Origin of the sequence: Qipengyuania sp. (genome assembly GCF_965277845.1) — a bacterium.
Classification (GTDB): Bacteria; Pseudomonadota; Alphaproteobacteria; order Sphingomonadales; family Sphingomonadaceae; genus Qipengyuania.
The window spans coordinates 2,694,386-2,807,014 of record NZ_OZ255844.1 but is presented as its reverse complement, the minus strand read 5'-3'; the positions used below and the strand labels follow the sequence as shown (position 1 = coordinate 2,807,014).

Below are 112,629 nucleotides of genomic sequence, written 5' to 3'. Positions count from 1 at the left end.
GGCGCGATCGACGCCTTCGAAGCCGCGCTGGCAGTCGACCCGGGCCATACGCCGATTTTCCTGCGACTTGCCGAAGCCGCGCGTGCCGACCGGCTGCAGGGCAAGGCGATCCGCTATTACCGCGAAGCGCTGACCCGCGATCCGCGCAACCTCGCCGCGATTGCGGGCGAGGGTGAGGCGCTGGTGGAAAAGGGCGCGGTCGAGAAGGCCAAGGGCAATCTCGCCAGGCTCGAATCGCTGTGCGGCGCGAGCTGCCCGGAAACGATGACCCTCTCGGCCCGCATTGCGGCTGGTCCGCCCGCGCGCGTGATGACCGCCGAAGCGGTGCTGCCCGATGCGCCGGTAGCGCAGACGAATTGAGCGGGCATCCCCGCGAAGGCGGGGACCTCGGTCGGCAAGCGGTTCCCTATACGCCTGAAAACCCTGCCGTCGCCGGGGCTCGCGATCAGACCAGCTCGCGGAACGCCTCGACCACCGCGCGGTAGACGCGTTTCTTGAACGGCACGATCAGCTCGGGAAGCTGGTCTGGCTCGACCCATTTCCAGTCGCAGAATTCGGGCGGGTCGTGCGCCTCGAGGTCGATGTCGGCATCCACGCCGGAAAAGCGCGCGAAATACCACACCTGTTCCTGCCCGCGATACTTGCCGCCCCACAGCTTGCCGATCAATTCCTCGGGCAGATCGTAGCGCACCGGTTCGTCCATCGCCTTGAGGATCGTGACATGTTCGGGCCTCGCGCCGGTTTCCTCGCCAAGCTCGCGCAGCGCGGCCTCCTTGAGATCCTCGCCGTCGTCGACACCGCCCTGCGGCATCTGCCACCAGTCGCCTTCCTTATTGTCGATCCGGCGCCCGACGAAGACCTTGCCGTCGCCGTTCACCAGCATCACGCCCACGCAGGGCCGGTATCCGAGCGGTTCGCTCACCTGTATCGCTCCACCATCAGTTTCGTCGCATCGAGGAAGGCCTCGAGATCGGTCTGGCCGCTCGGTATCGCTTTTCGCAGCGTCGTAAACCCGTGAATGATGCCGGGAAATTCCAGATAGACCACTTCCGTGCCGAGTTGCACCAGATGTGCGGCGTATTCCCGACCGGAATCACGCAAGGGATCGAGCCCGGCGGTGCATAGCACGGTGGGTGGCGTGTTCGTGCAATCCCCGACCATCGGCATGTTGCGCGGATCCGTGCTGTCGGCGCCGTATTGATCGGTGAACCATGCCATCGCCGCGCCGGTCAGCAGGAATCCTTCGGCGAACAGCGCGAGGCTGTGATGCTCGCTGACGTCCGAGGCGACCGGATAGATGGGCGCCTGGACGATTACCGGGACGCCCGCCGGATCGTTCATCAGCTGGTTGGTGGTGACGATGGTGAGGTTGCCGCCCGCGCTGTCGCCGGTGATGACGAGACCGGTAATCTCGCGCTCGAGCTCGCCCGGCGAGCTCGCGATCCAGCGTGCCGCCGCCTCGCAATCGTCGGGCGCGGCAGGGAAGGGGTGCTCGGGCGCCAGGCGATAGTCGACCGACACGACCGGCAGGTCGAGATGGTGCGAAATCTCGGTGCACAGCGCGTTGTAGACCTCCAGGTCGCCGATCACGAAGCCGCCGCCGTGGATGAACAGGACGCAGGGGCCCGGTTCGCGTTCGGCCTTCACGTCGTAGAAGCGCACCGGTATCGGACCCGCCGGTCCGGGGCAGGTGAGGTCTTTCTGCACGGCCATGGTGCGCGGTTCGGCTTCGGCGATGGCGCCCATCGCGCGCATTTGCTGGCGACCTTCCTTAGCGCCGACTTCTTCCACGCCCTTGCCACCCATGGCCTCCAGCATGTCGAGGAAGCCGCGCACATCGTCGCGGACATAGTGTTCGGTATCGGCCATTGCGCTCTCTCCCTTTACGTTTCTTTTCGGGACTTAGCCTGTTCGCAGCGCTTTTCCACGCCGCTTTTTTCCCCTAGCAGAGAAACTTCATTGCGAGAGGCGGGGGCCCATCCTAGGTGCGGTCCCCGGACTGAAAACGGCGCCGCAGCAGACGGTGCAGACAAGGAATTCACGGATGGCAACAGCCGCCACCCAACCGAAAGACGGCATTACCGCTGCCCCCGAAGCCATCGTCGTGCGATTTGCCGGCGATTCCGGCGACGGCATGCAGCTTACCGGCGGGCAGTTCACCCTGTCCACCGCGCTGGCCGGCAACGATCTCGCCACCTTCCCCGATTTCCCCGCCGAGATCCGCGCGCCGCAAGGCACGCTATTCGGCGTCTCGGCCTTCCAGATCAATTTCGGCAGCCGCGAGATCGACACCGCGGGCGATGCGCCCGACGTGCTGGTGGCGATGAACCCGGCCGCGCTCAAGGTGAACCTTTCGGCGGTAAAGCCGGGCGGGCTGATCGTCGCCGACACCGGTGCCTTCACGAAGCGCAATCTCGACAAAGCCAAATACGAGAGCAACCCGCTCGAGGATGGCAGCCTCGCCAAATACGACCTGCTCGCCTTCGACATCAGCGAAAAGACGATCGAGGCGGTCAAGCCGTTTGGTCTCGGTAACAAGGATGCGCTGCGGTCCAAGAACATGTGGACGCTCGGCCTTGCGCTGTGGATGTTCGGCCGGCCCCGCAAGCCGATCCACGACTGGCTGCGCCAGAAGTTCAAGTCCAAGCCCGAGATCGCCGATGCCAATATCGCCGCGCTCGATGCGGGCCATGCCTATGGCGAGACTGCCGAGCTTGCCGGGCCGCTGCGCCAGGTCCATCTCGATCCGGTGCCCAGCGCGCCGGGGCTCTATCGCACGATCACCGGCGCCGAAGCGGTCGCGCTGGGCCTCGTCGCGGGTGCGCGCCTGCTGCGCCTGCCGATCTTCTTCGGCGGCTATCCGATCACTCCGGCGAGCGCGGTCCTGCATCACCTCGCGCGGATGAAGGAATTCAACGTCACCACCTTCCAGGCGGAAGACGAGATCGCCGCGATCTGCGCCGCGATCGGCGCCTCCTATGCTGGGCAGCTGGGCGTGACCTCCTCCTCGGGCCCGGGCATCGCCTTGAAAACCGAGGCCATGGGCCTCGCGATCATGACCGAACTGCCGTTGGTGATCGTCAATTCGCAGCGCGGCGGGCCCAGTACCGGCCTGCCGACCAAGACCGAACAGAGCGACCTCTACCAGGCGATCTACGGCCGCAACGGCGATGCGCCCATGCCGGTGATTGCCGCGCGTAGCCCCGCCGACGTGTTCGAATGTGCGATCGAGGCATGCCGCATCGCGGTGCAATACATGACCCCGGTCATGCTGCTGACCGACGGCTACATCGCCAATGCCAGCGAGCCGTGGAAAGTGCCCGATCCGGAAAGTTTCGAGCGGATGCCGGCCGAATTCCTCACGGAGGCCAACGGGCCCGACGGCACGCTGCTGCCCTACGCCCGCGATGCACATGGCGCGCGCCCCTGGATCAAGCCCGGCACGCCCGGCCTGATGCACCGCATCGGCGGCATCGAGAAAGCGCAGGGCACCGGCAATATCGACTATTCGCCGGACAATCACCAGGCGATGACCGATTCCCGTCGCGACAAGGTTCTCGGTGTGCAAGTCAGCGACCAGAAGGTCGAGATCGGCGAAAAGACCGGCAGGCTTGCCGTGGTCGGCTGGGGCAGTACCTACGGCCCGATCCACCAGGCAGTCAGCCGCGCGCGCCGCAAGGGGTTCGACGTCAGCCACATCCATGTGCGCCACATCTGGCCGCTGCCGAAGAACCTCGGCGAGCTGCTGCGCGGCTTCGACAATGTGCTCGTGCCCGAAATGAACACCGGCCAGTTCAAGACCGTGCTGCGCGACCAGTTCCTCGTCGACGCGCAGCCGCTGACCAAGACCAGCGGCCAGCCGTTCCAGATCGCCGAACTCGAAGAGGCCATCGCGAAGTTCTTCGACGACATCCCCGGCAACGAAGGTGGGCAGGTCCCCGCCAACGACCAACAGCTTCCGAGCACGGAAGGAGGCGCGAAGTGAATGCACCTGTAAAAATCGAAACCACGCTCAAGGACTGGGAAACCGACCAGGAGGTCCGCTGGTGCCCGGGTTGCGGGGACTATGCGATCCTCAAGGCGGTGCAGCGCACGTTGCCGCAGCTCGGCTGCGATCCGGCCAACACCGTGTTCATCTCGGGCATCGGCTGTTCGAGCCGCTTTCCCTATTACGTCGAGAGCTACGGCTTCCACACCATTCACGGCCGCGCGCCGGCAGTGGCGACCGGCGTCAAGCTGGCCAATCCCGATCTCGATATCTGGCTGGTGACGGGCGACGGCGATGGATTGTCCATCGGTGGCAATCACTTGATGCACGTTCTTCGACGCAATGTGAACATGCAGATCCTGCTGTTCAACAATGAGATCTACGGCCTCACCAAGGGCCAGGCCTCGCCCACCAGCCGCATCGGCACCAAGAGTCCGTCGACCCCGACCGGTTCGGTCGACCGACCGACGCGTGTTGCCGCCTTCGCGCTGGGCGTGGGCGCGCGTTTCGTGGCGCGCGGCTTCGATGTGTCGAAGAAGCTGCCCGAGGTGCTCAAGGCCGCGCACAAGCACCAGGGTGCCGCGATCGTCGAGATTTACCAGAACTGCATCGTCTACAATAAGGACGTGTTCGACGGTTTCGCCGCGCCCAAGGGCGCCGAGGATTCTCAGCTCTGGCTGGAAGACGGCGAACCGATGCTGTTCGCGAACGGCACCAAGGGCATCGCGCTCGACAGCGAGAAGCTCGCGCTCAAGGTCGTCGACGTGGTCGATGGCGACTGGCAGGCCGCCGGCGTCATCCGCCACGACGTGACCAACCGCTCGATCGCGCATATGCTGGTCGAGCTGCCCTTCGGCCCGTTCCCCAAGGCGCTCGGCGTACTCTACGACGATCCCAAGCCGACCTTTGAGAGCCAGGTGATCGAGGAACGCGAGCGCGCGACCGAAGGCAAGGAAGCGAACCTCGCGAAACTGCTTGCGAAGGGGCAGACCTGGACCGTCGACGGGACCGCGCAGGATCCGGTCTAGACGCACCACCGTGCCACAATTCGGCCTTTTTCGGACCGATTGCCGCTCGGGCCCGTTGTTCGTCTGATACCCTCGCGATGCGCGGGGGGTGGATAGACAATGACGGAGAACACATGACTAAGCTCAAGACGACCGCTCTTGCTTCCGCTCTGACTCTCGCGATTGCCGCTTGCGGCGAGGCCGAAGAACCCGTGGTCGACAATGACCTTGCCGATGAGCAGGTGATCGACACTGCCGAATACGACCCGATGACGCGGGATTACCTGCTGTCCGACGACGCGGCAGAGCGTCGCGCCGAATTCAGCGAACCCGATTTCCGTAGCGAATATCGCACCTATCGCGACGAGATCGTAAGCGAGCAGGTGCGGTTGGTAAACGAAGCCGGCGATGACGCGGACATGTCGGAAATCGATCGCGAAGAGGCAGAGGCCGCTGCGCAACCGCGCGAGGCCAACACCAACATGCGCGCTCGCGAGAACATGACCTGGGGTTATCTCGACCGGAACGACGACGACCAGCTCTCGGTTGCCGAATATGCGATCTGGGCGATTCCGCTCAATCCGCAAAACGAGGCGCTCAACGACCAGGGCCAACCCGAGCTTAAGGCCGAGACGATCAACAAGGCCGCCGACAGTTTCTTCTATTATGACCTCGACGGCGATACCTATCTCGACCGCCGCGAGTTTACGGCTGCCCGCCGGGGCGAGAATTTCGACCTCTGATCGGATTGGCACCAGACCCTATCGGGCGACGGACCATTCTCCGTCGCCCTTTTCATTTGCGTGTGCGCCACTAAGGCTGCGCACCAATGGACAATTTGACACACAGCCTCGTCGGGGCGCTGATCGGACAGGCGGGGCTCAAGCGGAAGACCGGGCTTGCCATGCCCGCGCTGATTATCGGCGCGAACCTTCCCGATGTCGACGCCGCCTGCCTTTTCTGGTTGGAGGGGGTCGAGCATCTCGGCTTCCGCCGCGGGATCACACATGGGCCGATCGCCTGGGTGCTGCTTCCGCTGGTGCTGGCGGCGCTGCTCTACGGCTTCGACCGCTGGCAGGCGAAGCGCGGCACGCGGCCAGCTGGACGGCTGCCGGTGGACCTCAAGTGGCTCTACCTGCTGAGCTTCATCGCCTGCCTGACCCACCCGGCGCTCGACTGGCTCAACGTCTACGGCATTCGCCTGCTCGAACCGTTCTCAAGCCAATGGTTCTACGGCGACACGCTGTTCATCATCGACGTCTGGCTGTGGGCGCTGCTGGGCTTCACAACCTGGTTCTCGCTGCGGCGCGAGAAGCGGGGCGGGGAGTGGCTGCGACCGGCGCGTGCGGCGATAGCGGTGGCGCTGGTGTACATTGGGGTGAATGGGGTGATTTCGGCTAGCCACGGATGGCATTCCGCAAGCCCACTACCTGGTGCAACGACTTCCATTAGTAGTCCACTTCCTGTGGCTTCGGTTTGGCGTGAAGAAATCACAGGGTCGAAGAACGACTGGTACTACCTGCATGATTCCGCAGACGTGTGGGTACCATTTCTGGAGAGAGAAAAACGCTGTGCTTGGCCCTCCGCAAGTGAGTTGCACAATGTTGGCTCGCAGGCCGAAGCCTTCCTCTTCTGGTCCCGCGCACCCTTCGCCGAGCGTGCGCCCGATGGTTCGGTCGTTCTCCGCGATGCACGCTTTTACGATCCGCGCGCGCGGGATCGGTTCAGCGTCGCGCTGCCCAATGTGGAATGTGAGGAACTATCGGCGCAGTAGGCAGGTTCGGCATGAAAGCCCCCTCTTCTTCAGAGGAGGGGGTTGGGGGTGGTGGCGGCGCGCGAGCGCCGCGCGTGCCGCTCTCACCACCCCACTGCGACTAGGGTTTGCTGCGCAAAGCCAAGTCTCGTTGCCCCTCCTCTGAAGAAGAGGGGATGAGGAGCGTCATGACTTCACCCCAAATCCTCTGGCTGCGGCGCGATCTGCGCATGGCCGACCAGCCCGCGCTTCATGCCGCGGCCCAGGCCGGTCCCGTCATTCCGGTCTATGTGCTCGACGATGCGCGCGCGGGCGATCATGCCTATGGCGGGGCTTCGCGGGTGTGGCTGCATCATTCGCTCGACAGCCTCGGCAAGTCACTGGGCAGCCGCCGCTCGCAGATCGTGCTGCGCAAGGGCGATGCCCCGCAGATTCTCGCATCCATCGCCGACGAGGTAGGGGCCTCCTGCATCCACGCCATGCGGCATTACGAGCCGTGGTGGAAGGAGGCCGAGGACGAGCTGCGCGATGCACTTTCGAGTTTGGGGGGCGAGGACCGCAAGCTGTGCCTCTACGACGGCAATTACCTGCTCCCCCCGGGCAGCGTGACGACTGGATCGGGCGATCCCTATAAGATTTACACGCCGTTTTCGAAGGCGATGCTCGAGGTCATGCCCCCGCGCGATCCGCTGCCCGAACCCGGGACGATCCATTCGCCCGATAGATGGCCGGAGAGCGACGAGCTGGAAGATTGGGGCCTGCTCCCGACAAAACCCGATTGGGCAGGCGGCATCAGCGACTTCTGGGAATTCGGCGAGGCGGCGGCGCATGAGCGGCTGGATTGGTGGACCGGCCAGGTCGCCGAATACGACGAGGGCCGCAACCTGCCCTCGGACGACATCACCTCGCGCCTGTCGCCGCATCTGCACTGGGGCGAGATCAGCCCCGCGCAGGTCTGGCACAAGCTCAAGGACAAGCGCTCCGACGGGTGGAAGGCCTATGCCAAGGAAGTGATCTGGCGCGATTATGCGCAGAACGTGATCGACCAGTTTCCCGACTATCCGCGCGAGAGCTACCGCGACTATGACGAACGCAGGCTGTGGCGGAACCCCAATGCGGGGCACCTGATCCGCGAAGACCTCGAATGCTGGCAGCGTGGCATGACCGGCTACCCCATCGTCGATGCTGGGATGCGCCAGCTGTGGCAGACCGGCTGGATGCACAATCGCGTGCGGATGATCTGCGCGAGCTTCCTCGTGAAACATCTTCTGATCGACTGGCGCTTCGGCGAGCAATGGTACTGGGATTGTCTCGTCGATGCGGATTATGGCAATAACGGCGTCAACTGGCAGTGGATTTCGGGCACCGGCGTCGACAGCAATATGTTCAGCCGCATCATGGCCCCTCTCACGCAGAGCGAGAAGTTCGACGCGACAGGATACATCCGCGAATACATTCCCGAGCTTGCCGAACTGGACGACGGTGAAATCCACGATCCGCCCGACGAGAAGCGTGGCGACTATCCGGCCAAGATAATCGGCCACAAGGAAGCGCGCGAACGGGCGCTGGAGGCATACAGGGCCAGCAAACCGTAGCGGACTTGTCGCACCTTTCCCGGCGCGCCATAGGCAGCGGGATGGAGATGCGGACAAGCCAGCGCGGACGCGACCTTCTGGACGGAGCGAGAAGCTTCGCCCGCAGGCCGGGGCTGCTCGCGCGCCTGTTCGCACCCGGCTTCGGCAAGATCCTCGACCGGATCGACGAAGCGCTCGTTGCGGGTGCGATCCATGCGACTCTGCCCGATGGCAGCCGCCGGACCCTGGGGGGCCGCGCCCCGGGTTTCGTCTGCCAGGTCGAGCTGCGCAGCTGGAATGCGCTTGTGCGGCTCGCCACCAATGGGTCGATCGGCTGGTACCAAGCGTGGGAGGCGGGCGAGTGGGCCAGTCCCGACCCGGTGCCGCTGTTCGCGCTGTTCATGGCCAATGGCAGCGAACTCGGCAACACCGGCCGCGCCCATGGCCCGTTCCGCTGGGCCGCGCGGTTTGCGCATTGGCTCAACCGCAACACGCATGCGGGTGCGCAGAAGAATATCAGCGCGCATTACGATCTGGGCAATGATTTCTATGCCGCCTGGCTCGATCCGACGATGAGCTACTCCTCCGCCCTCGCTGTCGCCGAAGACGGTCTGGAGGCGGCGCAGCGGGGCAAGTGGGATGCGCTGGCACTGCGGCTCGGGAATCCCGCCAGCGTGCTCGAAATCGGTTGCGGTTGGGGCGGTCTGGCAGGGTTCCTGTCCTCGCGAGGCAGCGCGGTCACCGCGATCAGCCTTTCCGACGCGCAACTCGCCTGGGCGCGCGAATGCCATCCCGGGGTCGAATTCCGCAAGCAGGATTATCGAGACACGGCGGGGCGGTATGACGCCGTCGTCAGCGTCGAGATGGTCGAGGCGCTGGGGCGCGAATACTGGCCCGCCTTCATGGACTGCATCGCGCGCAACCTGAGACCGGGCGGGCGCGCCGCGATTCAGTATATTTCCATGCGCGACGACCTGTTCGAAGCCTATGCGAGAAGCGCGGATTTCATCCAGGCCTATATCTTCCCCGGCGGACTGCTGATCCGCACCAGCGAGTTTCGCCGTCTGGCCGAAGAGCGCGGGCTAATCTGGCAGGACCAGCGCGATTTCGGCCTCGACTATGCCGAGACGCTGAAGAGCTGGCGCGAGAATTTCGACGCGGCGGAGCGTGAAGGGCGCCTGCCGCAGGGTTTCGACAGGCGTTTCTGCGACTTGTGGCGCTATTATCTGATGTATTGCGAAGGCGGGTTCCGCGGGGGCGGGATCGACGTCCACCAGGTCACGCTGGTGAAACAGGGCGAGAGTGAATGAAGGGGTTTTGGATTTCGACTGCGGCGCTGGCGCTGGCAGGGTGTGCGACCGCTTACGATGCCGCGCCTGTTCCCGAGGTTGCGGCGGCGCCGCCTGCGGTCACGCAATCCATGCCCGAACAAATAGCGAGCATGGACCCGAGCGATTCGATCTTGTTCTGGGCCGATGAACGCCGCTCGGCTGCGTTTCGCGACATGGAGGGGCTGTTTCCCGGCCTCGAAGTGGCGCCCGCCAACCGGGTACGCCTATTGCCGCGCGCAGCCGGCGCACTGCCGGCGGATGTGCAGGCCGATATCCGCGCCTATATGGCGCAAACACAGGCAGCGGGCGTGATGGCGCTCAAGGACGGCGAAGTGGTGTTCGAGGAGTACGGGCTCGGATTCGGCGCCAATGACCGCTGGACCAGCTTCTCGGTCGCCAAGAGCTTCACTTCGACCCTGCTCGGCGCGGCGATAGCCGACGGGGCGATCGACAGCGTCGATACACCGGTGATCGAGATCATCCCCGCGCTCGCCGGGACGGCCTATGACGGGGTCAGTGTCGGCCAGATCGCCAGCATGACGTCGGGCGTCGCCTGGAACGAGGACTATACCGACCCGAACAGCGATGTCGCCCGAATGCTCGCCATCGCGCCGGTGGCGGGCGAATCGCAGGCGGTGACCTATGCCCGCACTCTGGAACGCGAGGCACCCGCGGGCGAGAAATGGGTCTACAAGACGCTCGAAACCAATCTGCTCGGCCTGATAGTTGAACAGGCGACCGGTCAGTCGCTGGCGGCCTATGCAGCGCAGAAGATCGTCGAGCCCGCGGGTTTCGAAGGCGGCATGTTCTGGATGCAGGACCTCACCGGCGGCAATATCGGCGGCTGCTGCCTATCGCTGCGCCTGGCCGATTATGCCCGCATGGGCCAGTTCGCGCTCGAAGGGGGCGAAGGCATTGTCCCTGCGGGCTGGTTTGCCACCGCCGGTTCGCCGCTGGTCGATTTCGGCGAGCGAGCCCCCGGTTTCGGCTATGGCTACCAGTGGTGGACCTATCCCCGCGATACCTATGGCGCGCAGGGCATTTTCGGCCAGGCAATCACTATCGTCCCGGAAGAGGAGCTGGTCGTCGCGATCGTCAGCAACTGGCCGACCGCGACCAGCAGCGATCATCGCGCCGGGTTCCGCACGCTGGTCGGGAAAATCGCCGAGGTGCTCGACGACTGAGCGGGCGGGGCTGCGGCCCCGTCAGTAGGAGCGGTAGGCGCCTTCGCCGCTGTAGCGGGCGAGGATGCTGTCGTGCACGATCGGGCTCAGCAGCTCGCTGAAGGCGCAGCCGACCATGCAGTTCTCCCACCATACGACCTGCGCCTGGAGCGACTCGAGCCCGGGCAGGGTCAGCCAGCACAGCTGACCTTCGTGCATCCGGTTGAGTGCTGCGGCGGAAAAACCCGAGATGGAAAGGTCGTGGACCACCGTTTGGAATGCGCGTCCGCCGCTGGCCCGCAGCTGTCCGGGAATGGTCAGCTTGGTCCGCGGGGCGCAGCGATCTTCCTGCGCTGCGAGTTTGTAGCGATCCTTCGATTGATGGATCATGACAGGCGGCCTTCCTCGATCGATGCGACTCAAAGCACCCCGCGACCGGTCGAGCCGCGATCGCTCGAGGTGATTTGAACACTCTGCCGGGATCAGGGTTGAAAAGCGCTGAACGCGCGTGGTTAACCTAGCCTTCGACGCGCTCGCGGTGGAAGCCCTCGAAATCGTTAACCAGAAGCTCGACAAGGCGATCGGCGACCGCCTCCGGCTCCTTTACTGTCGTCGGGTCTTCACCGGGATAGGCCTTGGCACGCATGGCAGTGCGGGTTGCCCCGGGATCGATCAGCGCGACGCGGACCTTGGAGACCTTTTCGACCTCTTGCGCATAGCTTTGCAGCAGGTTGTCGAAAGCTGCCTTGGTGGCGCCATAAGCCGACCAATAGGCGCGCGGTGTCGCGCCGACGCTGCTGGTCAGGCCGATAACGCGGCCCGCATCGGCACGCTTCAGCAGCGGATCGAAATTGGCCAACAGCGCCTGCGTGGCAAGGAAATTGACCGTCAACGCCTGGCTCAACTGCTTGCCGTCGATCTGCGTGACTGGGGTCAGGGCAGGCAGGTATGCCCCAGAAACCACCAGAAAATCGAGCTTGTCCCAACGCCCGCCGATGGCCGATGCGAGGCGCGCGATGCCATCGCTTTCAGCCAGGTCGACCGGCGCGATGGTCGATGCGCCGCCGGCGTCGTGAATGGCATCCTCGACCGTTTCGAGTGCACGCACGTCGCGCCCCGTCAGCACCACATGCGCGCCAGCCGCGGCCAGCGCCCGCGCGGTAGCGGCACCGATCCCCTTGCTCGCCCCGGTCACGAAAGCGAGGCGATTGTCGAGCGGTTTCGTCATCAGGCAACCTGTTCGGAAGGAAATGCGAGTTTGTGTTGCTTGTCTTCGCGCCGCGTCATGTCCGTCAGCGAGGTTGGATAATCCCCGGTGAAACAGGCGTCGCAGAATTGCGGGCAGCCGGAATTGCGCGGCTTTTCGCCAACTGCGCGATACAATCCGTCGATCGAGACGAAAGCGAGGCTGTCGGCCCTGATGAATTCGCGCATCGGTTCCACATCCATGCGCGCAGCGAGCAGCTTGGACCGCTCTGGCGTGTCGACGCCGTAGAAACAGCTATGCGCGGTAGGCGGGCTTGCCACCCGGAAATGAACTTCGGTAGCCCCGGCATCGCGCATCATCTCGACGATTTGCATGCTCGTGGTGCCGCGCACGATCGAATCGTCGATCAGCACGATCCGCTTACCTTCGACCAGGGCGCGATTGGCATTGTGCTTGCGCTTGACGCCTGCGTGGCGCGCGCCGTCCGATGGCTGGATGAAGGTGCGCCCGACATAGTGCGAGCGGATGATGCCGAGCTCGAAGGGAATGCCCGATTCCTGCGCATAGCCGATCGCCGCGGGTACACCGCTGTCCGGCACCGGAATGACGAGATCGGCTTCGACCGGCTTTTCGCGGGCCAGCTCGGCGCCGATGGCCTTGCGTGCCTCGTAGATGTTGCGCCCGTCGAATACCGAATCCGGACGGCTGAAATAGACGTGTTCGAAGATACAGGGACGCGGCGCATGGTCGCCAAAAGGATGAAGCGAATCGACATTGCCGTCGAAATCGACCTTGATGACTTCGCCCGGTTCGACCTGGCGGACGAACTGCGCCCCGACCACGTCGAAGGCCACGGTTTCCGACGCGAAGACGGTAGCATCGCCGATCCGGCCCATCTGCAAGGGCCGTATGCCCAGCGGATCGCGGCAGGCGATCATGCCCTCGGGCGTCATCACGATCAGCGCATAGGCCCCTTCGAGCAGGCGCAGCGCGTCGATCAGCCGGTCCATGATCGTGGGATAGCGGCTGGTCGCGACGAGGTGGATGATGACCTCGGTATCGCTGGTCGACTGGAAGATCGACCCGCGTCGGACGAGATCGTCGCGCAGCATACCCGCATTCGAGATATTGCCATTGTGGGCGACGGCGAATCCGCCGCTGGCCAGGTCGGCATAGAGCGGCTGGACATTGCGCAGGCCCGCACCGCCGGTGGTCGAGTAACGAACATGGCCCGCAGCCATCATTCCAGGCAGTTCGGCGATAGCCTCTTGCGAGGAGAAATTCTCCGCCACATGGCCGAGGCCGCGGCGGGTGTAGAATTCCGTACCGTCGAAGCTGGTGATGCCGGCGGCTTCCTGCCCGCGGTGCTGCAGCGCGTGAAGGCCGAGCGCGGTCGCGGCTGCCGCATCGGTCGCATTGACAGCGCCGAACACGCCGCACTCCTCGCGCAGCTTGTCGCCATCCTCGTCGAGAAACGGGTGGGTGAGGTTCATCGAATGGCCTGTCCGCGGCGACTGATCGGGATGGGCGCCCCAATGGCGATGTTACGCGCGGATTACAAGGGTAGAGCGACGGATGCCCCCGACTGGATGACACGATTTCATTGCACGGCAAGCTTCGGCTGCCTAAACGCCCTCGCAACGCACCGCCAGACACAAGGGCCGTATTGATCCTCTCTCCCTTCGAATGGACCATCGCCAAACGCTACTTGCTCCCGGGCAAGGGCGAGGCATTCATTGCGCTGGTCGCGAGCATTTCGATCGGCGTGGTCATGCTCTCGGTCGCGATGCTGGTCGTGGTGATGAGCGTGATGAACGGCTTTCGCGCGGAATTGCTCGACAAGATCGTCGGCCTCAACGGCCATGCGATCGTCCAGGCCTATGGCGGCCGGCTCGACGATTGGGAAAATGTCCTCGCACGGGTCGAGGAAACGCCGGGGGTGGTCAGCGCCTCGCCGCTGATTGAGCAGCCGCTGCTGACGAGCTTCAACGGCCGGGTCGAGGCGATCCTGGTGCGCGGGAATACGCCGCAAGACCTCCAGGACCTCTCGACCAAGGCGATCAGCGGCAATTTCGATGCGCTGCAGCCGGGCGCGAGCAAGGTCGCGATCGGCGTCCGCCTTGCCGAGAATATCGGCGCGCGGGTGGGCGACACGATCACCATCATCAACCCGCAGGGCCGCTCGACGCCGTTCGGCACGGTTCCCCGGCAGGTCGGCTACGAAGTCGCCGCGATCTTCGAGGTCGGCGTCTACGATTACGACGGGGCCTTCGTGGTCATGCCGATGCAGGATGCGCAGACGCTTCTGCTGATCGGGGATACGGTAGGCATGATCGAGGTCACGGTGGAAGATGCCGACGAGGTCGGCGAAATCCTCGATCCGGTGCAACGCGCGGTCCAGGGCAGGGCTGTCGTGTCCGACTGGAAAACCATCAATTCGACGCTGTTCGAGGCGCTTCAGGTCGAACGCGTTGCCATGGCTTTCGCGCTGAGTTTCATGGTCTTGGTGGCAGCTTTCAATATTCTTTCGAGCCTAGTCATGCTGGTGCGCGCCAAGACGCGCGATATCGCGATCATGCGCACCATGGGGGCGACCCGCGCAAGCCTGATGAAGATTTTCGTCACCACCGGCTTCACCGTCGGGGCCATCGGGACCGTGGCCGGCCTGGTGCTGGGCTTCCTGATCCTCGGCTTCCGCCAGCAGATCGTGACCGGCATCGGCTATCTGACGGGGGTCGAATTGTGGGACCCGCAGGTGCGCTTTCTCACCATGCTGCCGTCCAAGACCGATCCGGTCGAAGTGGCGCTGATCGTTCTGCTCGCGCTCGTGCTGAGTTTCCTCGCGACGCTGTATCCGGCGTGGAAGGCGGCGAGCACCGATCCGGTCCAGGTGCTGCGCTATGAGTGACACGGGCATCGAACCGGTGGTCGAGCTCAAGGGCCTCACCCGCAGCTTCGAGCAGGGCGGCGTGCGCATCGACGTGCTGCGCGGCGTCGATCTCGCGATCAAGCCGGGCGAAATCGTCGCGCTGCTGGGCCCATCGGGCTCGGGCAAATCCACCCTGCTGCAGGCGGTCGGCCTGCTCGAAGGCGGCTTTGGCGGCGAGATCGTGATCGCGGGCCATTCTGCAGAGAAGTCGGATTCGCGCGCCCGCACCGTGCTGCGGCGCGAGCATCTGGGCTTCGTTTACCAGTTCCACCATCTGCTGCCCGATTTCGACGCGCGCGAGAATGTGATCCTGCCGCAACTCGTCGCCGGCAGGCTACGCGCCGAGGCCGAGGCGCGCGCCGAACAGCTGCTCGTCGCGCTGGGCCTCGAACACCGGCTCGACCATAGGCCGAGCCAGCTTTCGGGCGGCGAGCAGCAGCGCGTGGCCGTGGCGCGCGGGCTCGCCAACAAGCCCGATCTCGTGCTGGCCGACGAACCCACCGGCAATCTCGACGAGGCGACGTCCGACAGGGTGCTCGCGGAGTTCCTCGCGCTGGTACGCGGGGAGGGCAGCGCGGCGCTGATCGCGACGCATAACGAGCGACTGGCCCGGAAAATGGACCGCGTGGTGCGGCTGCACGAAGGCCATCTCGAATAGCGGACCCGGATGCGCTCTCGCCCGTTGGTTGGTCGAAGGAGATTTGCATGACCGATCATCCGAGTACCTACCGAGGCGAAAACACGCACCAGGAGGGCATAGAGTGGGACGACCGTGCCAGCCTGCATCGAAAGGACGACGGCGATGGTGTGCTCGATTCCGCCAAGGGGCTGCGCTCCGGCACGTTCGCCGATCTCATCCGGCACATGATGCTGATGCCGGAGCATGAGCGTGCCGATTACTACATCGAAAAGGCCGGTGACCGAGAGTATCACGCCTACGAGGTGGCAAGCCTATCGCAGCGCGACGACTTCCCCCGCTCGTAGGATGGGGTCGTTTTTTCGTCGATAGCGGGTCGCCCGATCCGCTCTACCGACGCAAGGTGGCGGCATCAGGGGAGAACCGACCATGCTGACCGCCGCCTTCGCGCTTGCCGTTGCGCAGGCCACCGCGCCTGCCGCTGCGCCCGCGCCGCCACCAGCCTGTGAAGGCGTGAACCAAGAAGCCTTCGATTTCTGGGTCGGCGAATGGGACGTGTTTCCCAATGGCGGGGACCAGCAGGTTGCGAACAGCCGGATCGAAAAGGTCAGTGCGGGCTGCGCGATCCGTGAGACCTGGATGCCATTTCAAGGGCGTGGCGGCTCAAGTCTGACCACCTACGATCCGCAAACCGGCGGCTGGCATCAGCTATGGGTCGGCGGTTCGCCCGGCCGCGTCTTCTTCGATGGCGGTGCGGTCGATGGCGGCATGGTGCTGACCGGCTATTGGGGCAGGAATGCGCAGGGTGACCGGATGCTCGTGCGGATGACCTATACTCTTGAAGAGGATGGCAGCGTGCGACAATACGGGCAGGCAAGCGCGGATCACGGCCGGACGTGGTCCGACGCTTTCGATTATATCTACCGCCGCAAGGAATAGCGCGCCCATGACGACCATCGCCGATTTCACCGTCGACACCAACACGGGCGACCAGCTCGACCTGTCGGAAAAGCTCGGCAAGGTGCTGCTGGTGGTGAACACCGCAAGCAAGTGCGGTTTCACCCCGCAGTATGACGGACTGGAAGAGCTGTTTCAGGATTACAAGGACAAGGGCTTCGAGGTCCTCGCCTTCCCTTGCAACCAGTTCGGCAATCAGGAACCGGGCGATGCGGACGAGATCGCCGAATTCTGCAAGGTCAATTTCGGCCTCACATTTCCGCTGATGGCCAAGGTCGACGTCAATGGCGACGATGCCAGCCCGCTGTTCGACTGGATGAAGGCGGAAAAGCCGGGCCTGATGGGCTCGCGCGCGATCAAGTGGAACTTCACCAAATTCCTCATCGACCGCGAGGGCAATGTGGTGAAGCGCTACGGCCCCGCCGATGCACCCAAGACCATCGCCAGGGATATCGAAAAGCTCCTCTAATACCAGATTGCCCGGTGTCGCCCCTGCGCAGGCAGGGGCCCAGATAAGCTGTCGTTTCGCACTGCGGCAACGGTATCTGGATCCCTGCCTTCGCAGGGATGACGGAACGGAGGAAAGCCTCGGCTCGGCGGGTTGGCGAATCCGTTGGTCGGCCGCATATTACCAATCATGTCCTTCAAGCCCTTCGTCCCCTTCCGCATCCTGTCGGCCTATACGATGCTGGAGGGCGCGATCGATCCGAAGGCGATGGCCAAGCTGGCGAAGGAGCGCGGCTTTCCGGCGATCGCGATTGCCGACCGCAACGGCCTTTATGGCGCGGTGATGTTCGCAAGTGCGTGTAAGGCAGAAGGCATTCAGCCGATCATCGGGACCCTGCTTGGCGTGGCGCGCGACAAGGAAGGCAAGCAGGTCGACTACCTGCCGCTATATGCCCAGGACGAGGCGGGTTACGACAATCTCTGCCATCTCGTCTCAAAAGCGCATCTCGAGCGCCCGCTGGAATACGAGCCGCATGTCGCCATGGTGGATTTCGACGGCCATACCGACGGACTGATCGCCTTCACCGGGGCGAGCGAAGGGGCGCTGACCAAGCTGCTCGCCGAGGGTCAGCAGAGCCATGCCGAGGCGCTGCTCGACCGCCTGCAGGGCCTTTTCGCGGACCGACTCTATGTCGAACTGGCGCGCCGCGGAAACGATGTGGAGGAGCGCGCCGAAGCCGCGCTGGTCGAGCTGGCCTATGCGCGCGACCTGCCACTAGTGGCGACAAATCCGGCCAATTTTGCCGAGCCGCATATGCATAAGGCGCACGACGCCATGCTGTGCATCGCCGGCTCGACACATATCGATGCGGAGGAGCGTGCTCGGTCCAATCCCGAAAGCTACGTCAAGACCTACCACATGATGGAGGAGGCCTTCGACGACCTGCCCGAAGCAGTGGAGAACACGCTGGTGGTCGCACAACGCTGCGCTTACGCACCGCCCTATCGCGATCCCATTCTGCCAAGCCTCGCGGGCGATCTGAAAGGCGAGGCGCGCATGCTCGAGGAAGACGCGCGCAAGGGCCTCGAAGCGCGGCTCGAACCCTATGGCGAGATGAGCGACGAAGATCGCAAGGCCTATTTCGACCGGCTGAAATTCGAAGTCGACATCATCAACCAGATGGGCTTCCCCGGCTACTTCCTGATCGTTGCCGACTTTATCAAATGGGCCAAGGATCATGACATCCCTGTCGGCCCGGGCCGTGGTTCGGGTGCGGGCAGCCTGGTCGCCTGGGCGCTGACCATCACCGATCTCGACCCGATCCAGCTCGGCCTGCTGTTCGAACGCTTCCTCAACCCCGAACGCGTCTCGATGCCCGACTTCGATATCGACTTCTGCGAAACCCGGCGCGGCGAGGTGATCCGCTACGTCCAGCAGAAATACGGCCACGACCACGTCGCGCAGATCATCACCTTCGGAAAGCTGAAAGCGCGCGCGGTGCTGCGCGATACGGGCCGCATCCTGCAGATGAGCTACGGCCATGTCGATCGCCTCTGCAAGATGGTGCCCAACCATCCGACCGACCCGTGGACGCTGCCGCGGGCGCTCAACGGCGCGGCCGATTTCAAGCGCGAGTACGACAACGACAACGAGGTCAAGCGCCTCGTCGACCTCGCGATGCAGCTCGAAGGCTTCCCGCGCAACAGCTCGACCCACGCGGCGGGCGTCGTGATCGGCGATCGCCCGCTGGCGAAACTGGTCCCGCTATACCGCGATCCGCGTTCGGACATGCCGGTCACGCAATACGACATGAAGAATGTCGAGAGCAGCGGCCTCGTCAAATTCGACTTTCTCGGGCTGAAGACGCTGTCGGTGCTCAAGAAGGCGGTCGACCTCCTCAAGCGGCGCGAGATCGATATTGACCTGTCGCAACTGCCGCTCGACGATCCCAAGGTCTACGAGCTGATGAAGGCGGGTAACACGGTCGGCGTGTTCCAGCTCGAATCGGAAGGCATGCGGCGCACGCTGACGGCGGTGAAGCCGACCAATTTCGGCGACATCATCGCGCTCGTCTCGCTCTATCGCCCGGGGCCGATGGACAACATCCCGCTGTTCGGCAAGCGCAAGGCGGGCGAGGTCGAAATCGAGTATCCGCACGCCAAGCTCGAAGGCATCCTCGCCGAGACCTACGGCATTTTCGTCTATCAGGAACAGGTCATGCAGGCCGCGCAGATCCTCGCCGGATATTCACTCGGCGACGCCGACCTGCTGCGCCGCGCGATGGGCAAGAAGGTCCAGGCGGAAATGGATATCCAGCGGACCCGCTTCGTCGAGGGCTGCAAGGAAGTCAGCGGGATCGAGAAGGCAGAAGCCAACGCGCTGTTCGACTTGATCGACAAGTTCGCAGGTTACGGTTTCAACAAGTCGCACGCCGCGGCCTATGCGCTGCTCGCCTACCAGACCGCGTGGCTCAAGGCGCATTATCCGGAAGAATTCTATGCCGCTTCGATGTGCTTCGACATGCACCAGTCGGAAAAGCTGGCGATCTTCGTCGACGATGCCCGGCGCGGCGGGATCACGGTGCTGCCGCCTGCGCTGAACTACTCCGAGGCCGAATATACGGTCGAGCAGACCGACGACGGCTATGCGGTGCGCTATGCGCTGGCAGGCATCCGCAATGTCGGTGAACGCGCGATGGAAGCGATCGTCGAGGAGCGAGAAGCGGCGGGCAAGTTCGAAAGCCTGAAGGACTTGTTCGAGCGTCTGCCCAAAGGCTCGATGAACTCGCGGCAATTGGAAGCGCTGATCAGCGCGGGCGCATTGGATGAATTCGAGCCCAATCGCGCCAAGCTGATGGCGAATACCGACATGCTGCTGGCAGTCGCCGATGCGGCCGAGCGCGAGCGGTCGAGTGGACAGGCGGGGCTGTTCGGCGGAGAGGACGCCGCGGTCGAGGATACACTCCGCCTGAAAGATGCCGAAGACTGGTCGCTGAGCGAAGCGCGCAGCCGCGAGAAGGAGAGCATGGGGTTCTCCTTCAAGGAACACGCAACAGCCGCCTATCGCGAGATCGCCAGCGCGCAGGGCGCCCGTTCGCACGCCTCGCTGATGGCGGGCGGTGTGCCGGGCGGCGGGCGCATGGGCGCGGTGATGGCGGTGCAGGTCGAAGGCGCGAGCAAGGGCACGACCAAGCGCGGCAAACCCTTCATCCGCGCCGATTTTTCCGACGCTTCGGGCCAGTTCAGTGCCGCCTGTTTCGAAGAGGGTCTGGTCGACAGGTTCCTCGAATGGGCCGAAAACCAGACCTGCGTGAAGCTCGATGTCGAACTCGACAGCCCGAGCCCCGACGAACCGCCGCGGATCACCGTGCGTGGTGCGGTGCCGCTGGAGGCGGTGAAGGGCTCCATGGCCATGCTGCTCACGCTCGAGGTCGACAGCGTCGATGCGCTGACCCAGCTCGCGCTCGAGCTCGGCGAGGATGGGGTAGGGGGCGACGAGGCCATTGCCACGCTGCTTACCGGCGATGCGACCCCGCCTGTGATGCGGTTGGGGCGAAGCTTTTCTATCGACGGCGACCTCGCCGAACGCTTGGCAAGCGTGCCCGGCCTTGCCAAGGTGCAGCTGACCGCGCGACGGGGGAAGGCAAACTTGCGCCTCGTCGCCTGAGAGCACAGTCATTGCGAGCCGCAGGCGAAGCAATCCATCTCCCGCCGTCGCACCCATTTGCGACGTTTGAAGCTGGATTGCCGCGTCGCCTTCGGCTCCTCGCAATGACCAAAATGGAGAGGAGAGAGTATGTCGCTTGGCGCGATGCAGGACTGGACCATGCGCATTGGGCATGTGATCGACCACGCTGCCCGGGAAGCCCCCGACCGTGAAATCGTCACCCGCTGGGCCGATGGGAGCGAAACCCGCACCGACTGGGCGGGCATCCATCGCGATGCTCGTAAGATGAGCCAGGCGCTGCTCGCGCTTGGCCTCAAGAAGGGCGACAAGGTCGCCAGCCTCGCGATGAACCATGCGCGTCACCTCGTCAGCTGGTTCGGCGTGGCGGGGATGGGCGGCGTGCTGCACACCTGCAACCCGCGCCTTTTCGAGGACCAGCTCGAATACATCGTCAACCACGCCGAAGACAAAGTCATGCTCTACGATGCGGCGTTCCAGCCGATCATCGACAAGATGCGCGACAAGTGGCCGGGCGTGGAACATTACATCTGCTTCGATTCGGGCGAGCACACGACAAGCTTCGAAGAATGGATCGGCGGGCATGACGGCGACTACCAATGGGCCGAGGTCGACGAACGCGACCCGTGCATGATCTGCTATACCAGCGGCACCACGGGTAATCCGAAGGGCGTCCAGTACGAGCACCGCTCGACCATGCTGCACGCGATCGCCGGGTTGCAGCCCGCCGCGTTCAACTTCAGCGCGTCGAGCGTGATGCTCCCCGTCGTGCCGATGTTCCACGCGGCGAGCTGGGGCCTGCCCTATGCAGGCGCGATGGCCGGCATCAAATTCGTGTTCAGCGCGGTCAACGATCCCGCCGTGCTCGACGAGCTGATGAAAACCGAAGGCGTCACCGATTCCGCCGGTGTACCGACCGTGTGGCTGGCGCATTTCCAGTATTGCGATGCCAACGGTCTCGATCTGCCCAAGCTCAAGGCGGCGACGATCGGCGGCAGCGCCGCGCCGCGCTTCATGATCGAGCGGCTGATGAAGAACGGCACCCGCGTCCAGCACGCCTGGGGCATGACCGAGACGAGCCCGATAGGCACCGTCGGCGGACCCACCGGCGACTGGGACCAGCTCACCTTCGACCAGAGGGTCGAAAAGACCATGAAACAGGGGCGCCCGATTTTCGGCGTCGAACTGCGCACGGTCGATCTCGACGATCCGACCAAGGTGTTGCCGCGCGATGGCAAGACATCGGGCGCGCTGCACATTCGCGGACCATGGGTGGTGAAGCGCTATTTCAAGGCCGAGGAAGATGCGATCGACGCCGATGGCTGGTTCAACACCGGGGACGTGGCGATCCTTCACCCCGACGGCACCATGCAGATCACCGACCGGACCAAGGACGTGATAAAGTCGGGCGGCGAATGGATCAGCTCGGTCGAGCTGGAAAATGCCGCCGTCGGCCATCCCGCTGTCGCCGAGGCCGCGGCGATCGGCATGCCGCACCCCAAATGGGACGAGCGCCCCGTGCTCTTCGTGGTCCGCAAGGAAGGGCAGGACGTCGGCGCCGAGGATCTCACCAGCTTCCTTGCCGACAAGGTCGCCAAGTGGTGGTTGCCCGATGCGGTCGAATTCGTCGACGACATCCCGCACACAGCCACCGGCAAGATCAGCAAGAAGGACCTGCGCGAGCGGTTCAGCGACTATACGCTCGGCTGAGCCGCACCTTTCCGTGCAATTCGAAGAACCAGGGACTCCCACGACATGAAACGCCGTCCGCTTTCCATGCTGCTCGCCCCGCTCGCACTGCTCGCCTGTACGCAGGCCGCCGCTGCCACGGTGATCGACGTGACCAAGACGCCGTGGTGCGGGTGCTGCAGCGAATGGGTCGAGCGGATGGAAGCCGCCGGCTTCAACGTGACTGTACGCGATGTCGAGGATCTCAATCCGGTTGCGCGGGCTGCCGGAGTGCCCGACACTTTGCGCTCCTGCCATACGGCCAGGGTGGAGGGCTACACGATCGAGGGACACGTCCCTGCCGCCGACATCCGGCGGCTGCTCGCCAGCCGACCTGATGCGGACGGCCTCAGCGTTCCCGGCATGGTCGCGGGGTCGCCGGGGATGGAGGTTCCTGGACGGTCGGACCCCTATATGGTCGTGCTGATCGGTCGCGACGGCAAGCACCGCGTATGGGCGCGCTACGAAGGCGATGCCCCCGCGCACCGTCACTGAACGACAAAGGGGGAGACCCGATGAGCGAAACCTATATCGATCCGAGCCCGGCCAATTTCCAGGCTTTCAAGGACCTGCCGCGCGACGAGCCGATCCACATGCTCAACCTGCTGCTCTACCGCGACCTCGCGGAATATCCGGAAGGTCACGAGCATCACGGCAACGGCTGGAGCGGACGCCGCGCCTATGAGGAATACGGCAAAACCAGCGGCCCGATCTTCCGCCGCGTGGGCGGCGAGATCGTCTGGCGCGGGGCGTTCCAGACGATGGTGACCGGGCCCGACGACAAGCGCTGGCACGATGGCTTCGTGGCGCAATACCCCAATGCGGGCGCCTTCTTCGAGATGATCAAGGATCCGGACTACCAGCAGGCGGTCGTCAACCGCACCGCAGCGCTGGCGGACAGCAGGCTGATGCGGTTTGCGCAGGGCGAGGCGGGCGAGGGGTTTTAGCCTCCCCGGAACGGGGAGGGGGACCACGTAGTGGTGGAGGGGCACCCTCAGCACTTCAAAAGGTCGGCTGCGCGCGTGCTACAGATTTCGGTGAGCCGCGTAATCACGGCCTCGACATCAGTAAGCACGGCCCTCGCAGGAATTCGAGTTGTTGCGATGCCCTGCGATCGCAGGAAAGCCGACCGGTTCCTGTCGCGCGCAATCGTCTCGACGCTGTCATGCGCCCAGCCATCGACCTCGACGGCCAATCGCAGCCGTGCGCAATAGAAGTCGAGAACGTAAAGGCCCGCAGGGTGCTGGCGTCGAAACTTGAAACCGCCGGGGCGCGCGCGGAGATGCTGCCACAAGAGGCGCTCGGGCATGCTCATGTCGCTGCGTAGTTGGCGTGCTCGCTTGATCGTTTCTCTCGGCCCATTGATCATGGCATGTACCCCTCCACCGCCTTCGGCGGTCCCCCTCCCCGGAACGGGGAGGCATTCATAGCAACCGCAACTGCCCGCCCACCGCTGGCGGCCTGAACTGCGTGCAATCGAGCTCGAACTTCGCCTTGCCGAGCCCCGCACGCTTGCAGGCCACCCGAAAGCGGGCGCGGAAGAGGTCGGCCCAGACACCGCTCGGCTTCATGCGGGTGTGGAAGTCGGGATCGTTGTCGCGGCCGCCGCGGATCGAGCGGACGATGCTCATCACCTTGTCGCCGCGTTCGGGGAAATGGACCGAGAGCCATTCGCGGAACAGTGGGGCGACCTCATGCGGCAGGCGCAGCGGGATCCAGCCGACGCTGCCGACGCCGATGGCGGCAACGCGCTGGACGATCTCCTCCATGAACTCGTCGGTGATCGCGGGGATGATCGGTGAGGCCGAGCAATGCGTGGGGACATCCGCTTCGACCAGTTTCTGCAAGGCCCGCAGCCGCTTGGCGGGAGCAGCTGCGCGCGGTTCGAGCTTTCCCGACAGTTTCGGATCGAGCGTGGTCACCGATATTGCGACCGCCACCAATCGGCGCTCGGCGAGCTGCTCCAGAAGATCCAGATCGGCCAGCAAGCGGTCCGACTTGGTGGTGATCGTCACAGGATGGCGAGCGTCGAGGCACACTTCGAGCACCTTCCGCGTGATCCGATACCGCGCCTCGATCGGCTGGTAGGGATCCGTATTGGTCCCCATCGAAATCGGCTTGGGGCGATATTTCGGCTTGGCCAGCGTTGCCCGCAAGAGCTCCGCCGCGTTGGGCTTGGCGAAGAGCCTGGTCTCGAAATCCAGCCCGGGCGACAGGTCGTGATAGGCATGCGTGGGCCGCGCGAAGCAGTAAACGCAGCCGTGCTCGCACCCGCGATAGGCGTTGACCGACCGGTCGAAGGGCACGTCGGGCGACTGGTTGAAGCTGAGGATCGTCTTCGGATGCTCCTCGGTCACCTGCGTGCGCAGTTTCACCGGCGGGCCCCCTTCGAGATTGGCCAGCTGCTCTACATAGTCGCGCCAGTCGCCGTCCTCCTCGCGCGTGGCGAGGCCGAAGCGCGTGGGCACCTCGGCACCCTGCGCGCCGCGACCGGCGATGGCGGGGGCGAGTCGGCGTTCCATGTATGAGAACATACAAGGAACATGTGCGCTGGTCGAGACGCTATCCGAGCGTGACCTGGATCGCCGCCCCGCCGAGCCAAAGCCCGATCAGCAGCACCGATTCCCAGCCGATCCCGCCCGGGCCCTGCCGTTCGCGCCGCAGCAGGCCGAGGAGCAGCACGGCAGTCATCAGGATGGCCAGTGCCATCCAGAATACGGTACGCTCGGTGATGGCATTGTATATGCTGCCATCGCGATAGGCGACATCGCTCGCGGCGACGAACAGCGCGTCGAACATATTGCCGCCGATGATCCCGCCGACCGCAAGTTGGAGCGCGCCGCGACGCACGGCGGCGATGGTGGTGACGAGCTCGGGCAGCGAGGTGACCACCGCCGTGCCCAGCGCGCCGACGACGCCTTGCGAGATGCCGAGCCGCTGCGACAGTTCGAGTCCGGTGGCGCCGACGAGCCAGCCGCATAGGCCAACGACCCCGACCGTAGCCGCGAACAACGCTGCCAAGAGCCAGATCGGCCGGTCATCGTCGCACTCGTCCTCGTCTTCGTCGCGCGTATCGCTGGTGCTGCGCGGCAACCACATCGGCTCCTGCTTGATCCGGTGGGCGTTATGCAGGCCGACCAGATAGGTCGCGACCAGCACGGGGGTGAGCAGGTTGACGCTCCAGATCGCTATCGGCGGTGAGGCCCAGGCCATTATCGGCAGGATCAGGAGGATGATCAGCACGCTGGCCTGGCCCAGGTTGACCGGGCTGGCGGCGGCATGTTCGAGATTGACCCGGCGATAAGCGACATCGGCGATGGCCAAGAACATGGTCTGCGCCGCGATGCCTCCCACCGCGTTGGATATGGCCAGGTCGGGGGCGCCGCTGGCCGCCGTGCTGGTCGAAGTCACGATACCGGCGATGCTGGTCCCTGCACCGAGCAGGACCGAGCCGACCAGTGCCTCTCCGAAACCTGTGCGATCGGCAAGCGTATCCGCCAGCCCTGCCATCCTTGTGCCGACGAGCGCGATGACCAGCGCCGTCGCACCGAACAGTAGCAGGACCGTGCTTGTCGAAAGCAGGGCGATGTCGGGCAGGTGGCGCCCCCTTGGCAGCTTATCGTGAGGACGCGTGGGGCAATAGTGAGGTTCCTCAGCGCTCGCGCAGGCGCGGCATCAGCTCGACGAAATTGCAGGGACGAAAGCGGCTGTCGAGCTGGTGGACGAGGATCTTGTCCCACCCGTCCTTCACTGCGCCGTTCGAGCCGGGCAGCGCGAAGATGTAGGTCCCGCGCGCCAGCACCGCGCAGGCGCGGCTCTGGATCGTGCTGGTGCCGATGGTCTCGTAGCTGAGCCAGCGGAACAGTTCACCGAAGCCGGGGATGTCCTTGCTCTTGACCTTGTGGAGTGCTTCGGGCGTCACATCGCGCCCGGTAAGGCCGGTACCGCCGGTACAAATGATGCAATCGATGCTTTCGTCATCGATCCAGCGATGCAGGTGCGCGGTCAGCTCGTCGACATCGTCGCGGCTGATCTCGCGGGTCGCCAAATCGTGGCCGGCGTCCTCGATCCGCTGGGCGAGGATATCGCCCGAGCTATCGTCGGCCGGCGTGCGCGAATCCGAAACGGTCAGCAACGCGATGCGGACCGGCTTGAAGGCAAGGCTTTCGTCGATCGCCATGGGGACAGACTCCTATCGGACGCGGGGGAATAGCGGCCAGTCGTTTTCGGCAAGGTCGGTGCGGCTGGGGGTTAGGGCATTGGCCTGGCGCAGGTACATCCAGTAATTGCGCATCACGATCGCGACATAGCCGCGGGTTTCCCAATAGGGGATCGATTCCATCCACAACAGCGGATCATCCTGGTCGCGGATCTCGCTTTCCCAGCGCATCACCGGGCTGGGGCCGGCATTGTAGGCGGCCATCACCTTGGGCAGCTTGCCCTGCGTGTAATTCGCGCTGCCGAGCGCTTCGAGCGTGCGCTGACCGAATGCGAGGTTGACCGCCGGGTCCTTGAGGTCGGCGCCCGCGCTCATATTGATCGAGGCGGCATATTCGCGGCGCGTGATCGGCATGATCTGCATTAGGCCGATCGCTCCCGCCGGGCTGACCACGCGTTCGCGGAAATTCGATTCCTGCAAAGCGTGCGCAAAAGCGAGCGCCGGATCGACCCGCCAGCCGCCCACGGGTGCGCGGAAGGTAACCGGATAGCGCAAGCTCGGGTGCGTCGCCTCACCGCGCGGGGCGTTGTAGGCCATGTAATTCTGCGCGCCGGTCAGCCCGAGTGCGCGGGCAAGGCGGGCGAGCGCGCCGAAATCGTCCGGATCGCCGGTTCGCACCAGCCACAGGATGTCGTTCTCCGCCTGCTCGCGCTGGCCGATTTCCGCGAGCATCACTGCTTGGCGTACCGCCTGCTCATCCTGCAACCGGCGCCAGTCCTCGGCGGTGAGGTCGGGCTCGGTATGCGTGGGCGGCAGGTCGCGCCCCATCTGCTCGTGCGCGAGCATGCCGTAGAGCGTTTCGGGGAAGCGGGCCGCGCCGCGCAATTGCTCGTCCGCCTGCTCGGGCATGCGGCAGCGGATCAAGGCGCGGCTCGCCCAGTAATGCGCGGCGGCGCCGAGTTCGGGATTGACCGCGCCGGCGGCAGAACGCTGGAAGGCCTCGGCGGCGCGCTCGCAATCGCCCAGTCGCCAGGCGGCGAGCCCGGCGGACCAGTCACCCTCCGCCACCCAGGCGCCGCTGCCACCGTCGCGCACCGTATCGGCAAGCGCCCAAGCCTGCGCGTCCTGGTTCTCGATGTAATAGCTCCAGGCGACCCGATAGCGCCATTCGGCGCGCGCCTGCGGAGAGAGCGTCGCATCGACCCCGTCGAGCAGCAGCCGGGCGCCGTCGGGATCGTCATTGGTTATCCGCTCGAGGATCGCCGACTTCACGCTTTCGGGCATCGTCCCGTCCTGGACCGCGCGCGGACGGATGCGCTTGGTCATACCGGGCTGGCGGACGAAATTGCGCTCGGCGCGAAGGCGTGGCGGGTTTTCGAGTCCGCGCGTCTGCCCCAGCCGGACCATCGCCTCCGCCTCGGGAAGGTCGGCGTAACGGGCCAGCCAGGCCTCGATCCGCGGCAGTTCGATCCGCGGGCTTTCGGGGTGGAGGTAATAGCTCGCCAGCGCCGCGCCGTGCAGCGGACCATCGGTGCGGCTGGTGAGCATCACCTCGACCCGGTCCCAGTTGCGCGCATCGATCGCTTCGAACAGCGAACCGTAATAGGCGCGGTCGTCGGTCGAGAGCAACTGCGGCAGGGCGGCGGCGCGCGAGCGGGTGAAGTAATCGACGCTGCCGTTCTGCGCCATCGCGGCCTCGGCGGAGAGCGATGCGGTGGCCAAGGTAGCGAGCGCGAGTGTGCGTAGGATCATCGGGTCCAGTCCAGCCAGCGGTTCCAGAAAGTCTCCCGCCGGGCAGCCGAGCGGGCGAGATTGCGCAGATCGGGCGCGGCGAGCAGCGCAACGGGCTTACCGCCGCATTCGATCGACAGTGGTTCGCGCGCCTGCTCGGGCGTCATGCCGAACAGCGCCAGTTGTGCGCGGCCGAACAGTACGACGCGTTGCGGTGCGGCGAGCGCGATATGATGCCGGACGACGTCCCCCCGACCGGATGCTGCCAGTTGCGCCCAGTCTGGCATTGCCATGGGCGCGGGCAGCGCGCTGGCAAAATAGGCCTCATGCCCGGTGATCCCCATCGCCTTGAGCATGGAATTGACGAACTTGCCCGCGCCGCCGGTCAGCAAGCCTTCGGCATCGTCATCGAATGGCTGGGGAACCAGCAGCATCAGTTTGGCTGCGGCAACTCCGCGCGGCGGCACGCGGCGGTCGAGCGCGCCCTCGGCAAGCGAGGGGTCGCTCATCCACCATTCGCGAAAATTTTCGAGACTGCCAGGCAGCGTTGCCGGATCGATCCTGGTCGCAGGTATTTCAGGCTGGGCGAGCGCACGCTGGAGCGCGGTCTTGCGCTCGATCTTCAGCGGCGGGGGCGGCGGGGGAGCCGCTACGGCATTCTCGGACTCGGGCTCCGCCAGCCAACCGCTCGCCTCGTCGGCGAAATCCGCGTCGACGCCCGCCTCGCGCCACCAGTCGAGCGCGCCTTCGAGGCTTTCGAGCGCTGCGAAATCGCGCATTTTCGGGGTTTCGGCGTGCATCATTCCTCGGGTCCGGGTCTTGACCTCTATAGCGCCACCAATCAAGGCATTCGCAACAGTTACGCGACGAAAAGAGAGAGACATGAGCGAACGCGAATCGATGCCCTGCGACGTCGTCATCATCGGCGGAGGCGTAGCCGGCCTTGCTGCAGCGATCCGGCTGAAGCAGATCAACGAGGAACTCGAGGTCGTGGTGCTCGAAAAGGGCAGCGAAATCGGCGCACATATCCTCTCGGGCGCGGTGGTCGATCCCAAGGCGCTCAACGAGCTGCTGCCCGACTGGCGCAACATGGATTGCCCGATGGCCGAAACGCCGGTCACCGAGAACCACCATTGGGTCCTTTCGGAGAGCGGCAAGTCCGACCTGCCCGAATTCCTCCTGCCGCCGTTCATGGGCAATCACGGCAACTATACCGGCTCGCTGGGTAATCTCGCGCGCTGGCTGGGCGAACAGGCCGAAGGGCTGGGCGTGATGGTCTTCCCGGGCTTCCCTGCTGCCGAAGTGCTGTTCAACGACGTCGGCGCGGTGACCGGCGCCGTGACGCAGGACATGGGCATCGCCGAGGACGGGTCGCAAAAGGGCGATTACCAGCCGGGCATGGAAATCCACGCGAAATACACGCTGTTCGCAGAGGGCGCGCGCGGCAATCTGACCAAGCAGATGAAGGCGAAATACGACCTCGAGGCCGATTGCCAGCCGCAGGTCTACGGCCTCGGCGTCAAGGAATTGTGGGATATCGATCCCGACAAGCACGAGCCCGGCCGTGTGATCCACACGCAGGGCTGGCCGCTTTCGGAGACCGGCACCTGGGGCGGCGGTTTCCTCTACCACCAGGCGAACGGGCAGGTCGCGCTAGGCTTCGTGACCGCGCTCGATTACGCGAACCCCTATGTGTCGCCCTACCAGGAATTCCAGCGCTGGAAGCACCATCCCGAGATCGCCGCGATCCTCGAAGGGGGCAAGCGGGTGGCCTATGGCGCGCGCGTCATCAACGAAGGCGGCTGGCAGAGCGTGCCCAAGCTCGCCTTCCCGGGCGGCGCGCTGATCGGCTGCGCGGCGGGCTTCGTCAACGTGCCCCGCATCAAGGGCAGCCACACCGCGATGAAGAGCGGAATGTTGGCGGCCGAAAGCATCGCCGATGCGATCGCCGCTGGCAGCGAACACAGCGAGTTGATGGATTACGACGCCGCCGTGCGCGACAGCTGGATCGCCGACGAACTCAAGAAGGTGAAGAACGCGCAGCCTGCCGTCGCCAAATATGGCGAGGATCTGGGCACGGTGCTGGCGGGCATCGACATGTGGATGCGGACGCTCAAGATCGGTCTGCCGATCACGATGAAGCACCACCGCGATCACGAGATGCTGCAGCGCGCGGACCTGTTCAAGCCGATCGCCTATCCCAAGCCCGACGGGGAGCTGAGCTTCGACAAGCTGACCAATGTCAGCTTCAGCTACACCAACCACGCCGAGGACCAGCCGGTCCACCTCAAGGTGCAGGACATGGAGCTGCAGAAGGCGAGCGAGCTGGGCATTTATGCCGGGCCGTCGAACCGCTATTGCCCGGCGGGCGTCTACGAGTGGCTGGAAGACGAGGATTCGGGTGAGATGAAATTCCAGATCAACTCGCAGAACTGCGTCCACTGCAAGACCTGCGACATCAAGGACCCGAACCAGAACATCGAATGGACCACGCCCGAAGGCGGCGGCGGGCCGAACTATCCGAATATGTGAGGATTGGCATTATGGAGCGCGCGTCGCTCATTTGTTCGGTTAATCGCGCGCTCCTGGGAGAGGTAGGACCAGCTTTACGTCTGGTGGTAGCTAAAGCGGACCGCCAGGAAATCATCTTGCGCTTCTACTTTGACGGGGAGCCCTCCGCAGAGGATCGGGAATCCGCCAACTGCGCAGGGACGGAAGTCATTGCTGATTTCCCAGAATATGATCTGGCTGAGCAAATCGAACGCTGCGATGCGCCTGAGAAGATTGCGTTGGACAGTAGCTGGCTGACCATTTTTGCCCGGCGTGAGCCAGCGAGCGCTATCTAATCCGATGCGCGAAACCGCCTATGCCAAGATCAACCTTGCGCTTCATGTCCGCAAGCGGCGTGAGGACGGGTATCACGAACTTGAAACGCTGTTTGCTTTCATCGATGCGGGCGATGTGCTGACGGCGAGCACTGCGACGCAGGATAGCGTGCGGGTGCTCGGCGAGTTTGCCGGCGGGCTCGACGATCTGTTCGACAATCTCGTCGCCAAGGCGCTGGGCAAGCTGCCGCGCGCCGATGGCCTCGCGATCACGCTGGAAAAGAACCTCCCCGTCGCAGCGGGGCTGGGCGGGGGTTCGGCCGACGCGGGCGCCGTATTCCGCATCGTCAAGCAGCGCTACGGCCTGCCCGAGTACTGGCACGCACGCGCCACCGCCCTCGGCGCCGATGTCCCGGCCTGCGTCGAAAGTTGCACCTGCATCGGGCGCGGGACCGGGACCGAGCTCGAACCGGCCGACGACAGCCTCGCGGGCACGCCCGTCCTGCTCGTCAATCCGCGCGTCCCGCTCTCCACCGGACCGGTGTTCAAACATTGGGACGGTGAGGATCGGGGTGCTCTGCCACTGGGAGATGCCCGCACAATGGCGCTTGTGGGACGCAACGATCTCGAGACACCTGCGATTTCGCTCTGCCCCCAGATTGCGGGTGTTCTGGAAGCGCTGCGCGGAACTTCGCCCTTTCTCGCCCGTATGTCCGGTTCGGGGGCGACGTGTTTCGCGCTCTACGACAGTGCGTCCGCTCGCGACGTGGCTGCCCAGCAAATCGAAGAGCACCACCCGGGCTGGTGGCAGATGAAAGGGATCCTGCGATGATGATCGACAACCTCCCCTATCGCCAGGTCGGCACCGAAGACCTGCGTCCGGGAGGGCTCCTGTGCGTGGCCGATCATGCTTCCAATTACGTTCCCGAGGAAATCGAACTCGGTATCGATCCCAAGCTGCTCGAGGAGCACATCGCGCTCGATGTCGGAGTGGAAGGCATCGCCGAGCGGCTCGCACGGCGCCACAACATGCCCGCACACATCGCCTGCGTAAGCCGCCTGGTGTGCGATATGCACCGCCGCGAGGACGAGCCCGCAGTGGTCCCGACCGAAAGCGACGGCAGGCTGGTCCCCGGGAATATCGGCGCGGATGTCGAAGCCCGGCTCGCCCGGTTCCACCGACCCTATCACAACGCGCTCGCCGACCTGATCGAGCAGGCGAAACCCAAGATGCTGGTCGCGCTGCACAGTTTCACGCCCGCGCTCGAAACCGGTGACGAGGAGCGCCCGTGGGAAGTCGCGCTGCTTTACAATCAGGACGATACCGCCGCCCGGCATGCAATCCGGCTGTTCGGCGAGCAGGGGCTGACCGTGGGCGACAACGAGCCCTATTCGGGCAAGCAGCTCAACGCGACGATGGACCGGCATGCAGAGGCCAACGGCATTCCCTATTGCACCGTTGAAATCCGCCAGGATCAGATCGAAACTGAGGCAGGGCAGGCGCGCTGGGCGCTGCTGCTGGCCGATGTGATGGGGCGCGTGGCGCTGGAGGTCTAAAGCCCAGCTTGACCCGCCCGGCACCAATCCTCCGTTAGCGAGGGGGCCTCTCTCTGCTAGGCTTCGCCCGAAGCCAAGAGAGACCCGCCATGCCCGCCTATCGTTCCCGCACCACCACCCATGGCCGCAACATGGCCGGCGCACGCGGCCTGTGGCGCGCCACAGGGATGAAGGACGATGATTTCGGCAAGCCGATCATTGCCGTGGTCAACAGCTTCACCCAGTTCGTGCCGGGCCATGTCCATCTGAAGGACCTCGGCCAGCTGGTCGCGCGCCAGATCGAGGCGGCGGGCGGGGTGGCCAAGGAATTCAACACCATCGCGGTCGATGACGGCATCGCCATGGGCCATGACGGCATGCTCTATTCGCTGCCCAGCCGCGACCTGATCGCCGACAGCGTCGAATACATGGTCAATGCGCATTGCGCCGATGCCATGGTGTGCATCTCCAATTGCGACAAGATCACGCCCGGCATGCTGATGGCGGCCATGCGATTGAACGTGCCCGCCGTGTTCGTCTCGGGCGGGCCGATGGAAGCGGGCAAGGTCGTGGTGAAGGGCAAGGAGGTCGCGCTCGACCTCGTCGATGCCATGGTCGCCGCGGCCGACGAAAGCTACACCGACGAGGAAGTCACCGCGATCGAGCAGAATGCCTGCCCGACCTGCGGCTCTTGCAGCGGCATGTTCACCGCCAATTCGATGAACTGCCTGACCGAGGCGCTGGGCCTCTCGCTGCCGGGCAATGGCTCGACATTGGCCACGCATGCCGACCGCAAGAGCCTGTTCGAGCGCGCCGGGCGCCTCGTGGTAGCGCTGGCGAAGCGGTATTACGAGGAAGACGACGCAAGCGTTCTGCCGCGCTCGATCGCCAGTTTCGCGGCGTTCGAAAATGCGATGAGCCTCGATATCGCCATGGGCGGATCGACCAATACCGTGCTCCACCTGCTCGCTGCCGCGCATGAGGCGGGGGTCGATTTCACGATGCAGGACATCGACCGGCTCAGCCGCAAGGTTCCGTGCCTCAGTAAGGTCGCCCCGGCGAAAGACGACGTGCACATGGAGGACGTCCACCGCGCCGGCGGGATCATGGCGATCCTGGGTGAGCTGGAGAAAGCGGGGCTCCTCCACACCGCACTGCCCACCGTGCACAGCCCGACGATGGGCGATGCGCTCGACGATTGGGACATCGGTCGCACGCAGAACACTGCGGTGCGCCAGTTCTACTCGGCCGCGCCGGGCGGCGTGCCAACGCAAACCGCCTTCAGCCAGTCGGCCCGGTGGGACAGCCTCGACCTCGACCGCGAAGCAGGTGTGATCCGTAGCGCAAGTCATGCCTTCAGCCAGGATGGCGGACTGGCAGTGCTCTACGGCAATATCGCGCGTGACGGCTGCATCGTGAAAACCGCTGGCGTCGACGAGAGCATCCTGACCTTCTCGGGCCCCGCCAAGGTCTATGAAAGCCAGGACGATGCGGTGACCGCGATTCTCACCGGCCAAGTTGTCGAAGGCGACGTGGTGGTGATCCGCTACGAGGGACCGCGCGGCGGGCCCGGCATGCAGGAAATGCTCTATCCGACGAGCTATCTCAAGTCCAAAGGGCTGGGCGCGGCCTGCGCGCTGGTCACCGACGGGCGCTTCTCGGGCGGTACCTCGGGCCTGTCGATCGGCCACGTCTCGCCCGAGGCGGCGCAGGGCGGCGCGATCGCGCTGGTCGAAGATGGCGACCTGATCGAGATCTCCATCCCCGAGCGTACGATCAACTTGGCCGTGCCGGACGATGTGCTCGCCGAAAGGCGTGCGGCGCTGGAAGAAAAGGGCTTTATCCCCGCCGCCCCGCGCGAACGCCGCGTGTCGCCCGCGCTCGAAGCCTATGCGGCGATGACGACCTCGGCCGCGCGCGGCGCAATCCGCGATGTCAGCCAAGTGAAGCGACGCTGAGGCTTGCCCCCGCGCTGCGTGCGTGGCAGCGCCGAAGCATGGCACGCGCGTTTTCGTTTATCTTTGTCCCGATCCCGGTCTTGTTTGCGCTGGGAGCATGTGGGGTCGCCCCCGATATCGCGTCTGAGGGAGGCACGCCCGTCGCGTGTGCGCTCATTGGCGCGAGCGATTTCGCCAGCGAATGCCGATTGGTCGAAATGCGCGAGGGCGGCTCTACCTATTTCGTGATGCGCCATCCCGACGGCGGCTTCCGCAAGCTCGCCCCCGCCGACACACCCGCCGGTCTCGTCGAGTTCGATGGCTCGCAACAGGCCGCCAGCACGCGCGAGGGCGACCGGATCACGCTGGCGATCGGTGAAGACCGCTATCGCTGGGAGGCGGGTGCCGATGACTGACGCCGTCCTCACCGTCGGTCAGATGCGCGCTGCCGAGCAGGCGGCTATGGCTGGCGGGACCAGCGAATGGGCGCTGATGCAGCGCGCGGGCGAGGGTGCGGCGCAATGGGTGATGCGCGTTGCGGCGGGCAGGCCCGTCACGGTTCTGTGCGGTCCGGGCAACAATGGCGGCGACGGCTACGTGATCGCCGAGGCCGTCCATCGGAAGGGCAATCCGGTCACCGTGATCGCGCCGGTCGAACCGAAGAGCGAAACCGCGCAGCATGCAAGGACGCAATTTGGAGGCGAGGTTCTGCGCAGCGGTTCACTCGAGCATCCTGTCGTCGTGGACTGCCTGTTCGGCTACGGGCTGGATCGCGAGGTTGGTGGTGATTTTGGCGAATTGCTCGAAGAGCTCGCCACAACCGACTGTTACAAAATAGCAATCGACGTTCCGAGCGCAGTGCAGAGCGATAGCGGGACGGTGCTCGGACCCTTACCGCACTATGAATTGACGCTTGCCCTCGGCGCGTGGAAACACGCCCATTTCCTGATGCCCGCCATGGCCTCGATGGGTTGCCGAAGGCTTGTCGAGATCGGCCTCGAACTCACGGATGTTTCTGCGCGTTTCTCCAGCCGACCGCAATTTCACGCGCCTACTTCCGACGCGCACAAGTACCGCCGCGGGCTGCTCGCGATCGTGGCGGGTGCGATGCCCGGCGCACCGTTGCTGGCAGCCGAGGCGGCGATGCGGGCCGGGGCGGGCTACGTGAAACTGTTCAGCGAGCATTCGCATCCCGATGCGCCCGCCGATCTGGTCATCGAGCAAGGCGAATTCGCCGAGAGGATCGATGACGAGCGGATTTCCGCCTTTCTCGTCGGTCCCGGCCTTGGGCGCAACGAACTCGGCCGCGAGCGGCTCGCGCAGGTTCTGGCGAGGAAGATGCCGACGGTGCTCGATGCCGATGCGCTGCACCTGCTGGACGCGCAGTTGCTCGACGATGCGGACACGGCATCACTGTGCATCACGCCGCATGAAGGCGAGCTCGCCCGGCTGTGCGAAACCTTCGGCATTGCGGGAGAGGGCAAGCTCGAGCGCGCGCGCGACTTGCACAAGGCCACCGGCCTGACCTTTCTTGCCAAGGGGCCCGACACCATCCTGCAAAGTGACGTCATGACATCGTTCTTCCCGCGCGGGTCGAGCTGGCTGTCGGTCGCCGGCACGGGCGATGTGCTTGCGGGCGTTACGGCATCGCGGCTCGCTGTTCATGGCGATCCGGCGCGCGCCTGCGAGGAAGCCGTGTGGCTCCATCACGAAGCGGCGCGGCTCGCGTCCCCGGCTTTCTCGGCGGGAGACCTTGCGCGCGCAGTCGGATCGGCCATGGCGGCATTGCTGTGAGCGAGACCGAAACCATCGAACGGATTGCGGCGCGCGGCGATGGCGTCACCGCGTCGGGCAGGCATGTCGTGCGCGGCGTGCCGGGCGATGTGATCGCGGCGGACGGGACGCTGACGCCTGGGCCGCATCATGTCGAGCCGCCGTGCCGACACTTTCCCGGATGCGGGGGATGCCAGCTCCAGCACGCCGACGAAGAGGCGCTACGCCAATTCGTGACCGACCGCGTGGTCCATGCAGCCGAAGCGCAGGACATCGCCGTGGGCGCGGTTCTGCCCACGCATCTCTCGCCGCCGCATTCGCGCCGCCGCGCGACGTTGCACGGCCTGCGCACTGCGAAAGGCGCGGTGCTGGGCTTTCGCGAGGCTGGTTCGCATCGGATCGTCGACATGCGCGAATGTCATATTCTGGTGCCCGAATTGCTCGCGCTGATCGCACCCTTGCGCGCGCTGGTCGCGGGCCATGGCGAACGGCAGGCGATCGATATCGAACTGACGCTTTCCGACCAGGGGGCAGAATGCACGATCAAGGGAATCGCAGCCGAAGGGTTAGCGGCGACCGAAGCGATGCTCGATTTCGCGCGCGATCGGGCGCTGGCGCGGCTCTCACTCGATCGCGGCTTTGGCCCCGAGACGGTGTGGGAGCCGGAACCGCTGACCGTGACGCTCGGCGGATATGCGGTCCCGTTTCCGCACGGCAGCTTCCTCCAGCCGACGCGCGACGGCGAGAGCGTGCTTGTCGGGGACGCCGCGGATTTCCTCGAGGGCGCTTCGACCGTCGCCGATCTGTTCTCCGGTCTCGGCACCTTCGCATTTGCGCTTGCCGGACCGCGCAAGTTGCTGGCGGTCGAGGCGGCGCGCGATGCGCATCTTGCCTGCAAGGCAGCCGCCAATGCGCGCCAGGCGCCCGTCCTGACGCTTCACCGCGATCTCTTCCGCAATCCGCTCCAGCCCGAGGAGGCGAGCCGCTTCGGTGCGATCCTGCTCGATCCGCCGCGCGCGGGAGCGCGCGAGCAGGTGGCACAGATCGCCGCGAGCACGGCGACCCGCGTCGCCTATGTCAGCTGCAACCCGGCGAGCTGGGCGCGCGATGCGAAGGTTCTGGTGGAGGCAGGATTTCGGCTCGAGAAGCTGCGTCCGGTGGGCCAGTTCCGCTGGTCGACCCATGTCGAGCTGACGAGTTATTTCACCCGCTGAGCGCGCAGCGCCGTGAGGATTTGCTGGCGCAGCCAGCGGCGTGCCTCTTCGCTCGAATAGGCATGATCGGCACCGGGGCACCGCATGATGCGCGCGTCATCCGCGTCCCAGCGCTCGACAAAGACCCGCGCGGTGCGATCGCCCTCGGCGAGCAAAATGGTCGCATCACCGGGGAACTCGGCCAGTCCGGCCCGCATTTCCTCGGCCAGCGAAGAGGACGCGCTGTGCGTGCGCCCGGCCCGAAGCAGGCCGCGCGCGAGCTTCTTCAGATCGACCTGGCCTGAAACAAGGCGCATAAGCTCTCGCGGATTCTTCAGTTTTTCGGCGTAGCGCGAGCGTATCGCCGAGGGTGGCGGAGCATCGTCCTCGTTATCTTCTATGGTCCAGGGATTGCTCAGCACCAGTGCGTCGCAGCCCGCGCCGCTCGCCAGCATCAGTGCGGAGGAGGCGTCGCAATTGCCGAATCCGACGACTCGTTCGACCTGTGGCGCGATCGCGCGGAATGCGAGCAGCGCGGCGGCGATATCCTTGCGGGATTTGCGAAAGCTCCGGTTCTCGCCCCCGCTGTCTCCGATCCCGCGGCGATCGAAGCGGAATACGGGAAATCCCGCCCCGGCGATCTCGGCTGCAAGACGTGCCTGTCCGTTGAAGGCGCCTGCGCGGATCTCGTTGCCACCACTGACCAGCAGCAGTCCGGTGGTGCCCGGCGCATTGTCGAGCGTCGCGCCGCAGCGCTTGCCCTGGCATTCGAAGGCGAGATGCAGCCGGGTCATTCGACGCTCAAGCCGGCGATCAGGATGGCAGCCAAGGCATCGGCCTGCGCGGGATCGTCGTCGTTCTCCGCGCGCAGCCACAGTGGCTTGCCCCCGACTTCACCCTGTTCGATCGGGATTGCGGCGGGAGATGCGGTGAATTCACCCTCGTCCAGTTCGCGGATCAGGGGCGCGCCGAGGTCCCATCCGGCGAGGGTGAGCCCCTTCTCGCGTCCCTCGGCCAGCAAGTCCTCGCTGCTTTCGCTGACCCCCGCATCGCGCGCGGCGAGACTGCGGGCGCGCAGCATGCCACGCAACACCTGGCGCGCCTTGACCGGCGCATAGACCCAGCCGGGGAGCGTGTCGGGGACCAGCCATCCGCCCGAGCGCACGGCGAAGACATGCGTCGCCGCGAAATGTGTCGCGGCCGCGGCAGTGGCTGCCCGCCAGCCCGCGATGGTCTGCGCGGGGAGGGGGGCGATGCTTTCGTTGCAGCCGGGCAGGTCGGGCAGAAAGCAATCGATGTCCTGCGCATCAACCCTGCGCATGATTTCAACGATTTGGCGGCGAAACTTGTTAGCTTCATCAAACAGCGGCGGGATCACCAGAAGACGCTGCTGGCGAGCCCGATCGAAGCCGAGCACCATTTCCTCGCCCGCGGTGCCGTCCGGCAGCGGGCAAGGCCATGTCGCATACATGCCGGAAATCAGCCCTCGACGATCTTGGCTTCGGTGAAAGCGAGCAGGCCGCCGTAGCTTTCGAGCATCTCGCCATCGACGTCCTCGTCCTCGATGACGATGTCGAGACGATCCTCGATCTCGGTCAGCAGGCCCGCGACAGCCATGGAATCGAGTTCCGGCAGGTGCCCGAAAAGCCCGGTATCGCCGTCGAACCCGTCGACTTGCGCCTGGTCGAGCCCGAGCACATCGCGCAGGATCGCGCGCAGCGTCTGGTCGATGGCGCTACGGCTCGGCCCGGTCGATGCGGTGCTGGCGGTTTCGGCGGTCATTCCTTCGGCTTCCCCTGCATTTGGCCCTGCTTTCGGAGGCGATGCCCTTAGCTGGGCCGATTGTGCGGTGCAAGCTGGCGGCCCCATGCCTTCACGATGGCGGGCCAGGCGCGGGGTTGGCGCCAGTCGAGGCAGGTCAGGCGATATCGCGGCCGGTTCACCTCCATCCAGTCGCGCTTGTAGGCATCCGATCCGGTACCGAAATCGACCAGCGCGACCCGGTCCGTTTCGATCACATGCTCGAACAGCGCGGCGCTCAGCGTGGTTCCGGCCGACAGTGGTTTGGCCGCTTCGATATGTGCGAGCTTGTGGATATAGGCGGTGCCGTTCTCGACCGTCCAGAATTGCGCGGCCACCGGCTGCCCCTCAGCGCGGGCGATGCCGAGGCGAATGCGCCCCGCTGCGCCCTCCGCTCGGGCGAAGGCCTCGAGGATGTCGGCGCGCTCCTCCCCGGGTTTCCAGCTTTCGGCATAAACCACCTGATAATCGCGCCATGCCCGCTCGTCGAAGCGGGTCAGGATCTCGACCTCGACCCTCTTGGCCTTGCGCTTGAGCGTGGTGCGCATCTTGCCCGGGCGCTGCGCCCAATATTCGGCGAAGCTGCGGCCATCGACGGGAAGGACGTGGTTCTCGTCGCAGGGCTCGCAAAAGACCAGCCACCCGCCCGAGCGCAGCGCCTGCGCCAGTGCGTCGCGGCTGCCATCCTCGCCCGGGACCGGGTCGAGCACGATGCTGTGCGCCCGATTGCGCAGGTCGCGGGCAAGCGCGGCAAGCAGGCCGGGCGAGCGACCGAGCGGGCGCCAGGTGAAGCTGAACCAGTTGGTCAGGCTGGTCAGCCCGTCGCTCGTGCTTTGCAGGGGCAGCATGGCGCATTCGTCGCCATCTTCGGCCAGAGCAAACAGCGGGTCGTCGAACAGCGCGAACCATTCGAGCCTGTCGAAAGGGCCATCGGCAGGCCATTCCAGCCCTTGCAGTTTGGTAACCGTGTCGTGATAGCTGACCGCGATGTCCAACGGATTTCCCTCGCCCAGGAGCGTTAATGCCTGATCCCACGCCCTTTCCGCTCGATCAACTGGCCGAGCGCGGGAGTGCACAGGCGCCTGCGCTGGTGCTGCGCGACCGTGTGCTTAGCTTCGAGGAGTTGAGGAAACGTGTCGCGCTGCTCGCAGGGTGGCTGGCAAGCCAGGCGCCGAAGGGCGCGCGCGTGGCAAGCTGGGCGGCCAAGGGCGAGCTGACCTGCCTGCTGCCGCTGGTGGCGGCGCGGGCGGGGTTGGTGCATGTTCCGATCAACCCGCTGCTCAAGCGCGCGCAGGTGGCGCATATCCTCGCCGATAGCGGCGCGGTGCTGCTGATGGGAACCAAGGCACGCCTCGCAACGCTCGAGGCGGCGGATGTGCCGGCAGGCTGCAAACCGATCGACGAGGCCGAGGTATTCGCTCTGGCCGAAGACAGGGGCGCCTCGCTGGAGCCTTCCGCCCACGACCCGGAAGATCTGGCGGCGATCCTCTATACCAGCGGATCGACCGGCAAGCCCAAGGGCGTGATGCTCAGCCATGCGAATATGTGGCTCGGTGCGGTCAGCGTGGCGCATTACCTCGGCATGGCAAGCGACGACGTGACGCTGGCGGTGCTGCCGCTGAGCTTCGATTACGGGCAGAACCAGCTGCTTTCGACCTGGTATGCCGGTGGGGCGGTCGTGCCTCTCGATTATCTCTTCCCGCGCGATGTCGCCAGGGCCTGCGCCAGGCATGGCGTCACGACGCTAGCCGCGGTCCCGCCGCTGTGGGTGCAACTGACCGAGCTGGAGTGGCCCGCCGAAGCGGTGGCCTCGATGCGGCGGCTGACCAATTCGGGTGGTGCGCTGACCGCGGATATCGTCCGCGACTTGCGCTCCATCTTTCCCGAAACGCGCATCTTTCCCATGTATGGCCTGACCGAGGCCTTCCGCTCGACCTATCTCGAACCGGAGCTGGTCGAAACGCATCCGACCTCGATGGGCCGGGCCATTCCCCTTGCCGAAATCCTCGTCGTCGCCGACGACGGCTCGCTTGCCGAGCCCGGGGAGGAAGGCGAGCTGGTCCATTGCGGTCCGCTGGTGGCGCAGGGCTATTGGCAGGACGCGGAGCGCACGCGCGAGCGTTTCAAGCCCGCACCGGATGTCTCAGAATACGGCGGGACCGCGGTGTGGTCGGGCGACCGCGTGACGCGCGATGCGGATGGCCTGCTCTATTTCGTCGGCCGGCGGGACGCGATGATCAAGAGCGCGGGCAATCGCATCAGCCCGCAGGAAGTCGAAAGCGCGGCGCTCGGCACAGGGTTGGTTGCAGAGGCGGTCGCGCTCGGGGTGAACGACGAACGCCTGGGCCACGCCATCCATCTCGTCGCGCGCCCGACGAGCGATGCGACCGATCATGAGGCGGCGCTGCCCAAGGCGCTGCAGAAGGAGCTCCCTAATTTCATGCAACCGCATGTGATCCACTGGCGCGATGCGCTGCCGCTCAATCCCAATGGCAAAATCGATCGCACGGCCCTCGCGGCGGAGATCGGCGCATGAAGCCCCTGGGTCCCATTCCCGCCGGTTACGAAGCGATCGACGGCGAACTGGCAATCGGTGGTGCGCCCGCGAGCCACTGGGTCGAAGCGGTCGGGCGGACGCCGCTATTCGTTTATTCGCGTGACCGCATTGCGCAGCGCTTTGCCGATTTGCGGGCCGCAATGCCGGATAGACTGAAGATTAATTATGCGATCAAAGCCAATAGCTTCGCGCCGCTTCTTAAGTTCGTTTCTACACTAGCCGACGGGCTCGATATTGCCTCGGGTGGTGAGCTGGACATGGTCCGCGCCGTCGATTTCGACCTCTCGCGCGTGAGCTTTGCCGGACCCGGCAAGCGCGATTCCGAACTCGAAGCGGCCATCGGTTCCGGGGTTACGCTGAACCTCGAAAGCGAGAGCGAGACCGAACGCGCGCTGGCGATCGCCGAACGGTTGGGCAAGACGCCCAGTCTCGCCATTCGCGTCAATCCCGACTTCGAGCTCAAGGGCTCGGGCATGAAGATGGGCGGCGGCCCCAAGCCCTTCGGCATCGATGCCGAGCGCGTTCCGGCACTGATCCGCTCGATAATCGGCGCGGGCTGCGATTTCCGCGGTCTGCACATCTTTACCGGCAGCCAGGCGCTGTCGGCCGAGGCGGTGATCGACATGCAGGCCAAGGTGCTCGATTGCGCGGACCGGCTGGCAGGCGAGGCGGGCGTGAACCTGCCCAAGCTGAACATGGGCGGCGGCTTCGGCATTCCCTATTTCCCCGGCGACCAGCCGCTCGATATCGCGGCGGTCGGTCACGCGCTCGCCCGGCGTTTCGCGGAATTGCCGGACACGCTGGCCGAGGCGGAGCTGTTCCTCGAACTCGGTCGCTATCTGGTTGGCGAGGCTGGCGTTTATCTGACCCGCATCGTCGATCGCAAGGAAAGCTACGGCGAAACCTATCTCGTCACCGATGGCGGATTGCATCACCAGCTCGCCGCCTCGGGCAATTTCGGCACGGTGGTGCGGCGCAATTACCCCGTGGCGATCGCCAGCCGCTTCGATGCCGAGGCGGAAGAGACCGCCAATGTGGTCGGGTGCCTGTGTACCCCGCTCGACCGGCTTGCCGACAAGGCGCATCTGCCGCGAGCCGAGGTCGGCGATCTGGTGGCCGTGTTCTGCGCCGGAGCCTATGGTGCAAGCGCCTCTCCCAGTGCCTTTTTGGGACAGGGCCCGGCAGAGGAAATGCTGGTCTGAAAACCGCGCGCTAAATGCCAAGAATTCCGAGATTTATGCGACTGCGCGGCACCATGGCTAACGGTCTGTTCACCTTTTTCTGGCAATGATTGATCCAAATAGGGGATTAGCGGGCGCCTTTCGCGTCCGCGATCGCCTGCGGACGATGCCAGGGAAACCACTTATGCGCCTTACCCGAACTGCCACGCTCCTCGCCGGATGCGCTGCGTCGACCCTTGTGTTGAGCGGCTGTGCGCGCGGTGGCGGTGACGAACTCCCGCCCGCGACATTCGTCGCGATGCAGGAAGGGCCGGGCGAGGAATATGTCATCGGTCCGCTCGACGAGCTGACGATCCATGTCTGGCGCAATCCCGAACTGGGCGCGGAGAACATACAGGTCCGTCCCGATGGGCGTATCACCATCCCGCTGGTCAAGGACATGCCCGCGGTGGGCAAGACGCCCTCGATGCTGGAAGAGGATATCCGCCTCCAGCTCAGCCAGTATATCGAGGATCCGCTGGTCTCGGTTATCGTGAACGAATTTGCGGGCACGTTCAGCCAGCAGGTCCGCATCGTCGGTGCGACCGAGCGGCCCGCCTCGCTGCCCTACCGGGCCAACATGACCGTGCTCGACGCAATGATCGCGGTCGGCGGCTTGTCCGAATTCGCCGCAGGGAACCGCGCCAAGCTGATCCGCTTCGACAAGCAGCTCGGCCGGCAGCGCGAATATGCGCTGCGCCTCACCGACCTGCTCAAGCGCGGCGACAGCAAGGCCAATGTGCTCCTCCAGCCGGGCGATGTGATCATCATCCCCGAAAGCACCTTCTAAGGGAGCGCGGGGGGCATGCAGGAAGTCTTCGACGAATTGCGCAGTGCGCTGCACACGGTATGGAACCGCCGCTGGATCGCGCTCGGCGTGGCCTGGGGCGTGTGCCTGCTCGGCTGGCTTGCCGTCGGCTTCATCCCCAACAGTTACGAAAGCCGCGCGCGGATTTACGTCGAGCTCGAGGACGTGCTTTCCGAACAGCTCGATATCTCGGGCGACGGCAAGCAGGCGATCACCAAGGTCCGCCAAACGCTGGTCAGCGCGGTCAATCTCGAGCGGGTGGTGCGAAGCACAAAGCTCGGCGACAAGGTCGCGACCGACAATGAGATGCAGAATGCGGTCCAGAACCTGACCGACAGCATCGTCGTCGAGAGCGAGCAGGACAATCTGTTCACGATCACTGCCACCATCGGCAAGTCGAGCCTGAGCGATTCAGAAAATGCCACGCTGTCCAAGAATGTGGTGCAGAGCCTGATCGACATTTTCCGCGAGTCCAACATTGCCGGCAATCGCGGTGACGTTGCCGATACGATCGCCTTCCTCGACCAGCAGCTCGAAGATCGCAAACGTGAACTCGAAGCGGCCGAACAGCGCCGCCTGGCGTTCGAGGCACAGCATCCCGACCTGATCGGTGGCAGCGGGACAGTGACGGGCCGTTTGCAGGGCATGCGCACGGAAATGCGCGGGATCGATGCGGATATCGCCGCCGCGCAGAGCGCGCTGGCGGCCATCAACGGGCAGATTGCCAGCACTCCACCCAGCATCGTGACGGCCGGTAGCGGCGGAGCGCGCGGTGCGCTGCTGCAGGCGCAGTCGCAATTGGCGGCTATGCGCGCGCGCGGCCTGACCGACAGCCATCCCGACATACAGGCTCAGCAACGCCAGATTGCGACGCTGCGCGAGCAGGCGGCCAACGAACCCGCCGGTTCGGGTGGCTCGCCCAATCCGGCCTATACCTCGCTAATGTCGATAAGGGCCGAGCGGCAGGCCAATGTCCAGGCGCTCCAGGCACGCAAGGCGGCGCTGCAATCGGATATCTCTGCGCTGATCGCGGCGCAGGCGGACGAGCCCGCCGTCGCTGCCGAAGCCAATCGCATCAGCCGCGACTATGAAGTACTCAAGGACAAATATGACGACCTGCTCAAGGATCGCGAGGAAATGCGCCTGCGCGGCCAGGTCGAGACCGAGCGCAGCGCGTTCCAGTTCGAAGTGATCGACCCGCCCACCGCACCGCGCGCACCGGCGGCGCCCAACCGCCCGGTCCTTCTGCTCGGGGTATTGATCGTCGGGATTGGTGCGGGCGCCGGTGTGGCCTTCGTGATGGGGCAGCTGAAATCCAGCTTCACCACTGCCGACAAGCTCGAAAGGGTGCTCGATTTGCCGGTCATCGGAACGATTTCACGCTCGATGACCGAAGCGGCACGCAAGCACGAGAATCTGCGGCTCAAGCAGTTTCTCGCCGGTGCCGGAGGGTTGGCAGGCGTCTGCTTCCTGCTGCTCGTGGTCGAAATGGTCCAGGTCGGCTCGGTGGCCTGAGGGGGGAATGTGTCAGTGAACAAGCCCACCAATATCACGCCGCCTGCGGATGGGGAAAAGAATGGCTCGCAGGATGTCGCGCATGATGTCGCGCAGGAGCCGAAACGCGGCTCGCTGCTCGAACGTGCCAGCGGGCTGTTCGGTCTCGACAAGCTCGTGCCGGCGGCAGTGCCGAACAAGCTTGAAGGCGACAAGGCCAAGAAATTCGCACCCAAGCGCCAAGCCGCGCAGCCTGCACCCGGGGAAACACCGCGCCGGCGCGCCTCCGACTGGATCGGCGAAGCCGCATCCTCCTCGGCTCCGACGGCTGCGGAGCCCACCGCACCGCCCGAACCGAACGATCCTGCCATCACCTTCACCGGAGCCAAGCGCGAGGTGTCGCGTTCGCTCTTGCGCGAGCAGGGCCTGATCGATCCGGACGGCGGCGCATCCACGCTGCTCGAGGAATTCCGGATCGTTAAACGTCAGGTGCTGGCTTCGGCCAAGACCGAGGGAGGGCCGCAGGCGCGCCGCGTGCTGGTCTGCTCGCCGCATCCCAACGAGGGAAAGACCTTCTGCGCGCTCAACCTGTCCATCGCGCTGGCGGGTGAGCGCGATCTGGAAGTGCTGCTGGTCGATGCCGATTTCGGCAAGCCTTCGATCATGGGCAATCTCGGCCTCGAAAGCGGCAAGGGCTTCATGGACGTGCTTGCCGACCCCGCCGCGAATGTCGAGGATGTCGTCGTCGGTACCAATATTCCCGGCCTGTGGGTGCTTCCCGCTGGGAAACGAACGGGACGCGACAGCGAATATCTCGCCAGCGAGCGCACCTGGACGGTGCTCAACAGCCTGACGCGCGGTGCGCCGAATCGGATCATCGTGTTCGACAGCCCGCCAGCGCTCGCTGCGACGCCAGCCGCCGAACTTGCGAAGCATGTCGGCCAGGCATTGCTGGTGGCTCGCGCCGACATGACCGGGCGCGCCGCGCTCGAGGACGCGATCGACCTTCTGTCGGCCTGCCCCGACATCAAGCTTCTGCTCAACGATGCGACATTCAGCCCGAGCGGTCGCAGGTTCGGCAGTTATTACGGATATGGGGAGTAGACCCGTGGCCTATCGTCCAAGAACCCGCCGCCTCGTCGCAGTCGCACTTTCGGCTGCGTTGGTGCAGGGCGCGCCGTTGCAGGCGCAGTCCTATCAGGGCGCCGAAGCCGGCGAGAGCGAAGCCGGGGCCGAAAGCGCGTCCGCGAGCCGAGGCCGGACGAGCATCGATCCCTATATCGAGGCTAACACGATCGCGAGCTGGCAGATCTCGCCAGGCAACGACGTGCTGACCTATACCCAGCTCGCCGCAGGCGTCGATGCTTCGATCGTCGGTCGCAACAATGGCGGTAGCGTTTCACTGCGTTACGAACGCAATTTCGCGCATCAGTCGGACGGTGCGGATTCGGATTCGATCACCGGCGTCGCGCGTGGCTACGCCTCGATCGTGCCACGCGTCCTCACTGTGGAGGCGGGTGCGCTGGCCAGTAGCACGCGCGTGGACGCTCAGGGCCGGTCGGTGTTCAATCCGACGGTCGACGACGATCTCTCGACCCAGACCTATTCGGTGTACGCCGGACCAAACCTGCAAACTCGCGCGGGCGACGTCGATGTCAGCGCGAATTATCGTATCGGCTATACTCGCGTCGACGGTCCCGACTTCGTGACCCCTGGGGGCACCTCGGCCGACCTCTTCGACGAAAGCGTCACTCACAGCGCTACCGTGCGTGCGGGTACGCGTCCGGGTCAGCCGCTTCCCGTGGGCCTTGCCGTTGGCGCCGGTTATTATCAGGAAGACGTCTCCAATCTCGATCAGCGCGTGCGCGATGCCTATGTTCGCGGCGATGTCACCGTGCCGATCACGCCGACGCTGGCCGTGGTCGGGGGCGCGGGTGTCGAGGATGTCGAAGTATCGAGCCGCGATGCGCTGCGCGATGCAGACGGCAATCCGGTGATCGGCAGCAATGGTCGCTTCGTCACAGACGAGGGCAGCCCGCGCATTATCGCTTTCGAGGCAAGCGGGCTGATCTGGGATGTCGGCGTGGTCTGGACGCCCAGCAGCCGGACACAGCTCGAGGCGCGTTTCGGCCATCGCTACGACAGCGAAACATTCTACGGCAATTTCAGCTGGCGCCCGAGCAGCCGCAGCAATCTCCAGATCGGCGTATATGACAGCATCCAGGGCTTTGGTGGACGCCTCAATAACTCCCTGGCCGCGCTGCCTACCGATTTTACCGTTACGCGCGACCCGGTCACGGGTGAACTGACCGGCTGCGTCAACACGCTTGACGGTAGCGGGTGTCTCGACGGACTGCTCGGCTCGGTTCGCTCCTCCGTGTTCCGGGGCCGCGGCGTCGTTGCCAGCTATACCCGCCAGATCGGCCGCATGACGGCCGGCGTCGGCGCGGGCTACGACCGCCGCAAATTCATCGGTGCTCCAGGAACGGTGCTCGCTCTGGCCGATGGTCTGGTCGACGAAAGCTATTACCTGACCGCAGGCCTTTCGGGTCCGGTCGGCCCGCGCGGTAACTTCTCGGTCAACACCTATGCCAGCTGGTTCGACAGCGGCACGGCCGGTACGGACGATGTACGCGTGATCGGCGGATCGGCGAGCTATTCGGAACAGGTCTTCCGCAACCTGTCCGCCCGCGCGGCTGTGGCGATCTCCATGCTCGACAGCGACATCGTTGCCGACGACCTGACGACCGCCTCGGCCCTGCTCGGCCTGCGCTACGATTTCTGATAGGACCCACGCGATGTACGAACAATTCTACGGTTTCAGCGAGCGGCCCTTCCAGCTCACGCCCGATCCGGCGTTCTATTTCGAGAGCGTCACGCACAAGAAGGCCCTAAGCTATCTCGGCTATGGCCTCAACCAGGGCGAGGGCTTCGTGGTCATTACCGGTGAGGTGGGCTCGGGCAAATCGACGCTGGTTGCGCATCTCAAGCAGAAGCTGGACGACGATCGCATGACCGTGGGCGAAGTGGTCACCAGCGCGCTCGATGGCGACGAAATGATTCACGTGGCCGCACGCAGTTTCGGCCTCGATGTCACGGGCCGCGACAAGGCTGCCGACCTCGCGGCTATCGAGCTGTTCCTGCACGAGGAAGCCCGCAATGGCCGCCGCACGCTGCTGATCGTCGACGAGGCGCAGAATCTGTCCATCGGGGCACTCGAAGAGCTGCGCATGCTGTCGAATTTCCAGCTCGGTTCGCATCCGCTCTTGCAAACGCTGCTGCTCGGTCAGCCCGAGTTCAAGCAGTTGCTCGCGCATTCCGACGAACTCGAACAGCTGCGCCAGCGCGTGATCGCCGCGCATCATCTCGAGCCGATGCAGCCCGGCGAGATCGAACCCTATGTCCTCCACCGCCTCGGTCACGTCGGATGGGATGGCAACCCCAAGCTCGACAAGGGCCTCTGGGTAAAGCTTCACAAGGCAACCGGCGGCATTCCGCGCAAGGTCAACCAGGTTATGACCCGCCTGCTCCTGCTCGGTGCGGTCGAAGAACGCGACCTGCTCGATACCGAAATGCTCGATTCGGTCATCGAGGAAATGAGCGGAGATGCCGCTCCGTCCGATGAAGCCCGGGCCAAGCCTCGCCCCGATCGCGATCTGCCCGCGGCCGAGGCGATCGCCCGCGCCAAGAACGAGGGTCAGAAGGCAGCACCCGAGCCCACAGCCGAATCCGGTGCGCCCCGGGGCACGGATGCGCGCGACAAGGGCCTACTCGACCATCAGATCGAAGCGATCGAGGCGGGGTTCGCCGAGCGTGACAAGCATTTGGCGGCATTGCGCCGGGAGGTCGCGAAGCTGGCCGAACAACGCGCGTCTGGCGGTCTGCCAGACGATGTCGGCCAACGCCTCGCATCCATCGAGGCCCGGCTCGACGAACAGGAACGCTCGTTGCGCCACGTGCTGACCATGATGATCGACTATTTCGAATCGCAGGGTTCGCGCGCGGCTGCCTGAAGCCGGGGAGGGGGCGTTGAGCGACAGCAAAATCGTCAACGGCCTTTCGGTCGATGTCGAAGACTGGTTCCAGGTCGGCGCGTTCGAGACCACAATCGCGCGTCACGACTGGGACGGTCTGGAACTGCGCGTGGGCGACAATGTCGCACGGATACTCGATCTGTTCGATCGATCGGGCGTCAAGGCGACCTTTTTCACACTTGGCTGGGTGGCCGAACGCAACAAGGCCGCCATGCGCACGATCGTCGAACGCGGGCACGAACTGGCGAGCCACGGTTACGACCACACGCGCGTATTCACGTTCTCGCCTGCCGAATTCGCAGAAGATCTCGCCAGAGCCCGCGCAATTCTCGAGGATGCTGGCGGACAGGCGATCACCGGTTACCGCGCGCCCAGCTTTTCGATCGATGCCCGCAATCCCTGGGCGCACGAGGTGCTGGCGGAACAGGGCTATGCCTATTCATCCAGCGTCGCTCCGGTGGTGCATGATCACTACGGCTGGCGTGAGGCACCGAGGTTTGCTTTCAATCCTGTGGTGGACAGCGAACTGGTCGAGATCCCGGTGAGCACCGCCATATTGCGCGGCAAGCGGCTTGCCGCGGGTGGGGGCGGCTTTTTCCGCGTGCTGCCCTACGGCTTCAGCCGCTGGGCGATCGGCCAGGTCAATCGCGAAGGTCGTCCCGCAGTATTCTATTTCCATCCATGGGAGATCGATCCCGACCAGCCGCGGGTCGCTGGAGCGCCGCTGCGCTCGCGTCTCAGGCACTATACCAACCTTGCGAAAATGGCCGACAAGCTCTCCGTCCTGCTCGGCGATTTCGCGTGGGATCGGATGGACGCGCTTGCGGAGCGCGAAAAGCCGTTCAGCCTGGAGTGGGCTGCATGAATGCGCCTGTAAGCCATGCGATGACTGTTCGGCAGGCCGATCTGAACGATGCGAGGGAATGCGCACGGATCGAGGAGTTCGTCGCAGAACATGACGCGACCCCGTTCCATCGCCCGGCCTGGCTGGCAGCGATCGGGAAGGGCACCCGCCAGAACGCACTAGGGCTGGTTGCCGAACGCGCTGGCGTGATCGCAGGATGGCTGCCGCTGACCGAGGTGCGTTCACCATTGTTCGCGCCTGCTCTTGTTTCGAGCGGTTTCGCCGTCGGTGGCGGACCGCTGGCCGACAGCGGTGCCGCATCCGAGCTGCTGTGCCGCGCAGCGGAAGAACTGGCCCGGCGGCTGGCGGTGAGTTCGGTCGAAATGCGGGGAGGGACCGCGCCCGATGGCTGGCAGGCTATTACCGGAAAACATGCCACCTTCTCGCGACCGCTGGCAGAAGATCGCGAATCTGAACTGCTGGCTTTTCCGCGCAAGTCCCGTGCGGAAGTCCGCAAGGCGCTCAAATCCCCGCTCGAGATCGTGACCGGGCGCGATCCCGAGCATTTGGTCGCATTCTATCGTTGCTATGCCGACAGCGTCCATAATCTCGGAACGCCGGTATTCCCGCGTAAGCTGTTCGCTGCAGTGCTCGACCTTTTCGGTGAGAATGCAGATATCATCACGGCAGTATACCAAGGTCGGGCCGTGTCGAGCGTGCTGTCCCTCTACCACGATGGCGCAGTGATGCCCTATTGGGGTGGCGGCGGGATCGAGGCGCGCGCGCTCAAGGCAAACGAACGGATCTATTTCGAATTGATGGACCACGGCCGGATGCGCGGTTGCACCCGGTTCGACTACGGACGTTCGAAGGTCGGTAGCGGGCCCTACAACTTCAAGAAATGGCAGGGGTTCGAGCCCGTTCCTCTCACCTACTGGACCTGGACCCCACCCGGTCGCACGGCGCGCAACATCGATCCTACGGACGACGGCTATTCCTCCGGTATCGCCCTGTGGAAGAAGCTGCCGCTGTCGGTAGCAACGCGTATCGGACCCTGGATCGCGCGAGGGCTAGGCTGACATGGGCGAAGTGCTGTTCCTTGCCCATCGTGTCCCCTTTCCGCCCGACCGAGGGGACAAAATTCGTTCGCACCATTTGCTCAAGGGGCTGGCCAAGCTCGGCCCCGTCCACGTCGGGACCTTTGGCGAGACGCCGCAGGACTTGGCGCAGAAAGCAGCCTTGGCCGAGATTGCCCGAACGCATGCGTTGATCGAGCGTAGCAAGCCTCTGCCGCTGGCGGGTCTCGAGGCCCTGGTCAGGCGCAAGCCGGTCAGCCTGACCGCCTTCGATCATGCGGCCATGCATCGTTACGTCGCCAAGACGCTGGGAAACCACCGGATCGACACGATTTTCGTGTTTTCGGGTCAGATGGGACAATATGTGCCCGACAGTTTTGCCGGCAGGGTAATCGTCGACCTTTGCGACGTGGATAGCGCGAAGTTCGAAGCCTATGCGCAGGCTGGCCAGCGCGCGTGGATCAACCGGCGCGAAGCGCGGCTGCTGAGGCGCGAAGAGGAACGAATAGCGGCGCGTGCCGACGTTACGCTGTTGATCAGCGAGAACGAGGCCGATCTCTTTCGCTCGCGGCTTGATAGTCCCGACGCGGTTCGCTTGCGCACCTTGGGCAATGGCATCGATGCGCAGGCCTTCGATCCGGAAACTGCTGAACGCCAGCTTGATCTCGACGAGGGCGAGGATCCGCAACTCGTGTTCACCGGCCAGATGGATTACGCGCCTAATGTGGCCGCAGCCGAATGGATGATCGCGCATGTCATGCCGGCACTGCGTCGAACCTATGCCCGGGCGCGCTTCCATATTGTCGGTCGTGCTCCGGTCCGGGCGCTACGGGATCGCCATGGTGAAAATGGCACGCGTGTATGGGGCGAAGTGCCCGACATGCGTCCGTTTCTCAAATCCGCCGATCTCGTCGTTGCACCGCTGCTGATCGCGCGCGGCGTGCAGAACAAGGTGCTGGAAGCGATGGCCATGGCCCGACCGGTGGTGCTGACACCCGGTGCAGCCACCGGCATCGATGCAACCGACGGGCGCGATTTCGCGGTGGCGGAAGCGGATCCCGAAGCGATGCTTGCGAAGATCGAGGCCCTGCTGAGTTCCCCCGAGCTCGCGGCCGAAATGGGTCGCTGCGCGCGGCGATACGTCGTCGAGCGAATGAGTTGGGACAGTGTCGGGACCGCGCTTGCCGAACTGGTCGGCGCGGGCGAGAATGCCCGCAATGCCGCCTGAAACCGTCCTGGAGCGGACCGCCGCTCGCCCGCGAACCTCACCGGGTGCCCTGCTGACCGTGGTCGCCCTGGCGTTGTTTGCTCTCACATTCGCCGAATGGCGCGCGATGGTGCATCAGTGGTGGAACATCGATACCTACAGCCATATCCTGCTGGTCCCGCCGATCATTTTCTGGCTGGCGTGGATACGCCGCGACGATTTGGCAAAGGTCGGCGTGGTCGGTTGGTGGCCGGGGTTGCTGTGGCTTATCCTCGGCCTATCGACGTGGCTCCTCGGCAGGGGTCTCGAGATCAACACCATAGCGCAAGGTGGAACGATCGTCGCCATGCAGGGCGCCGTCGTCGCGATCCTGGGGTTGCGTGCCGCGCTCGTGCTCGCGTTTCCGCTGGCCTATGCGTTTCTATTGGTGCCGTTCGGCGACGAGATCATCCCGCCACTGCAGATGATCACTGCGGAAATCGCCACGGCGCTCACGATATGGAGCGGCATCGAAACCGTGGCACAGGGCATCAACATCGATACGCCCGCGGGCCTGTTCATCGTCGCCGAGGAGTGCTCGGGCGTGAAATTCCTTATCGCCATGTTGGCGCTCGGCCTGCTCGTGGCGCACACTTGCTTTGCCAGTTGGAAGCGACGCGCCTGGTTCCTGCTGGCATGCATCGTGGTGCCGATCGTCGCCAACGGCATCCGCGCCTGGGCGACCATCTTCCTCGCCCAATACGTAGGCGCGGAGGCTGCCGGGAGCTTCGACCATATCGTCTATGGCTGGGTCTTTTTCGGCATCGTCATCGCGTTAGTGCTGGGTGTCGCCTGGCGCTGGTTCGAGCGCGAACCCGAGGAGGCCGGCTGGAGCGCGGGCGAGATCGCTGGAATGCCGCTCGTCCAGCGTTTCGAGGGAACGCCGGCCAATCCGACATTGGTCTTCGGCGCGGTGCTGGTCGCCGCATTGGTCTTTGCCGTGTTGGCGCGGCTCGTCTAGGCACCGTCGCCTATGTGCGGGATCGCGGGGATTTTCCATTACGAAACGGTGAAGCCGGTCGATCCCCGAAGGGTCGAGCGGATGACCGAGGCGCTTGCGCATCGCGGACCCGACGGCAGCGGCGTCTGGACCGCGCCCGGTGTCGGCCTCGGCCATCGCCGCCTGTCGGTCATCGACCTCCAAGGATCGCCGCAGCCCATGCATTCGGCCGATGGGCGCGCGGTGATCGTCTTCAATGGCGAAATCTACAATTACCGCGAATTGCGACGCGAGCTTGAGCAGGGCGGGGCGCAACTGCGCACCGATGGCGATACCGAAACGATCCTCGCGGCGTGGCAGAAGTGGGGCCCCGATTGCTTGTCGCGGCTCGATGGCATGTTTGCCTTCGCGCTCTACGACCTCGACAGGCGTCAACTGTTCCTCGCGCGCGACCGTCTGGGAGTGAAGCCGCTCTACCTTGCGCGCCTTGAGGGTGGAGCGTTTGCCTTCGCGAGCGAACTCAAGGGCCTGCTGGCGCACCCGTTGATGCGGCGCCATATCGATCCGCTGGCGATCGAGGATTACATGACCTGGGGCTATGTCCCCGATCATCGGGCAATCCTGAAAGGCGTCGAGAAGCTTCCGGCGGGTCATTTCCTGCTGCTCGACCATGGGCGCGAGCCCGGCCCGCCGCAGCGCTGGTGGGACGTCGGCTTTACAGAGCGCGAGAAGGGACGGACCGAGGACCTTTCGGCCCAGCTCCTCCATCTGATGCGCGAGGGCGTGACCAGTCGCATGACGGCCGACGTTCCGCTGGGCGCGTTTCTCTCGGGCGGCGTCGACAGCTCGTCGGTCGTCGCTCTGATGAGCGAGGCGAGCGCCGCGCCCGTCACCAGTTGCTCGATCGGCTTCGATGTCGAGAGTGTCGACGAAACCCGCTATGCGCGCCAGGTGGCCGAGCTGTTCGCGACCGACCATCACGAGCAGATCGTTTCGGCCGACCAATTCGGCGAGATCGACCGGATCGCGCGAATCTTCGACGAGCCCTTCGCGGATGCAAGTGCGTTGCCGACTTTGCGCGTCTGCGAATTGGCGCGCGAGCACGTCACTGTTGCGCTGTCGGGTGACGGCGCCGACGAAGCCTTTGCCGGCTATCGTCGCCAGCTTTTCCACGCGCGCGAAGAACGGGTCCGATCGGTCCTGCCGCAAGCGATGCGCAGGCCCGTGTTCGGCACGCTCGGTCAACTCTGGCCCAAGGCCGACTGGGCACCGCGCCCCCTGCGCGCAAAAACCACCCTGCTGTCGCTCGCGGAGAGTGGCGAGGCCGGCTATGCCCGGGCGCTGGCGATCCTTGCACCCGAACAGAGACATGCGCTCTATGGCGAGGCAATGCTGCGTGAACGCGGCGATTACCGCGCCGAGCAGCCGTTCGAAGAGCTCATGCGCGATGCACCCGCCCGCAGCGGTCTCGATCGCGCGCAGTATGCCGATCTCAAGTTCTGGTTGCCTGGCGATATCCTCACCAAGACCGACCGCACCAGCATGGCGGTGGGACTCGAAGCGCGCGAGCCGCTGCTCGATCACCGCCTGATCGAATTCGGCGCGCGGCTGCCGCATCGCCAGCGGTTCCGCGGGACGACCGGCAAGTGGCTGATGAAGCGCACGATGGAGCGCTATCTGCCCGAGGACATCCTCTATCGCCAGAAACAGGGTTTTGTGACCCCGCTGGCAGATTGGTTCCGTGGGCCGTTGGCGAGCGAGGCGAGGGCGGTCGCCTCGAGCGAACTGCTCACCGGCAGCGGGTGGTTCGCCCGCAAGGCGCTTTCGCGCCTCGCGGACGACCATATTTCGGGCCGCTCCGATCACGGCCGTGTGCTGTGGCAATTGCTGATGCTGGAACGCTCGCTCCGGCACCTTAAGCCAAGCGCCTAGCGCGCGTCGACCAGCACGATCTCGGCGTCGTCGAGCGCTTCCACGACAATTTCGGTCTCGCCGGTCACGGCAATCCCGTCGCGTGGCTGCGCTTCGTGTCCGTTGACCTTCACGCGGCCCTTGGGAGCGACAAGGTACTGGTGCCGCTCGCCCGAGGTAGTCCATGTTGCGCTCTGCCCGGCGGCAAGCGTCGTAGCAGCGACCTTGGCATCGGTCCTAATCGGCAGGGCATCGTCCGCGTCGGGCGTCCCGCTGGCGAGAACTTCGAACCCGCCCTCACGCGTGGCCTTGGGAAACTCCCGCTGGCCCCAGCTGGGCTTTTCGCCGGCGCGATCTGGGATGATCCAGATCTGGAACAGCGTCGTGTCTTCGTCCTCGAGATTGTATTCGGCATGGGTGATGCCGGTGCCCGCGCTCATCACCTGCACGTCGCCCGCCGCAGTGCGGCCTTCGTTGCCGAGGCTGTCGCGGTGGCTGATCGCGCCTTTGCGCACAAAGGTGACAATTTCCATGTCGCGGTGCGGATGCGGCGGGAAGCCGGTCTGCGCCTGGATCGTGTCGTCGTTCCACACGCGGATATTGCCCCAGCCCATGCGGTCGGGATCGTGATAGTTGGCGAAGCTGAAATGGTGCCGCGCGTCGAGCCAGCCGTGGTCTGCATGCCCGAGCGAGGCAAAGGGACGGATATCGATCATAGCAGTTTTCTCACATCGGCGGGGTGTTGACGCCGGAACTGGATGTCATGTGGTCTGCGCTCTTGCGGCTTCAAGAACGCACACCGGTGTGACTACCCAGCCAGCCCGTCAGGCGAGGCCGTGCCCCCGCGCCATGTAGTCTGCGCTTTGCATTTCCCTGAGGCGGCTGACCGTGCGCTCGAACTCGAAGGCGCCGTCGCCCGATGTGTAGAGATCTTCCGGTTCGGCGGCGGCGGTGACGAACAGCTTCACGCCGTTCTCGTACAGCGCGTCGATCAGCTTGGTGAACCGGATCGCCTCGTTGCGATTGTCGGGCGACATCGCCGGAATGCCGACCACGATCACCGTGTGATAGGCATGCGCAACGGCGAGGTAGTCGGCGGCGCCGCGGTTTTCGCCGCACAGCCGCTTGAAGCTGAACACGCCGACGCCCTTGAGGCTTTTGGGCACGTGCAGCGTGCGGCACCCGCCAAGCTCGAGTTCGGCGCTCGGCACGTGCTCGGCATCCTCGGGTTTGTAGTCGGTCAGCCGGAAGAAGGCCTCGCGCACCTGTGCCGTGGCAGCATCGCCCAGCGGCGAATGCCAGGTCGCCATGTCGCCGAGGCGATCGAGCCGGTAATCGGTCGGTCCGTTGAGCGGCAGCACGTCCATCTCCGCCTCGACCAGGTCGATGAAGGGCAGGAACAGCGAGCGGTTGAGTCCTTCCTTGTAGAGATCGCGCGGCGGGCGATTGCTGGTGGTCACTACCGTCACCCCCTGGTCGCGGATTAGCGCGGTGAACAGGCGCGCCATGATCGCGGCATCGGCGGTGTTGGTGACGACCATTTCGTCGAAGGCCAGACAGCGCACGTCCTCTGCGATGTCGCGCGCGACCTTACCCGTTGGGTCACCCGGATCGCTCTCGCGTCGGGCGCGCATGCGGCGGTCGACTTCGAGCATGAATTCGTGGAAGTGCGCGCGCCGCTTTTCCGCGATCCCGAGCGTTTCTATGAAGAGGTCCATCAGCATCGACTTGCCGCGTCCGACACCGCCCCACATATAGACGCCCTGCGGTCGCGCCTTCTTGGGCCGGAACAGTTGCGCCAGCAGCCCGCCGCTGGTTTCCGCCTCCAGTTCCTTCTGCAGCCGGTCGAGCCGTTCGGCGGCGCGCCGCTGGTCGGGATCGGCCTGCAATTCGCCCGCGGCGACGAGCCGCTCGTAGCGGGCGAGCATTCCGGTCATTTGGCGATGCGGCGCTTCATCTTCTTCACGATGCCCGAGAAGCTGGCGACCGTATGGTCCTCCTGCACGACCGTCCCGCGCACGAAGACCATGCTGCCCGTCTCGCGGACGATCTCGCATACTGCATCGAGCGGGCGGTCGGGCTTGCCGCCGCCGACGAACTGTGTCGAGAGTTCCACCGTGACCGAAGGCCCGGCATTGCCGCTGCCGATCGTGTGCATCGTCGTGAACAGGCTGATATCGATCAGCGACAGTGTCACCGCGCCATGGACGATGCCCTGCAGGTTCTCGTGCCGCCGTTCGGGGAACATGCGCAGCCGCGCCTTGCCGTCATCGTCGACGCGGGTGATGAGCTTGCCCATCACCGCGCCGTTGAACAGCGTCTGGTCTTTCAGGTTCCAGTGACGCCAGCCCGGGTTCTCCGGGTCGGGGCCATGCTCGAAAACGTCGTCGGTCAGGCCCATCAGATCGCGCGTTCGGCGATCATCTTCTTGGTTTCGGCGATCGCCTTGGCCGGGCTGAGGCCCTTGGGGCAGACGTTCGCGCAGTTCATGATGGTGTGGCAGCGATAGAGGCGGAAGGGATCTTCCAGCTGGTCGAGCCGCTCGCCGGTCATCTCGTCACGGCTGTCGGCGAGCCAGCGATAGGCCTGCAACAGGATCGCGGGGCCGAGGAACTTGTCGCTGTTCCACCAATAGCTGGGGCACGCGGTCGAGCAGCAGGCGCACAGGATGCACTCGTACAGCCCGTCCAGCTTCTCGCGCTGTTCGGGCGACTGGAGGCGTTCCTTGCCGCTCGGCGTGGTCGAGACGGTCTGCAGCCAGGGGCGGATGCTGGCGTATTGCGCGTAGAAATGCGTGAAGTCGGGCACGAGGTCCTTGATCACGTCCATGCTCGGCAGCGGGGTGATCCGGATTTCGCCCTTGAGATCCTCGATCGCGGTGGTGCAGGCGAGGCCGTTCTTGCCGTTGAGGTTCATCGAGCACGAGCCGCATATGCCCTCGCGGCACGAACGGCGGAAGGTCAGCGTGGGGTCGATCTCGTTCTTGATCTTGAACAGCGCATCGAGGACCATCGGCCCGCAATCGTCGAGGTCGAGCTCGAAGGTGTCGTAGCGCGGGTTTTCGCCGCTGTCGGGATCGTAGCGATAGATTTTGAACTTGCGGATGCGCGTGCCGCCCTCTGCCTTGTGGGCACGGGCCTTGCCGGTGATCTTCGAATTCTTGGGAAGGGTGAAGGTCGCCATTACGCTGTCAGTCCTGTTGCTTAGCGAAACCCATCTAGCGGTTCACACGAGGGGCGCAAGGCCGAGAATGCCGCATTTCCCGCAATGGTGATCCTACACGATCGAACACATGGACCGGGTGTTACACCGTCCAGAGCGAAAAACTGCATCGACCGGCAAAAGCCCGGCCTTGCGAGCATTTCGGAGGAACTTCTGGACCATCTGGGCGGTCTAGTTGTGTAGGATGGATGTAGGAAAGACATTTCGGCGCGCTGCGATCTTCGGCGCCAGCGGCGGCATCGGCAGGGCACTTGCAAAGGCCGTCGCGCATCGCGGGGCGCAGGTCTGGGCTGGCAGCCGATCGGGCGTGGCAACGCAGGATTGTACGAGGGCTTTCCGCTTCGATCTTGCCGATGAAGACAGCATCGCTGCCGCCGCCGACACGATGCGCGATTCACCGCCCGATCTCGTGATCGTCGCCAGCGGCGTCTTGACGCTGGAGAATGGTGCCGGCCCGGAACGCGCAGCCCGACAAATCGATGGCACGGCGATGGAGCAGGTCTTTCGTCTCAACACGATCGGACCCGCGCTGATCGCGAAGCACATGCTGCCATTGCTGCCCCGCGACAGGCGCAGCGTGTTCGCCGCCCTGTCCGCGCGTGTCGGCTCGATTTCCGACAATGGGCTGGGGGGCTGGCATAGCTATCGCGCCAGCAAAGCGGCGCTCAACATGCTGCTGAAGAATTACGCGATAGAATTGGCGCGCACGCACAAGCAGGCGGTGGTGGCCGGCTTGCATCCCGGCACCGTCGACACCATGCTGTCGCAGCCTTTTCAGTCGAACCTTCCAGAGGGTCAGCTGACTGCCCCGCACGAGGCGGCGGACAATCTGCTGGCCGTGATCGACAGGCTAAAGCCTGCCGACAGCGGCAAGGTGTTCGACTGGCAGGGCGAGGAAATACCCGCCTAGCCCGCCGGGGCTACGAGCCCCTCTCGCCGCCAGCTTTCCGCGAGCAGCGTCTCGAGCAGGTCCGCATGGCTGAAGCCGGCCTGGGCAGCGGCCTTGGCCATGACCTTCTCCGACCACAGATTGCAGTTCAGGTTGATCTCGATGAAATTGATGTCGCCCGTCTTGAGGTCGAGGCGGAACTCGATCCGGCCGTAATCGAAAGGCACGAATTCGCGCGCGACCTTCTTGGCCATCGCCTCGATCTTCGGTGCCAGCTCGGGATCGTCGAACCGCTTGAGGGCGGCCTTTTCGGTGTTCTGCACCAGGTCGCGTTTCTCATAATAGGTCCACAACCGCTGCGTGTCTTCGCGCTCGTACCACAGCATCGGCAGCGCTATGGGCTCGTCATTGATCGTGATGAAGGCGCACTGGACGTCGTAACCGTCGAGATAGGGTTCGACGATCGCATCGTGACCTTCGGTGTGGATGTGCCACAGCGCATTGGCGACCTCGGTCCATTCGCGCGCATCGGTGATCCCCCAGCTGGCCGAGGAAGCATTGGGTTTGATGACCCAGCGTCCGGCGTCCTTCGCGGGCAGGTCCTTTTCGAGGACGGGTGCGCCGCGGCGATAGCAGAACCACGGTGCGGTGGGCACGCCGGCGTGGTCGCAAACGAGCTTGGATACCGATTTGTCGTCGCCCAACCCCCGCAGGAAGGGCATCGCGCCGAGATAGGGAATGCCATGCTTGTTGCACAATATCGGGATCAGCATCTCGCTGTTCACGAAACCGCCGCGATTGAGCAGCGGGAAGACGAAATCGACATCGGGCTTCTGGAACAGCACCTCGTAACTGTTGGCCAGTTCCATGTTGAGCCCGAGCTCCTCCAGTGTCGAACGCACCTCATTGTGGTAGATCGCGTGATTGCCGTCTTCGGGATGCATTCCACCACCGAACAGCGCGTGCTTGGCCATGAACAGCATGCGGATGCGCTCTTTGGCTTCTTCGGGAATGCGGAGAGGTGCGATGGATTTGGTCATGTGGGCCCGTTTGCTGTGCTTTTGCGCCCTTTAGTCGTGTGGTGCATGCTCCACCAGAGCTTTTCGGCGTGCAAGTTTCCGCTTGCTGCCAGCCGAAATGGCGATAGCGTTGAAAAGTCGCGCAATCGGAGGGTCTTGCTCCGTGGGTATAAAAAGCTGGTACGATAGCCACATAATGCCGCGCCTGGTGACGGCCGCCTGCGGACAGGAGGGAATCGAGGAGCGTCGCCACCAGATCGTTCCGCTCGCCGAAGGACGCGTTTTTGAGATCGGCTGCGGCGGCGGCCTCAATCAGGCGCTCTACGATACGGAAAAAGTGACGTCTTTTGCGGGGATCGATCCGCATGCAAAGCTGCTCGATGGCGCTCGGAAGCGGGCGAAGGCCATGGGATGGGATACCGATATCCGGCAGGGCGTGGGCGAGGATATTCCCTTTCCCGCCGGTTCTTTCGATACCGTGGTGTGCACCTATACGCTGTGTTCGGTCGATAATCCGGCACGGGTGCTGGCGGAGATGCGGCGCATTCTCGCTCCGGGCGGCCGGTTGCTCTTTCTCGAGCACGGGCGCGCGCCCGATGCGGGCGTGGCGCGCTGGCAGGAACGGATCGAACCCTTGTGGAAACCGCTCGCCGGCGGCTGCCATCTGACCCGACCGATCGGCACCTCGCTGCGCGCAGCGGGATTCGCGGTCGAACCGCTGGGCCAGGCCTATCTCAGCAAAGCGCCCAAGGTGATGGGCTGGATGGAATGGGGCGTGGCACGCAAGGCCTGAGGGCCAGCGGGCGTACTGCCCACCGACCCCTTAAAACCTATTCGTCGCCGAACGTGCGCTGCCACCAGCCGCGCTTGGGCTTGGTCGGTTCGCTTGCTTCCGCAGCGGCCTCGGCGACCGGTTCCGGAGTGGGCTCGGGCGCCGGTTCCGCGGCCGCTTCGCTCGGAGCCTCGGTCTCGGCCTTCTTCTTGCGCGGAGCCCGCTTTTTCGGCGCAGGTTTTGCCTTCGCACCTGCATCCGAATCCGCATCCGTGGGTGCTTCGGCGGTGCTGTCGGCCTCGGCCTTCTTCTTGCGCGGAGCCCGCTTCTTGGGCTTGGGCTTCTCCGCCTCTTCGCCATCCGAGGTTGTGTCATCGGCGGGCTTGGCATCCGGCTCGGCCTCGGCCTTCTTCTTGCGCGAGGCGCGCTTCTTCGGCTTGGGCTTCTCGTCGTTCTCGGCTGCGGCCTCGGCCGCTTCTGGCGTGTCCTCGGGTCCGGCGACCACGGCCATGTCCTCAACCACGGCCTCGGAGACCTGTTCGAGGTTCTCGGCGTCTTCGGACGTTACGTCTTCGGACTGCTTGCCGCGACCGCGGCCACCCCTGCGGCGACCGCCGCGACGGCGGCGCTTCTTGTTTTTGTCGTCGCCGTCGTCGTCGCCTTCGCCGGTCTCATCCTCATCGGAAGATTCGGCCTCGGCCTGGTCCTGATCGGCGTCGTCGCGCTGGCGGTTCTTGTTCCGCCCGCGACCACCGCGGCGGCGGCGGCGCTTCTTGCGCGGGCGATCGTCGTCGCCATCCTCTTCCTCCGCCTCATCGACGATGTCGTCATCGTCCTCGTCGTCGACGATCGGGTCGAACTTGGGCGCATCCTTGGGCTTGGGGCCGTGGCTCGAAACGGTCATCTTCGCGCCTTCGTCCTCGCCCTCGGGGACGACTTCGACGGTCACGTTATAGCGCTGTTCGATCTCCATCAGATCGGCGCGCTTTTCGTTGAGCAGGTAGACCGCCGCTTCGGTGCTGGCCGCAAGGCGGATCGTCGAACCCTTGCCCTTGGCCGCCTCGTCCTCGATCAGGCGCAGCGCCGAGAGGCCGGCCGATGAGGCTGTGCGCACGAGGCCCGTGCCGTCGCAATGCGGGCAGTCGCGCGTCGTCGCCTCGAGCACGCCGGTGCGCAGGCGCTGGCGGCTCATTTCCATCAGGCCGAAGCTGGAGATGCGGCCGACCTGGATCCGCGCGCGGTCGTTCTTGAGCGCTTCCTTCATCGCCTTCTCGACCTTGCGCGTGTTGGAGTGGTGCTCCTGGTCGATGAAGTCGATGACGACGAGGCCGGCCATGTCGCGCAGGCGCAACTGGCGGGCGATCTCGCGCGCGGCCTCGAGATTGGTGTGCAGCGCTGTCTGTTCGATATTGTGCTCCTTGGTGGAGCGGCCCGAGTTGATGTCGATCGACACAAGCGCTTCGGTCGGGTTGATGACCAGATAGCCGCCCGATTTGAGTTGCACCATCGGATCGTACATCGCCTTGAGCTGGTCTTCCGCGCCATAGCGCTGAAACAGCGGCACGGGATCCGAGTATTGTTTAACTCGCCGGGCGTGGCTCGGCATCAGCAGTTTCATGAACTGCTTGGCCGATTTGTAACCGTCCTCGCCCTCGACCACGACTTCCGTAATATCGCGATTGTAGATGTCGCGGATCGCGCGCTTGATGAGGTCGCTGTCCGAATGGATCAGCGCCGGTGCGCTCGACGACAAGGTACGCTCACGGATCTCGTCCCACAGGCGGGCGAGATAGTCGAAATCGCGCTTGATTTCGGTCTTGGTGCGGCTGAGGCCGGCGGTGCGGACGATCAGCCCCATGGTGCGTGGCAGGTTGAGGTCGTTGACCACCTGCTTGAGCCGCTTGCGGTCCGAAGCGCTGGAAATCTTGCGCGAAATGCCGCCGCCGTGGCTGGAGTTGGGCATCAGCACGGTATAGCGACCGGCGAGGCTGAGATAGGTCGTCAGCGCGGCGCCCTTGTTGCCGCGCTCTTCCTTGACCACCTGCACGAGCAGCACCTGGCGGCGCTGGATGACGTCCTGAATCTTGTAGCGGCGACGCAGCGCCATGCGCTTGGCGCGCGCTTCATCGACTTCCTTGGCCCGAGCCCGCCCCTTGCCCTGGCGACGACCGCGTCCGCGGCGGCCCCGGCCCTTGGGCTTGTCTTCGCCTTCGTCGTCGTTCTCACTCTCGTCGTCGTCCGATTCCTCATCGGAATCGTCATCGTCGTCCTTGTCGAGATGGCCTTCCTCGATCGTGGCGACGTCATCCTTGTCCGAGGTGTCGACTTCTTCGAGGCCGTCCTCGGCGAGATCTTCGGCGAGCGCTTCGGAGCTTTCGTCCTCGGCATCGTATTCCTCGCCGGGCATTTCTCCGCGCTGTTCTTCCTCGTCGCGCAGGCGCGCCTCTTCCTCTGCGGCTTCGGCTTCGGCGGCGAGCAGCGCTTCGCGATCTTCCTTGGGAATCTGGTAATAATCGGGATGGATTTCGCTGAAGGCGAGGAAGCCGTGGCGATTGCCGCCGAAGTCGACGAATGCCGCCTGGAGCGAGGGTTCGACCCTCGTTACTTTCGCTAGGTAGATATTGCCCTTGATCTGCTTGTGATCGGCAGATTCGAAATCGAATTCCTCAATCCGGTTGCCCTTGAGCACCGCCACCCGGGTTTCTTCCTGGTGGCGCGCATCGATTAGCATGCGCGTTGCCATTGATAAGTCTCCAGCCGCAGCGGGGCAGGAACGAGCCTGCCGGGCTGCGGCGTGTCATGTTGGAAAATCCGCGGCCCGCATCGGGCGTCGCGGTGTTTGCGAACCGGCCATGTCCTGCATGTGAGAGGGGCCGGGTATTCGTGACTGCGGGATCGGCCCTGCGCTGCGTATGCGCTGTCCAGCCCGACATGGCCGCACGGGCAGGTGCCTGTGCTGCTGTTGTCGGGGAAAAACGGGCCATGTCCGGCATCAACCTGTAGTGTCTTGGGCGTGGGCGGAAAGCCGCCGCAGCCTGAAAAGAAACGGTTTTTCCCGATGACCCTCTTCGTCGCGCAGAAATCGCGCCGATCGGAGGCATCCGAAAACCGATAGCGTGTCGCTAGCACCGTGGGTTACGCACGGCAACCATATTGCGTCATTCGGTAACAACGACGTAACCATGCGGGCGATGTCGACCCGCGCGCAAATCTCACTGCTGGTTGTGCTGCCAGTGCTGGTGGTTGCAGCGCTGATCGCAACGGCGCAGCGCGTCCCGGTTCCCGAGATCGGGCGCGGTTATGTGCTGCGCGTCGAGCTGCCCTCCGCCGATGCGACGAGCATATTGCCCGAAGTGGCGGGCAGGGAAGGCTTGCCGCTGGTCGTGATCGACCCTGGTCATGGAGGGCACGACCCCGGCGCCTCGGGACAGGGTTTTCGCGAAAAGACCATCGTCCTCGGGCTCGCACGCGCGCTGCGTGACGAGTTGGAGAGGCAGGGCGATGTGCGCGTGGCGATGACCCGCGACGACGATCGCTACCTCGTTCATGCCGAAAGGGTCGAAATCGCCCGGCGGCTCGATGCCGATCTGTTCCTGTCGATCCATGCCGATAGTGCGGGGGATGCCGAAGAGGTGACCGGCGCCAGCATCTACACGCTGTCGAACGAGGCTTCGAGCGAGGCCGCGGCGCGCTTCGCCGAGCGCGAAAATGCCTCCGATCGCCTCAACGGTGTCGATGTGGGGGGGCAAAGCGATGTCGTGAGTACCATCCTCGTCGAACTGTCGCAGCGGCGCACTCAGGAACGGTCCGGCGAATTTGCGCGCCTGATCCTGCGCGAGGGCGAGGGCACGATCCGCTTCCATCCCCGCGCGCGCAATTCCGCTGCGCTCAAGGTGCTGCGCGCGCCCGACGTGCCGTCGGTCTTGTTCGAAAGCGGGTTCATCACCAACGAGACCGACGCACAGCGCCTTGCCTCCCCGGAAGGCCGCGCCCGTTTCGCCGAGGTGATGGCCCGCGCGATCCGCATCTATTTCGCTCGTCAGCAAGAAAGCTGATCGACGGGTGCTGTTCGTTCTGGCGATTTGCAGAAGTGGCGTGCTAGAGGCTCCCTCAACACCATGTCCGACCAGTCTGCCCTTCACTATTATCGCTACCGCATAAGCCGCGATCCCAAGCGGCTGATCGCGTGGTTCAACGACAATTGGGCGCACAACCGCAAATTGCGCTTTGCAAGCTATCTCGGCGGGGTTGCCGTGGTCATGCTGGTGCTCGCCTGGGCGACGCTGGGGCGGAACCTGCCCGATGCCGAATCGCTGCTCGAATATGAGACGCCATTGCCCACCGTGGTGCGCGGCATCGATGGCGAGATCGTCCACACTTATGCGCGCGAGCGGCGCGTCCAGCTGCAATATGTCGATTTCCCCGACCGGCTGATCGAGGCCTATCTCTCGGCCGAGGACAAGACCTTCTTCAGCCACGGCGGTGTCGACATTACCGGCACCGCCAATGCTGCGATCGATTATGTCACGAAATTCGGCTCGGGCGAACGCGCGGTCGGCGGCTCGACCATTACCCAACAGGTCGCCAAGAACCTGCTGCTGGGAGACGAATATTCGATAACCCGCAAGCTCAAGGAGATGATCCTTGCGACACGCATCGAAAGCGTGCTGACCAAGGAGGAAATCCTCGAGCTCTACCTCAACGAAATCCCGCTCGGCCGCCGCAGCTTCGGCGTGCAGGCGGCCGCGCGCGCCTATTTCGACAAGGATGTCGGCGATCTCGACCTGCACGAGATGGCTTTCCTCGCGATCCTGCCCAAGGCGCCCGAACGCTATGGCCGCGAACGCTACCGCGATCTGGCGATCGTGCGCCGCAATTTCGTGCTCGACCAGATGGTCGCCAACGATTTCATCAGCAGCGAGGAGGGCGCGGCCGCCAAGCGCATGGATCTGGGGCTGGTCCAGCAGCGCAGCACGCGTTCCGCCGATGCGGGCTATTTCCTCGAGGAGGTGCGCCGCCAGCTGATCGACGAATTCGGCGAAACCGCGGATGACGGCCGCAACAGCGTATATTCTGGCGGCCTGTGGGTACGCACCTCGCTCGATACCGAGCTGCAGGATGCGGCGCGCGATGCGTTGCGCGCGCAGCTCATCAGCTATCACGGCAACCGCGGCTTCACCGGACCGATCGCCACGCTCAACCCCGACAATGGCAATCTCACCTCGCAGCTCGCCTCGTCCAACATCTCGATCAACTACCGCGACTGGCGCGTCGGTGTCGTCACCGCGCCGGGCCGCATCGGCTTTACCGACGGGACGGAATTCGCGCTATCGGGCGGACCTGCATCGCTCGGGCCGGGCGATGTGGTCGCCGCGGCACCGTCGGGCACCGGCTACGCCATTCGCGGCGTGCCCGAAGTTTCGGGAGCGTTCCTGGCCGAAGCGCCGCAGACGGGCAGGATCCTTGCCATGCAGGGCGGTTTCGATAGCCGGCTGGGCAGCTTCAACCGTGCGACGCAGGCGCTGCGCCAACCCGGATCGACGATCAAACCCTTCGTCTATGCGGCCGCGCTCGACCAGGGAATGACGCCCGCGACGCAGGTCCCCGACCAGACCTTCTGCGTGTGGCAGGGCGCCAATCTGGGCGAGAAGTGTTTCCGCAATTTCGGCGGCGGCGGGGGCGGGGTGCACACCATGCGCTGGGGCCTCGAACAGAGCCGCAATCTGATGACCGTCCACATCGCCGACGACACCGGCATGGACAACGTCATCAACACGATCGACCGGGTCGGCATCGGCGAATACGAGCCGTATTACTCCTTCGCGCTGGGCGCGGGCGACACGACGGTGGCGCGCATGGTCAATGCCTATGCAGCGCTCGCCAACTGGGGTCGTCAGAACGCCGGCTCGGTGATCGATTACGTCCAGGATCGGGACGGCAGGGTCATCTTCCGCACCGACGCGCGCGACTGTTCGGGCTGCAACATGGAAGAATGGGATGGCCAGCCCATGCCGCGCTTCGATGTTTCCGGCCGGCAGGTGCTCGATCCGCGCACCGCGTTCCAGATGGTGCATATGCTGCAGGGCGTGGTGACGCGCGGCACCGCGGTGCGGCTGCGCAGCCTCGAGCTGCCGCTGTTCGGCAAGACCGGCACCACCAACGGCCCGACCAATGCCTGGTTCGTCGGCGGCTCGCCCGAGATCGTTGCGGGAATGTATGTCGGGTTCGACCAGCCGCGCAATCTGGGTGGCTGGGTGCAGGGCGGCAACACCGCCGGACCGATCATGAAGCGCTTTATCGAGGCGACCAAGGATCGCTGGACGGCGGAGGACTTCGTTGCCCCGCCGGGCGTCCGCATGGTCAAAATCGATCGCCGCAGCGGCAAGCGCGTGTTCGACGGCACGCCTTCGGGCGATCCGACCGCCGCGATCATCTGGGAAGCTTTCAAGCCCGATACCGAGCCGCCGCGTGCCACCCGCTCGGACGCAATTGCCGCCAAGCGCAACGAAATCCTCGAGCTCATTCGACGCGGCAGGCAGGGTGCGACAAGCGCTGCCGCCAACGGGCGCGGCGACGAGCCGAGCGACTTCGTCGAGGATCAAGGCGGCATTTACTGAAGCGCGCGCCTGGCGGGCGCTGCACTTTACAATCCGCGCTCGCGCTTTAGGGGCGGACCCAATCCCAATCGAAGGAACTATCTATGCGTGCCGAGGGGCAGGCCCATATTGACAGGATCGAAGCCGCGCTGTCGCTGGTGCGCCAGTCGCTCGACTGGGAACGCGCGCTGCGCCGGCTCGACGAACTCGATGCCCGCGTCCAGGACCCGACGCTGTGGGACGATCCCAAGCAGGCGCAGGCGATCACGCAGGAACAAAAGCGTCTCGAAACGGCGATAAACACCGTCCGCGAGATCGAAAGCGAAATGGCCGACGCCGTCGAATTCGTCGAGATGGGCGAGGCCGAAGGCGACAACGATATCGAGCGCGAGGGACTCGATACGCTCGCGAAACTCGCCGAGCGCGCCGACCGCGACAAGGTGCAGGCGCTGCTTTCGGGCGAAGCCGACAGCTACGACACCTACCTCCAGATCAATGCCGGCGCAGGCGGCACCGAAAGCCAGGACTGGGCCGACATGCTGCTGCGCATGTATGCGCGCTGGGCCGAACGCCGCGGCTTCAAGGTCGAGACGGTCGAATATGCCGCCGGCGAACAGGCCGGGATCAAGAGCGCGACGCTGCTGATCAAGGGCGAGAATGCCTATGGCTATGCCAAGACCGAGAGCGGCGTGCACCGCCTCGTGCGGATCAGCCCCTACGACAGCTCGGCGCGCCGCCACACCAGCTTCAGCTCGGTCTGGGTCTATCCGGTGATCGACGACGATATCGACATCGAGATCAATCCTTCCGACCTGAAAATCGACACCTACCGCGCATCGGGTGCGGGCGGCCAGCACGTCAACACGACCGATTCGGCCGTGCGCATCACCCACCAGCCGACCGGGATCGTGGTGGCCAGCCAGAACGACCGCAGCCAGCATAAGAACCGCGCCACCGCTATGAACATGCTCAAGGCGCGACTGTTCGAGCGCGAGATGGCCGAGCGCGAGGCGGCGGCATCGGGCGAATACCAGGAGAAGAGCGATATTGGTTGGGGTCACCAGATTCGCTCCTATGTTCTGCAGCCGTATCAGATGGTGAAGGACCTGCGCACCGGCGTTCAGTCGCCGACGCCCGACGATGTGCTCGACGGCGCACTCGACCCGTTCATCTCGGCCGCGCTCGCCCAGCGGGTGACCGGCGAAACGGTCGAGGTGGAGGACGAGGATTGAGGTTGCGCTCTGCCTCGATCTCCGCGCTGGCGCTGCTCGCTGCCTGCAATGGCGAAGCGATGAGCGGCGAAGACGCACCGCGATTCCCGGAGCCCGACCGTCCGGTTTCCGAGCTGGGTTCGAACCAGTTCTCGACCGAGGACCAGCGCGACCGCCGCGGCGAAGCACAAACCGTCATGGATCTCGCCGAGATCGCCGAGGGCATGACCGTTGCCGATATCGGTGCGGGCAATGGCTATTATACCGTTCGCCTGGCCGAACGCGTCGGCGACACGGGCCGCGTGCTGGCGCAGGATATCGATGGCGATGCGATCAGTCGGCTCGGTCGCCGGATCGAGCGCTACCGGCTCGAGAATGTCTCGATCCGCCTGGGCGAACCTGCCAATCCCATGCTTCCCGAAAGCAGTTTCGACCGGATCTTCATGGTCCATATGTACCACGAGATCGAACAGCCCTATGAATTCCTCTGGCGGATGTGGCCCGCGCTGCGCGATGGCGGGCAGGTCGTGGTGGTCGACATCGATCGGCCGACCGACCAGCACGGCATCGACCCGCTGCTGCTGAGCTGCGAATTCGAGGCGGTCGGCTATGAGTTGATGGCCTTCAAGGACGCGCCCGAACTGGCCGGGTACTATGCACAGTTCAAGGCAGCCGCTACGAGACCCGCACCTGGAGAGATAGAGCCATGCCGGGGCGATCGCGCGGCATTGGGCGAGGGGACGGAGCGCCCCGCCAAGAAAGAGAAAGCGTAAACCAAATGAGTTTCAAGGGTCTCGAGCCGATTACCTATGGCGGCAAGGAAGTCTGGCCGCTGGTAGAAGGCGGCAAGGGCGTATCCGCCACCAACCATATGAGTTCGGGTGCCTGGGCGGCTGCCGGTGGGATCGGCACCGTCAGCGCGGTCAATGCCGACAGCTACGACGAGGATGGCAACCCGATCCCGCAGGTCTATCCGCAGGCCACCCGCGTCGAACGCTTCGAGCAGTTGATCCGTTACGCCATCGATGGAGCGACCGAACAGGTGAAGCGCGCGCACGATATTGCCGGCGGGAAGGGCGCGATCAACATCAACGTGCTTTGGGAAATGGGCGGTGCGCAGCGTGTTCTCGAAGGCGTGCTCGAAAACTGCCAGGGTCTCGTCACGGGTGTCACCTGCGGTGCGGGCATGCCCTACAAGCTCGCCGAGATCGCCGCGCGGCACAACGTCCACTACCTGCCGATCATCTCCTCCGCACGCGCCTTCCGCGCGCTGTGGAAGCGCAGCTATTCCAAGGTTCCCGAGCTGATGGCGGCGGTGGTCTATGAAGACCCCTGGCTTGCGGGCGGCCACAACGGCCTGTCCAATGCGGAAGATCCGCGCAGCCCCGAGGATCCCTATCCCCGCGTCAAGGCGCTGCGCGAGACCATGCGCAAGGAGGGCGTTTCCGAAGACACCGCGATCGTCATGGCGGGCGGCGTGTGGTTCCTGCGCGAATGGAGCGACTGGATCGACAATCCGGAAATCGGCAAGATCATGTTCCAGTTCGGCACCCGCCCGCTGCTGACCAAGGAAAGCCCGATTCCGCAAGTGTGGAAGGACATGCTGCGCACGGTCGAGCCGGGTGACGTGCTGCTGCACAAGTTCAGCCCCACCGGCTTCTATTCCAGTGCGGTGAAGACGCCCTTCCTCTACGATCTCATGCATCGTTCAGAGCGGCAGATCCCGATCTTCAAGCGCGATGAGGAAGAGGGCACGATACCGCTTCTCGATCACGGCAAGGCGAAGTATTTCTTCGTGCATCCCGGCGATCAGAGGAAGGCGCTCGCCTGGATGCACGAGGGCTTTACCGAACCGCTCAAGACGCCCGATGACACGGTTGTGTTCGTGACCCCCGAGAGCGCCGAACGAATTCGCGCCGATCAGCAGGGCTGCATGGGCTGCCTGTCGCATTGCCAGTTTTCCAGCTGGAAAGACCACGACAACCACACGACCGGCCGCCTCGCCGATCCGCGTAGTTTCTGCATTCAGAAGACGCTCCAGGACATCGCTCATGGCGGCGACCCCGACGAGAACCTCGCTTTCGCCGGCCACGCGGCTTACCGCTTCAAGCAGGATCCGTTCTATTCGAACAACTACACCCCGACGGTGAAGGAACTGGTCGAGCGGATTTTGACGGGGGATTAGGACGGGCGCCTAGCGCCACAATTGCATCGAGCGGATCGCGGCCGACATTTGCTCGTCGCCGTCGGGGCGGGAAAGGACCCGTTCGACGAGCTTCCATTTTCGCCGAACCTTCGATTTCTGCCACAGGTCGGTAACCCAGCTGTCACCGCTCCAATCGTGATTGCCCATCTTCGCTTCCAACCCCACGCGTGTCGCGAAGACCGCGACGTTGCCGTGCCGACGGACGTAGACTTCGTCAAAGCGATAGCCGGTACAGCGAAAGCGCGTCGTCGCCGCTTCCAGCCAGCTTGCGCGGTCGAGGATGGTGGGATTTTCCGACCCGAGTAGAAAGATGAAATCGCGGGCGGCAAGGGCTTTCATCTGGTTGCGGTCACGCTGCATCCATGCGCGCATCCACAGATGCTCGAGTGCTTCGATCTTTGCCGAGAATTCGTCCATAGTGCATGCGCTTACAGTATGGCGCGCGGTGGGCAAGTCTCGTTAGCCCAGCCCGGTCAAAACCTGATCGGGCGGCCTGTGCCCGTCTGCCCACATGCGGATATTGGCGATGACCTTGAGACCGCTTTCCTCGCGTCCTTCGCGCGTCGCGCTGCCAATGTGGGGGAGGGTCATCACGTTCGGATGGCGGATGAGGCGGCGATCGACATTGGGCTCGTCGGGATAGACGTCGAGACCCGCTCCCGCGAGCCTGCCGCCTTCCAGTGCGGCGATCAGCGCCTCCTGGTCGACAAGGTCGCCGCGCGCAGTGTTGATGAGGCTGGCGCCATCCTTCATCAGGCCGATCCGCCGTTCATCGATCATGTGATGCGTGCCGGGCCCGGCCGGGCAGTGCAGGGTGAGGATATCGGCCTCGCCCATCAAATCGTCCAGGCTTTCGACCCAGCGCGCTTGGAACATGCGCTCGACCGCTTCGGGCAGGCGTTTGCGGTTGTGATAGGCGATCTCGAGCCCGAAGGCCCGTGCGCGATGCGCTACCGCCTGGCCGATGCGTCCCATGCCCACGATGCCGAGTACCTTGCCCGCGAGCTTGGTGCCGAGCAGCGCGGTCGGCGTCCAGCCGCTCCACTTGCCGCTGCGGATCAGCTCGACGCCCTCGCGGATCCGGCGCGGAACGCCGATGATCCCTGCCATGGCGAGATCGGCGGTATCGTCGGTGAAAACGCCCGGCGTATTGGTGACCATGATGTCGCGACTGGCGGCAGCTTCGAGATCGAGATGCTCGGTCCCCGCGCCGAAATTGGCGATCAGGCCGAGGTCTGCGCTCGCCTGCGCGAGCATTTCGGCATCGATGCGGTCGGTGACGGTCGGCACCAGCACGTCGCAGTCCTGCATCGCGGCTACCAGCTGTTCGCGCGTGAGCGGCACATCGTCGGTATTGAGGCGCACGTCGAAGAGCTCACCCATCCGTTCCTCGACAAAGGGCATGAGGTGGCGGGTGACGACGACGCGCGGCGTGCGCTGGAGGCGCTTGGCGGGGCGGGTTTCGGAACTTTCCATGTTGCGCCAAGCGCTAGGACGCGGGGCGGGGAGCGGTCAAGGATTCGCACCGTGACGGCATGCGCTAAGGGCGTTGACTGTCAGGCTACTTTGGCCGATTCATGACAAGCATGGGTGCACGCCTTTTCATATTTGTTCTGCTACTTGTCGGAATGACCGGTCCGGTCCAGGCACAGGATCGCGAGGTGCCCTATTGGGCGTCCATTCGCGCCAGCGTGCTGAACATGCGCGTCGGCCCGAGCGCCGATTACAAAATAGACTGGGTCTATCGTCGTCCCGGCCTGCCGGTAAAGGTGCTCCGGCTGATGGAAGGCTGGCGGCTGATCGAGGACCCGGACGGTGCGCGGGGCTGGGTCGTCGCGCGCCTGCTCGATCCCGCTCGCGGTGCCATCGTCATCGGCGATGGCCTTGCCGACATGCGTGCGAGCGACAGTCCGCAAGCTCCGCTCAAATGGCGAATCGAGCCCGGCGTGGTGGGTGCCTTGGGGGATTGCGAGGACGGATGGTGCGAATTCGCTGTCGGCAATCGTGCCGGCTACATCCGCGAATCGCGCCTGTGGGGCGCGGGCGAGCCTTAGCGTAGGGTTGCCGCGCTATTCGGTCGCGGCGCTCTCGGCCTCGCCGGTGTCTTGGGCGATTTCGGCATCGATTCGGCGCACGCTAGACTGGACCGTGCCATCCTCGCCGCGCAGTTCGAAAGCGCCGTCCTCGCCCGGGGCTCCGCCCGCATAGCATTCCTCGCCCTCGTCGCCCTCGGGGTCGAAGCACATCCGGCCCTCGTCGCCGAGCCGCCAGGCGCCGCCACCCGTGCGGGCGCCTTCGGGCGTGGTTTCGACATAGGTCCCGTCGGCATTGATCGTCTGGAGGATGACGGTGCCGTCGGCCATGGCGATCTCATAGGTGCCGGACAGATCGCCCATAGCCGTGCTCTCGAGCGTCGCGTCGACCGGCTCGGCCGGCTCTTCAGTTTCTTCGGCGCTCCCGCAGGCGGCCAGGGTAACACTGGCCGCCGCGAGGATGATAATCGTCTTCACGGCACTCCCCCTATCCCTGGACTCGAAGCGGCAGGGTTGGGGGATTGCCCGAACCATCAGACGAGCTCGACAGCAACCGCGGTCGCTTCGCCGCCGCCGATGCACAGCGAGGCGACGCCGCGCTTCTTGCCCTGGCTCTTGAGCGCATTGAGAAGCGTCACGATGATGCGTGTGCCGCTGGCGCCGATCGGATGGCCAAGCGCGGTGCCGCCGCCATTGACGTTGATCTTCGCGTGCGGAATGCCGATGTCGCGCATGGCGAACATGGCGACGCAGGCAAATGCCTCGTTGACTTCCCACAGGTCGACCTCGTCGGCTTTCCATCCGGCCGCATCGAGCACCTTCTCGATTGCGCCGATCGGGGCGACGGTGAATTCCGAGGGCTCCTGCGCGTGCGCCGCCATGGCGACGATCTTGGCGACCGGCTCCTGACCGTTGGCCTTGGCCACGCTCTCGCGCGAGAGCACGACGGCGGCGGCACCGTCCGAGATCGACGACGAGGTCGCCGCGGTGATCGTGCCGTCCTTGGCGAAGGCCGGGCGCAGCTGCGGGATCTTGTCGGGGCGGCCCTTGCCGGGCTGCTCGTCATGTTCGACCGTCACGTCGCCCTTGCGGGTCGAGAAGCTGACCGGGACGACTTCGCCCGCGAAGGCACCGCTTTCGATCGCGGCATTGGCGCGGCGGAGCGACTCGATCGAATAATCGTCCATCTCTTCGCGGGTCATCTGGTAATCGTTTGCGGTCGCCTGGGCGAAAGTGCCCATTGCGCGGCCTTCCTCATAGGCGTCTTCCAGCCCGTCGAGGAACATGTGGTCGTAGGTGGTGTCGTGACCGAGGCGCGCGCCCGAGCGGTGCTTCTTGAGCAGGTAAGGCGCGTTGGTCATGCTTTCCATGCCACCGGCGACCACGTAGTCGATCGTGCCGCTGGCCAGCGCTTCGGCGCCCATGATGACCGTCTGCATGCCGCTGCCGCAGACTTTGTTGACGGTTGTCGCCTGCACCGACTTGGGGAGGCCGGCCTTGATCGAAGCCTGGCGGGCGGGGGCCTGGCCGAGGCCGGCGGGCAGGACACAGCCCATATAGGTACGGTCGAAATTGTCGACGGGAACGCCCGAGCGCTCGACCGCGGCCTTGACCGCCGTGGCGCCGAGATCGGTCGCGGACACATCGGCAAGGGCGCCCTGCATGCCGCCCATGGGGGTGCGCGCGTAAGACAGGATGACGACGGGATCGGATGCGCTGAACTGGGTCATGCTTGTGTATGTCCTTCGGTTCTGGAATATCGGTTGCCAATGGCGACCTATCGAGTTGCCCATATCCTACTGCTGCATTGCAGCAATATCAAACGGAGAGAGCGATGGCGGACGACCGGAAGAGCGAAATGGAAGCCGTGCTGCGCAAACAGCGGGCCGCGCACCACCAGATGCGCCCCGAGCCGATGGCGCTGCGCAAGGACCGCATCGAGCGGGCGATGAATCTGCTCAAGGTTCATGGTGACGACCTGTGCAAGGTCATGGCCGCCGATTTCGGCAATCGTTCGCCGCACCAGTCGATGATCACCGACATCGCGGGTACGGTGAATTTCGGGAAATATTGCCTCAAGCACATGGACAAGTGGGCGAGACCGGATAGGCGCCACGTCCAGTTCCCGCTCGGCCTGCTCGGTGCGAAGGCCGAAGTGCGCTACGAACCCAAGGGCGTTGTCGGCATCCTCAGCCCGTGGAACTTCCCGGTCAATCTCAGCTTCGGTCCGCTGATGCAGATTTTCGCCGCCGGCAACCGGGCCATGATCAAGCCGAGCGAGTTCACCGAAAAGACCAGCCTGCTGACCAAAGAGCTGGTCGAGGAATATTTTACGCCCGACGAATGCGCGGTGTTCACCGGCGGTCCCGAAGTGGCTGCGACCTTCAGCGAACTGCCCTTCGACCACCTGATCTTCACCGGATCGACCGCAACGGGCCGCAAGGTGATGGAAGCCGCGTCGAAGAATCTCGTCCCGGTTACGCTCGAACTCGGCGGCAAGAGCCCAGTCTTCATGGGCGAGAGCGCGGATTTCGCCAAGGCGGGCGAGCGCGTCGCTCTGGGCAAGATGATGAATGCGGGCCAGATTTGCCTGGCTCCCGACTATCTCTACGTCCCCGAAAGCAAGCAGGACGAGGCGATCCACGGCGTATGGCAGGGGACCGCGAACATGTATCCCACGCTGCTCGACAACGAGGATTATGCCAGCGTCGTCACCGACCGGCACTTCGACCGCCTGCAGGACATGGTTTCCGATGCGCGCGACAAGGGTGCCGAGGTGATCGAGGTCAATCCGGGAAATGAGGATTTTTCCAGCACCAATTCCCGCAAGATGCCGCTGACGATCCTCAAGAACGTCAACGAGGACATGAAGGCGATGCAGGAAGAGATCTTCGGTCCCGTGCTGCCGGTAAAGACCTATGGCCATATCGACGAGGCGATCGACTATGTGAACGAGCACGACCGCCCGCTCGGCCTTTATTACTTCGGCCAGGATAGCGACGAGCGCGAGAAGGTACTGGCGAGGACAATCAGCGGCGGCGTCACGGTGAACGACGTTATTTTTCACGTCTCTATGGAGGACCTGCCGTTCGGCGGCGTGGGATCGTCCGGAATGGGCAGCTATCACGGAGTCGAGGGTTTCCGCGAGTTCAGCCATGCGCGCAGCGTCTATACGCAGCCCAAGATCGACGTGGCCAAGCTGGGCGGGTTCAAGCCCCCCTATGGACCGGCTACCGAAAAGGCCATCAAGACCATGATGAAATAGGGCGAAGGCCGGCCCCGCGCGGGTGCGGGCTCCTAAGGCGCGACACGCAACTTATTGTGCAGGAATTGCGCCATGCGCACCCTTGCACCATCCCGGCGAGCGGCCTAGAGGCGGGCGCGAACCAAGCCCGACGCCTAGGAATCATTCGTGGTCGACCTCGAACAATATCTGCCCATCCTGATTTTCCTGTTTGTCGCCGCAGGCCTTTCGGCGCTATTCGTGTTCCTGCCCATGGGTGTTTCGCGGCTTACCGGCGCGCACAAACCCGATGCGGAAAAGCTGAGCGAGTATGAGTGCGGTTTCCCCGCCTTCGAAGAGCCGCGCAGCCAGTTCGATGTGAAGTTCTACCTCGTCGCCATCAGCTTCCTGCTGTTCGACCTCGAGGCGTCGTTTCTGTTCCCTTGGGCGGTCAGTCTGGAGTATACGGGGTGGACCGGCTGGATCGCCATGGTGATCTTCCTCGGCATCCTTGCGGTCGGGCTTGCCTACGAATGGAAGATGGGCGCACTGGACTGGCAGTAAGATGAGCAATTCGACGATCATAACTCCGCCGCAGAGCGTACCCGCCGCGCAAGGTGGCGAGGTGCGCCAGCCCGATGCGGACTATTTCAACGCGCTGCAGACCGAGGTGAACGACAAGGGATTCCTCGTCACCTCGACCGAGGACCTGTTTCAGTGGGCGCGCACCGGCTCGCTCTGGTGGATGACCTTCGGCCTGGCCTGCTGCGCGGTCGAGATGATTCACGTGAACATGCCGCGCTACGACATGGAGCGTTTCGGCGTCGCTCCGCGCGCGTCCCCGCGGCAGAGCGACGTGATGATCGTCGCCGGTACGCTGTGCAACAAGATGGCCCCGGCTCTGCGCAAGGTCTACGACCAGATGTCGGAGCCGAAATACGTCATCTCGATGGGCAGCTGCGCCAATGGCGGGGGCTATTACCATTACAGCTATTCGGTGGTGCGTGGCTGCGACCGGATCGTGCCGGTCGACATCTATGTGCCCGGTTGCCCCCCGACAGCCGAAGCCTTGCTTTACGGCGTGATGCAGCTTCAGCGGAAGATCCGCCGCGCGGGCACGATCGAAAGGTAAGTGGCGATGGCAGTGTTACATTCCGCGCCCCGTTTCACGCAGATCGACGGGCTCGAAGCTACGCTTACCCGGGCATTGGGCGATCATCTGCTCGAAGCGCATGACGAGCATGGCGAACTGCTGCTCACGGTGAAGCGCGACAGTATCGAAGGTGTGTTGCGCATCCTGCGCGACGATCACGCCTACCAGCAGCTGATGGAAATTGCGGGCGTCGACTATCCGTCGCGGCCGGAGCGGTTCGAAGTCGTCTACATGCTGCTCTCGCTGACGACCAACAGCCGCATCATGGTGAAGTGTACGGCCTCCGAAGACACGCCCGTGCCGACGGCCACCACGCTGTGGCCCAATGCGGGCTGGCTCGAACGCGAGGTCTTCGACCTTTACGGTGTGCTGTTCGCGGGCAATACCGACCTGCGCCGAATCCTGACCGACTACGGCTTCGAAGGGCATCCCTTCCGCAAGGATTTCCCGCTCACGGGCTATCACGAGCTACGCTATTCGGAGGACGAGAAGCGCGTCGTTTACGAGCCGGTCGAGCTTGCGCAGGACCTGCGCCAGTTCGACTTCATGAGTCCCTGGGAAGGTGCGGATTACGTACTGCCGGGCGACGAAAAGGCGGACATGCCTCCGGTCGACGACCCCAAAACCACCGAGAGTCCCAAGCAGACCGGTGCCGGTGCCAAGGCGGACGACAAGGCGGCCGATAAGGTCAGCGCCGATGCTCCGGCGGAGAAGGATGGCGGCGAGGACGCGACTGCGCCCGAACCGACCGAGGACCAGCCTTCGCGTGCCAAGCGCAAGGGCAAGACGAGCGATACCGTCAGGGCAACCGAGCCAAAGAAGAAGGACGAGAAGTGATGCGTCGCCTATTCCTTCCCCTTGCCGTGCTCGCGCTCGCAGCCTGCTCTTCGGAACCGGCCGAGCACGAAAGTGCCGAAGATTTCGCCGACCGTATCGGTCAGGCCGGCGAGAGCGCGCAGCTCGATCCGTCGCAGCCCGATCCCGACGCCCCCAACACCGCCAATGATGCGCCGCCCGCCGGGGCAGACCTCACCAGGCTCGCCAAGCTCGGCGATATCGGAGGCGTCAATCTCGGGCCGCGCGACGGCGGCTGCACCCTGATGGTCGGCAGCGAAGAAATGCTGATCGCGGCGGGCATGCGCGACAAGGCGTTGCCCGGCAAGGCCGTGGTGCGTGTCGGCGACAGCCTGACCATGGTCGATGCCGATGTGGGCGGTCTCGATGCGATCAAGAGCGGTACTACCTTCAACGGTGAAGGGTTCACCATCACGGTCGCTCCCGCAGCCGGCGACCAGCAGAGCCGCCCGGCCAACGTCACCGTGCGTGACGCCTCGGGCAAAACCCAAACCTATAGCGGCAACTGGATCTGCGCATGAGCCACGCCATGCATCTCGAAGAGTCGCCGACGACCGGCGACGAGGTCATCACCAATTACACGATCAACTTCGGGCCCCAGCACCCGGCAGCACACGGCGTGTTGCGCATGGTGATGGAACTCGACGGCGAGATCATCGAACGGATCGATCCGCATGTCGGCCTGCTGCACCGCGGCACCGAGAAGCTGATCGAGCACAAGACCTACCTGCAGGCGCTGCCGTATTTCGACCGGCTCGACTACTGCTCGCCGCTGGCGCAGGAATACAGCTACGTCCTCGCGATCGAAAAGCTACTCAATGTCGAGGTACCCGAACGCGGCCAGTACCTGCGCGTGCTGTTCGCCGAGCTGACCCGCATCTGCAACCACATGCTCAACATCGGTGCGCACGTCATGGACGTGGGCGCGATGACGCCGAACCTGTGGGTGTTCGAACTGCGCGAAGACTGCATGAACTTCTTCGAACGGGCGTCGGGGGCGCGTATGCACGCGGCCTGGTTCCGTCCCGGCGGTGTCCACCAGGACGTGCCCGAAAAGCTGCTGGTCGATATCGGCGAGTGGGTCGATGGACGCCTGCAGGAACTGTTCGGCGATGCGATGAGCCTCGTGCTCGACAATCGCATCTTCAAGCAGCGCAATGTCGATATCGCGGTCGTCGGCAAGGACGACGCGGTCGCCTGGGGCTTCTCCGGCCCGATGATCCGCGCCGCCGGCATTCCGTGGGACCTGCGCAAGTCGCAGCCCTACGACGTCTACGACCGCATGGAATTCGACATTCCCGTCGGCACCAATTCGGACTGCTACGACCGCTTCGTGGTGCGCGTGAAGGAAGTCTACGAAAGCGCGAAGATCATCAAGCAGTGCCTCGCGCAGATGCCCGGAGGGCCTGTCGCCAGCGATGACCGCAAGGTCGCGCCGCCGAAGCGCGCCGAGATGAAGCAGTCGATGGAAGCGCTGATCCACCACTTCAAGCTTTACACCGAGGGCTTCCACGTGCCCGCGGGCGAGGTTTATGTCGCGACCGAAAGCCCCAAGGGCGAGTTCGGCGTCTACCTCGTCAGCGACGGATCGAACAAGCCGTATCGCTGCAAGATCCGCCCGACGGCGTTCAGTCACCTTCAAGCGATGGATTTCATGTCCAGGGGCCACATGCTGCCCGATGCGACCGCCATCCTCGGCGCGATCGATGTGGTGTTCGGGGAGTGCGACCGCTAATGGCGCGTGAACTGTTCATCTTCGTCGCGGCGTTCGCGGCGTTTGCCTCGGCGGTCGCGGCCTATCTGGCTGCCTTCCATGGCGAGGCTTCGCTCAAGGAAATTCTCTCGACGGCCTTCGCTGCCGTCATCGGCCTCTATGTGGGCCGTTATCTGCAACACAGGCTGATCAATGGCTGACCGTTCCCCCGCACCCGATACTCCCGAGCTGCGCGAACGCTGGGGCGCTTTCGAGTTCACTGAAAGCTACCGCGAGCGTGCGGACAAGGCGATCGCCCGCTATCCCGAGGGGCGCCAGCGCTCGGCCGTCATGCCGCTGCTCGACCTTGCGCAGCGCCAGGTGGGGGAAGAGACGGATACGCAGGGCTGGTTGCCGCTGCCGGTGATCGAATATGTCGCCGACTATCTCGACATGCCGGTGATCCGCGTGCTCGAGGTCGCGACCTTCTATTTCATGTACAACATGAAGCCGGTGGGTAAGTACCATGTGCAGGTCTGCGGCACGACGCCCTGCATGCTGCGCGGGTCGGACGGGCTGTTCGAAACTTGCAAGCAGCGCGGCATGAAGAAAGGCCACGTTTCGGAAGACGGGCTGTGGACCCTCACCGAGGTCGAGTGCATGGGCAATTGCGCCACCGCGCCGATGGTGCAGATCAACGACGACAATTACGAGGACCTGACGCCCGAGCGGCTCGACGGCATCCTCGACGCGCTGGCCAAGGGCGAACAGCCCAAGGCGGGTACCCAGGAGCCGGGCCGCCACACGAGCGAGCCGGCGAATGCGCTGAGCTCGCTGCCCGAAATGGTCGACGCCAATCACGACTACCGGAAGGACTGGTGATGAGCATCGCCACCATTCTCATCGCGCTGATCGTCGGGTTCATTGCCTGGAAGCTGTTTGTCGGCCTCGTGAAATTCGGCGTGCTCGCGGTGATCGCGGTCGCCGCCATCTATATCCTCTCGCAAGGGGGTGCATTCTGATGCTCGCTGACAAGGATCGCATCTTCACCAATGTCTACGGCTTCCAGGATTGGGGCCTGAAAGCAGCGCAGCAGCGCGGCGACTGGGACGATACCAAGTCGCTGATCGCGCGCGGTCATGACACTATCATCGAAGAGATCAAGGCATCGGGCCTGCGTGGCCGGGGCGGGGCGGGCTTCCCGACCGGTCTCAAGTGGTCGTTCATGCCGAAGGAATCGAAGGACGGCCGTCCCAGCTTCCTCGTCGTCAATGCCGACGAATCCGAACCCGGTTCGTGCAAGGACCGTGAGATCATCCGCCACGATCCGCACAAGCTGATCGAAGGCGCGCTGGTCGCCGGTTACGCGATGCGGGCACGCGCGGCCTATATCTACATCCGCGGCGAATATATCCGCGAGGCCGAGACGCTGCAGGCCGCGATCGACGAGGCGTACGATGCCGGACTGATTGGCAAGAATGCTTCGAAGTCGGGCTATGATTTCGACGTCTTCCTGCATCGCGGCGCGGGCGCCTATATCTGCGGCGAAGAAACCGCGATGATCGAAAGCCTCGAAGGCAAGAAGGGTCAGCCGCGGCTCAAGCCGCCGTTCCCGGCGGGTGCGGGTCTCTATGGCTGCCCGACCACGGTCAACAATGTCGAATCGATCGCCGTCGTCCCGACCATCCTGCGCCGCAGCGCCAGCTGGTTCGCGAGCTTCGGGCGCGAGAACAACAAGGGCACCAAGCTCTTCCAGATCAGCGGCCATGTGAACAAGCCCTGCGTTGTCGAAGAAGCGCTCTCGATCCCGTTCAGCGAGCTGATCGAAAAGCATTGCGGCGGCATCATCGGAGGCAAGGACAATCTTCTCGCCGTGATCCCCGGCGGGTCGTCGGTTCCGCTGGTTCCGGCGGAGCAGATCTGGGACGCTCCGATGGATTTCGATGGTCTCAAGGACCTCGGCTCGGGCCTCGGCACGGCAGGCGTCATCGTGATGGACAAGTCGACCGACATCGTCCGCGCGATTTCGCGTATCAGCTATTTCTACAAGCACGAGAGCTGCGGCCAGTGCACGCCCTGCCGTGAAGGCACGGGCTGGATGTGGCGCATGATGGAGCGCCTGCGCACCGGCGACGCGGCGATCGAGGAAATCGACATGCTGCAACAGGTCACCAAGCAGGTCGAAGGCCACACCATCTGCGCGCTCGGCGACGCGGCGGCCTGGCCGATCCAGGGCCTCATCCGCCACTTCCGCCCCGAGCTCGAACGCCGGATCGAAGAACACAACACCAAGTTTGCCGAGGCAGCCGAATAATGCCCAAGGTCACCGTAGACGGACAGGAAATCGAGGTTCCGGACGGCGCCACCGTCCTCCAGGCCTGCGAGCTTGCGGGTAAGGAAATCCCGCGCTTCTGCTATCACGAGCGGCTGAGCATTGCCGGCAACTGCCGCATGTGCCTGGTCGAGGTGAAACCCGGGCCGCCCAAGCCGCAGGCATCGTGCGCGCTTCCCGCGACCGAAGGCCAGGAAATCCGCACCGACACCGAGATGGTGAAGACCGCGCGCGAAGGTGTGATGGAGTTTCTGCTCATCAATCACCCGCTCGATTGCCCCATCTGCGACCAGGGCGGCGAATGCGACCTGCAGGACCAGTCGATGGCCTATGGCCGCGGCGCGACGCGCTACGAGGAGAACAAGCGCGCCGTCACCGAGAAATACATGGGCCCGCTGATCAAGACGGTCATGACCCGCTGCATCCACTGCACCCGCTGCGTGCGGTTCTCCGAAGAGATCGCCGGTGTCGATGAAATCGGCGCGGTGGGACGCGGCGAGGACATGGAGATCACGACCTATCTCGAGCAGGCGGCGGAGCACGAGCTGTCGGCCAATGTGATCGACCTGTGCCCGGTCGGCGCGCTGACCTCGCGACCCTATGCCTTCGAAGCGCGTCCGTGGGAGCTCAAGAAGACGCTCAGCATCGACGTGTCGGACGCGGTCGGCGCGAATATCCGCCTCGACAGCCGTGGCCGCGAAGTCATGCGCGCGCTTCCGCGCATCAATGACGACGTCAACGAGGAATGGCTCTCGGACAAGGCGCGCTATCAGGTGGATGGGCTGTCCAAGCGTCGCCTCGACAAAGTCTTCATGCGCAAGCGCGGCAAGCTGCAGGCGGCAAGCTGGGACGAGGCTTTCAAGGCGATCGCCAAGGCCAAGCCGGGCAAGGACATCGCTGCCATCGCGGGCGACATGGTCGACTGCGAGACGATGTTCGCGGCCAAGGCGCTGCTCAACGCCTGCGGTTCGACGCTGGTCGAAGGCCGCCAGACCGGCATGGATTACGACGTGTCGAACCTTGCAGCGGTCAATTTCAACTCGACCTTCGCGGGTATCGAGACCGCCGACGTGATCCTGATCGTGGGCAGCCACATCCGCTGGGAAGCCCCGCTGGTGAACGTGCGCATCCGCAAGGCGGTGAAGCGCGGTGCCAGGGTCTTCGTCGTCGGCCCGCGCTGGGACACGACCTATCCGGCGGAATTCCTCGGCGAGGACCTTTCGGTGCCTTCGAAGCTGCCGAAGGAAGCCGCCGAAGCCTTCAAGGGCGCTGAACGTTCCGCGATCATCATAGGCGGTGCGGCGCTTGCCAAGGGCGCGCTGGGCGCGGGCCTCGCCTTCGCCGACCAGTTCGGCCTGGTGAGGGATGGCTGGAACGGCTTCAACGTCCTCCACTTCAGCGCCGCGCGCATGGGCGGGCTGATGCTCGGCTTCGCGCAGAAGCGTGGGATGAAGGACATCGTCGCAGCCAATCCCAAGGTCGTGATTTCGCTCGGCGCGGACGAGATGGACTTCGAACCCTTTGCCGACGCACTCAAGGTCTATATCGGCCACCACGGCGACAAGGGCGCGCATGCCGCAGACATCATCCTGCCGGGTGCCAGCTACGCCGAGAAGGACGGGACCTACGTCAACACCGAAGGCCGCGTGCAGTTCGCCGAAAAGGCCGTCTTCGCGCCGGGTGACGCGCGCGAGGACTGGACGATCCTGCGCGCGCTGGCCGATGCTCTGAAGGTGGAGGTCGGTTTCGACAGCTTTACACAATTGCAGGCGGCAATGATCGCCGAAGTGCCCGCACTGGGCGAGGAAGGCCTCGCCGATTACGGCGCGTTGCCCAAGGCGGACTCGAAGGCCAAGGCGGAAGGCACGATCAGTGCCTATCCGATCAAGGACTTCTACCTCACCAATTCCATCGCCCGCGCCAGCGCGGTGATGCAGCAGTGCTCGAGCGAACTGCTCGGAAGTGACGAGCTGGCGGAGGCCGCGGAATGACCGAATTCTTCCAATCCCTCGGCATGACCTACGAGCTCGCGTGGTTCACGGCCACGATCGCAGGCATACTGCTGATCGCCTTCCCCCTGATGGCGGCGGTGGCCATGGTCATCTATGTCGACCGCAAGGTCTGGGCAGCGATCAACCTGCGCCGCGGGCCCAATGTGGTCGGCCCGTTCGGCCTGCTCCAGAGCTTTGCCGACGGGATCAAGGTATTCCTGCAGGAAACGATCATTCCTTCGGCCGCGAACAAGGGCATTTTCCTGCTCGCGCCGATCATCACCTTCACCGTCGCGCTCGCAGCCTGGGCGGTCGTGCCCTTCAGCGCCGAGGCGGTGCTGGCCGACATCAATATCGGGCTGCTCTACATTCTAGCGATCAGTTCGCTGTCGGTTTACGGCGTGGTGATGAGCGGATGGGCGAGTAACTCCAAATATCCGTTCTTCTCGGCCATGCGCGCGGCCGCACAGATGATCAGCTACGAAGTCTCGATCGGCTTCATCCTGGTTTGCGTCGTGCTGTTCGCGGGAACGTTCAACCTGAACGATATCGTCCGCGCGCAGGAAGGCTTCGGTCTCGGTGTGATAAACGCCTATGTCGTGCATCCGCTGCTGTTCCCGATGTGGGTGATGTTCTTCATCTCTTGCCTCGCCGAAACACAGCGCGTGCCCTTCGACCTGACCGAGGCGGAGAGCGAACTGGTCGCCGGCTACCAGACCGAATACTCCTCGATGAGTTTCGCGCTGTTCTGGCTGGGTGAATATGCCAACATCCTGCTGATGTGCATTCTCAACGCGCTGCTGTTCTTCGGTGGCTGGCTGCCGCCGATCGACTGGGCGCCGCTCTATGCCGTGCCCGGCATCGTCTGGCTGCTGCTCAAGACCTTCTTCTTCTTCTTCTTGTTCAGCTGGGTCATGGCGACCGTACCGCGCTATCGCTACGACCAGCTGATGCGCCTGGGCTGGAAGGTCTTCCTTCCCATCAGCCTCGGCTTCGTCGTCGTCATTTCCGGCTATCTGATGGCCACGGGACATTACGGATGAGTATCGCGCAAACCATCAAGGCGTTCACCCTGTGGGAATTCGTGAAGGCGCATGCCCTCACGCTGAAATACTTTTTCAAGCCCAAGGTGACGATCAACTATCCGTTCGAGAAGAACCCGATTTCGCCCCGGTTCCGCGGCGAGCATGCGCTGCGCCGCTATCCCAACGGGGAAGAACGCTGCATTGCCTGCAAGCTGTGCGAGGCGGTGTGCCCTGCGCAGGCGATTACGATCGAGAGCGAACCGCGCGAGGACGGCAGCCGCCGCACCACGCGTTACGACATCGACATGACCAAGTGCATCTATTGCGGTTTCTGCCAGGAAGCCTGCCCGGTCGATGCGATCGTCGAGGGGCCGAACTTCGAATATGCGACCGAAACGCGCGAGGAACTGCTCTACGACAAGGCGAAACTGCTGGCCAACGGGGACAAGTGGGAGCGGGCCATTGCCGCGAACCTTGAAGCCGATGCGCCGTATCGCTAACCGCCGCGCCAACGAGACACAGGGGCCATGATTCAGACTTTAGCCTTTTACCTGTTCGCTGCGCTTGTCATCGCCAGCGCCGTCATGGTCATCATGGCGCGCAACCCGGTGCATTCCGTGCTGTGGCTGATCCTCGCCTTCTTCAACGCCGCGGGCTTGATGGTGCTTGTCGGCGCCGAGTTCATCGCCGCGCTGATGGTGATCGTCTATGTCGGCGCGGTCGCGGTGCTGTTCCTGTTCGTGGTCATGATGCTCGACATCGACTTTGCCGAATTGCGCGCCGGTTTCATCAAGAATTTCCCGCTCGGAATTGCGATTGCCCTCGTGCTGCTGGCCGAGCTTGTGCTGGGTATCGGCGCTTATCAGGCGGGTACCCTGGAACTCGGCGTGCCAAGCGGCGCGGCTGCTCCCCTTCTCGGCGATTCGAACACCGCCAGCATCGGCGCGATTCTCTATCGCGACTACATCTTCCTGTTCGAGGGGGCCGGTATCATCCTGCTCGTCGCGATGATCGGCGCGATCGTGCTGACCCATCGCAAGCGCCCCGCCGGCTCGCGCAGCCAGCAGGATATCGGCAAGCAGAACCGCCGCAATCCGAACGAAGCCACCGTCATGAAACAGCCCCAAGTGGGCGAAGGGGTCGAGCTGTGATCGGCATCGAACACTATATCGTCGTCAGCGCGATCCTCTTCGTGCTCGGCGTGCTCGGTATCTTCCTCAACCGGAAGAACATCATCGTCATCCTGATGGCGATCGAACTGATTCTGTTGAGCGTGAACCTCCAGCTGGTGGCCTTCAGCGCCTTTCTCGGCGATCTCGTGGGGCAGGTCTTCGCAATGTTCGTCCTGACCGTCGCTGCGGCCGAAGCCGCCGTCGGGCTGGCAATTCTCGTGATCTATTTCCGTGGCCGCGGCACGATCGCGGTGGACGACGTCGACCGGCTGAAGGGGTAAGCCACGGTGGAAATTCTTGTTATCGTTTTCTTGCCGCTGGTCGCGGCAATCGTCGCGGGGCTGACCAACAAAGCCGCGCCGCCGGTTTTCGCCAAGGCGATCACCACCGGTGCGTTGTTCGTCAGCGCGGTGCTGAGCTGGCCGATCTTCCTTAGCTTCGTGAACGGCACAGCCGAACCCTCGGTCGTGCCCGTATTGACCTGGGTGCAGTCGGGCACGCTGGCGTTCGACTGGGCGCTGCGCGTCGACACGCTGACAGCGGTCATGCTGGTCGTGATCAACACCGTCTCGGCGCTCGTCCACCTCTATAGCTGGGGCTATATGGAGGAAGACCCGGATCAGCCGCGCTTCTTCGCCTATCTCAGCCTGTTCACTTTCGCCATGCTGATGCTGGTGACTGCCGACAACCTCGTCCAGATGTTCTTCGGTTGGGAAGGCGTGGGCCTCGCCAGCTATTTGCTGATCGGTTTCTGGTTCAAGAAACCCAGCGCCAATGCCGCAGCGATCAAGGCCTTCGTGGTCAACCGCGTGGGCGACCTTGGCTTCATGCTCGGCATTTTCGGCACCTACCTCGTGTTCGACACGGTCTCGATCAGCGAGATCCTGGCGGCCGCGCCGGGCATGAGCGGGGCGACGATCGGCTTCCTCGGCTACGCCGTCTACACGATGGATGTGCTGTGCATCCTGCTGTTCATCGGTGCGATGGGCAAATCGGCGCAGCTCGGCCTGCACACCTGGCTGCCCGACGCGATGGAAGGCCCGACACCGGTGTCGGCACTGATCCACGCTGCGACCATGGTGACCGCAGGCGTATTCATGGTCTGCCGCCTGTCGCCGATGTTCGAGACCGCGCCCGTCGCGCTCGCCATGGTGACCTTCATCGGTGCCGCCACCTGTATCTTCGCCGCCACCGTCGGCACGACGCAGTGGGACATCAAGCGTGTCATCGCCTATTCGACCTGTTCGCAGCTCGGCTACATGTTCTTCGCTGCAGGCGTCGGCGCATACGGCGCAGCCATGTTCCACCTGTTTACGCATGCCTTCTTCAAGGCACTGCTGTTTCTCGGTGCAGGCTCGGTCATCCACGCGATGCACCACGAGCAGGACATGCGCTATTACGGCAATCTGCGTAAGCACATCCCACTGACCTTCTGGGCGATGATGGCCGGTACGCTCGCGATCACCGGTGTGGGCATCTACCACCTGGGCGCTGGTTTCGCAGGCTTCTGGTCGAAGGATGCGATCATCGAAGTGGCCTATGGCCGCGGTACGGAACTCGGCCAGTTCGCCTTCTGGATGGGTGTTTTCGCCGCGCTGCTGACCAGCTTCTATAGCTGGCGCCTGATGTTCCTGACCTTCTGGGGCAAGCCCCGCTGGGCCGACAGCGAGCATATCCAACATGCAGTCCACGGCCATCACGAAACGCCCGACGAGGAACACGGCGACGCCGCCCATGAGGACGTGCATCCCCACGAAGGGACTGCAGGCTATCATCCGCACGAAAGCCCGCTGACGATGCTCATCCCGCTTGGGCTGCTGTCGATCGGAGCGGTGTTCGCGGGGCAGCTCTTCGCGCCGACATTCCTCGATGATGCGGCCTTCTGGGGCAGCTCGATCTTCTACAACGCACCGCTGATCGACGCGATGCACGCCGTGCCTTACTGGGTTAAGTACTCGGCGCTGATCGTGATGCTGATTGGCCTGTTCGTCGCCTGGCTGGCCTACATCAAGGACACCAGCATCCCCGGCAAAACCGCCGAACAGCTCGGCCCGATCTATCGCTTTCTCTACAACAAGTGGTATTTCGACGAACTCTACCACTATCTCTTCGTGGTGCCGGCCTTCTGGCTCGGCCGCCAGTTCTGGAAACTCGGCGATATCGGCACGATCGACCGTTTCGGACCCAATGGCATTGCCTGGGTGGTCGAGAAGGGCTCGGTCGGGGCGCGCAAGTTCCAGACCGGATATCTCTATAGCTATGCGCTGGTGATGCTCCTCGGGCTCGTCGCCGCGATCACCTGGGTACTTTTCTGATGGAATTCCCCATCCTTTCGCTGATGCTCGCCGTACCGCTGGCGGGCGCCATCGCCTGCCTGTTTCTCGGCGCGCAGTCGGCTCGCATGGTCGCGCTAGTCGCAACGCTGATCGACCTCGCGCTGGGTATCGTATTGTGGATGAACTACGACATCGGCGGAGCCCAGTGGCAGTTTACCGAGCGGGCCGAGATTTTCGCCGGGTTCAGCTATGCGCTGGGCATCGACGGCATCGCGCTGATGCTGATCATGCTCAGCGTCTTCCTGATGCCGATCTGCATCCTCGCCAGTTGGGAAGCCATCAACAAGCGTGTGGGCGAATACATGAGCGCCTTCCTGCTCATGGAAGTGCTGATGATCGGCGTGTTCGCCGCGCAGGACCTGTTCCTTTTCTACATCTTCTTCGAAGCCGGTCTCATCCCGATGTATCTGATCATCGGCGTGTGGGGCGGCGACAATCGCATCTACGCTTCGTACAAATTCTTCCTCTACACGCTGCTCGGCTCGGTGCTGATGCTGATCGCGATGATGTGGATGGTGAACGAGTCGGGCACCACCGACATCCCGACGCTGCTCAATTACGACTTCAGCCCGGCGGCACAGACCTGGCTGTGGCTGGCCTTCTTTGCCAGCTTCGCGGTGAAGATGCCGATGTGGCCGGTGCATACCTGGCTGCCCGACGCGCACGTTCAGGCGCCCACCGCCGGTTCGGTCATCCTCGCGGGTGTGCTGCTCAAGCTGGGCGGCTACGGTTTCATCCGCTTCAGCCTGCCGATGTTCCCCGAGGCTTCCGAACAGTTCGCCTGGCTCGTCTACATCCTCTCGATGGTCGCGGTGATCTACACATCGCTCGTCGCGCTGGTGCAGAACGACATGAAGAAGCTGATTGCCTATTCCTCGGTCGCCCACATGGCGATCGTGATGGTCGGTCTGTTCGCCTTCAACGTGCAGGGCATCGAAGGCGCGATGATGGTCATGCTCGGCCACGGCCTCGTCTCGGGCGCGCTGTTCCTGTGCGTCGGCGTCATTTACGACCGGCTGCATACGCGTGAGATCGCGCGCTACGGCGGGCTGTCGATCAATATGCCGAAATATGCGCTGTTCTTCCTGCTGTTTACCATGGCCAGCATCGGCCTTCCGGGGACCAGCAACTTCATCGGCGAATTCCTCGCGCTGGCCGGGATATACAAGGTCTCGACGCTGGTGACGCTGGTCTGCACTACGGGCATCATCCTGGGTGCCGCCTATATGCTTTATCTCTACCGCCGCGTGGCGTTCGGCGAACAGAAGAACGCTGATGCAGCGGCCATGCTCGACCTCAATGCCCGCGAATGGGCCATGCTCGCCCCGATCGCAGCCGCAGTGCTGTGGATGGGCGTCTATCCGGAAAGCTTCCTTGCCCCCATGCGTCAGGACATTGCCGCACTCGAGGCCCGCATCGCACGTGCCGCGCCCGATTTCGATGCCGACAATGTGATCGGCACCCCGCGCGAACGGCACGCCAATTTCGTCGAGGCCGCACAGGGCACTGCCCATGGTGAGGAGGGAGCGCACTGATGTCCTACGCAACCTCGCTCTACCTGACCGGTGCCGAAATCGGTCTGTCGCTGGCTGGCCTGGTTTTCCTGCTGGTCGCCGCCTGGGGTGGCCCGCGATCCGCCCGTATGCTCACCAGTCTCACGGTGACGGCGCTGATCGTGGCGGCCATTTTCAGCGCGCAGCTGTTTGAGCAGGCGACCGGGGAAGTCGCCGGAAGGGCCTTCGGCGATCTCTACCGCGCGGATGCCTTCGGCAGTTTCGCCAAGATCCTGATCTACCTCGCAGCCGCCGCCGTGCTGGTAGTCACGCCGAGCTTCTTCGAGCAGCGCCGCGCCTATCGCGGCGAATATCCGGTTCTGATGCTGTTCAACGCGGTCGGCATGGGCATGATGGTCTCGGCGACCGACCTGATGACGCTCTACATCGGTCTCGAGATGTCGAGCATTGCCAGCTATGTGCTCGCCAGCTTCCTGCGTAATGATGACCGGTCGGCCGAGGCGGGCCTCAAATATTTCGTCCTCGGCGCGCTCGCGTCGGGTATCATTCTTTATGGCGTGAGCCTCGTTTACGGCTTCACCGGCACGACCAATTACGAGGGCATCCGCGCGGCATTTGCTGCCGATTTCTCGACCGGCGCGCTGTTCGGCGTGGTCTTCGTGCTCGCCGGGCTCGCCTTCAAGGTCAGTGCGGTCCCGTTCCATATGTGGACCCCCGACGTCTACGAAGGCGCGCCCACTCCCGTCACCGCCTTTTTCGCCAGCGCCCCCAAGGTCGCGGCGATGGGTATGCTGGTCCGCATGGCGATGGATCCCTTTGCGGGCGAGGTCGACAGCTGGCGCCAGATCGTGATCTTCGCAGCGCTTGCTTCGATCGTGGTCGGCGCGCTGGGCGCAATCGGGCAGCAGAACCTCAAGCGCCTGCTCGCTTATTCCTCGATCAACAATGTCGGTTTCATCCTGATCGGTCTGGCTGCCGCGACCCCCTCCGGCATTTCCGGTGTGATGACCTATCTCGCGATCTATGCGGCAATGGTCGTGGGCAGCTTTACCGCGCTGCTGATGCTGCGCGATCCGGAAGGCAACAACCTCGAAACCTTCGCCGATATCTCGGGCCTTTCGACCCGGCGCCCGGCGTTGGCCTGGTCGCTGCTGGCACTGATGTTCAGCCTCGCCGGGATTCCGCCGCTGTTCGGCTTCTGGGGCAAGTTCGTGGTTTTCCAGGCCGCGGTGCAGGCCGACCTCGTCGCGCTGGCGGCAATCGGTATCGCCGCCAGCGTCATCGGCGCGTTCTATTATATCAAGTTCATCAAGGTGATGTTCTTCGACGAGCCGGTCCGCGAAGTCGAGGCGACCAGCCCGATGAGCCACTGGGTGGTGCTGGCGATCTGCGTGGCGATCATCTCGCCGCTGGGGTACCTGCTGACCATTCCGTTGGGTGAATGGACCGCACAGGCCGCCGCTTCTTTCGTCGCGGCGATGTGATCCGCTTCGTTACCGAGACCGGTTCGACCAATTCCGATCTCGCCGCGCAATTGCGCGCGGGCGAGCCCGTACCCGAGGGGCAATGGCTCGTCGCCGACCGTCAGGTTGCAGGACGGGGGCGCCAAGGGCGCAATTGGTCCGACGGCAGCGGCAATTTCATGGGCTCGACGGTCGTGCATATCGCACCGCGCGATCCGAACCCTGCTACGCTTGCGCTTGTTGCTGGAGTGGCTGCCTACGAGGCTGTCTCGAAGATCCTCGCCGATCCCAGCCAACTCCGCCTCAAATGGCCCAACGACCTGATGCTCGGCGATGCCAAGCTGGCCGGCATACTGCTCGAGCGCGAGCGCGACGCGATCATTGTCGGCATGGGGGTGAATCTCGCCGCAGCACCCGAACTGCCCGATCGCAAGACCATCGCGCTATCGGCGCTGGGTCCAGCACCGGACCGGGACCACTTTGCGCAATCACTGGCAAGCGCCTTCGATCTCGAAGTCGAGCGCTGGCGCACCTACGGGCTCGAACCGCTCACGCGGCGCTGGACTGCGGTCGCGCATCCGCTGGGGACACCGTTGGTCGTGCAACCGCCCGGGGAAGACCGGCTACAGGGCGGCTTTGCCGGCCTGACCGTCGATGGTGCTTTGACCCTGCGCTTGGCGGACGGCTCCGCCCGTGCCATCCACGCGGGCGATGTAATGCTCGTGAACGAGGAGAGCTGAGCCATGCTGCTCGCAGCCGATGTCGGAAATACCAATGTCGTCTTCGCCCTGTTCGAAGGGCGCGAGATCAAGGCCCGCTGGCGGATTGCCACCGATCCGCGGAGAACCGGCGACGAATATGCCGTCTGGCTGCTGCAACTGGCCGAATTCCAGGGCTTCGACAGTGCCGATATCGACCAGGTCATCATCGGTTCGGTCGTGCCGAGGGCGATCCACAACCTCACCGTCCTTTCGGAAAAATATCTCGGCGTCACGCCGCTGATCGCCGGGCAGGGCAGGGCCGAATGGGGGTTCGAACTCGATATCGAGCAGCCCAGCTCGCTCGGCGCCGACCGCGCGCTCAACACGCTTGCGGCCCATGCGAAATATGAAGGCGATCTGATCGTGGTCGACTTCGGCACCGCCACGACGTTCGATGCAGTCGATTTCACCGGGGCCTACAAGGGCGGAATCATCGCGCCCGGCATCAATCTTTCCCTTGATGCGCTGGTCGGCAATACCGCCAAACTGCCGCGGATCGCGATCGAGCGGCCGGAAAGCGACAGCGTGATTGGACGCAATACCGAAGACCAGATGCTGATCGGTGTGTTCTGGGGCTATGTCTCGCTGATCGAGGGCCTGATCGCGCGGATGAAGGACGAGATCGGCCGGCCCGCCAAGGTCGTGGCGACGGGCGGTCTGGCGATCCTGTTCGACGAACACACCGAGCTGTTCGACGCGGTCGATACCGACCTCACGCTCGAAGGGCTTGCGATTCTTGCGGAGCGCGCAGCTTGAAGAAGGACTTCACTCCCGAAGACGAACTGCTCTTCCTAGCGCTCGGCGGGTCGGGCGAGATCGGCATGAACGTCAACCTCTACGGTTGCCAGGGCCGCTGGCTGATGGTCGATCTAGGGATGACGTTCTCGGGCGACCAGTATCCCGGCGTCGACCTCGTCTTTGCCGACCTCGAGTTCATCGAGGACCGGGCGGACACGCTCGAGGCGATCGTGCTGACGCACGCGCATGAGGACCATATCGGCGCGGTCCCCTATTTCGCGGCAGAACTGGACGTGCCGATCTACGCAACGCCGTTCACGGCCGAGTTGGTCCGCCGCAAGCTGCAAGAGGCAGGGCTGGAAGATCAGATCGACCTGCATGTGATTCCCGACGACCACGGCAGCTTCGCGGTCGGCCCGTTCGAGGTGACCTATATCCCGCTCGCGCACTCGATTGCCGAAGGCAATGCGCTGCTCATCGACACGCCGCACGGGCGGATCTTCCATACCGGCGACTGGAAGCTGGACGAGGATCCGATCATCGGCGAGCCGACCACCGAAGAGGAATTGACCGAGATCGGAGACGAAGGCGTGCTTGCGCTGGTCTGCGACAGCACGAATGTGTTCAATCCCGCGCCGAGCGGCTCGGAAGGCGCCGTGCACAAGGGCCTGCTCGAAGAAGTCCAGCGCCATCAGGGCAAGCGCGTGCTGGTGACGACCTTTGCCAGCAATGTCGCCCGGCTGCAGACGCTCGGCGATGTCGCGCGCGAAACCGGCCGCCAGATCTGCGTCGCAGGCCGGTCGCTCGATCGGATTATCGAGGTCTCGCAAGACAATGGCTATCTGGAGGACTTCCCTGAGCCGGTCGATTTCGACACGGCCATGGGCCTGCCGCGCGGCGAGCTGCTGATCCTCGCCACGGGCGGGCAGGGCGAACCGCGGGCAGCGCTTGCGCGTATTGCCGACGAGAACCATCCGCTCGAACTGGTCGGCGGAGATGTCGTGCTGTTTTCGAGCCGCCAGATCCCGGGCAATGAGATTTCCATAGGCGCGGTCCAGAACAAGCTCGCCGCGCGCGGAATCACCATGGTCACCGACCGGCAGAGCATGATCCACGTTTCCGGACATCCGGGCAGGCCCGAGCTCGAGGCGCTGTATGGCTGGCTGCGGCCCGAGATCCTCGTGCCGGTACATGGCGAGATGCGGCACATGCAGGAGCAGGGCAGGCTGGGCAAGGCCAGCGGGATACCCGACCAGGTCGTACAGCAGAATGGCGATCTCGTGCGGCTCGCACCCGGTGCACCGGGCAAGGTGGCCGAAGTGCGGTCGGGGCGCCTCGTGCTCGATGGGGACATCATCGTGCCTGCCGATGGCGAGGCGATCTCCATGCGTCGGCGGATCATGCGGGAAGGCGTGGTCATCGTGGCGCTGGATGGCGATCTCAATCCGCGCCTCGACAGTCTCGGCCTCCCGCTGGATGAGGATTACGAGGATTTCATCGCCGAGGCGAGCAGCGACATCCGTGCGGCAATCGCCAAGCTGCGTGGACGCGAACGTCGCGATGAAGCCAGCATCCACGAGGCCGCGCGCCTCGCCGCCCGCCGCGCCGCGCAGCGCTGGTCGGGCAAGCGCCCGCAGGTGCGGGTGATCCTGCCCAATCTTTAGGAGCCAGAGCGATGGAATGGACCAGTATTCTCGCGATCTATTTCCTGTTCTTCGTCTTCAGCGCGTTTCTGCTGCTGCCCTTCGGCGTGCGCACGCATGACGAAGCCGGCGTCGAGAAAGTGCCCGGTCAGGCCGACAGTGCGCCGGTCGAATTTCGACCAGGGAGGCTGCTGCTGCGCGCGGTGATCCTGGCGGCCGTCGTGACCACCGCCTATGTGCTCAATTACATCTATGGCTGGATCACGGTCGATCACCTGATTTTGTGGGGACCCGACGCCTGACGCGCTATTGACGCAGACGTTCGAGTGCTTGCGCCAGCACGACGTACAGCTTGCCCATGTCGCTGCTCAGCAGTGTGACGCTGACGGCATTACCGTCGCGGGTCGAGAGCATGGTGCGCAGCATTGCCTCGAAGTCGTGAATATAGCGGCTGACATGCTCGCGGAAATCGGCATCGACATCGTAGAGTTCGGCGATTTCGCGCGCCTCGGTGTTGTCGACCAACCGCACTGCGCGGCGGGTGAAGATACCGCGATCGCCGCGAAGGTAGCTCGCCCAGGCCGTATCGGTGACCTCGGTCGAAAGCGCCTTGGCGATGTCGATCGCGTTCGAATTGAGGCTCTCGGTTATCAATGCGACACGGCGCGAGAAATCGTTGTCGACCTCTTCGCTAGCCCGCTCGCGCGCATGCGCAATGCGGTTTTCCAGATTACCGGTAAGTTCGTTGACCTTGGCCAGTTGGTCGCGCAGCTGGCGCATGACCTCGCGACCCGCCTCGGCCGACCGTTCGGTCGCGCGATCGAGCGCTGTGATCGCTTCCTGCGTATGGTCGCGCAAGGCCTTGTCGATCGCTTCGGCGCTCTGTTCGCCGACCTTGCCGGCAATCCCTGCGATCCGCTCGGCCTGTTCGGTCTCGATTGCGGCAAGCGCTTCGCGGGCACTGGTTTCGAGCGCGGTAATTGCGTCGCGCAATTCGCCCTGCGTACGCTCCGAAACAGTGGCACTTTCATCGCCCAGCGCAGCCACGCTGGCGCGCAGACGTTCGATGCCGTCTACCTGGGCGCTCGCCGTTTCGCCGAAACGCGCCTGAAATTCGTCGACCCCGGCCATCGCCTCGCGGCTGCGGGTGCCAGCTTCTTCCATGCTCGCGGTGAGCGCTTCGCCCGCTTCCTTCGCCTGGTCGAGCAGGTTTTTCACATCCTCTGCGCGCTGCTCGATTTCGGCGAGGCGCGCCTCGCTCGCCTCCATCGCCACTGGCAATTCGTCCCGGCTGTGTTTGGCGCTCGCCTGGATGAGCTCGAGCAATCGAACGCTGGCGTCGGTTAGCGCGGAGACAGCTGCATCCGTTCCCTCCAGAGCCTCGCGGCTCTCGCCCAGTTTGGCATCGAGAGTAGCGATACCTTCGGACAGTTCGTCGCGGGCCATTCGACCCTGAGCGGCAACGGAATCGAAAGTCGTGCCCAAGGCGGCGATCCGTTCGCCCAGCTCTTCGCCTTCTGCCGCCATGAGCGAGAGCTGCTCCGCTTGTGCGGCCCGTCGCTCGGCGATTACGTCGTCGAGCGCGGCAAACCGGTCTCTCATGCTGGAATGCGCCGCATCTTCCGCTTCGGAAAGCTCCGCCTGCCGCCGACCCGTCTCTTCTGCAAAAAGGCGGTTCCGTTCGGCCAGGCGGGCGTCCACCGTCTCCGCCTCGGCGAACAGCTCCTTGAGCTTGGTATTGGCCGCAGCTAGCGCCGCTTCGTCGATCCGCGTGACCTCGGCAACGGCTTCACGCAACCGTTCCTGCATCGCATCCACCTGGCTGGCCCAGGCAGTCAGTGCGTGCGCTTCGCCATCGCGGATTGCCTCTGCGGCTTCGGCGGTTTCCCTGCGAAGGGTTGCAAGGCGTTCCTGCAAGCTACCCATCGCGGTCTCACGTTCGGCAGCCGCTTGTGCGTCGGTCTCGTCGAGTTCGCTGCGCAACTTCTCGAAGCGGTTCCGGATCGAGGCGAGCGCCTCGACTTCGCGACTGTCGAGATCGCCGCGAAACGCCTCGCTGTCCTCGCGCAGTTCGGCGAAACGTCGTTCGGTTATCGCGCCCAGTTGCTCGGCCTGCTCGGTAAACGCTTCGAGCGCTGCATCGACACGTTTGCGCAGCGAGGCCACCTGTCGCTCGCTCGCCGCGCCGAATTCATTGAGTCGCTCGAACCCATGGACCAGCTCGTCGAGCTGGGCTTGTGCCTCACGGCCTGCCCCGCCGATCTGGTTCGATACGTCCTTGGCGGAATTGGCGATTACCGGGAGATTGTCCCGCAATTTGTCCATGTTTTCCAGCGCAGTAATGCTGACTCGTGCGATCGATTCGACCTGTTCGCCATTCTCTCCGATTAGCGATTGCAACCGATCGGCATTCTCCGATAGTCGATCTGTTGCCGTCCGGCCCAGATAATCCAGCTCTTTCGTCTGCGCGGTTAGAAATTCGCGGGCGAGGCTCAGTTCGCGGTTTACCACGGCGAGGCGGGTCTCGAGTTCGGCCGATTGCGCCGATAGGTCTTGCGCGACCTCGGCGAAGCGCTTTGCCTCGCGTGTCGAATTGCGCATGGCAAGCAGCCAGATACCGACCACGAGCAGCACCGGGATCGCCCATTGTGCAATCAGGCCCGTCCATTCGCGCGGGGTGGGGCTTGCGAGGATTTCGGTCTGGTGCGCCCAGCCGAAGAAGCCCGTCCAACTAAGGATCGCCAGCACTGCCAGAAGCGGGAAAACCCAGGCAAAGCTGCGTCCAGGCTGCGGTTCTTCGTCCCACTCCTCCTCGAGACCCTCTTGAGGATCCTCCGAGATATGTTCGACAACCTCTTCGGAAACTGCAGTTTCCGGTGCGGTTTCATCGGCCGCTTGGTCGACGGCCTGGATCAGCGGGCGCTTTCTCATAGGTTCGAAAGCTATCACCAAAGCGGTTGGGCTTAAACAGCAATTAACCGCTTTGGTGGCAGGCTGTGGCGATGGCGTATCACTCTACCGGCTTCGATGCCGCACTTGCCACCGCGGCAGGCGACGATCCGTCGCTCAGGAACGAACTGCGCGCGGCCTTCGCCGACAGCGTCGCGCGCCAATTGGACCTGTTGCGTCGCGCCCGGTGCGACGGCAATTGGGAAGTCGCCGCCAGCAGGTTGCACGCCATTGCGGCGAGTTTTCACGCCCCGGAACTGATGGACCTTGCTGAAGAAGCGCGTACCGCTGCGCCAGGTGAGCCCACGGTTCTCCAGCGCATAGACACTTTCGTCGAAGCTCTGGCCTGAGGGAAAAAAGGGCTCGCGACTTGGCGGGCGGTGGCAGACAGCCCTAGAAGCCGGGTTCGTTCAACCCTCGCAATCGGAGTTCAGCGTGCGCGTCGCCCTGCTGTCAGTCCTCGATGGCCCAGCCGAACCGCGCAAGATCCCTGCGCCGTTCCGCATGCTCGCGGGCGCGCGCCTGGTCGAGCGGCAACTCGATATCGCGCTGGCCGCGGGCTGCGAGAGCATCGCCTGCCTCGCCACCACGGTCGGCCGCGAAGTCATCGATCTGCAGCACCGCGCGGAGGCAGCAGGCGCGCGCTTCATCGCGATCCGCGAGCCGCGCAAGCTGTCGGGTATCGTGACTGCGCAGGACGAACTGCTGGTCCTCTCTTCCGGCGTCTTGCCCGACGAAGATTCGATTGTGCGGCATCTGGCCAAGCCAGGCGTGCTGGTCTTCCCGGAGGACCCGGCGGTGCAGCGCGGTTACGAGCGGATCGACGCGCATTTCGCCTGGGCCGGTGCGTTAATGGTGCGCGGTAATGCGGTCGAGCAACTCGCTCAGCTGCCGACGGATGTCGATACGCCCTCGGCGCTGTTGCGCATCGCCCTCCAGTCGGGGGTACGAACGCATCCGCTCGAAACGCGGCTGCTCGATGAACATGTCTGGCTGCGCGATCCGACAACCGAGGAACTCGCCATGCGCGAGCGGAGTTGGGTGGCGGGTCATGCCGACGTCGCGCCGTTTACCGCACCGGGTTTGGCGATTGCCGAGCGTATGGGCGCGCGCCTCGCGCAGGACACAATGGGCGGACGACTGCCGCGTTTTCTTGCGCTCGGAGCCGCAGCAATGGGCCTTCTCGCCCTGTCGCTGGGTCTTGCCGGGTGGATATTGCCCGGCTTCGGCCTTGCGGCACTGGCGGTGTTGCTCTTTGCGATGGAAGAAGTGGTTCGCCGCATTTCCAATGCCGGCCAGGTACGCCCGAGCGTACCGGTTCTGGTCCAGGCGCTTAGGATTCTGCTGGACCCACTGCTGGTCGTGCTCGTCGCCATGGCATCACCCGAAGATACCACTTGGCTGCGACTGTTCGTGCCTGCGGTGTTGTTCGGTTTGCTGCATCTGGGGGAACGACTGAGTACGGCGCGCTGGCGTCGCAGCTACGCCGATCGCGTGCTGCTGACGCTGGGGCTATTGCCGGCCGTGCTGTTCGGCTTCGCGCAACCGGTTGTGGCGGTGCTATCGCTGGCGGTGCTGGTGACGCTTTTCCTCACGTCGGAACCAAGGGACTAACGCGCGCTTAACCATGTCGATGCTAAGCCCGAGCCATGCTGATGCCTGACGCTGCATCCCCCGAGGCCGCTGCCGATCGGGAACCCCTGCGCGACGCGATCGCGCGCGGCAACGCGATGCTTGCCCGGATCGCTCCCATCCTGTCGCATTTGCTGGCTACCCCCGACCATTCGCTGTTCAGCGACGAGATCGTCGCGCGGATCCGCGGCATGTGCCACAATCTCGCATGGCAGGTCCTGCGCGCGCAGGCCGAGGCTGCGGGGCAGGCGGGCAGCGAAGCCTTCGCCGAACGCCATGGCGAAGCGCTGGCCAAGCATTTTTTCGGCAGTCCCGCTCTGCTCGCGCATTGCCATGCGCTGGCGCTGGAATGGCAACTGACCGAACGGCTCGAGGCCCAATACGGCATCGACCCGGTGCTTTCCCCGCTGGTGCAGGAACTCATCGCTTCCGATGATAGCGCCCTTGCCAGCGCCGCGATGTCAGCGCTTACCGCGCAGGCACGCTTTGCGCAGACCCAACGCAGGATGGAATTGCCGCTGGGTGAGTTGCCCGGCGACCTGTTTCACGATTTGCTGATGGGCTGGCGCGCCTTTAGCGGACAATTGCGTTCCGATGCGATGATCCGCGCGGAAGCCAAGCTTCGCAACGCCTTTGACGAGGGAGCCGGTCGGCTATCGTTGCTCGGGCGGGTTGTCACCGGAATGGGCAATGCGGCGCTGCGGGCGCTCGATGTCGATCAGGCAGGTCCGGCGCTGTTTCTTTCTGCGCTGGCGGCACGCTCGGGGCAGTCGCGCGTCGCTGCGGTGCTCTCGACCCACCATCAGCAGACTGCGCGCCTTGCGCTGGGGTTGCGCGGGGCAGGGCTCGACAGCGCCGATGTCGAGCGACAGGTGCTGCGGCTCAATCCGCAAGCGATTCCGCCGCGCGAAATCGCCGGCATGGCTGCCGAGGAGGCGCGCGGCCTGCTTTCTCAATCCACGCCGGTCGGAGCGGGCTGACGATGGCCACCGTCGGAACCCGATACATTGCACGGGCCAGAGCGGATGCGGACCGCAAGCTTGTCGAGGCCGACGACCTGCTGGCGGAGCTGCAGCAGGCCTGTGGCGGTTCCATCGGGTCGCGGATTGCAATTCCCGAGCTTCTGGCGCTCGTCGAAAAGGCGCAGCGTTACGGCCTGCGCCTTGCGCGCCAGTTCGAGGCCATCGACGGCGAGAAGCGAATTACGGCCTGGGTCGAGATTTCCCCGATCACAGACGAATCGGGCGAGGCCGACGGCTGCGCGATCGACGTGGTCAGCTGGCATAGTGAGGAGCTACCGCCCGAAAACGATATCGATGCAGCGCGGCGCCGCGTCGAGATCAATCGTCACCTTGCCGACTGCACCGCAAGGCTCGACTCGAACCAGCGTCTGCTGTCGATCGACACCGAAGCCGCCGACCTTGTCGATTTAGCCGAGAAGGCGCAGGCCAATGTCGGCAAGCCGTGGACCGACCTGGTACGCCTGCCTGGCAATACGCATCGCCAACCGCTCCATTGGCGGCTGCTCGACGGCGCAAGGTGCGAAATCGACGGTTCGGGACGCAGCTGGACTGCACATCTCGAACCGCTGGGCCAGCCGCAGCCGGGCAGTTCCGGTTTCGTTCTCTATCTCACCGCCGACAGCCCGCTCGCGGAGGATGGTTCGGGCGCTGACAGCGATAGCGAAGACGGACCATCCTTTGGCCGCGACCTCACGCCGGTCCTGCGCCAGCCGATCAATCGCATCATCGCCAATGCCGAAACGATCCGGACCAAGCTGGCGGGGCCTTTGGCCGATGAATACAGCTCCTACGCATCCGACATCGCCACCGCGGCGCAACACCTGCTTGCGCTGATCGACGATCTTTCGGATCTCGAAGTGGTCGAATCGGAGGATTTCGCGACCGCTCCCGACCGGATCGAGCTGGCCGACGTCGCCCGCCGTGCCTGCGGCATCCTGGGTGTGCGGGCGCGCGAGAAGGGCATTACGCTGGTCGCGCCGCCGGAAGGAGAAAGCCAGCTGGCCATCGCCGAATTCCGCCGGGTGCTGCAAATCCTGCTCAATCTGGTCGGGAATGCGATCCGCTATTCACCCGATGACAGCCAGGTGTGGATCCGGCTCGACCGGATCGGTAATCGCGCCTTGATCACTGTGGCCGACCAGGGTCATGGGCTCGAGGAGGAACAGCAGCAGCAGGTGTTCGAGAAGTTCGAACGGCTCGGGCGCAGCGGTGATGGCGGCTCTGGCCTTGGGCTCTACATTTCGCGGCGGATTGCGCGCGCGATGGATGGCGATCTGACGGTGGAGAGCGCGCCGGGACAAGGCGCGCGCTTTACCCTGTCGGTTCCGGCAGCCGAGGATCTGCGCGAAAAACCGCGCTGATCAACCGCGGCGCGATCCGCTGCGAAACAGGAACAGACCGACCATAAAGGTTATCGCGCCATAAAGCGCCCATTCGCGTTCGGCGAGCATGAAGCTGTCGGCGGGCCACATAACGAGGCCCAGACCCTGGAGCGTCCACAGGCCTCCGGAGAGCATCAATGCCGCTCCGAAGGCCATGAGGACGAAACCCATGTCAGCGCTGGCCGATGGCTACGTAGTCGCGCTCGGTCGGGCCGGTATAGAGCTGGCGCGGGCGGCCGATCACCTGCGCGGGGTCCGAGATCATCTCGTTCCACTGTGCGACCCAGCCGACCGTGCGGGCGAGGGCGAAGAGCGCGGTGAACATGGTCGTCGGGAAGCCGATCGCCGAGAGGATGATGCCCGAATAGAAGTCGACGTTGGGGAAAAGCTTCTTTTCCTTGAAGTAATCGTCGTTGAGCGCAAGCTCTTCGAGTTGAAGCGCGGTCTCGAACACCGGATCGGTGACGTTGAGTGCCTCGAACACCTCGCGCACGGTCTTCTGCATGACCGTCGCGCGCGGGTCGTAGTTCTTGTAGACGCGGTGGCCGAAGCCCATCAGGCGGAAGGGATCGTTCTTGTCCTTGGCGCGCTCAATATAGTGCGGGATGCGATCGGGCGTGCCGATCTCCTGCAACATGTTGAGCGCGGCCTCGTTCGCGCCGCCATGCGCCGGGCCCCACAGGCAGGCGATACCGGCCGCGATGCAGGCGAACGGGTTGGCACCCGACGAGCCGGCAAGACGCACGGTCGAGGTCGAGGCATTCTGTTCGTGGTCGGCGTGGAGGATGAAGATCCGGTCCATCGCCTTTTCGACTGCCGGGTGCAGCTCGTATTCCTCGGCCGGAACGCCGAACGTCATGCGCAGGAAATTACCCGTATAGCTAAGCGAGTTGTCCGGCTGCATCATGGGCTGGCCGACCGAGTACTTATAAGCGGCGGCGGCGATCGTCGGCATCTTCGCGATCAGGCGATGGCTGCTGATCTTGCGGTGCTCGGGATCCGAAATATCGGTGCTGTCATGATAGAAGGCCGACAGTGCGCCGACCACGCCGCACATGATGGCCATCGGGTGCGCATCGCGCCGAAAGCCCTGGTAGAACTGGCGCAGCTGGTCATGCAGCATGGTGTGCCGCGTGATCGTATAGGTGAAATCGTCCAGTTCGGCCTGCTGCGGCAGCTCGCCGTTGAGGAGCAGATAGGCGACTTCCATGAAGCTCGAATTTTCGGCCAGCTGGCCGATCGGATAGCCGCGGTGCAGGAGGACGCCTTCCTCGCCGTCGATATAGGTCAATGCACTTTCACAGCTGGCGGTGGACTTGTAGCCGGGGTCGTAGGTGAATTTCCCGGTCGTACCGTACAGCTTGCGGATGTCGACCACGTCGGGCCCGACGCTGCCCTGCAGCACGGGGAATTCCTGGGTCTGACCGCCCAGATCGAGGGTTGCCTGCTTGTCGGCCACGCGTTTCTCCTACTCGTTCTCTTTGGTGCCTGAGGGCGAGGCCTGCGCATCGATACGCAGGAGCGACTCTTCCTTGCCCAGCAGGACCAGCACATCGAAAATGCCGGGCGACGTGGTCGTGCCCGTCAGCGCTGCGCGCATGGGTTGCGCGAGCTTGCCGAGACCCAGTTCGAGCTGCTCGGCATACGATTTCGTAGTGGCTTCCAGCGCCTCGATTGTCCAGTCATTTTGCACATGCAGCATTTTTGACAATCCGGCGAGGCGCGCACGTGCGTCGTCATCGAGAAGCTTGGCGGCCTTCTCTGTCATTTCCAGCGGGTGTTCGGCAAAAAGAAAGGCTGCGCCCTCAGTGAGTTCGTTGACGGACTTCGCGCGCGTTTTCAGCACGGGCATAGCCTCGGCAAGCAGTTTTGTGTCTGCTTCCGGTCCCATCCTGGCGGCCACGATTTCCGCCAGTCGAGCATCGTCCGCCTCGCGGATGTAGTGGCCGTTGAGATTCAGCATCTTCTTGCTGTCGAAGCGCGCCGGTCCCTTGCCAACGCCGTCGAGGTCGAACAGTTCGATGGCTTCGCGCTTCGTGATCTCTTCGCGGTCGCCATGGCCCCAACCAAGACGCAAGAGGTAATTGAACAGCGCTTCGGGAAGGATGCCTTCCTCGTCACGATAGGCTTCGACGCCGACAGCGCCGTGCCGCTTCGACATTTTCGCACCGTCGGGCCCGTGGATCAGGGGGACGTGAGCGTAGACCGGATCCGGCCAGCCACCCTCTATCTGGTCCATCGCCCGTATGATCGGCAATTGACGGAAGGCATTGTTGAGATGGTCGTCGCCGCGGATGATATGGGTGACGCCCATGTCGTGATCGTCGACCACAACGGCGAGCATGTAGGTCGGCGTTCCATCGGCGCGGAGCAGGACGTAATCGTCGATCTCGGCGTTGTTTACCGTGACCTTGCCCTGAACGGCGTCCTCGATCGTCGTCTCACCTTCGGTCGGCACCTTCAGCCGGATCACGAAGGGCGCGCCGTCGGGCGCTTCGCTCTCGTCGCGGTCGCGCCAGCGCCGGTCGTAGCGCATCGGCTGCTTGTTCGCGCGTTGCTGGGCGCGCATCTCCTCGAGTTCCTCGGGCGTGGCAAAACATCTATAGGCATGGCCCGCCTCGAGCAACTTATGTGCGACTTCGGCATGGCGTTCGGCGCGGTCGGACTGAAACACCGGTGCCTCGTCAAAATCGAGGCCCAGCCAGTCGAGCCCGTCGATAATCTTTTCGATCGCATCGGGGGTGCTGCGCTTACGGTCTGTGTCCTCGATCCGCAGCAACGCGCGGCCGCCATGATGCCGCGCATAGAGCCAGTTGAACAACGCCGTTCGCGCCCCGCCGATATGGAGGTAGCCGGTCGGCGAGGGAGCGAAGCGGGTGACGACCTGCCGGGTCTTGCTGCCACTAACGCTTGCCATTGTCTCTCGCTTCCTTTCAAACACTTGCATGGCGACACGGGGGACGCCTTCGATACCGATGGGGGAGGCGGGCGACGAGGCCCGCAATATGGTGCCGCGCCCTTGGCGCATGAGCGCTCTCTTGTCCAGTTTTGCGCGGCGTTTCGAGGCATTTCTCGCCGCTGCGGAATTCGATCGCGGACCGTGGCTGGTGGTCGCCTTCGCAGCCGGGATCGGGTTCTGGTTCTATCTCGGCACCCCCTGGCAATGGCTGGCGGTCATGGCAGGCGGAGTCGCCGCGGCGATGCTGGCGTTGGCCACATGGCGGAGCGACGAGCGCCGCGTCTATACGCTTACTGCGGCGCTCTCGGTCGGGCTGGCCTTGGCAGCAGGGACCGCCCTGGTCTGGGCGCGTTCGGCGATGGTCGGTGCGGAACCGATACCCCATCCGCGCTTCGAACTAATCGATGGCCGCATCCTGGAACGCGAGGAGCAACCTGCAGAAGACCGCGTGCGCCTTGTCCTTGCGGCGCGCGATGCCGAGAGCGGACGCGCGGTTGCCTATCGCGTCAACCTTCCGGTCGATGCGGATCGCAGGATTTTCCGCGAAGGCGCCCGTATCCGCCTTGCGGCGCGCCTGATGCCGCCGTCGCCGCCGATCGTGCCAGGCGCCTACAATTTCGCGCGGCGTGCTTGGTTCGAGGGGCTGTCGGCAACCGGTTCGGTGGTGGGCGCGGTAGAATTGGTGGAGCCGCCACCGCCGGCGGAGTTATCTCTGGCGTCGATCCAGCGGCACCTGTCTGCGCATGTGCGCGCCAACCTCGGAGGCACCTCGGGTGCAATCGCCGCGACACTGGCCAGCGGCGACCGCGGCGCGATCCCCGAAGCCGACGAGGAGGCGATGCGCGATTCCGGGCTGACGCATCTGCTGTCGATCAGCGGTTTGCATGTCAGCGCAATCATTGCGGCGACCTACCTCGTCGCACTCAAGTTGCTCGCGCTGTGGCCTTGGCTCACTTTGCGCGTGCGCTTGCCCCTGGTCGCGGCGGGCGCGGCGGCATTGGCAGGGATCGGCTATACGCTGCTGACCGGTGCCGAGGTTCCGACCGTGCGCAGCTGCATCGGAGCCTTGTTGGTGCTTGTCGCCCTGGCGCTGGGGCGCGAGCCGCTGTCATTGCGAATGGTCGCGATCGCGGCGGGCGTGGTGCTCGCGCTGTGGCCGGAATCCCTGGTCGGGCCGAGCTTCCAGATGAGTTTCGCTGCGGTGATCGCGATCGTAGCGTTGCACAATGTCCAGCGGATAAGGGACTTTCTGGCGCCGCGCGAGGAGAGCTGGGTGCGGCGCTTTGGCAGGCGGGCAGCCATATTGTTCCTGACCGGGCTGGTGATCGAGCTGGCGTTGATGCCGATCGTGCTTTTCCACTTCCATCGTGCCGGTGTCTACGGCGCGGCGGCCAACCTGATCGCCATTCCGTTGGTGACTTTCGTATCCATGCCATTGGTAGCGCTGGCCTTGCTCCTCGATCTCGCAGGCGCGGGAGCCCCGGCATGGTGGCTCGTCGGACAGTCGCTCGACCTCTTGCTGGCCATCGCGCACTTCTTTGCCGAGCAGCCGGGTTCGGTAAAGCTTGCCCCGCGGATCGGTATGGGGGCGATGGTGCTCTACTTAGCTGGGGCGCTTTGGCTGGCTTTCTGGCAGGGCGGAGCCCGGCTTTGGGGACTCGCGCCGGTTGCGGTCGCTGCAGGAATGATGGCGACGGCGCCCGTGCCCGATATTCTCATTACCCGTGACGGGCGCGATATCGGCGTTGCGAACGAAGACGAACGCTTGCTGGTTTTGCGGGACAGCGAGGGCGGTTATGCGCGGGACAACCTTCTCGAGCTGGCAGGGACCGACCTTGTACCGATCCCGCTATCGCAATGGCCACGCAGCAAGTGTAGTGCCGAATTCTGCACGCTGTCGATTGCTCGGGAAGGGCGCGACTGGTCGATACTGGTCGCCCGCAACCGCGATCTCGTCGCAGAGCGAGCTTTGGCAGCGGCCTGCCGAAATTCCGATATCGTGGTCGCCGACCGTTTTCTGCCGCGAAGTTGCAAACCGCGCTGGCTCAAGGCCGACCGGCGGTTCCTCGATCGCGAGGGCGGTACTGCGATCTATCTGGATGCACCGCGCATCGAAACCGTTGCGCAGGACGAGGGCGAGCATGGCTGGTGGCGCGCATCCGCCCGCTGAGAACCGCGGGGCAATGCCCGTCAGTGATAGCGCCGCAGCAGCCCTGCGAGCTTGCCCTGAACCTGCACGCGGTGCGGTTCGTAGACTTGCGGCTCGTAAGCGCCATTGGCGGGATCGAGCACGACCCGTCCACCATCCTTGCGCAGATACTTGAGCGTCGCTTCCTCATTATCGACCAGTGCCACTACGATCTCGCCGTCGCGTGCGCTGTCGGCGCGTTTCACCAGCGCGTAATCGCCATCGAAAATGCCCGCCTCGATCATCGAGTCGCCCGAGACCTCGAGCGCATAATGTTCGCCGGGGCCGAGCAGGGCGGCAGGAACCGGCATGCTCGACTGCCCTTCGATCGCCTCGATCGGCGCGCCGGCGGCAATCCGGCCATGGAGCGGTACGTCGATTATGTCGTTCGCAGGATCAGGCGCGACGGCTTTCGCGGGCATGGCGGCGCTGACAGGATCGTTCGCCGGAGCAGGCCTCGGCGTGCCCATCACTGCATCCTCGGGCAGTTTGACGACTTCGAGCGCGCGGGCGCGATTGGGCAGGCGGCGAATGAAGCCGCGTTCCTCGAGCGCGGAAATCAACCGGTGAACGCCCGATTTGCTCTTGAGGTCGAGCGCTTCCTTCATCTCCTCGAAACTCGGCGAAATGCCGGTCTCTTCCAGCCGCTGCTGGATGAAGCGGATCAATTCGTGCTGCTTGGCGGTCAGCATGTTGCGCACTCCCGTTTCGCCTGTTCACAAACCTGTGAACGAATGCGGAACAAGTAAGCAACCTGATTCGCCAGGTCAAGCAATAGCGTCATTTTCGAACGGTTTGCGGTGGAACAATTGTTCCCGGTTCGGTCCGGCGTGGAGAGTTCAACCGCCAAGCAGCGCTCTCGTCGCTGCCTCGACATCGGCCTGGCGCATCAGGCTTTCTCCGACGAGGAAACTGCGCACTCCCGAGCGTGCCAGACGCTCGCAATCGGCATGGGTGGCAATTCCGCTTTCGCCGACCAGAAGGGCATTGTGAGGCGCGATCGCGGCCAGCGTTTCGGTGTTCGCGAGATCGGTGGTGAAGGTCTTGAGATCGCGATTGTTCACCCCGATCAATCGCGACTGGAGACAGGTTGCACGCTCTAGTTCGGTGCGATCGTGAACTTCGACCAGCACGTCCATCTTGTGTTCGATCGCCGCCGCTTCGATCTCGACCATCGCGCCGTCCTCGAGTGCAGCAACGATGATCAGGATCGCATCGGCACCGATTGCCCGGGCTTCGGCGACCTGCCACGGATCGACCATGAAATCCTTGCGCAGGACGGGCAGGGCGCAGGCCGCGCGGGCTTCGACCAGATAGTCCTCGTGCCCCTCGAAATAGGGCGCATCGGTCAGCACAGAGAGGCACGCAGCGCCGCCCGCTGCATAGGCGTGGGCATGGTCGGCGGGGCGGAAATCTTTGCGTATCAGACCCTTGGAGGGAGATGCTTTCTTGATCTCTGCGATCAGCCCGAAGCCCTCGGCTTGTGCTCGCGAAAGAGCTGCTTGGAACCCGCGGGGGGCGGTTTGTTCCTTGGCTAGGGCTTCGAGATCGGCAAGCGAGCGGCGCGCCTTGCGTGCAGCCACTTCCTCGCGCTTGGTCGCGCAGATTTCCTCCAGCTTGTTCATGTCACGCGGCCATTGCGATCCAGTTGCCGAGCAGAGCCTTGGCCTTGCCCGAATCCAGCGCTTCTGCAGCGATCTCGGCACCTTCGGTCCAGTCGTCGGTACGATCGGCGACCATCAGCGTGGCAGCGGCATTGAAAAGAACGGCATCGCGATAGGGACCCGGAGTACCGCTGAGCAGTGCCTCCAGCGCGCGCGCATTGTGGTCCGGATCGCCGCCGCGAATGGCTTCGACAGGTGCGTGCGGTAGATTGGCCTGAACCGCGACCACCCGACGCATTTCGAATTCGTTGCCCTTAACATCGGCCAGTTCATTGCCGCCCGCGAGGCTCAACTCGTCGAGCCCCTCGTCCCCCGATGCGATGAAGGTGCGATCGGTCCCCAGCTTGGCCTTTGCCGCAGCGTAGATCGGCACATAGGCGGGCCGCGCGATGCCGATGAGCTGGCGACGCACACCGGCAGGGTTCGACAGCGGACCCATAAGATTGAAGATCGTACGCACGCCCAATTTCTGGCGAATGGGCTGGATCCGCCCCATCGCCGGATGATGGTTCTTGGCGAAAAGGAAACAAATCCCCAGTTCCGCCAGGGTCTTCTCGGCGCTTCTTCCCGCCGCTTCCATGTCGAGACCGAGCGCCTCCAGCGTGTCGGCCGCGCCCGATTTGCTGCTGGCCGCGCGATTGCCGTGTTTGGCAACGGGCACGCCGCAGGCAGCGACGACCAGGCTGACCGCTGTCGACACATTGAGCGTGTGATGGCCGTCGCCGCCGGTGCCGCAACAATCCACCGTCCCTTCGGGCGCATCGACCGGGATCAGCCGCGCGCGCAACGCTCGCGCCGCCCCGGCGATCTCGTCAGAGGTTTCGCTCCGCGCCGACATGTCGACGAGAAACCTCGCGATGTCCTCGTCTGACGTTTCGCCATCGAGAATCCAGCCAAAGACCTCTTCGGCCTCCTGCTCGCCAAGGTGCTGCTTTGCGTCGGGAAGTCGTTTCATGCCGGGACCTTGGCGGCGATACCGCAGATGTCGAGGAAGTTGGCGAGCAGCGCGTGACCGTGCTCGGTGGCAATGCTTTCTGGGTGGAACTGGACGCCGTGGATCGGCAGCTCGCTGTGGCGAAAGCCCATCACGCTGCTGCCGTCGAGGCCGGGCGTCTCGCTGGTGGCGTTGATTTCGAGGCAATCGGGAATGTTCTCGACCACCAGCGAATGATAGCGCGTCGCCGTGAAGGGCGAGGGCAGGCCGGCAAAGACCCCGTTGGCATCATGCGTCACCGGTGACGTCTTGCCGTGCATCAGCCCGCCACGGACGACCCGCCCACCGAAATGCTGGCCGATGGACTGATGGCCGAGACACACGCCGAGTAGCGGCTTGCCTGCATCGGCGCACGCCGCCACGAGGTCGAGGCTGACCCCCGCCTCGTTCGGCGTGCAGGGGCCGGGCGAGATCAGAAAGCCCGCGTGATCTGTGGCCAGCGCCTCACTCGCCGAAATGGCGTCATTGCGCACCACCTCCACACTCGCGCCCATTTCCATGAGATAGTGGACGAGATTGAAGGTGAAGCTGTCGTAATTGTCGATTACGAGGATGGTGCGAGTGTCGGTCATTCGTGGCGTCAATGAAGCTCTGGCGCCGTGCTTTCAAGCAAGGAAAGCTGCGAGAGGCGAAACGTCAACGTGGCGTTACGCCCGCTTGCCGGCCAGCTGGTCGGTCGCGCGGACCAGGCCGTCGACGATACCGGGCTCGCTGGCGCTGTGTCCGGCGTCGTCCACCATCCACAACTCGGCTTCGGGCCAGGCCTTTTTCAGAGCCCAGGCAGCACTTGGCGGAGTGCAGATGTCATGGCGGCCCTGCACGATGATTCCGGGAATACCGGACAGCCTCCCGACCTTCCCGAGCAACTCGTTCTCCTCGAGGAAGAACCCCTCGAGAAAGAACTTGGCGCAGATCCGTGCGAAGGGAACCGCCTTGGCCGGATCGCCGAAGCTTTCGAGCAGGGATTCGTTGGGCAGCAGCGTAGCGACATGGCCTTCCCACAGCGACCATTCGCGCGCCGCCGCCAGCCGTGTGGCCTCGTCCTCGCTCGTCAGTCGATTGTAGTAAGCGCGCACGAGATCGCCCCGCTCCGGTTCGGGGATGAGGCCGATGAACTCGTCCCACTGCTCGGCCATGATTTCGCTTGCGCCGTAGCCGTAGAGCCAAGTCTTTTCCTGCTCGCGCGCTAGGAACACGCCGCGCAGCACGAGTTCGCTGACACGTTCGGGATATTTCTCCGCATAGGCCAGGGCGAGGGTCGAACCCCAGCTGCCTCCGAATGCCTGCCATTTTTCGTGACCGCACATCTCGCGCAAACGCTCGATGTCCTCGACGATCCGCCAGGTATCGTTGTGCTCGATCTCGGCGAAGGGTAGCGACTTGCCGCAGCCGCGCTGGTCGAACAGCAGCACGTCGTAGAGCTCCGGATCCCACTGGCGACGATGGTCGGGCGACATGCCGCCGCCGGGACCTCCGTGGAGGAAAACCGCAGGCTTCGCGCCCCTGGTGCCGACCCGCTCCCAATGGAGTGAATGGCCTTCGCCGACATCGAGCATGCCGGTTTCGAAGGGTTCGATCTCGGGATAGAGCGTGCGGCGGGCTTCGGTCATTCGGAGGCCTTCTTCTTGACGACGACGATGGGACCGATGGGCGCCCCCGTGTCGAGCCGGTCGGTGGAGGGGTTCCACATCAGCGAGACGTTTCCATCGAGGAACAGCGCGTTCTTGACGTCCAGCTCGTCCTTGTAGAACCGGGCGAGCTTGCCGAAAGAGATCGGCGCGTTCGATATCACGAAATGCGCTCGGCCATCGTCATCGACGCCGACGGCGTTGCGGACCAGGCGAGAAGGCCCGTCATGCGTGATCGTGGGGTGAATTTTGCCGTCGATAACCAGCATCGGTCCCGACTGGGTGCCGAATTCCGGGCGTTCAGTGACATTCGCCAGGAAGCTGTCGGTACTGCGGACAACCCATTCGCCGCCGCTGCCGTAGAACACGCCATTGGGCTTCATGTGGAAATTGCCCTCGCCATCGGCGGTGTTGAGCGTTTGCAGGCGCTGCGAGTTCTCGACGAAATACCCGATCGGCTTGCCTTCGTCGTCGAACATGCCTGCGTTCATCGCAAAGGCGATGGTGTCGATTTCCTGAGCGCGGGCGAAATCCGTCAGGCTTCGATAGGGTGGAGCGCCGTCGGGCGCGAGTTCCATTGCGATGCTGTGCCGCGAGGGAACCGCCAGGCAGTGGCTGAGCGGCGTGTCCTCGAAAATGATCGCTCGACAGGCGCTCTCGACCTGGCTCGCAAGTGTTGCGGTCGGGCTTGGTTCGGGAGTGGGAGACGCGGTGGGCTGCTGCCCGTCGATGCGCGCACGCGCGACGGGTTCGCCTTCGGGCTGTACTTCACAGGCTGTCAGCGCAAGCAAAACCAGCGCAGCGATAGTTGTTCTCATTGACCGAACCCGGGCTCCATCGCGAGGCGTACGGCTTCCTTCGCCGCAGCGAGCAG

At 64.2% G+C, this 112,629-nt stretch carries 108 protein-coding genes (2 of these 108 only partly in view); 72 read left to right on the top strand and 36 right to left on the bottom strand.

What is annotated here, in order from left to right; genetic code table 11:
- Positions 1-360 carry the 3' portion of a tetratricopeptide repeat protein gene (locus ACQY4G_RS13720; RefSeq protein ID WP_067690362.1) on the top strand. It extends 147 nt beyond the left edge of the window, so only the last 360 of its 507 coding nucleotides appear in the window; its start codon lies beyond the left edge, outside the window; its stop codon occupies positions 358-360.
- Positions 361-445: 85 nt separating this feature from the next.
- Here ACQY4G_RS13720 and ACQY4G_RS13715 read toward each other — a convergent pair whose 3' ends face one another.
- On the bottom strand, positions 446-883 hold the full coding sequence (locus ACQY4G_RS13715) for an RNA pyrophosphohydrolase (protein ID WP_421993670.1): 438 nt from the start codon (positions 881-883) through the stop codon (positions 446-448).
- 35 nt (positions 884-918) lie between these two features.
- On the bottom strand, positions 919-1,869 hold the full coding sequence (locus ACQY4G_RS13710; RefSeq protein ID WP_421991658.1) for an alpha/beta hydrolase: 951 nt from the start codon (positions 1,867-1,869) through the stop codon (positions 919-921).
- Between the two features lie 175 nt (positions 1,870-2,044).
- Here ACQY4G_RS13710 and ACQY4G_RS13705 point away from each other — a divergent pair, with 175 nt between their 5' ends.
- The 7 genes from ACQY4G_RS13705 (at position 2,045) to ACQY4G_RS13675 (ending at position 10,837) form a co-directional block, all read left to right on the top strand.
- Entirely contained in the window at positions 2,045-3,985 is a 1,941-nt protein-coding gene (locus ACQY4G_RS13705) for a 2-oxoacid:acceptor oxidoreductase subunit alpha (RefSeq protein WP_421991656.1), read from the top strand.
- A complete protein-coding gene (locus ACQY4G_RS13700; RefSeq protein ID WP_067689517.1) occupies positions 3,982-5,016 on the top strand; it encodes a 2-oxoacid:ferredoxin oxidoreductase subunit beta in 1,035 nt (344 codons plus the stop codon). The genes ACQY4G_RS13705 and ACQY4G_RS13700 overlap by 4 nt, the downstream gene beginning before the upstream one ends.
- A 113-nt stretch (positions 5,017-5,129) precedes the next feature.
- A complete protein-coding gene (locus ACQY4G_RS13695; protein WP_421991654.1) occupies positions 5,130-5,738 on the top strand; it encodes a hypothetical protein in 609 nt (202 codons plus the stop codon).
- 86 nt (positions 5,739-5,824) lie between these two features.
- A complete protein-coding gene (locus tag ACQY4G_RS13690) occupies positions 5,825-6,769 on the top strand; it encodes a metal-dependent hydrolase (RefSeq protein WP_421991652.1) in 945 nt (314 codons plus the stop codon).
- Positions 6,770-6,936: 167 nt separating this feature from the next.
- Entirely contained in the window at positions 6,937-8,343 is a 1,407-nt protein-coding gene (locus ACQY4G_RS13685) for a cryptochrome/photolyase family protein (RefSeq protein ID WP_421991650.1), read from the top strand.
- A gap of 41 nt (positions 8,344-8,384) precedes the next feature.
- The gene (locus ACQY4G_RS13680) at positions 8,385-9,632 is read left to right on the top strand and encodes a class I SAM-dependent methyltransferase (protein WP_421991648.1); all 1,248 of its coding nucleotides are present in this window, start codon (positions 8,385-8,387) and stop codon (positions 9,630-9,632) included.
- Positions 9,629-10,837: a serine hydrolase domain-containing protein gene (locus ACQY4G_RS13675; protein ID WP_421991646.1), complete on the top strand. Its 1,209-nt coding sequence runs from the start codon at positions 9,629-9,631 to the stop codon at positions 10,835-10,837. Before ACQY4G_RS13680 ends, ACQY4G_RS13675 begins: the two co-directional genes overlap by 4 nt.
- Positions 10,838-10,858: 21 nt before the next feature.
- Here ACQY4G_RS13675 and ACQY4G_RS13670 read toward each other — a convergent pair whose 3' ends face one another.
- The 3 genes from ACQY4G_RS13670 to purF form a co-directional block, all read right to left on the bottom strand.
- Positions 10,859-11,206, bottom strand: a complete 348-nt coding sequence (locus ACQY4G_RS13670; RefSeq protein WP_067689498.1) for a PilZ domain-containing protein — start codon at positions 11,204-11,206, stop codon at positions 10,859-10,861.
- Positions 11,207-11,333: 127 nt separating this feature from the next.
- Positions 11,334-12,044 (bottom strand): SDR family NAD(P)-dependent oxidoreductase, encoded by a 711-nt coding sequence (locus ACQY4G_RS13665; protein WP_421991644.1) that lies wholly within the window; start codon positions 12,042-12,044, stop codon positions 11,334-11,336.
- Positions 12,044-13,516 (bottom strand): amidophosphoribosyltransferase, encoded by a 1,473-nt coding sequence (purF, locus tag ACQY4G_RS13660; protein WP_291173095.1) that lies wholly within the window; start codon positions 13,514-13,516, stop codon positions 12,044-12,046. Before purF ends, ACQY4G_RS13665 begins: the two co-directional genes overlap by 1 nt.
- Positions 13,517-13,689: 173 nt before the next feature.
- On the opposite strand from purF, the gene ACQY4G_RS13655 reads away from it, so the two are divergent.
- The 9 genes from ACQY4G_RS13655 to ACQY4G_RS13615 all read left to right on the top strand — a co-directional run bounded on the left by ACQY4G_RS13655 (position 13,690) and on the right by ACQY4G_RS13615 (position 23,353).
- The gene (locus ACQY4G_RS13655) at positions 13,690-14,931 is read left to right on the top strand and encodes a lipoprotein-releasing ABC transporter permease subunit (RefSeq protein WP_067690356.1); all 1,242 of its coding nucleotides are present in this window, start codon (positions 13,690-13,692) and stop codon (positions 14,929-14,931) included.
- Positions 14,924-15,610, top strand: coding sequence for an ABC transporter ATP-binding protein (locus ACQY4G_RS13650; RefSeq protein WP_421991642.1), 687 nt, complete (start codon positions 14,924-14,926; stop codon positions 15,608-15,610). Before ACQY4G_RS13655 ends, ACQY4G_RS13650 begins: the two co-directional genes overlap by 8 nt.
- Positions 15,611-15,657: 47 nt before the next feature.
- Positions 15,658-15,936: a hypothetical protein gene (locus tag ACQY4G_RS13645; RefSeq protein WP_421991640.1), complete on the top strand. Its 279-nt coding sequence runs from the start codon at positions 15,658-15,660 to the stop codon at positions 15,934-15,936.
- Between the two features lie 82 nt (positions 15,937-16,018).
- The gene (locus ACQY4G_RS13640) at positions 16,019-16,528 is read left to right on the top strand and encodes a hypothetical protein (protein ID WP_421991638.1); all 510 of its coding nucleotides are present in this window, start codon (positions 16,019-16,021) and stop codon (positions 16,526-16,528) included.
- 7 nt (positions 16,529-16,535) lie between these two features.
- On the top strand, positions 16,536-17,015 hold the full coding sequence (locus ACQY4G_RS13635) for a glutathione peroxidase (RefSeq protein ID WP_421991636.1): 480 nt from the start codon (positions 16,536-16,538) through the stop codon (positions 17,013-17,015).
- A 168-nt stretch (positions 17,016-17,183) separates the two neighbouring features.
- Complete coding sequence (gene dnaE, locus ACQY4G_RS13630) at positions 17,184-20,660, top strand: DNA polymerase III subunit alpha (protein ID WP_421991634.1); 3,477 nt, start codon at positions 17,184-17,186, stop codon at positions 20,658-20,660.
- A gap of 129 nt (positions 20,661-20,789) precedes the next feature.
- Positions 20,790-22,388: a long-chain fatty acid--CoA ligase gene (locus ACQY4G_RS13625; RefSeq protein WP_421991632.1), complete on the top strand. Its 1,599-nt coding sequence runs from the start codon at positions 20,790-20,792 to the stop codon at positions 22,386-22,388.
- A gap of 45 nt (positions 22,389-22,433) precedes the next feature.
- Positions 22,434-22,901: a DUF411 domain-containing protein gene (locus ACQY4G_RS13620; RefSeq protein ID WP_421991630.1), complete on the top strand. Its 468-nt coding sequence runs from the start codon at positions 22,434-22,436 to the stop codon at positions 22,899-22,901.
- Positions 22,902-22,921: 20 nt separating this feature from the next.
- Complete coding sequence (locus tag ACQY4G_RS13615; protein WP_421991628.1) at positions 22,922-23,353, top strand: DUF1330 domain-containing protein; 432 nt, start codon at positions 22,922-22,924, stop codon at positions 23,351-23,353.
- Between the two features lie 47 nt (positions 23,354-23,400).
- Here the strand turns inward: ACQY4G_RS13615 and ACQY4G_RS13610 are convergent, their stop codons facing one another.
- The 6 genes from ACQY4G_RS13610 to ACQY4G_RS13585 all read right to left on the bottom strand — a co-directional run bounded on the left by ACQY4G_RS13610 (position 23,401) and on the right by ACQY4G_RS13585 (position 29,099).
- Positions 23,401-23,715 (bottom strand): endonuclease domain-containing protein, encoded by a 315-nt coding sequence (locus ACQY4G_RS13610; protein WP_421991626.1) that lies wholly within the window; start codon positions 23,713-23,715, stop codon positions 23,401-23,403.
- A 115-nt stretch (positions 23,716-23,830) separates the two neighbouring features.
- A complete protein-coding gene (locus ACQY4G_RS13605) occupies positions 23,831-24,928 on the bottom strand; it encodes a PA0069 family radical SAM protein (RefSeq protein ID WP_421991624.1) in 1,098 nt (365 codons plus the stop codon).
- Positions 24,929-24,968: 40 nt separating this feature from the next.
- Positions 24,969-25,916, bottom strand: coding sequence for a sodium:calcium antiporter (locus ACQY4G_RS13600; protein WP_421991622.1), 948 nt, complete (start codon positions 25,914-25,916; stop codon positions 24,969-24,971).
- 142 nt (positions 25,917-26,058) lie between these two features.
- A complete protein-coding gene (moaB, locus tag ACQY4G_RS13595; protein ID WP_421991621.1) occupies positions 26,059-26,586 on the bottom strand; it encodes a molybdenum cofactor biosynthesis protein B in 528 nt (175 codons plus the stop codon).
- A gap of 12 nt (positions 26,587-26,598) precedes the next feature.
- A complete protein-coding gene (locus tag ACQY4G_RS13590; protein ID WP_421991619.1) occupies positions 26,599-28,317 on the bottom strand; it encodes a lytic transglycosylase domain-containing protein in 1,719 nt (572 codons plus the stop codon).
- Complete coding sequence (locus tag ACQY4G_RS13585) at positions 28,314-29,099, bottom strand: hypothetical protein (RefSeq protein WP_421991617.1); 786 nt, start codon at positions 29,097-29,099, stop codon at positions 28,314-28,316. Before ACQY4G_RS13585 ends, ACQY4G_RS13590 begins: the two co-directional genes overlap by 4 nt.
- Positions 29,100-29,178: 79 nt before the next feature.
- Here ACQY4G_RS13585 and ACQY4G_RS13580 point away from each other — a divergent pair, with 79 nt between their 5' ends.
- From ACQY4G_RS13580 to ACQY4G_RS13545, 8 genes are all read left to right on the top strand, one after another.
- Positions 29,179-30,828, top strand: coding sequence for an electron transfer flavoprotein-ubiquinone oxidoreductase (locus ACQY4G_RS13580; RefSeq protein WP_421991615.1), 1,650 nt, complete (start codon positions 29,179-29,181; stop codon positions 30,826-30,828).
- Between the two features lie 11 nt (positions 30,829-30,839).
- Positions 30,840-31,142, top strand: a complete 303-nt coding sequence (locus ACQY4G_RS13575) for a hypothetical protein (RefSeq protein WP_421991613.1) — start codon at positions 30,840-30,842, stop codon at positions 31,140-31,142.
- Between the two features lie 4 nt (positions 31,143-31,146).
- Positions 31,147-31,953, top strand: a complete 807-nt coding sequence (locus tag ACQY4G_RS13570; RefSeq protein WP_421991611.1) for a 4-(cytidine 5'-diphospho)-2-C-methyl-D-erythritol kinase — start codon at positions 31,147-31,149, stop codon at positions 31,951-31,953.
- Complete coding sequence (locus tag ACQY4G_RS13565; protein ID WP_421993668.1) at positions 31,953-32,678, top strand: N-formylglutamate amidohydrolase; 726 nt, start codon at positions 31,953-31,955, stop codon at positions 32,676-32,678. The genes ACQY4G_RS13570 and ACQY4G_RS13565 overlap by 1 nt, the downstream gene beginning before the upstream one ends.
- 89 nt (positions 32,679-32,767) lie before the next feature.
- A complete protein-coding gene (gene ilvD, locus ACQY4G_RS13560; protein WP_425061758.1) occupies positions 32,768-34,615 on the top strand; it encodes a dihydroxy-acid dehydratase in 1,848 nt (615 codons plus the stop codon).
- Between the two features lie 38 nt (positions 34,616-34,653).
- Entirely contained in the window at positions 34,654-35,010 is a 357-nt protein-coding gene (locus tag ACQY4G_RS13555) for a hypothetical protein (protein WP_421991609.1), read from the top strand.
- Entirely contained in the window at positions 35,003-36,388 is a 1,386-nt protein-coding gene (locus ACQY4G_RS13550) for an NAD(P)H-hydrate dehydratase (protein WP_421991607.1), read from the top strand. Before ACQY4G_RS13555 ends, ACQY4G_RS13550 begins: the two co-directional genes overlap by 8 nt.
- A complete protein-coding gene (locus tag ACQY4G_RS13545) occupies positions 36,385-37,581 on the top strand; it encodes a class I SAM-dependent RNA methyltransferase (protein ID WP_421991605.1) in 1,197 nt (398 codons plus the stop codon). Before ACQY4G_RS13550 ends, ACQY4G_RS13545 begins: the two co-directional genes overlap by 4 nt.
- Here the strand turns inward: ACQY4G_RS13545 and ACQY4G_RS13540 are convergent.
- Genes ACQY4G_RS13540 through ACQY4G_RS13525 form a run of 4 tightly spaced genes read right to left on the bottom strand, consistent with a single transcriptional unit; the run spans position 37,566 to position 40,355 of the window.
- Positions 37,566-38,354: a hydrolase 1, exosortase A system-associated gene (locus ACQY4G_RS13540; protein WP_421991603.1), complete on the bottom strand. Its 789-nt coding sequence runs from the start codon at positions 38,352-38,354 to the stop codon at positions 37,566-37,568. The two genes, ACQY4G_RS13545 and ACQY4G_RS13540, sit on opposite strands and share 16 nt — an antisense overlap.
- Positions 38,351-39,031, bottom strand: coding sequence for a hypothetical protein (locus ACQY4G_RS13535; protein ID WP_421991601.1), 681 nt, complete (start codon positions 39,029-39,031; stop codon positions 38,351-38,353). Before ACQY4G_RS13535 ends, ACQY4G_RS13540 begins: the two co-directional genes overlap by 4 nt.
- A gap of 8 nt (positions 39,032-39,039) precedes the next feature.
- A complete protein-coding gene (locus ACQY4G_RS13530; protein WP_291173622.1) occupies positions 39,040-39,342 on the bottom strand; it encodes an acyl carrier protein in 303 nt (100 codons plus the stop codon).
- A 47-nt stretch (positions 39,343-39,389) separates the two neighbouring features.
- Positions 39,390-40,355 (bottom strand): GNAT family N-acetyltransferase, encoded by a 966-nt coding sequence (locus ACQY4G_RS13525; RefSeq protein WP_421991599.1) that lies wholly within the window; start codon positions 40,353-40,355, stop codon positions 39,390-39,392.
- Between the two features lie 26 nt (positions 40,356-40,381).
- On the opposite strand from ACQY4G_RS13525, the gene ACQY4G_RS13520 reads away from it, so the two are divergent.
- From ACQY4G_RS13520 to ACQY4G_RS13465, 12 genes are all read left to right on the top strand, one after another.
- Complete coding sequence (locus ACQY4G_RS13520; protein WP_421991597.1) at positions 40,382-41,896, top strand: acyl-CoA ligase (AMP-forming), exosortase A system-associated; 1,515 nt, start codon at positions 40,382-40,384, stop codon at positions 41,894-41,896.
- Positions 41,893-43,119, top strand: coding sequence for a pyridoxal-dependent decarboxylase, exosortase A system-associated (locus tag ACQY4G_RS13515; protein WP_421991595.1), 1,227 nt, complete (start codon positions 41,893-41,895; stop codon positions 43,117-43,119). The genes ACQY4G_RS13520 and ACQY4G_RS13515 overlap by 4 nt, the downstream gene beginning before the upstream one ends.
- Positions 43,120-43,282: 163 nt before the next feature.
- The gene (locus ACQY4G_RS13510; RefSeq protein ID WP_425061757.1) at positions 43,283-43,927 is read left to right on the top strand and encodes an XrtA/PEP-CTERM system exopolysaccharide export protein; all 645 of its coding nucleotides are present in this window, start codon (positions 43,283-43,285) and stop codon (positions 43,925-43,927) included.
- Between the two features lie 15 nt (positions 43,928-43,942).
- Positions 43,943-45,460 carry an XrtA system polysaccharide chain length determinant gene (locus ACQY4G_RS13505; RefSeq protein ID WP_421991591.1) on the top strand — a complete coding sequence of 506 codons (1,518 nt, stop codon included), beginning with the start codon at positions 43,943-43,945 and terminating at the stop codon, positions 45,458-45,460.
- A gap of 15 nt (positions 45,461-45,475) precedes the next feature.
- Positions 45,476-46,543: a capsular biosynthesis protein gene (locus ACQY4G_RS13500; protein WP_421991589.1), complete on the top strand. Its 1,068-nt coding sequence runs from the start codon at positions 45,476-45,478 to the stop codon at positions 46,541-46,543.
- Positions 46,544-46,547: 4 nt separating this feature from the next.
- On the top strand, positions 46,548-48,224 hold the full coding sequence (locus tag ACQY4G_RS13495; protein ID WP_421991587.1) for a preprotein translocase subunit YajC: 1,677 nt from the start codon (positions 46,548-46,550) through the stop codon (positions 48,222-48,224).
- A gap of 13 nt (positions 48,225-48,237) precedes the next feature.
- Positions 48,238-49,452, top strand: a complete 1,215-nt coding sequence (locus ACQY4G_RS13490) for an AAA family ATPase (protein WP_421991585.1) — start codon at positions 48,238-48,240, stop codon at positions 49,450-49,452.
- Positions 49,453-49,483: 31 nt separating this feature from the next.
- Positions 49,484-50,338 (top strand): XrtA system polysaccharide deacetylase, encoded by an 855-nt coding sequence (locus ACQY4G_RS13485; protein WP_421993666.1) that lies wholly within the window; start codon positions 49,484-49,486, stop codon positions 50,336-50,338.
- Complete coding sequence (locus tag ACQY4G_RS13480) at positions 50,335-51,396, top strand: FemAB family XrtA/PEP-CTERM system-associated protein (protein WP_421991583.1); 1,062 nt, start codon at positions 50,335-50,337, stop codon at positions 51,394-51,396. Before ACQY4G_RS13485 ends, ACQY4G_RS13480 begins: the two co-directional genes overlap by 4 nt.
- A gap of 1 nt (position 51,397) precedes the next feature.
- Positions 51,398-52,621 (top strand): TIGR03087 family PEP-CTERM/XrtA system glycosyltransferase, encoded by a 1,224-nt coding sequence (locus tag ACQY4G_RS13475; RefSeq protein WP_421991581.1) that lies wholly within the window; start codon positions 51,398-51,400, stop codon positions 52,619-52,621.
- A complete protein-coding gene (gene xrtA / locus ACQY4G_RS13470; protein WP_421991579.1) occupies positions 52,611-53,600 on the top strand; it encodes an exosortase A in 990 nt (329 codons plus the stop codon). The genes ACQY4G_RS13475 and xrtA overlap by 11 nt, the downstream gene beginning before the upstream one ends.
- Before the next feature lie 12 nt (positions 53,601-53,612).
- Positions 53,613-55,511: an XrtA/PEP-CTERM system amidotransferase gene (locus tag ACQY4G_RS13465; protein WP_421991577.1), complete on the top strand. Its 1,899-nt coding sequence runs from the start codon at positions 53,613-53,615 to the stop codon at positions 55,509-55,511.
- Here the strand turns inward: ACQY4G_RS13465 and ACQY4G_RS13460 are convergent.
- The 4 genes from ACQY4G_RS13460 to ACQY4G_RS13445 form a co-directional block, all read right to left on the bottom strand.
- Entirely contained in the window at positions 55,508-56,206 is a 699-nt protein-coding gene (locus tag ACQY4G_RS13460) for a pirin family protein (RefSeq protein WP_421991575.1), read from the bottom strand. The genes ACQY4G_RS13465 and ACQY4G_RS13460 overlap by 4 nt on opposite strands.
- Before the next feature lie 108 nt (positions 56,207-56,314).
- Positions 56,315-57,427, bottom strand: coding sequence for a cell division protein ZapE (zapE, locus tag ACQY4G_RS13455; RefSeq protein ID WP_421991573.1), 1,113 nt, complete (start codon positions 57,425-57,427; stop codon positions 56,315-56,317).
- Positions 57,424-57,891, bottom strand: coding sequence for a PaaI family thioesterase (locus ACQY4G_RS13450; RefSeq protein ID WP_421991571.1), 468 nt, complete (start codon positions 57,889-57,891; stop codon positions 57,424-57,426). The genes zapE and ACQY4G_RS13450 overlap by 4 nt, the downstream gene beginning before the upstream one ends.
- Positions 57,891-58,673, bottom strand: coding sequence for a succinate dehydrogenase iron-sulfur subunit (locus ACQY4G_RS13445; protein ID WP_067689367.1), 783 nt, complete (start codon positions 58,671-58,673; stop codon positions 57,891-57,893). The genes ACQY4G_RS13450 and ACQY4G_RS13445 overlap by 1 nt, the downstream gene beginning before the upstream one ends.
- 223 nt (positions 58,674-58,896) lie before the next feature.
- Here ACQY4G_RS13445 and ACQY4G_RS13440 point away from each other — a divergent pair, with 223 nt between their 5' ends.
- Positions 58,897-59,622, top strand: a complete 726-nt coding sequence (locus ACQY4G_RS13440; RefSeq protein ID WP_421991569.1) for an SDR family NAD(P)-dependent oxidoreductase — start codon at positions 58,897-58,899, stop codon at positions 59,620-59,622.
- On the opposite strand, the gene ACQY4G_RS13435 is transcribed toward ACQY4G_RS13440, so the two are convergent.
- Positions 59,619-60,641, bottom strand: coding sequence for a D-alanine--D-alanine ligase family protein (locus ACQY4G_RS13435; protein ID WP_421991567.1), 1,023 nt, complete (start codon positions 60,639-60,641; stop codon positions 59,619-59,621). The two genes, ACQY4G_RS13440 and ACQY4G_RS13435, sit on opposite strands and share 4 nt — an antisense overlap.
- Before the next feature lie 142 nt (positions 60,642-60,783).
- Between ACQY4G_RS13435 and ACQY4G_RS13430 the strand changes: the two genes are divergently transcribed.
- Positions 60,784-61,413 carry a class I SAM-dependent methyltransferase gene (locus tag ACQY4G_RS13430; RefSeq protein WP_421991565.1) on the top strand — a complete coding sequence of 210 codons (630 nt, stop codon included), beginning with the start codon at positions 60,784-60,786 and terminating at the stop codon, positions 61,411-61,413.
- Between the two features lie 37 nt (positions 61,414-61,450).
- On the opposite strand, the gene ACQY4G_RS13425 is transcribed toward ACQY4G_RS13430, so the two are convergent.
- Positions 61,451-64,135, bottom strand: a complete 2,685-nt coding sequence (locus ACQY4G_RS13425) for an Rne/Rng family ribonuclease (RefSeq protein ID WP_421991563.1) — start codon at positions 64,133-64,135, stop codon at positions 61,451-61,453.
- Positions 64,136-64,583: 448 nt separating this feature from the next.
- Between ACQY4G_RS13425 and ACQY4G_RS13420 the strand changes: the two genes are divergently transcribed.
- From ACQY4G_RS13420 to ACQY4G_RS13400, 5 genes are all read left to right on the top strand, one after another.
- Positions 64,584-65,447 carry an N-acetylmuramoyl-L-alanine amidase family protein gene (locus ACQY4G_RS13420; RefSeq protein WP_421991561.1) on the top strand — a complete coding sequence of 288 codons (864 nt, stop codon included), beginning with the start codon at positions 64,584-64,586 and terminating at the stop codon, positions 65,445-65,447.
- Positions 65,448-65,510: 63 nt separating this feature from the next.
- Positions 65,511-68,009, top strand: coding sequence for a penicillin-binding protein 1A (locus tag ACQY4G_RS13415; RefSeq protein WP_421991557.1), 2,499 nt, complete (start codon positions 65,511-65,513; stop codon positions 68,007-68,009).
- A gap of 83 nt (positions 68,010-68,092) precedes the next feature.
- Positions 68,093-69,220 carry a peptide chain release factor 2 gene (gene prfB / locus ACQY4G_RS13410; protein ID WP_421991555.1) on the top strand — a complete coding sequence of 376 codons (1,128 nt, stop codon included), beginning with the start codon at positions 68,093-68,095 and terminating at the stop codon, positions 69,218-69,220.
- 59 nt (positions 69,221-69,279) lie between these two features.
- Complete coding sequence (locus ACQY4G_RS13405; protein WP_421993664.1) at positions 69,280-69,972, top strand: class I SAM-dependent methyltransferase; 693 nt, start codon at positions 69,280-69,282, stop codon at positions 69,970-69,972.
- Between the two features lie 5 nt (positions 69,973-69,977).
- The gene (locus tag ACQY4G_RS13400; RefSeq protein ID WP_067689341.1) at positions 69,978-71,384 is read left to right on the top strand and encodes an NAD(P)H-dependent flavin oxidoreductase; all 1,407 of its coding nucleotides are present in this window, start codon (positions 69,978-69,980) and stop codon (positions 71,382-71,384) included.
- A 9-nt stretch (positions 71,385-71,393) separates the two neighbouring features.
- Here the strand turns inward: ACQY4G_RS13400 and ACQY4G_RS13395 are convergent, their stop codons facing one another.
- Positions 71,394-71,822, bottom strand: coding sequence for a nuclear transport factor 2 family protein (locus ACQY4G_RS13395; protein WP_067689338.1), 429 nt, complete (start codon positions 71,820-71,822; stop codon positions 71,394-71,396).
- Positions 71,823-71,864: 42 nt separating this feature from the next.
- Complete coding sequence (locus ACQY4G_RS13390) at positions 71,865-72,881, bottom strand: 2-hydroxyacid dehydrogenase (protein WP_421991553.1); 1,017 nt, start codon at positions 72,879-72,881, stop codon at positions 71,865-71,867.
- Between the two features lie 110 nt (positions 72,882-72,991).
- On the opposite strand from ACQY4G_RS13390, the gene ACQY4G_RS13385 reads away from it, so the two are divergent.
- Positions 72,992-73,459, top strand: a complete 468-nt coding sequence (locus tag ACQY4G_RS13385; RefSeq protein ID WP_421991551.1) for an SH3 domain-containing protein — start codon at positions 72,992-72,994, stop codon at positions 73,457-73,459.
- 15 nt (positions 73,460-73,474) lie between these two features.
- Here the strand turns inward: ACQY4G_RS13385 and ACQY4G_RS13380 are convergent, their stop codons facing one another.
- Together ACQY4G_RS13380 and ACQY4G_RS13375 are read right to left on the bottom strand one after the other, a co-directional pair.
- Positions 73,475-73,915 carry a hypothetical protein gene (locus ACQY4G_RS13380; protein WP_421991549.1) on the bottom strand — a complete coding sequence of 147 codons (441 nt, stop codon included), beginning with the start codon at positions 73,913-73,915 and terminating at the stop codon, positions 73,475-73,477.
- Positions 73,916-73,971: 56 nt separating this feature from the next.
- Complete coding sequence (locus tag ACQY4G_RS13375) at positions 73,972-75,168, bottom strand: thiolase family protein (protein WP_421991547.1); 1,197 nt, start codon at positions 75,166-75,168, stop codon at positions 73,972-73,974.
- Between the two features lie 104 nt (positions 75,169-75,272).
- Here ACQY4G_RS13375 and ACQY4G_RS13370 point away from each other — a divergent pair, with 104 nt between their 5' ends.
- The 22 genes from ACQY4G_RS13370 (at position 75,273) to ACQY4G_RS13265 (ending at position 95,639) form a co-directional block, all read left to right on the top strand.
- Entirely contained in the window at positions 75,273-76,703 is a 1,431-nt protein-coding gene (locus ACQY4G_RS13370; protein WP_421991545.1) for a coniferyl aldehyde dehydrogenase, read from the top strand.
- 147 nt (positions 76,704-76,850) lie between these two features.
- Entirely contained in the window at positions 76,851-77,225 is a 375-nt protein-coding gene (ndhC, locus tag ACQY4G_RS13365; RefSeq protein ID WP_067689320.1) for an NADH-quinone oxidoreductase subunit A, read from the top strand.
- A 1-nt stretch (position 77,226) separates the two neighbouring features.
- Positions 77,227-77,793 (top strand): NuoB/complex I 20 kDa subunit family protein, encoded by a 567-nt coding sequence (locus ACQY4G_RS13360; protein ID WP_291171233.1) that lies wholly within the window; start codon positions 77,227-77,229, stop codon positions 77,791-77,793.
- A gap of 6 nt (positions 77,794-77,799) precedes the next feature.
- Positions 77,800-78,651, top strand: coding sequence for an NADH-quinone oxidoreductase subunit C (locus ACQY4G_RS13355; RefSeq protein WP_421991543.1), 852 nt, complete (start codon positions 77,800-77,802; stop codon positions 78,649-78,651).
- Positions 78,651-79,190, top strand: coding sequence for a hypothetical protein (locus tag ACQY4G_RS13350; RefSeq protein ID WP_421991541.1), 540 nt, complete (start codon positions 78,651-78,653; stop codon positions 79,188-79,190). The genes ACQY4G_RS13355 and ACQY4G_RS13350 overlap by 1 nt, the downstream gene beginning before the upstream one ends.
- Positions 79,187-80,404, top strand: coding sequence for an NADH-quinone oxidoreductase subunit D (locus tag ACQY4G_RS13345; RefSeq protein WP_067689316.1), 1,218 nt, complete (start codon positions 79,187-79,189; stop codon positions 80,402-80,404). Before ACQY4G_RS13350 ends, ACQY4G_RS13345 begins: the two co-directional genes overlap by 4 nt.
- On the top strand, positions 80,404-80,583 hold the full coding sequence (locus tag ACQY4G_RS13340) for a hypothetical protein (RefSeq protein ID WP_291171228.1): 180 nt from the start codon (positions 80,404-80,406) through the stop codon (positions 80,581-80,583). The genes ACQY4G_RS13345 and ACQY4G_RS13340 overlap by 1 nt, the downstream gene beginning before the upstream one ends.
- Positions 80,576-81,244 carry a complex I 24 kDa subunit family protein gene (locus ACQY4G_RS13335; protein ID WP_421991539.1) on the top strand — a complete coding sequence of 223 codons (669 nt, stop codon included), beginning with the start codon at positions 80,576-80,578 and terminating at the stop codon, positions 81,242-81,244. The genes ACQY4G_RS13340 and ACQY4G_RS13335 overlap by 8 nt, the downstream gene beginning before the upstream one ends.
- On the top strand, positions 81,244-81,384 hold the full coding sequence (locus ACQY4G_RS13330) for a hypothetical protein (RefSeq protein WP_421991538.1): 141 nt from the start codon (positions 81,244-81,246) through the stop codon (positions 81,382-81,384). Before ACQY4G_RS13335 ends, ACQY4G_RS13330 begins: the two co-directional genes overlap by 1 nt.
- On the top strand, positions 81,384-82,676 hold the full coding sequence (gene nuoF / locus ACQY4G_RS13325) for an NADH-quinone oxidoreductase subunit NuoF (RefSeq protein WP_421991536.1): 1,293 nt from the start codon (positions 81,384-81,386) through the stop codon (positions 82,674-82,676). Before ACQY4G_RS13330 ends, nuoF begins: the two co-directional genes overlap by 1 nt.
- Complete coding sequence (gene nuoG, locus ACQY4G_RS13320) at positions 82,676-84,685, top strand: NADH-quinone oxidoreductase subunit NuoG (RefSeq protein WP_421991534.1); 2,010 nt, start codon at positions 82,676-82,678, stop codon at positions 84,683-84,685. Before nuoF ends, nuoG begins: the two co-directional genes overlap by 1 nt.
- Positions 84,682-85,728 carry an NADH-quinone oxidoreductase subunit NuoH gene (nuoH, locus tag ACQY4G_RS13315; protein WP_291171219.1) on the top strand — a complete coding sequence of 349 codons (1,047 nt, stop codon included), beginning with the start codon at positions 84,682-84,684 and terminating at the stop codon, positions 85,726-85,728. Before nuoG ends, nuoH begins: the two co-directional genes overlap by 4 nt.
- Positions 85,725-86,210, top strand: a complete 486-nt coding sequence (gene nuoI / locus ACQY4G_RS13310; protein ID WP_067689294.1) for an NADH-quinone oxidoreductase subunit NuoI — start codon at positions 85,725-85,727, stop codon at positions 86,208-86,210. Before nuoH ends, nuoI begins: the two co-directional genes overlap by 4 nt.
- Positions 86,211-86,237: 27 nt before the next feature.
- Positions 86,238-86,861 carry an NADH-quinone oxidoreductase subunit J gene (locus ACQY4G_RS13305; RefSeq protein WP_067689291.1) on the top strand — a complete coding sequence of 208 codons (624 nt, stop codon included), beginning with the start codon at positions 86,238-86,240 and terminating at the stop codon, positions 86,859-86,861.
- Positions 86,858-87,163 carry an NADH-quinone oxidoreductase subunit NuoK gene (gene nuoK / locus ACQY4G_RS13300; protein ID WP_067689288.1) on the top strand — a complete coding sequence of 102 codons (306 nt, stop codon included), beginning with the start codon at positions 86,858-86,860 and terminating at the stop codon, positions 87,161-87,163. Before ACQY4G_RS13305 ends, nuoK begins: the two co-directional genes overlap by 4 nt.
- Before the next feature lie 6 nt (positions 87,164-87,169).
- Complete coding sequence (gene nuoL / locus ACQY4G_RS13295; RefSeq protein WP_421991532.1) at positions 87,170-89,197, top strand: NADH-quinone oxidoreductase subunit L; 2,028 nt, start codon at positions 87,170-87,172, stop codon at positions 89,195-89,197.
- Entirely contained in the window at positions 89,197-90,753 is a 1,557-nt protein-coding gene (locus ACQY4G_RS13290) for an NADH-quinone oxidoreductase subunit M (RefSeq protein WP_421991530.1), read from the top strand. Before nuoL ends, ACQY4G_RS13290 begins: the two co-directional genes overlap by 1 nt.
- Positions 90,753-92,216, top strand: a complete 1,464-nt coding sequence (gene nuoN, locus ACQY4G_RS13285; RefSeq protein WP_421991528.1) for an NADH-quinone oxidoreductase subunit NuoN — start codon at positions 90,753-90,755, stop codon at positions 92,214-92,216. Before ACQY4G_RS13290 ends, nuoN begins: the two co-directional genes overlap by 1 nt.
- Positions 92,213-92,935, top strand: coding sequence for a biotin--[acetyl-CoA-carboxylase] ligase (locus tag ACQY4G_RS13280; protein WP_421993662.1), 723 nt, complete (start codon positions 92,213-92,215; stop codon positions 92,933-92,935). Before nuoN ends, ACQY4G_RS13280 begins: the two co-directional genes overlap by 4 nt.
- A gap of 3 nt (positions 92,936-92,938) precedes the next feature.
- Positions 92,939-93,712 carry a type III pantothenate kinase gene (locus tag ACQY4G_RS13275; protein ID WP_291176435.1) on the top strand — a complete coding sequence of 258 codons (774 nt, stop codon included), beginning with the start codon at positions 92,939-92,941 and terminating at the stop codon, positions 93,710-93,712.
- On the top strand, positions 93,709-95,358 hold the full coding sequence (locus tag ACQY4G_RS13270; protein ID WP_421991526.1) for a ribonuclease J: 1,650 nt from the start codon (positions 93,709-93,711) through the stop codon (positions 95,356-95,358). The genes ACQY4G_RS13275 and ACQY4G_RS13270 overlap by 4 nt, the downstream gene beginning before the upstream one ends.
- Positions 95,359-95,369: 11 nt before the next feature.
- Positions 95,370-95,639, top strand: a complete 270-nt coding sequence (locus ACQY4G_RS13265; RefSeq protein WP_067689273.1) for a DUF1467 family protein — start codon at positions 95,370-95,372, stop codon at positions 95,637-95,639.
- A gap of 4 nt (positions 95,640-95,643) precedes the next feature.
- Here the strand turns inward: ACQY4G_RS13265 and ACQY4G_RS13260 are convergent, their stop codons facing one another.
- Positions 95,644-98,268 carry an ATPase gene (locus ACQY4G_RS13260; RefSeq protein ID WP_421991524.1) on the bottom strand — a complete coding sequence of 875 codons (2,625 nt, stop codon included), beginning with the start codon at positions 98,266-98,268 and terminating at the stop codon, positions 95,644-95,646.
- A 71-nt stretch (positions 98,269-98,339) separates the two neighbouring features.
- Between ACQY4G_RS13260 and ACQY4G_RS13255 the strand changes: the two genes are divergently transcribed.
- The 4 genes from ACQY4G_RS13255 to ACQY4G_RS13240 all read left to right on the top strand — a co-directional run bounded on the left by ACQY4G_RS13255 (position 98,340) and on the right by ACQY4G_RS13240 (position 102,301).
- Positions 98,340-98,636: an Hpt domain-containing protein gene (locus tag ACQY4G_RS13255; RefSeq protein ID WP_421991522.1), complete on the top strand. Its 297-nt coding sequence runs from the start codon at positions 98,340-98,342 to the stop codon at positions 98,634-98,636.
- A gap of 85 nt (positions 98,637-98,721) precedes the next feature.
- A complete protein-coding gene (locus ACQY4G_RS13250; RefSeq protein WP_421991520.1) occupies positions 98,722-99,900 on the top strand; it encodes a hypothetical protein in 1,179 nt (392 codons plus the stop codon).
- 41 nt (positions 99,901-99,941) lie between these two features.
- Positions 99,942-100,898, top strand: a complete 957-nt coding sequence (locus ACQY4G_RS13245) for a hypothetical protein (protein ID WP_421991518.1) — start codon at positions 99,942-99,944, stop codon at positions 100,896-100,898.
- A gap of 2 nt (positions 100,899-100,900) precedes the next feature.
- On the top strand, positions 100,901-102,301 hold the full coding sequence (locus tag ACQY4G_RS13240; RefSeq protein ID WP_421991516.1) for a sensor histidine kinase: 1,401 nt from the start codon (positions 100,901-100,903) through the stop codon (positions 102,299-102,301).
- Here the strand turns inward: ACQY4G_RS13240 and ACQY4G_RS13235 are convergent, their stop codons facing one another.
- The 3 genes from ACQY4G_RS13235 to gltX are packed head-to-tail and all read right to left on the bottom strand — an operon-like array spanning position 102,302 to position 105,239.
- On the bottom strand, positions 102,302-102,493 hold the full coding sequence (locus tag ACQY4G_RS13235; RefSeq protein ID WP_067689255.1) for a hypothetical protein: 192 nt from the start codon (positions 102,491-102,493) through the stop codon (positions 102,302-102,304). It lies immediately after the preceding gene.
- Position 102,494: 1 nt separating this feature from the next.
- Positions 102,495-103,781 (bottom strand): citrate synthase, encoded by a 1,287-nt coding sequence (locus ACQY4G_RS13230; protein ID WP_067689252.1) that lies wholly within the window; start codon positions 103,779-103,781, stop codon positions 102,495-102,497.
- Positions 103,782-103,790: 9 nt separating this feature from the next.
- Positions 103,791-105,239 (bottom strand): glutamate--tRNA ligase, encoded by a 1,449-nt coding sequence (gltX, locus tag ACQY4G_RS13225; protein WP_421991514.1) that lies wholly within the window; start codon positions 105,237-105,239, stop codon positions 103,791-103,793.
- Between the two features lie 28 nt (positions 105,240-105,267).
- On the opposite strand from gltX, the gene ACQY4G_RS13220 reads away from it, so the two are divergent.
- Complete coding sequence (locus tag ACQY4G_RS13220; RefSeq protein WP_421991512.1) at positions 105,268-107,451, top strand: ComEC/Rec2 family competence protein; 2,184 nt, start codon at positions 105,268-105,270, stop codon at positions 107,449-107,451.
- A 20-nt stretch (positions 107,452-107,471) separates the two neighbouring features.
- On the opposite strand, the gene lexA is transcribed toward ACQY4G_RS13220, so the two are convergent.
- From lexA to trpE, 7 genes are all read right to left on the bottom strand, one after another.
- Positions 107,472-108,161: a transcriptional repressor LexA gene (gene lexA, locus ACQY4G_RS13215; protein WP_067690318.1), complete on the bottom strand. Its 690-nt coding sequence runs from the start codon at positions 108,159-108,161 to the stop codon at positions 107,472-107,474.
- Positions 108,162-108,308: 147 nt separating this feature from the next.
- Entirely contained in the window at positions 108,309-109,094 is a 786-nt protein-coding gene (gene trpC / locus ACQY4G_RS13210) for an indole-3-glycerol phosphate synthase TrpC (protein ID WP_421991510.1), read from the bottom strand.
- A gap of 1 nt (position 109,095) precedes the next feature.
- Positions 109,096-110,088, bottom strand: a complete 993-nt coding sequence (trpD, locus tag ACQY4G_RS13205) for an anthranilate phosphoribosyltransferase (RefSeq protein ID WP_421991508.1) — start codon at positions 110,086-110,088, stop codon at positions 109,096-109,098.
- Positions 110,085-110,699, bottom strand: a complete 615-nt coding sequence (locus ACQY4G_RS13200) for an anthranilate synthase component II (protein ID WP_421991506.1) — start codon at positions 110,697-110,699, stop codon at positions 110,085-110,087. Before ACQY4G_RS13200 ends, trpD begins: the two co-directional genes overlap by 4 nt.
- A gap of 75 nt (positions 110,700-110,774) precedes the next feature.
- Positions 110,775-111,737 (bottom strand): prolyl aminopeptidase, encoded by a 963-nt coding sequence (gene pip, locus ACQY4G_RS13195; protein WP_421991504.1) that lies wholly within the window; start codon positions 111,735-111,737, stop codon positions 110,775-110,777.
- The gene (locus ACQY4G_RS13190) at positions 111,734-112,573 is read right to left on the bottom strand and encodes a phosphodiester glycosidase family protein (protein ID WP_421991502.1); all 840 of its coding nucleotides are present in this window, start codon (positions 112,571-112,573) and stop codon (positions 111,734-111,736) included. The genes pip and ACQY4G_RS13190 overlap by 4 nt, the downstream gene beginning before the upstream one ends.
- A protein-coding gene (gene trpE / locus ACQY4G_RS13185; protein ID WP_421991500.1) for an anthranilate synthase component I crosses the window boundary here: on the bottom strand, positions 112,570-112,629 show its end. It continues 1,479 nt past the right edge of the window; 60 of the gene's 1,539 nt are visible here — the last part of the coding sequence; the start codon falls outside the window, past its right edge; its stop codon occupies positions 112,570-112,572. Before trpE ends, ACQY4G_RS13190 begins: the two co-directional genes overlap by 4 nt.

What these genes read in the sequence shown, in the direction of transcription:
- ACQY4G_RS13715 (WP_421993670.1), bottom strand. Translation starts at nt 883, where the DNA reads ATGCTGGTGAACGGCGACGGCAAGGTCTTCGTCGGGCGCCGGATCGAC.
- ACQY4G_RS13710 (WP_421991658.1), bottom strand. Translation starts at nt 1,869, where the DNA reads ATGGCCGATACCGAACACTATGTCCGCGACGATGTGCGCGGCTTCCTC.
- ACQY4G_RS13705 (WP_421991656.1), top strand. Translation starts at nt 2,045, where the DNA reads ATGGCAACAGCCGCCACCCAACCGAAAGACGGCATTACCGCTGCCCCC.
- ACQY4G_RS13695 (WP_421991654.1), top strand. Translation starts at nt 5,130, where the DNA reads ATGACTAAGCTCAAGACGACCGCTCTTGCTTCCGCTCTGACTCTCGCG.
- ACQY4G_RS13690 (WP_421991652.1), top strand. Translation starts at nt 5,825, where the DNA reads ATGGACAATTTGACACACAGCCTCGTCGGGGCGCTGATCGGACAGGCG.
- ACQY4G_RS13685 (WP_421991650.1), top strand. Translation starts at nt 6,937, where the DNA reads ATGACTTCACCCCAAATCCTCTGGCTGCGGCGCGATCTGCGCATGGCC.
- ACQY4G_RS13680 (WP_421991648.1), top strand. Translation starts at nt 8,385, where the DNA reads ATGGAGATGCGGACAAGCCAGCGCGGACGCGACCTTCTGGACGGAGCG.
- ACQY4G_RS13675 (WP_421991646.1), top strand. Translation starts at nt 9,629, where the DNA reads ATGAAGGGGTTTTGGATTTCGACTGCGGCGCTGGCGCTGGCAGGGTGT.
- ACQY4G_RS13670 (WP_067689498.1), bottom strand. Translation starts at nt 11,206, where the DNA reads ATGATCCATCAATCGAAGGATCGCTACAAACTCGCAGCGCAGGAAGAT.
- ACQY4G_RS13665 (WP_421991644.1), bottom strand. Translation starts at nt 12,044, where the DNA reads ATGACGAAACCGCTCGACAATCGCCTCGCTTTCGTGACCGGGGCGAGC.
- purF (WP_291173095.1), bottom strand. Translation starts at nt 13,516, where the DNA reads ATGAACCTCACCCACCCGTTTCTCGACGAGGATGGCGACAAGCTGCGC.
- ACQY4G_RS13650 (WP_421991642.1), top strand. Translation starts at nt 14,924, where the DNA reads ATGAGTGACACGGGCATCGAACCGGTGGTCGAGCTCAAGGGCCTCACC.
- ACQY4G_RS13645 (WP_421991640.1), top strand. Translation starts at nt 15,658, where the DNA reads ATGACCGATCATCCGAGTACCTACCGAGGCGAAAACACGCACCAGGAG.
- ACQY4G_RS13640 (WP_421991638.1), top strand. Translation starts at nt 16,019, where the DNA reads ATGCTGACCGCCGCCTTCGCGCTTGCCGTTGCGCAGGCCACCGCGCCT.
- ACQY4G_RS13635 (WP_421991636.1), top strand. Translation starts at nt 16,536, where the DNA reads ATGACGACCATCGCCGATTTCACCGTCGACACCAACACGGGCGACCAG.
- dnaE (WP_421991634.1), top strand. Translation starts at nt 17,184, where the DNA reads ATGTCCTTCAAGCCCTTCGTCCCCTTCCGCATCCTGTCGGCCTATACG.
- ACQY4G_RS13625 (WP_421991632.1), top strand. Translation starts at nt 20,790, where the DNA reads ATGTCGCTTGGCGCGATGCAGGACTGGACCATGCGCATTGGGCATGTG.
- ACQY4G_RS13620 (WP_421991630.1), top strand. Translation starts at nt 22,434, where the DNA reads ATGAAACGCCGTCCGCTTTCCATGCTGCTCGCCCCGCTCGCACTGCTC.
- ACQY4G_RS13615 (WP_421991628.1), top strand. Translation starts at nt 22,922, where the DNA reads ATGAGCGAAACCTATATCGATCCGAGCCCGGCCAATTTCCAGGCTTTC.
- ACQY4G_RS13610 (WP_421991626.1), bottom strand. Translation starts at nt 23,715, where the DNA reads ATGCCCGAGCGCCTCTTGTGGCAGCATCTCCGCGCGCGCCCCGGCGGT.
- ACQY4G_RS13605 (WP_421991624.1), bottom strand. Translation starts at nt 24,928, where the DNA reads ATGGAACGCCGACTCGCCCCCGCCATCGCCGGTCGCGGCGCGCAGGGT.
- ACQY4G_RS13600 (WP_421991622.1), bottom strand. Translation starts at nt 25,916, where the DNA reads ATGGCAGGGCTGGCGGATACGCTTGCCGATCGCACAGGTTTCGGAGAG.
- moaB (WP_421991621.1), bottom strand. Translation starts at nt 26,586, where the DNA reads ATGGCGATCGACGAAAGCCTTGCCTTCAAGCCGGTCCGCATCGCGTTG.
- ACQY4G_RS13590 (WP_421991619.1), bottom strand. Translation starts at nt 28,317, where the DNA reads ATGATCCTACGCACACTCGCGCTCGCTACCTTGGCCACCGCATCGCTC.
- ACQY4G_RS13585 (WP_421991617.1), bottom strand. Translation starts at nt 29,099, where the DNA reads ATGATGCACGCCGAAACCCCGAAAATGCGCGATTTCGCAGCGCTCGAA.
- ACQY4G_RS13580 (WP_421991615.1), top strand. Translation starts at nt 29,179, where the DNA reads ATGAGCGAACGCGAATCGATGCCCTGCGACGTCGTCATCATCGGCGGA.
- ACQY4G_RS13575 (WP_421991613.1), top strand. Translation starts at nt 30,840, where the DNA reads ATGGAGCGCGCGTCGCTCATTTGTTCGGTTAATCGCGCGCTCCTGGGA.
- ACQY4G_RS13570 (WP_421991611.1), top strand. Translation starts at nt 31,147, where the DNA reads ATGCGCGAAACCGCCTATGCCAAGATCAACCTTGCGCTTCATGTCCGC.
- ACQY4G_RS13565 (WP_421993668.1), top strand. Translation starts at nt 31,953, where the DNA reads ATGATCGACAACCTCCCCTATCGCCAGGTCGGCACCGAAGACCTGCGT.
- ilvD (WP_425061758.1), top strand. Translation starts at nt 32,768, where the DNA reads ATGCCCGCCTATCGTTCCCGCACCACCACCCATGGCCGCAACATGGCC.
- ACQY4G_RS13555 (WP_421991609.1), top strand. Translation starts at nt 34,654, where the DNA reads ATGGCACGCGCGTTTTCGTTTATCTTTGTCCCGATCCCGGTCTTGTTT.
- ACQY4G_RS13550 (WP_421991607.1), top strand. Translation starts at nt 35,003, where the DNA reads ATGACTGACGCCGTCCTCACCGTCGGTCAGATGCGCGCTGCCGAGCAG.
- ACQY4G_RS13540 (WP_421991603.1), bottom strand. Translation starts at nt 38,354, where the DNA reads ATGACCCGGCTGCATCTCGCCTTCGAATGCCAGGGCAAGCGCTGCGGC.
- ACQY4G_RS13535 (WP_421991601.1), bottom strand. Translation starts at nt 39,031, where the DNA reads ATGTATGCGACATGGCCTTGCCCGCTGCCGGACGGCACCGCGGGCGAG.
- ACQY4G_RS13530 (WP_291173622.1), bottom strand. Translation starts at nt 39,342, where the DNA reads ATGACCGCCGAAACCGCCAGCACCGCATCGACCGGGCCGAGCCGTAGC.
- ACQY4G_RS13520 (WP_421991597.1), top strand. Translation starts at nt 40,382, where the DNA reads ATGCCTGATCCCACGCCCTTTCCGCTCGATCAACTGGCCGAGCGCGGG.
- ACQY4G_RS13515 (WP_421991595.1), top strand. Translation starts at nt 41,893, where the DNA reads ATGAAGCCCCTGGGTCCCATTCCCGCCGGTTACGAAGCGATCGACGGC.
- ACQY4G_RS13510 (WP_425061757.1), top strand. Translation starts at nt 43,283, where the DNA reads ATGCGCCTTACCCGAACTGCCACGCTCCTCGCCGGATGCGCTGCGTCG.
- ACQY4G_RS13505 (WP_421991591.1), top strand. Translation starts at nt 43,943, where the DNA reads ATGCAGGAAGTCTTCGACGAATTGCGCAGTGCGCTGCACACGGTATGG.
- ACQY4G_RS13490 (WP_421991585.1), top strand. Translation starts at nt 48,238, where the DNA reads ATGTACGAACAATTCTACGGTTTCAGCGAGCGGCCCTTCCAGCTCACG.
- ACQY4G_RS13480 (WP_421991583.1), top strand. Translation starts at nt 50,335, where the DNA reads ATGAATGCGCCTGTAAGCCATGCGATGACTGTTCGGCAGGCCGATCTG.
- ACQY4G_RS13475 (WP_421991581.1), top strand. Translation starts at nt 51,398, where the DNA reads ATGGGCGAAGTGCTGTTCCTTGCCCATCGTGTCCCCTTTCCGCCCGAC.
- xrtA (WP_421991579.1), top strand. Translation starts at nt 52,611, where the DNA reads ATGCCGCCTGAAACCGTCCTGGAGCGGACCGCCGCTCGCCCGCGAACC.
- ACQY4G_RS13465 (WP_421991577.1), top strand. Translation starts at nt 53,613, where the DNA reads ATGTGCGGGATCGCGGGGATTTTCCATTACGAAACGGTGAAGCCGGTC.
- ACQY4G_RS13460 (WP_421991575.1), bottom strand. Translation starts at nt 56,206, where the DNA reads ATGATCGATATCCGTCCCTTTGCCTCGCTCGGGCATGCAGACCACGGC.
- zapE (WP_421991573.1), bottom strand. Translation starts at nt 57,427, where the DNA reads ATGACCGGAATGCTCGCCCGCTACGAGCGGCTCGTCGCCGCGGGCGAA.
- ACQY4G_RS13450 (WP_421991571.1), bottom strand. Translation starts at nt 57,891, where the DNA reads ATGGGCCTGACCGACGACGTTTTCGAGCATGGCCCCGACCCGGAGAAC.
- ACQY4G_RS13445 (WP_067689367.1), bottom strand. Translation starts at nt 58,673, where the DNA reads ATGGCGACCTTCACCCTTCCCAAGAATTCGAAGATCACCGGCAAGGCC.
- ACQY4G_RS13440 (WP_421991569.1), top strand. Translation starts at nt 58,897, where the DNA reads ATGGATGTAGGAAAGACATTTCGGCGCGCTGCGATCTTCGGCGCCAGC.
- ACQY4G_RS13435 (WP_421991567.1), bottom strand. Translation starts at nt 60,641, where the DNA reads ATGACCAAATCCATCGCACCTCTCCGCATTCCCGAAGAAGCCAAAGAG.
- ACQY4G_RS13425 (WP_421991563.1), bottom strand. Translation starts at nt 64,135, where the DNA reads ATGGCAACGCGCATGCTAATCGATGCGCGCCACCAGGAAGAAACCCGG.
- ACQY4G_RS13420 (WP_421991561.1), top strand. Translation starts at nt 64,584, where the DNA reads ATGTCGACCCGCGCGCAAATCTCACTGCTGGTTGTGCTGCCAGTGCTG.
- ACQY4G_RS13415 (WP_421991557.1), top strand. Translation starts at nt 65,511, where the DNA reads ATGTCCGACCAGTCTGCCCTTCACTATTATCGCTACCGCATAAGCCGC.
- prfB (WP_421991555.1), top strand. Translation starts at nt 68,093, where the DNA reads ATGCGTGCCGAGGGGCAGGCCCATATTGACAGGATCGAAGCCGCGCTG.
- ACQY4G_RS13405 (WP_421993664.1), top strand. Translation starts at nt 69,280, where the DNA reads ATGAGCGGCGAAGACGCACCGCGATTCCCGGAGCCCGACCGTCCGGTT.
- ACQY4G_RS13400 (WP_067689341.1), top strand. Translation starts at nt 69,978, where the DNA reads ATGAGTTTCAAGGGTCTCGAGCCGATTACCTATGGCGGCAAGGAAGTC.
- ACQY4G_RS13395 (WP_067689338.1), bottom strand. Translation starts at nt 71,822, where the DNA reads ATGGACGAATTCTCGGCAAAGATCGAAGCACTCGAGCATCTGTGGATG.
- ACQY4G_RS13390 (WP_421991553.1), bottom strand. Translation starts at nt 72,881, where the DNA reads ATGGAAAGTTCCGAAACCCGCCCCGCCAAGCGCCTCCAGCGCACGCCG.
- ACQY4G_RS13385 (WP_421991551.1), top strand. Translation starts at nt 72,992, where the DNA reads ATGGGTGCACGCCTTTTCATATTTGTTCTGCTACTTGTCGGAATGACC.
- ACQY4G_RS13375 (WP_421991547.1), bottom strand. Translation starts at nt 75,168, where the DNA reads ATGACCCAGTTCAGCGCATCCGATCCCGTCGTCATCCTGTCTTACGCG.
- ACQY4G_RS13370 (WP_421991545.1), top strand. Translation starts at nt 75,273, where the DNA reads ATGGCGGACGACCGGAAGAGCGAAATGGAAGCCGTGCTGCGCAAACAG.
- ACQY4G_RS13360 (WP_291171233.1), top strand. Translation starts at nt 77,227, where the DNA reads ATGAGCAATTCGACGATCATAACTCCGCCGCAGAGCGTACCCGCCGCG.
- ACQY4G_RS13355 (WP_421991543.1), top strand. Translation starts at nt 77,800, where the DNA reads ATGGCAGTGTTACATTCCGCGCCCCGTTTCACGCAGATCGACGGGCTC.
- ACQY4G_RS13350 (WP_421991541.1), top strand. Translation starts at nt 78,651, where the DNA reads ATGCGTCGCCTATTCCTTCCCCTTGCCGTGCTCGCGCTCGCAGCCTGC.
- ACQY4G_RS13345 (WP_067689316.1), top strand. Translation starts at nt 79,187, where the DNA reads ATGAGCCACGCCATGCATCTCGAAGAGTCGCCGACGACCGGCGACGAG.
- ACQY4G_RS13340 (WP_291171228.1), top strand. Translation starts at nt 80,404, where the DNA reads ATGGCGCGTGAACTGTTCATCTTCGTCGCGGCGTTCGCGGCGTTTGCC.
- ACQY4G_RS13335 (WP_421991539.1), top strand. Translation starts at nt 80,576, where the DNA reads ATGGCTGACCGTTCCCCCGCACCCGATACTCCCGAGCTGCGCGAACGC.
- ACQY4G_RS13330 (WP_421991538.1), top strand. Translation starts at nt 81,244, where the DNA reads ATGAGCATCGCCACCATTCTCATCGCGCTGATCGTCGGGTTCATTGCC.
- nuoF (WP_421991536.1), top strand. Translation starts at nt 81,384, where the DNA reads ATGCTCGCTGACAAGGATCGCATCTTCACCAATGTCTACGGCTTCCAG.
- nuoG (WP_421991534.1), top strand. Translation starts at nt 82,676, where the DNA reads ATGCCCAAGGTCACCGTAGACGGACAGGAAATCGAGGTTCCGGACGGC.
- nuoH (WP_291171219.1), top strand. Translation starts at nt 84,682, where the DNA reads ATGACCGAATTCTTCCAATCCCTCGGCATGACCTACGAGCTCGCGTGG.
- nuoI (WP_067689294.1), top strand. Translation starts at nt 85,725, where the DNA reads ATGAGTATCGCGCAAACCATCAAGGCGTTCACCCTGTGGGAATTCGTG.
- ACQY4G_RS13305 (WP_067689291.1), top strand. Translation starts at nt 86,238, where the DNA reads ATGATTCAGACTTTAGCCTTTTACCTGTTCGCTGCGCTTGTCATCGCC.
- ACQY4G_RS13290 (WP_421991530.1), top strand. Translation starts at nt 89,197, where the DNA reads ATGGAATTCCCCATCCTTTCGCTGATGCTCGCCGTACCGCTGGCGGGC.
- nuoN (WP_421991528.1), top strand. Translation starts at nt 90,753, where the DNA reads ATGTCCTACGCAACCTCGCTCTACCTGACCGGTGCCGAAATCGGTCTG.
- ACQY4G_RS13275 (WP_291176435.1), top strand. Translation starts at nt 92,939, where the DNA reads ATGCTGCTCGCAGCCGATGTCGGAAATACCAATGTCGTCTTCGCCCTG.
- ACQY4G_RS13265 (WP_067689273.1), top strand. Translation starts at nt 95,370, where the DNA reads ATGGAATGGACCAGTATTCTCGCGATCTATTTCCTGTTCTTCGTCTTC.
- ACQY4G_RS13260 (WP_421991524.1), bottom strand. Translation starts at nt 98,268, where the DNA reads ATGAGAAAGCGCCCGCTGATCCAGGCCGTCGACCAAGCGGCCGATGAA.
- ACQY4G_RS13255 (WP_421991522.1), top strand. Translation starts at nt 98,340, where the DNA reads ATGGCGTATCACTCTACCGGCTTCGATGCCGCACTTGCCACCGCGGCA.
- ACQY4G_RS13245 (WP_421991518.1), top strand. Translation starts at nt 99,942, where the DNA reads ATGCCTGACGCTGCATCCCCCGAGGCCGCTGCCGATCGGGAACCCCTG.
- ACQY4G_RS13240 (WP_421991516.1), top strand. Translation starts at nt 100,901, where the DNA reads ATGGCCACCGTCGGAACCCGATACATTGCACGGGCCAGAGCGGATGCG.
- ACQY4G_RS13235 (WP_067689255.1), bottom strand. Translation starts at nt 102,493, where the DNA reads ATGGGTTTCGTCCTCATGGCCTTCGGAGCGGCATTGATGCTCTCCGGA.
- gltX (WP_421991514.1), bottom strand. Translation starts at nt 105,239, where the DNA reads ATGGCAAGCGTTAGTGGCAGCAAGACCCGGCAGGTCGTCACCCGCTTC.
- ACQY4G_RS13220 (WP_421991512.1), top strand. Translation starts at nt 105,268, where the DNA reads ATGGCGACACGGGGGACGCCTTCGATACCGATGGGGGAGGCGGGCGAC.
- lexA (WP_067690318.1), bottom strand. Translation starts at nt 108,161, where the DNA reads ATGCTGACCGCCAAGCAGCACGAATTGATCCGCTTCATCCAGCAGCGG.
- trpC (WP_421991510.1), bottom strand. Translation starts at nt 109,094, where the DNA reads ATGAACAAGCTGGAGGAAATCTGCGCGACCAAGCGCGAGGAAGTGGCT.
- trpD (WP_421991508.1), bottom strand. Translation starts at nt 110,088, where the DNA reads ATGAAACGACTTCCCGACGCAAAGCAGCACCTTGGCGAGCAGGAGGCC.
- ACQY4G_RS13200 (WP_421991506.1), bottom strand. Translation starts at nt 110,699, where the DNA reads ATGACCGACACTCGCACCATCCTCGTAATCGACAATTACGACAGCTTC.
- pip (WP_421991504.1), bottom strand. Translation starts at nt 111,737, where the DNA reads ATGACCGAAGCCCGCCGCACGCTCTATCCCGAGATCGAACCCTTCGAA.
- ACQY4G_RS13190 (WP_421991502.1), bottom strand. Translation starts at nt 112,573, where the DNA reads ATGAGAACAACTATCGCTGCGCTGGTTTTGCTTGCGCTGACAGCCTGT.